Source organism: Leptolyngbya sp. AS-A5, from assembly GCF_039962495.1.
In the GTDB taxonomy this organism is placed as follows: Bacteria; Cyanobacteriota; Cyanobacteriia; order Leptolyngbyales; family Leptolyngbyaceae; genus Leptolyngbya.
In genome coordinates, this window is the sequence record NZ_JAMPLL010000001.1 from 1 (window position 1) to 113,923 (window position 113,923).

Annotated in this window: 112 protein-coding genes, 3 pseudogenes and 2 riboswitches (1 of these 117 cut by a window edge); of the genes and pseudogenes, 64 read left to right on the forward strand and 51 right to left on the reverse strand. The window is 48.7% G+C overall.

The genetic code is table 11. The annotated features are described in order from the left end of the window. Positions 1–116: 116 nt before the first annotated feature. Positions 117–3,035, reverse strand: coding sequence for a beta-phosphoglucomutase (pgmB, locus tag NC980_RS00005; RefSeq protein WP_190378453.1), 2,919 nt, complete (start codon positions 3,033–3,035; stop codon positions 117–119). A gap of 30 nt (positions 3,036–3,065) precedes the next feature. Beyond that, entirely contained in the window at positions 3,066–5,471 is a 2,406-nt protein-coding gene (locus NC980_RS00010; RefSeq protein WP_190378876.1) for a sucrose synthase, read from the reverse strand. Positions 5,472–5,747: 276 nt separating this feature from the next. Next, positions 5,748–5,840, forward strand: a riboswitch (TPP riboswitch). Positions 5,841–5,847: 7 nt separating this feature from the next. Here NC980_RS00010 and thiC point away from each other — a divergent pair. Together thiC and NC980_RS00020 are read left to right on the forward strand one after the other, a co-directional pair. Then, positions 5,848–7,218, forward strand: a complete 1,371-nt coding sequence (thiC, locus tag NC980_RS00015) for a phosphomethylpyrimidine synthase (RefSeq protein WP_190378454.1) — start codon at positions 5,848–5,850, stop codon at positions 7,216–7,218. Between the two features lie 256 nt (positions 7,219–7,474). After that, a complete protein-coding gene (locus tag NC980_RS00020) occupies positions 7,475–8,170 on the forward strand; it encodes a Uma2 family endonuclease (protein WP_190378455.1) in 696 nt (231 codons plus the stop codon). Here NC980_RS00020 and sipA read toward each other — a convergent pair. Continuing rightward, positions 8,162–8,377, reverse strand: coding sequence for a regulatory protein SipA (gene sipA, locus NC980_RS00025; RefSeq protein WP_190378456.1), 216 nt, complete (start codon positions 8,375–8,377; stop codon positions 8,162–8,164). The two genes, NC980_RS00020 and sipA, sit on opposite strands and share 9 nt — an antisense overlap. A 125-nt stretch (positions 8,378–8,502) precedes the next feature. On the opposite strand from sipA, the gene NC980_RS00030 reads away from it, so the two are divergent. Next, positions 8,503–9,459 carry a ribonuclease Z gene (locus tag NC980_RS00030; protein WP_190378457.1) on the forward strand — a complete coding sequence of 319 codons (957 nt, stop codon included), beginning with the start codon at positions 8,503–8,505 and terminating at the stop codon, positions 9,457–9,459. A 24-nt stretch (positions 9,460–9,483) separates the two neighbouring features. Here the strand turns inward: NC980_RS00030 and NC980_RS00035 are convergent, their stop codons facing one another. Both NC980_RS00035 and NC980_RS00040 read right to left on the reverse strand, forming a co-directional pair. Further along, positions 9,484–9,873 carry a hypothetical protein gene (locus NC980_RS00035; protein WP_190378458.1) on the reverse strand — a complete coding sequence of 130 codons (390 nt, stop codon included), beginning with the start codon at positions 9,871–9,873 and terminating at the stop codon, positions 9,484–9,486. Positions 9,874–10,559: 686 nt separating this feature from the next. Beyond that, the gene (locus NC980_RS00040) at positions 10,560–11,717 is read right to left on the reverse strand and encodes an HhoA/HhoB/HtrA family serine endopeptidase (RefSeq protein WP_190378459.1); all 1,158 of its coding nucleotides are present in this window, start codon (positions 11,715–11,717) and stop codon (positions 10,560–10,562) included. A 161-nt stretch (positions 11,718–11,878) separates the two neighbouring features. Here NC980_RS00040 and NC980_RS00045 point away from each other — a divergent pair, with 161 nt between their 5' ends. Beyond that, on the forward strand, positions 11,879–12,229 hold the full coding sequence (locus NC980_RS00045) for a metal-sensitive transcriptional regulator (RefSeq protein ID WP_190378460.1): 351 nt from the start codon (positions 11,879–11,881) through the stop codon (positions 12,227–12,229). Here NC980_RS00045 and NC980_RS00050 read toward each other — a convergent pair. Genes NC980_RS00050 through NC980_RS00060 form a run of 3 tightly spaced genes read right to left on the reverse strand, consistent with a single transcriptional unit; the run spans position 12,226 to position 14,649 of the window. Next, positions 12,226–13,575 carry an ATP-binding protein gene (locus tag NC980_RS00050; protein WP_190378461.1) on the reverse strand — a complete coding sequence of 450 codons (1,350 nt, stop codon included), beginning with the start codon at positions 13,573–13,575 and terminating at the stop codon, positions 12,226–12,228. The two genes, NC980_RS00045 and NC980_RS00050, sit on opposite strands and share 4 nt — an antisense overlap. After that, positions 13,575–13,934, reverse strand: coding sequence for a PAS domain S-box protein (locus tag NC980_RS00055; RefSeq protein WP_190378462.1), 360 nt, complete (start codon positions 13,932–13,934; stop codon positions 13,575–13,577). The genes NC980_RS00050 and NC980_RS00055 overlap by 1 nt, the downstream gene beginning before the upstream one ends. A 55-nt stretch (positions 13,935–13,989) precedes the next feature. Beyond that, a complete protein-coding gene (locus tag NC980_RS00060; protein ID WP_190378463.1) occupies positions 13,990–14,649 on the reverse strand; it encodes an NAD(P)H-binding protein in 660 nt (219 codons plus the stop codon). Between the two features lie 323 nt (positions 14,650–14,972). Between NC980_RS00060 and NC980_RS00065 the strand changes: the two genes are divergently transcribed. Continuing rightward, positions 14,973–15,665, forward strand: coding sequence for a DUF1997 domain-containing protein (locus NC980_RS00065; RefSeq protein WP_190378464.1), 693 nt, complete (start codon positions 14,973–14,975; stop codon positions 15,663–15,665). On the opposite strand, the gene NC980_RS00070 is transcribed toward NC980_RS00065, so the two are convergent. Then, the gene (locus tag NC980_RS00070) at positions 15,666–16,160 is read right to left on the reverse strand and encodes a cyclic phosphodiesterase-like protein (RefSeq protein ID WP_348253897.1); all 495 of its coding nucleotides are present in this window, start codon (positions 16,158–16,160) and stop codon (positions 15,666–15,668) included. A 35-nt stretch (positions 16,161–16,195) separates the two neighbouring features. Continuing rightward, positions 16,196–17,704 (reverse strand): Asp-tRNA(Asn)/Glu-tRNA(Gln) amidotransferase subunit GatB, encoded by a 1,509-nt coding sequence (gene gatB / locus NC980_RS00075; protein ID WP_190378466.1) that lies wholly within the window; start codon positions 17,702–17,704, stop codon positions 16,196–16,198. Between the two features lie 211 nt (positions 17,705–17,915). Between gatB and NC980_RS00080 the strand changes: the two genes are divergently transcribed. Beyond that, positions 17,916–19,724, forward strand: coding sequence for a serine/threonine phosphatase (locus tag NC980_RS00080; RefSeq protein ID WP_190378467.1), 1,809 nt, complete (start codon positions 17,916–17,918; stop codon positions 19,722–19,724). A gap of 68 nt (positions 19,725–19,792) precedes the next feature. Further along, positions 19,793–20,659: a bile acid:sodium symporter gene (locus tag NC980_RS00085; protein WP_190378468.1), complete on the forward strand. Its 867-nt coding sequence runs from the start codon at positions 19,793–19,795 to the stop codon at positions 20,657–20,659. 144 nt (positions 20,660–20,803) lie between these two features. Here NC980_RS00085 and NC980_RS00090 read toward each other — a convergent pair whose 3' ends face one another. Beyond that, on the reverse strand, positions 20,804–21,022 hold the full coding sequence (locus NC980_RS00090) for a DUF4327 family protein (RefSeq protein WP_190378469.1): 219 nt from the start codon (positions 21,020–21,022) through the stop codon (positions 20,804–20,806). Positions 21,023–21,227: 205 nt separating this feature from the next. Then, positions 21,228–22,895 carry a citramalate synthase gene (gene cimA / locus NC980_RS00095; protein ID WP_190378470.1) on the reverse strand — a complete coding sequence of 556 codons (1,668 nt, stop codon included), beginning with the start codon at positions 22,893–22,895 and terminating at the stop codon, positions 21,228–21,230. A gap of 121 nt (positions 22,896–23,016) precedes the next feature. Between cimA and NC980_RS00100 the strand changes: the two genes are divergently transcribed. The 14 genes and pseudogenes from NC980_RS00100 (at position 23,017) to NC980_RS00165 (ending at position 33,548) form a co-directional block, all read left to right on the forward strand. Next, a complete protein-coding gene (locus NC980_RS00100) occupies positions 23,017–23,355 on the forward strand; it encodes a 2Fe-2S iron-sulfur cluster-binding protein (protein ID WP_190378471.1) in 339 nt (112 codons plus the stop codon). Positions 23,356–23,432: 77 nt separating this feature from the next. Further along, on the forward strand, positions 23,433–23,813 hold the full coding sequence (locus tag NC980_RS00105) for a hypothetical protein (RefSeq protein WP_190378472.1): 381 nt from the start codon (positions 23,433–23,435) through the stop codon (positions 23,811–23,813). Between the two features lie 5 nt (positions 23,814–23,818). Beyond that, entirely contained in the window at positions 23,819–24,862 is a 1,044-nt protein-coding gene (thiO, locus tag NC980_RS00110) for a glycine oxidase ThiO (protein ID WP_190378473.1), read from the forward strand. 145 nt (positions 24,863–25,007) lie between these two features. Then, positions 25,008–25,835, forward strand: a complete 828-nt coding sequence (locus NC980_RS00115) for a thiazole synthase (protein WP_190378474.1) — start codon at positions 25,008–25,010, stop codon at positions 25,833–25,835. 123 nt (positions 25,836–25,958) lie between these two features. Beyond that, a complete protein-coding gene (locus NC980_RS00120) occupies positions 25,959–26,543 on the forward strand; it encodes a hypothetical protein (RefSeq protein WP_190378475.1) in 585 nt (194 codons plus the stop codon). A gap of 11 nt (positions 26,544–26,554) precedes the next feature. Continuing rightward, a complete protein-coding gene (locus NC980_RS00125; protein ID WP_199298663.1) occupies positions 26,555–26,962 on the forward strand; it encodes a hypothetical protein in 408 nt (135 codons plus the stop codon). After that, positions 26,962–27,417, forward strand: a pseudogene (locus tag NC980_RS00130) (HNH endonuclease signature motif containing protein). Before NC980_RS00125 ends, NC980_RS00130 begins: the two are co-directional and overlap by 1 nt. 92 nt (positions 27,418–27,509) lie before the next feature. Further along, positions 27,510–27,680, forward strand: coding sequence for a ssl1498 family light-harvesting-like protein (locus NC980_RS00135; protein ID WP_190378476.1), 171 nt, complete (start codon positions 27,510–27,512; stop codon positions 27,678–27,680). A gap of 193 nt (positions 27,681–27,873) precedes the next feature. Then, entirely contained in the window at positions 27,874–29,850 is a 1,977-nt protein-coding gene (locus tag NC980_RS00140; protein WP_190378477.1) for a hypothetical protein, read from the forward strand. Between the two features lie 104 nt (positions 29,851–29,954). Further along, positions 29,955–30,848 (forward strand): acetylglutamate kinase, encoded by an 894-nt coding sequence (gene argB, locus NC980_RS00145; RefSeq protein ID WP_190378478.1) that lies wholly within the window; start codon positions 29,955–29,957, stop codon positions 30,846–30,848. A gap of 41 nt (positions 30,849–30,889) precedes the next feature. After that, positions 30,890–31,936 (forward strand): alpha/beta fold hydrolase, encoded by a 1,047-nt coding sequence (locus NC980_RS00150; RefSeq protein ID WP_190378479.1) that lies wholly within the window; start codon positions 30,890–30,892, stop codon positions 31,934–31,936. 14 nt (positions 31,937–31,950) lie between these two features. Then, a complete protein-coding gene (locus NC980_RS00155) occupies positions 31,951–32,484 on the forward strand; it encodes a Uma2 family endonuclease (protein WP_190378480.1) in 534 nt (177 codons plus the stop codon). Between the two features lie 13 nt (positions 32,485–32,497). Continuing rightward, positions 32,498–32,965 carry a hypothetical protein gene (locus NC980_RS00160; RefSeq protein ID WP_190378481.1) on the forward strand — a complete coding sequence of 156 codons (468 nt, stop codon included), beginning with the start codon at positions 32,498–32,500 and terminating at the stop codon, positions 32,963–32,965. A 46-nt stretch (positions 32,966–33,011) separates the two neighbouring features. Beyond that, a complete protein-coding gene (locus NC980_RS00165) occupies positions 33,012–33,548 on the forward strand; it encodes a hypothetical protein (RefSeq protein WP_190378482.1) in 537 nt (178 codons plus the stop codon). Positions 33,549–33,648: 100 nt separating this feature from the next. Here the strand turns inward: NC980_RS00165 and uvrB are convergent, their stop codons facing one another. Further along, a complete protein-coding gene (gene uvrB / locus NC980_RS00170; RefSeq protein WP_190378483.1) occupies positions 33,649–35,652 on the reverse strand; it encodes an excinuclease ABC subunit UvrB in 2,004 nt (667 codons plus the stop codon). A 220-nt stretch (positions 35,653–35,872) separates the two neighbouring features. On the opposite strand from uvrB, the gene NC980_RS00175 reads away from it, so the two are divergent. Further along, the gene (locus NC980_RS00175; RefSeq protein WP_190378484.1) at positions 35,873–36,061 is read left to right on the forward strand and encodes a CsbD family protein; all 189 of its coding nucleotides are present in this window, start codon (positions 35,873–35,875) and stop codon (positions 36,059–36,061) included. 110 nt (positions 36,062–36,171) lie between these two features. On the opposite strand, the gene petA is transcribed toward NC980_RS00175, so the two are convergent. Together petA and petC are read right to left on the reverse strand one after the other, a co-directional pair. Beyond that, positions 36,172–37,119, reverse strand: a complete 948-nt coding sequence (petA, locus tag NC980_RS00180) for a cytochrome f (RefSeq protein WP_190378485.1) — start codon at positions 37,117–37,119, stop codon at positions 36,172–36,174. Positions 37,120–37,150: 31 nt separating this feature from the next. Further along, the gene (gene petC, locus NC980_RS00185; protein ID WP_190378486.1) at positions 37,151–37,690 is read right to left on the reverse strand and encodes a cytochrome b6-f complex iron-sulfur subunit; all 540 of its coding nucleotides are present in this window, start codon (positions 37,688–37,690) and stop codon (positions 37,151–37,153) included. Between the two features lie 263 nt (positions 37,691–37,953). Between petC and NC980_RS00190 the strand changes: the two genes are divergently transcribed. From NC980_RS00190 to NC980_RS00235, 10 genes are all read left to right on the forward strand, one after another. After that, positions 37,954–38,271: a DUF3067 family protein gene (locus NC980_RS00190; protein WP_190378487.1), complete on the forward strand. Its 318-nt coding sequence runs from the start codon at positions 37,954–37,956 to the stop codon at positions 38,269–38,271. Positions 38,272–38,336: 65 nt separating this feature from the next. Next, the gene (locus NC980_RS00195; protein ID WP_190378488.1) at positions 38,337–38,609 is read left to right on the forward strand and encodes an HNH endonuclease; all 273 of its coding nucleotides are present in this window, start codon (positions 38,337–38,339) and stop codon (positions 38,607–38,609) included. Next, positions 38,606–39,544, forward strand: coding sequence for an SIS domain-containing protein (locus tag NC980_RS00200; protein WP_190378489.1), 939 nt, complete (start codon positions 38,606–38,608; stop codon positions 39,542–39,544). The genes NC980_RS00195 and NC980_RS00200 overlap by 4 nt, the downstream gene beginning before the upstream one ends. An 85-nt stretch (positions 39,545–39,629) precedes the next feature. Continuing rightward, a complete protein-coding gene (locus NC980_RS00205; protein ID WP_190378490.1) occupies positions 39,630–40,592 on the forward strand; it encodes an S-layer homology domain-containing protein in 963 nt (320 codons plus the stop codon). A gap of 77 nt (positions 40,593–40,669) precedes the next feature. Next, on the forward strand, positions 40,670–43,249 hold the full coding sequence (gene leuS, locus NC980_RS00210; protein ID WP_190378491.1) for a leucine--tRNA ligase: 2,580 nt from the start codon (positions 40,670–40,672) through the stop codon (positions 43,247–43,249). A gap of 5 nt (positions 43,250–43,254) precedes the next feature. Beyond that, positions 43,255–43,527, forward strand: coding sequence for a type II toxin-antitoxin system HicA family toxin (locus NC980_RS00215; RefSeq protein ID WP_190378492.1), 273 nt, complete (start codon positions 43,255–43,257; stop codon positions 43,525–43,527). After that, on the forward strand, positions 43,524–43,745 hold the full coding sequence (locus NC980_RS00220; protein ID WP_190378493.1) for a type II toxin-antitoxin system HicB family antitoxin: 222 nt from the start codon (positions 43,524–43,526) through the stop codon (positions 43,743–43,745). The genes NC980_RS00215 and NC980_RS00220 overlap by 4 nt, the downstream gene beginning before the upstream one ends. 178 nt (positions 43,746–43,923) lie before the next feature. Next, positions 43,924–44,115 (forward strand): type II toxin-antitoxin system HicB family antitoxin, encoded by a 192-nt coding sequence (locus tag NC980_RS00225; protein WP_242027117.1) that lies wholly within the window; start codon positions 43,924–43,926, stop codon positions 44,113–44,115. 11 nt (positions 44,116–44,126) lie between these two features. Further along, entirely contained in the window at positions 44,127–45,152 is a 1,026-nt protein-coding gene (locus NC980_RS00230; RefSeq protein ID WP_190378494.1) for an agmatinase family protein, read from the forward strand. A gap of 56 nt (positions 45,153–45,208) precedes the next feature. Further along, on the forward strand, positions 45,209–45,709 hold the full coding sequence (locus tag NC980_RS00235) for a hypothetical protein (RefSeq protein WP_190378495.1): 501 nt from the start codon (positions 45,209–45,211) through the stop codon (positions 45,707–45,709). A gap of 64 nt (positions 45,710–45,773) precedes the next feature. Here NC980_RS00235 and NC980_RS00240 read toward each other — a convergent pair whose 3' ends face one another. The 3 genes and pseudogenes from NC980_RS00240 to NC980_RS00250 all read right to left on the reverse strand — a co-directional run. Beyond that, positions 45,774–46,628, reverse strand: coding sequence for a carbonic anhydrase (locus NC980_RS00240; protein ID WP_190378496.1), 855 nt, complete (start codon positions 46,626–46,628; stop codon positions 45,774–45,776). A gap of 13 nt (positions 46,629–46,641) precedes the next feature. Next, positions 46,642–47,679 (reverse strand): annotated as a pseudogene (locus tag NC980_RS00245) (DUF4912 domain-containing protein); the annotation flags it as partial. 1,629 nt (positions 47,680–49,308) lie between these two features. Continuing rightward, positions 49,309–50,130, reverse strand: a pseudogene (locus NC980_RS00250) (substrate-binding domain-containing protein); the annotation flags it as partial. 201 nt (positions 50,131–50,331) lie between these two features. Here NC980_RS00250 and NC980_RS00255 point away from each other — a divergent pair. Then, positions 50,332–52,062, forward strand: a complete 1,731-nt coding sequence (locus NC980_RS00255) for an ATP-binding protein (protein ID WP_190378498.1) — start codon at positions 50,332–50,334, stop codon at positions 52,060–52,062. Positions 52,063–52,072: 10 nt separating this feature from the next. Here NC980_RS00255 and NC980_RS00260 read toward each other — a convergent pair whose 3' ends face one another. The 11 genes from NC980_RS00260 to apcA form a co-directional block, all read right to left on the reverse strand. Then, positions 52,073–53,173 carry an ABC transporter ATP-binding protein gene (locus NC980_RS00260; protein WP_190378499.1) on the reverse strand — a complete coding sequence of 367 codons (1,101 nt, stop codon included), beginning with the start codon at positions 53,171–53,173 and terminating at the stop codon, positions 52,073–52,075. A 20-nt stretch (positions 53,174–53,193) separates the two neighbouring features. Continuing rightward, on the reverse strand, positions 53,194–54,075 hold the full coding sequence (locus NC980_RS00265; protein ID WP_190378500.1) for a carbohydrate ABC transporter permease: 882 nt from the start codon (positions 54,073–54,075) through the stop codon (positions 53,194–53,196). Between the two features lie 2 nt (positions 54,076–54,077). Beyond that, entirely contained in the window at positions 54,078–54,983 is a 906-nt protein-coding gene (locus NC980_RS00270) for a sugar ABC transporter permease (protein ID WP_190378501.1), read from the reverse strand. A gap of 3 nt (positions 54,984–54,986) precedes the next feature. Continuing rightward, positions 54,987–56,297 (reverse strand): ABC transporter substrate-binding protein, encoded by a 1,311-nt coding sequence (locus NC980_RS00275; protein ID WP_190378502.1) that lies wholly within the window; start codon positions 56,295–56,297, stop codon positions 54,987–54,989. A 317-nt stretch (positions 56,298–56,614) separates the two neighbouring features. Then, complete coding sequence (locus NC980_RS00280) at positions 56,615–56,857, reverse strand: hypothetical protein (RefSeq protein WP_190378917.1); 243 nt, start codon at positions 56,855–56,857, stop codon at positions 56,615–56,617. Further along, positions 56,836–56,994: a hypothetical protein gene (locus tag NC980_RS00285; RefSeq protein ID WP_190378503.1), complete on the reverse strand. Its 159-nt coding sequence runs from the start codon at positions 56,992–56,994 to the stop codon at positions 56,836–56,838. Before NC980_RS00285 ends, NC980_RS00280 begins: the two co-directional genes overlap by 22 nt. 77 nt (positions 56,995–57,071) lie before the next feature. Beyond that, the gene (locus tag NC980_RS00290; protein WP_190378504.1) at positions 57,072–57,422 is read right to left on the reverse strand and encodes a DUF5615 family PIN-like protein; all 351 of its coding nucleotides are present in this window, start codon (positions 57,420–57,422) and stop codon (positions 57,072–57,074) included. Then, positions 57,416–57,754: a DUF433 domain-containing protein gene (locus NC980_RS00295; RefSeq protein WP_190378505.1), complete on the reverse strand. Its 339-nt coding sequence runs from the start codon at positions 57,752–57,754 to the stop codon at positions 57,416–57,418. Before NC980_RS00295 ends, NC980_RS00290 begins: the two co-directional genes overlap by 7 nt. A gap of 300 nt (positions 57,755–58,054) precedes the next feature. Continuing rightward, positions 58,055–58,258, reverse strand: a complete 204-nt coding sequence (locus tag NC980_RS00300; protein WP_059000225.1) for a phycobilisome linker polypeptide — start codon at positions 58,256–58,258, stop codon at positions 58,055–58,057. 292 nt (positions 58,259–58,550) lie between these two features. After that, positions 58,551–59,036, reverse strand: a complete 486-nt coding sequence (gene apcB, locus NC980_RS00305; RefSeq protein ID WP_190378506.1) for an allophycocyanin subunit beta — start codon at positions 59,034–59,036, stop codon at positions 58,551–58,553. Between the two features lie 62 nt (positions 59,037–59,098). Next, a complete protein-coding gene (apcA, locus tag NC980_RS00310; RefSeq protein WP_190378507.1) occupies positions 59,099–59,584 on the reverse strand; it encodes an allophycocyanin subunit alpha in 486 nt (161 codons plus the stop codon). Positions 59,585–59,640: 56 nt separating this feature from the next. On the opposite strand from apcA, the gene NC980_RS00315 reads away from it, so the two are divergent. After that, positions 59,641–59,772 (forward strand): hypothetical protein, encoded by a 132-nt coding sequence (locus NC980_RS00315; RefSeq protein WP_277881520.1) that lies wholly within the window; start codon positions 59,641–59,643, stop codon positions 59,770–59,772. A gap of 176 nt (positions 59,773–59,948) precedes the next feature. Beyond that, positions 59,949–61,898: a CHASE3 domain-containing protein gene (locus NC980_RS00320; RefSeq protein WP_190378508.1), complete on the forward strand. Its 1,950-nt coding sequence runs from the start codon at positions 59,949–59,951 to the stop codon at positions 61,896–61,898. On the opposite strand, the gene NC980_RS00325 is transcribed toward NC980_RS00320, so the two are convergent. Continuing rightward, positions 61,833–62,066: a hypothetical protein gene (locus tag NC980_RS00325; protein ID WP_190378509.1), complete on the reverse strand. Its 234-nt coding sequence runs from the start codon at positions 62,064–62,066 to the stop codon at positions 61,833–61,835. The genes NC980_RS00320 and NC980_RS00325 overlap by 66 nt on opposite strands. Positions 62,067–62,285: 219 nt before the next feature. On the opposite strand from NC980_RS00325, the gene NC980_RS00330 reads away from it, so the two are divergent. Then, positions 62,286–63,887: an Hsp70 family protein gene (locus NC980_RS00330; RefSeq protein ID WP_190378878.1), complete on the forward strand. Its 1,602-nt coding sequence runs from the start codon at positions 62,286–62,288 to the stop codon at positions 63,885–63,887. Here the strand turns inward: NC980_RS00330 and NC980_RS00335 are convergent. Then, positions 63,884–64,129 carry a hypothetical protein gene (locus tag NC980_RS00335; protein ID WP_190378510.1) on the reverse strand — a complete coding sequence of 82 codons (246 nt, stop codon included), beginning with the start codon at positions 64,127–64,129 and terminating at the stop codon, positions 63,884–63,886. The two genes, NC980_RS00330 and NC980_RS00335, sit on opposite strands and share 4 nt — an antisense overlap. Before the next feature lie 238 nt (positions 64,130–64,367). Here NC980_RS00335 and NC980_RS00340 point away from each other — a divergent pair, with 238 nt between their 5' ends. Beyond that, on the forward strand, positions 64,368–64,550 hold the full coding sequence (locus tag NC980_RS00340) for a hypothetical protein (protein WP_190378918.1): 183 nt from the start codon (positions 64,368–64,370) through the stop codon (positions 64,548–64,550). Here NC980_RS00340 and NC980_RS00345 read toward each other — a convergent pair. Then, positions 64,547–65,476: a sugar ABC transporter permease gene (locus NC980_RS00345; protein WP_190378511.1), complete on the reverse strand. Its 930-nt coding sequence runs from the start codon at positions 65,474–65,476 to the stop codon at positions 64,547–64,549. The genes NC980_RS00340 and NC980_RS00345 overlap by 4 nt on opposite strands. 140 nt (positions 65,477–65,616) lie before the next feature. On the opposite strand from NC980_RS00345, the gene purN reads away from it, so the two are divergent. Next, a complete protein-coding gene (gene purN / locus NC980_RS00350) occupies positions 65,617–66,237 on the forward strand; it encodes a phosphoribosylglycinamide formyltransferase (RefSeq protein WP_190378512.1) in 621 nt (206 codons plus the stop codon). A gap of 202 nt (positions 66,238–66,439) precedes the next feature. Further along, positions 66,440–67,378: a branched-chain amino acid ABC transporter permease gene (locus NC980_RS00355; RefSeq protein WP_190378513.1), complete on the forward strand. Its 939-nt coding sequence runs from the start codon at positions 66,440–66,442 to the stop codon at positions 67,376–67,378. Here the strand turns inward: NC980_RS00355 and NC980_RS00360 are convergent. Continuing rightward, positions 67,340–68,002, reverse strand: a complete 663-nt coding sequence (locus NC980_RS00360) for an HAD-IB family phosphatase (RefSeq protein ID WP_190378514.1) — start codon at positions 68,000–68,002, stop codon at positions 67,340–67,342. The genes NC980_RS00355 and NC980_RS00360 overlap by 39 nt on opposite strands. Before the next feature lie 173 nt (positions 68,003–68,175). On the opposite strand from NC980_RS00360, the gene NC980_RS00365 reads away from it, so the two are divergent. Together NC980_RS00365 and NC980_RS00370 are read left to right on the forward strand one after the other, a co-directional pair. Beyond that, positions 68,176–69,135 carry a CHAD domain-containing protein gene (locus NC980_RS00365; protein WP_190378515.1) on the forward strand — a complete coding sequence of 320 codons (960 nt, stop codon included), beginning with the start codon at positions 68,176–68,178 and terminating at the stop codon, positions 69,133–69,135. 62 nt (positions 69,136–69,197) lie between these two features. Continuing rightward, on the forward strand, positions 69,198–69,539 hold the full coding sequence (locus tag NC980_RS00370; protein WP_190378516.1) for a hypothetical protein: 342 nt from the start codon (positions 69,198–69,200) through the stop codon (positions 69,537–69,539). Positions 69,540–69,578: 39 nt separating this feature from the next. Here the strand turns inward: NC980_RS00370 and NC980_RS00375 are convergent, their stop codons facing one another. The 3 genes from NC980_RS00375 to NC980_RS00385 form a co-directional block, all read right to left on the reverse strand. Further along, positions 69,579–70,214, reverse strand: coding sequence for a universal stress protein (locus NC980_RS00375; protein ID WP_242027118.1), 636 nt, complete (start codon positions 70,212–70,214; stop codon positions 69,579–69,581). A gap of 102 nt (positions 70,215–70,316) precedes the next feature. Further along, positions 70,317–70,440: riboswitch (cyclic di-AMP (ydaO/yuaA leader) on the reverse strand. Positions 70,441–70,858: 418 nt separating this feature from the next. Beyond that, the gene (locus NC980_RS00380) at positions 70,859–71,755 is read right to left on the reverse strand and encodes a DMT family transporter (RefSeq protein WP_190378517.1); all 897 of its coding nucleotides are present in this window, start codon (positions 71,753–71,755) and stop codon (positions 70,859–70,861) included. Next, complete coding sequence (locus NC980_RS00385) at positions 71,755–73,254, reverse strand: NAD(P)/FAD-dependent oxidoreductase (RefSeq protein WP_190378518.1); 1,500 nt, start codon at positions 73,252–73,254, stop codon at positions 71,755–71,757. Before NC980_RS00385 ends, NC980_RS00380 begins: the two co-directional genes overlap by 1 nt. Before the next feature lie 80 nt (positions 73,255–73,334). Here NC980_RS00385 and NC980_RS00390 point away from each other — a divergent pair, with 80 nt between their 5' ends. After that, a complete protein-coding gene (locus NC980_RS00390) occupies positions 73,335–73,763 on the forward strand; it encodes a peptidylprolyl isomerase (protein ID WP_190378519.1) in 429 nt (142 codons plus the stop codon). Between the two features lie 322 nt (positions 73,764–74,085). Next, the gene (locus NC980_RS00395; protein WP_190378520.1) at positions 74,086–75,540 is read left to right on the forward strand and encodes a glycosyltransferase; all 1,455 of its coding nucleotides are present in this window, start codon (positions 74,086–74,088) and stop codon (positions 75,538–75,540) included. Positions 75,541–75,717: 177 nt separating this feature from the next. Here NC980_RS00395 and NC980_RS00400 read toward each other — a convergent pair whose 3' ends face one another. From NC980_RS00400 to NC980_RS00415, 4 genes are all read right to left on the reverse strand, one after another. Beyond that, a complete protein-coding gene (locus NC980_RS00400; RefSeq protein WP_190378521.1) occupies positions 75,718–75,981 on the reverse strand; it encodes a hypothetical protein in 264 nt (87 codons plus the stop codon). A 179-nt stretch (positions 75,982–76,160) separates the two neighbouring features. Next, a complete protein-coding gene (locus tag NC980_RS00405; protein ID WP_190378522.1) occupies positions 76,161–76,430 on the reverse strand; it encodes a GlsB/YeaQ/YmgE family stress response membrane protein in 270 nt (89 codons plus the stop codon). A gap of 217 nt (positions 76,431–76,647) precedes the next feature. Further along, positions 76,648–79,356 carry a cyanophycin synthetase gene (gene cphA / locus NC980_RS00410; RefSeq protein ID WP_190378523.1) on the reverse strand — a complete coding sequence of 903 codons (2,709 nt, stop codon included), beginning with the start codon at positions 79,354–79,356 and terminating at the stop codon, positions 76,648–76,650. Between the two features lie 220 nt (positions 79,357–79,576). Continuing rightward, positions 79,577–80,428: a cyanophycinase gene (locus tag NC980_RS00415; RefSeq protein ID WP_190378880.1), complete on the reverse strand. Its 852-nt coding sequence runs from the start codon at positions 80,426–80,428 to the stop codon at positions 79,577–79,579. A 204-nt stretch (positions 80,429–80,632) separates the two neighbouring features. Between NC980_RS00415 and trmD the strand changes: the two genes are divergently transcribed. The 3 genes from trmD to NC980_RS00430 are packed head-to-tail and all read left to right on the forward strand — an operon-like array spanning position 80,633 to position 82,564. After that, entirely contained in the window at positions 80,633–81,352 is a 720-nt protein-coding gene (gene trmD / locus NC980_RS00420; protein WP_190378524.1) for a tRNA (guanosine(37)-N1)-methyltransferase TrmD, read from the forward strand. Beyond that, a complete protein-coding gene (locus tag NC980_RS00425) occupies positions 81,352–82,335 on the forward strand; it encodes a DUF1517 domain-containing protein (RefSeq protein WP_190378525.1) in 984 nt (327 codons plus the stop codon). The genes trmD and NC980_RS00425 overlap by 1 nt, the downstream gene beginning before the upstream one ends. Before the next feature lie 4 nt (positions 82,336–82,339). Then, positions 82,340–82,564 carry a DUF6737 family protein gene (locus NC980_RS00430; RefSeq protein ID WP_190378526.1) on the forward strand — a complete coding sequence of 75 codons (225 nt, stop codon included), beginning with the start codon at positions 82,340–82,342 and terminating at the stop codon, positions 82,562–82,564. Here the strand turns inward: NC980_RS00430 and NC980_RS00435 are convergent. Beyond that, positions 82,551–83,189 (reverse strand): Uma2 family endonuclease, encoded by a 639-nt coding sequence (locus tag NC980_RS00435; protein WP_190378527.1) that lies wholly within the window; start codon positions 83,187–83,189, stop codon positions 82,551–82,553. The two genes, NC980_RS00430 and NC980_RS00435, sit on opposite strands and share 14 nt — an antisense overlap. Positions 83,190–83,255: 66 nt before the next feature. Here NC980_RS00435 and NC980_RS00440 point away from each other — a divergent pair, with 66 nt between their 5' ends. Further along, positions 83,256–84,215, forward strand: a complete 960-nt coding sequence (locus NC980_RS00440; RefSeq protein ID WP_190378528.1) for a M48 family metallopeptidase — start codon at positions 83,256–83,258, stop codon at positions 84,213–84,215. A gap of 111 nt (positions 84,216–84,326) precedes the next feature. Continuing rightward, positions 84,327–86,198, forward strand: coding sequence for an iron uptake porin (locus NC980_RS00445; RefSeq protein ID WP_190378529.1), 1,872 nt, complete (start codon positions 84,327–84,329; stop codon positions 86,196–86,198). A 97-nt stretch (positions 86,199–86,295) separates the two neighbouring features. Here NC980_RS00445 and NC980_RS00450 read toward each other — a convergent pair whose 3' ends face one another. The 3 genes from NC980_RS00450 to NC980_RS00460 form a co-directional block, all read right to left on the reverse strand. Beyond that, entirely contained in the window at positions 86,296–87,774 is a 1,479-nt protein-coding gene (locus NC980_RS00450; RefSeq protein ID WP_190378530.1) for an alpha-amylase, read from the reverse strand. 197 nt (positions 87,775–87,971) lie between these two features. Beyond that, positions 87,972–90,101 carry a tyrosine-protein kinase family protein gene (locus NC980_RS00455; protein WP_190378531.1) on the reverse strand — a complete coding sequence of 710 codons (2,130 nt, stop codon included), beginning with the start codon at positions 90,099–90,101 and terminating at the stop codon, positions 87,972–87,974. Between the two features lie 95 nt (positions 90,102–90,196). Next, positions 90,197–92,281, reverse strand: a complete 2,085-nt coding sequence (locus tag NC980_RS00460; RefSeq protein ID WP_190378532.1) for an SLBB domain-containing protein — start codon at positions 92,279–92,281, stop codon at positions 90,197–90,199. 520 nt (positions 92,282–92,801) lie between these two features. Between NC980_RS00460 and NC980_RS00465 the strand changes: the two genes are divergently transcribed. Together NC980_RS00465 and NC980_RS00470 are read left to right on the forward strand one after the other, a co-directional pair. Continuing rightward, complete coding sequence (locus NC980_RS00465; RefSeq protein ID WP_347272848.1) at positions 92,802–93,713, forward strand: phosphodiester glycosidase family protein; 912 nt, start codon at positions 92,802–92,804, stop codon at positions 93,711–93,713. Beyond that, positions 93,706–94,323, forward strand: a complete 618-nt coding sequence (locus NC980_RS00470) for a DNA-3-methyladenine glycosylase (RefSeq protein WP_190378534.1) — start codon at positions 93,706–93,708, stop codon at positions 94,321–94,323. The genes NC980_RS00465 and NC980_RS00470 overlap by 8 nt, the downstream gene beginning before the upstream one ends. On the opposite strand, the gene NC980_RS00475 is transcribed toward NC980_RS00470, so the two are convergent. Then, the gene (locus tag NC980_RS00475; RefSeq protein ID WP_190378535.1) at positions 94,320–96,413 is read right to left on the reverse strand and encodes a S8 family serine peptidase; all 2,094 of its coding nucleotides are present in this window, start codon (positions 96,411–96,413) and stop codon (positions 94,320–94,322) included. The two genes, NC980_RS00470 and NC980_RS00475, sit on opposite strands and share 4 nt — an antisense overlap. A 149-nt stretch (positions 96,414–96,562) precedes the next feature. Between NC980_RS00475 and NC980_RS00480 the strand changes: the two genes are divergently transcribed. The 3 genes from NC980_RS00480 (at position 96,563) to NC980_RS00490 (ending at position 98,813) form a co-directional block, all read left to right on the forward strand. Further along, complete coding sequence (locus NC980_RS00480; RefSeq protein ID WP_190378536.1) at positions 96,563–96,847, forward strand: hypothetical protein; 285 nt, start codon at positions 96,563–96,565, stop codon at positions 96,845–96,847. Beyond that, positions 96,844–98,100: a glutathionylspermidine synthase family protein gene (locus NC980_RS00485; protein ID WP_190378537.1), complete on the forward strand. Its 1,257-nt coding sequence runs from the start codon at positions 96,844–96,846 to the stop codon at positions 98,098–98,100. Before NC980_RS00480 ends, NC980_RS00485 begins: the two co-directional genes overlap by 4 nt. Positions 98,101–98,207: 107 nt before the next feature. After that, positions 98,208–98,813 (forward strand): hypothetical protein, encoded by a 606-nt coding sequence (locus tag NC980_RS00490; RefSeq protein WP_190378538.1) that lies wholly within the window; start codon positions 98,208–98,210, stop codon positions 98,811–98,813. Between the two features lie 158 nt (positions 98,814–98,971). Here NC980_RS00490 and NC980_RS00495 read toward each other — a convergent pair whose 3' ends face one another. From NC980_RS00495 to NC980_RS00505, 3 genes are read right to left on the reverse strand one after another with little or no spacing between them, the layout of a single operon-like run. After that, positions 98,972–99,841: an alpha/beta hydrolase gene (locus tag NC980_RS00495; RefSeq protein ID WP_190378539.1), complete on the reverse strand. Its 870-nt coding sequence runs from the start codon at positions 99,839–99,841 to the stop codon at positions 98,972–98,974. Positions 99,842–99,895: 54 nt separating this feature from the next. Continuing rightward, positions 99,896–100,249, reverse strand: a complete 354-nt coding sequence (locus NC980_RS00500) for a type II toxin-antitoxin system HicB family antitoxin (protein WP_190378540.1) — start codon at positions 100,247–100,249, stop codon at positions 99,896–99,898. Beyond that, a complete protein-coding gene (locus tag NC980_RS00505) occupies positions 100,236–100,517 on the reverse strand; it encodes a type II toxin-antitoxin system HicA family toxin (protein WP_190378541.1) in 282 nt (93 codons plus the stop codon). The genes NC980_RS00500 and NC980_RS00505 overlap by 14 nt, the downstream gene beginning before the upstream one ends. 98 nt (positions 100,518–100,615) lie before the next feature. Between NC980_RS00505 and NC980_RS00510 the strand changes: the two genes are divergently transcribed. The 4 genes from NC980_RS00510 (at position 100,616) to rpiA (ending at position 104,026) form a co-directional block, all read left to right on the forward strand. After that, on the forward strand, positions 100,616–101,281 hold the full coding sequence (locus NC980_RS00510; protein WP_190378542.1) for a CIA30 family protein: 666 nt from the start codon (positions 100,616–100,618) through the stop codon (positions 101,279–101,281). A 12-nt stretch (positions 101,282–101,293) separates the two neighbouring features. Next, positions 101,294–101,722 (forward strand): lactoylglutathione lyase, encoded by a 429-nt coding sequence (gene gloA / locus NC980_RS00515; protein WP_190378543.1) that lies wholly within the window; start codon positions 101,294–101,296, stop codon positions 101,720–101,722. Positions 101,723–101,785: 63 nt separating this feature from the next. Beyond that, positions 101,786–103,267: an iron uptake porin gene (locus NC980_RS00520; protein WP_347272853.1), complete on the forward strand. Its 1,482-nt coding sequence runs from the start codon at positions 101,786–101,788 to the stop codon at positions 103,265–103,267. Positions 103,268–103,321: 54 nt separating this feature from the next. Next, positions 103,322–104,026 carry a ribose-5-phosphate isomerase RpiA gene (gene rpiA, locus NC980_RS00525; RefSeq protein ID WP_190378544.1) on the forward strand — a complete coding sequence of 235 codons (705 nt, stop codon included), beginning with the start codon at positions 103,322–103,324 and terminating at the stop codon, positions 104,024–104,026. Positions 104,027–104,139: 113 nt separating this feature from the next. Here the strand turns inward: rpiA and NC980_RS00530 are convergent, their stop codons facing one another. Further along, positions 104,140–105,795 carry a glycosyltransferase family 39 protein gene (locus NC980_RS00530; protein ID WP_190378545.1) on the reverse strand — a complete coding sequence of 552 codons (1,656 nt, stop codon included), beginning with the start codon at positions 105,793–105,795 and terminating at the stop codon, positions 104,140–104,142. A gap of 262 nt (positions 105,796–106,057) precedes the next feature. Here NC980_RS00530 and NC980_RS00535 point away from each other — a divergent pair, with 262 nt between their 5' ends. Next, complete coding sequence (locus NC980_RS00535; RefSeq protein WP_190378546.1) at positions 106,058–107,989, forward strand: chloride channel protein; 1,932 nt, start codon at positions 106,058–106,060, stop codon at positions 107,987–107,989. Between the two features lie 136 nt (positions 107,990–108,125). On the opposite strand, the gene NC980_RS00540 is transcribed toward NC980_RS00535, so the two are convergent. Beyond that, positions 108,126–108,515, reverse strand: a complete 390-nt coding sequence (locus NC980_RS00540; RefSeq protein WP_190378547.1) for an AbrB family transcriptional regulator — start codon at positions 108,513–108,515, stop codon at positions 108,126–108,128. Between the two features lie 676 nt (positions 108,516–109,191). Here NC980_RS00540 and NC980_RS00545 point away from each other — a divergent pair. Then, the gene (locus NC980_RS00545) at positions 109,192–110,445 is read left to right on the forward strand and encodes an HhoA/HhoB/HtrA family serine endopeptidase (protein ID WP_190378548.1); all 1,254 of its coding nucleotides are present in this window, start codon (positions 109,192–109,194) and stop codon (positions 110,443–110,445) included. A 67-nt stretch (positions 110,446–110,512) separates the two neighbouring features. Next, on the forward strand, positions 110,513–111,049 hold the full coding sequence (gene def, locus NC980_RS00550) for a peptide deformylase (protein WP_190378882.1): 537 nt from the start codon (positions 110,513–110,515) through the stop codon (positions 111,047–111,049). On the opposite strand, the gene NC980_RS00555 is transcribed toward def, so the two are convergent. Continuing rightward, positions 111,035–111,406 (reverse strand): sulfite exporter TauE/SafE family protein, encoded by a 372-nt coding sequence (locus tag NC980_RS00555; RefSeq protein ID WP_190378549.1) that lies wholly within the window; start codon positions 111,404–111,406, stop codon positions 111,035–111,037. The genes def and NC980_RS00555 overlap by 15 nt on opposite strands. A 148-nt stretch (positions 111,407–111,554) precedes the next feature. Here NC980_RS00555 and NC980_RS00560 point away from each other — a divergent pair, with 148 nt between their 5' ends. The 4 genes in view from NC980_RS00560 to NC980_RS00575 are tightly spaced (at most 34 nt apart) and all read left to right on the forward strand, a layout consistent with a single transcriptional unit that may run on beyond the window. Next, positions 111,555–112,124: a hypothetical protein gene (locus tag NC980_RS00560; RefSeq protein WP_190378550.1), complete on the forward strand. Its 570-nt coding sequence runs from the start codon at positions 111,555–111,557 to the stop codon at positions 112,122–112,124. A 34-nt stretch (positions 112,125–112,158) separates the two neighbouring features. Then, positions 112,159–112,893 (forward strand): ATP-binding cassette domain-containing protein, encoded by a 735-nt coding sequence (locus NC980_RS00565; RefSeq protein ID WP_190378551.1) that lies wholly within the window; start codon positions 112,159–112,161, stop codon positions 112,891–112,893. Beyond that, the gene (locus NC980_RS00570) at positions 112,881–113,507 is read left to right on the forward strand and encodes an ABC transporter permease (RefSeq protein ID WP_190378552.1); all 627 of its coding nucleotides are present in this window, start codon (positions 112,881–112,883) and stop codon (positions 113,505–113,507) included. Before NC980_RS00565 ends, NC980_RS00570 begins: the two co-directional genes overlap by 13 nt. Continuing rightward, positions 113,504–113,923 carry the 5' portion of a glycine betaine ABC transporter substrate-binding protein gene (locus NC980_RS00575; RefSeq protein WP_190378553.1) on the forward strand. It continues 459 nt past the right edge of the window, so the window shows 420 of its 879 coding nt (coding positions 1–420); its start codon is at positions 113,504–113,506; its stop codon lies off the right edge, out of view. Before NC980_RS00570 ends, NC980_RS00575 begins: the two co-directional genes overlap by 4 nt.

The window sequence follows — 113,923 nt, forward strand, 5'->3', positions numbered from 1 at the left end:
CAATTGCTTTGTCAACATTCTCGGCGGCTTGATTGCCTACTGCCATCAACCGAAGAAACCGTCCATTGCGCTCGACCACAATCTGCTGCTCCCGGCTTAACCCGAACTCAGGTTAACTAGCGAATTAATTCTGCTTTTCTACCGCCTTCTTTTGCAATTTGCTGCAACTGAGCGAGTAAATCCGCCCAATGTACCTCTGCTAAGCTTGGGAGAGCGATATGGGCTTCACCCACGCGCTCAACCGGGCCCAATCCCACTGCCCACATATTTCCAGCTAAAGCGGCTTCCACTCCGGCTTCGGCATCTTCAAACACGACGCATTGTTCTGGAGGGAGTCCGAGTTCTTTTGCGGCAAAGAGGAACAGATCCGGAGCGGGTTTTGCTTGATCGACACTATATCCATCTGCGATCGCGTCAAACTGGTCAGCAATGCCAAGTTTTTCCAGCACCGGACGCGCATTTTTACTGCCTGATCCCAGTGCAATTCTAATTCCTGCTTGTTTCAATTCTTTCAGTAAGTTCAGCGCTCCCGGTAGCAGATCATTGGGTGAAAAGGCTTGGATAGAGTCAACATAGTATTGATTTTTGCGCTCCATCATTTGCTGAATTTGTTCTTCGCTGAAAGAGCGACCGCTGATGATTTTCATTAAAGATTCGCGCCGAGATACACCACGCAGGGCTTCGTTCGCTTGACGATCGAAGGGAATTCCCTCTTCGTCGGCAAGCCGTTGCCAAGAGCGGTAATGATATTCCGCCGTGTCGGTAATGACACCATCGAGATCGAAGATTGCGCCTTGAATATTGGAAGAAGGAATCGAAGAAGTCATGATCGGTTTAGAAGGTTTGGGTTCTGCTTTGAGATCGAATTCGTGCCATTTGCCCCGCCAGTGTAGGCGGAATTTGAGCCGCGTCCAACCAGGGGGAAGATGCGGATGGGCAAAGGGTTCATCGCCAAATTGGATACCACCGAAGCCGAGAACAACGGCTTGCCAGATGCCGCCTGCGGACGCACCGTGAATGCCGTCATGTGCATTGCCGCGTGTGTCTTCGAGGTCAACTAATACGGCTTGCATGAAGCGATCGTAGGCTTCGATCGTTTTGTTGAGATCCGATGCCAGAATTGCATGAATGGCAGGGCCTAATGATGATCCATAAGTGATATCAGTGCGAGGCGCGTAGTAGTTCCAGTTTGCTTCTAAAGATTCCTGTGAGTAAGGAAACTCTTGTGATTGCCGCATCAGATACAGCAGCATCAATACATCCGGCTGCTTGAGAACTTGCGCTTTGTCTGCACCTGCAATTCCTAGAATCTCCTGCATTGATTTGCTGCGCGGTTCATAGTCTTGCAGATTGATATCTTTGAGCTTGAAGAAGCCTTCGCATTGTTCGATCAATCCCGATGAATGATAAGGAATCCACATATTGTTAGCAATGTCTTGCCAACGCGATCGACGTTCTGGCGTGATTTTTAAGCGATCGCACAAGTCTTCCAAGCGATCGGGATAACATTTATTCAACCAATCATAGATATAAATTGCTTTTTCTAGATGCCACTGTGCCATGCGATTGGTGAACGCATTATTATCAACGTGTTCGTGATATTCGTCTGCACCAATCACCTCACGGATCTCGAAGCGTTCATGCTGCGTACTCCATTCGGTTCGACTCATCCAAAATACAGCCGTACCTAAGATGATCTCACAGCCATAATCGCGCATCCATTCATCATCATTAGTAGCTTGCCAGTAGTACCATGTAGCGTAGGCAATATCGGCGCTAATGTGAATTTCACGATCGCGACACCAAATCCGAATGTCTTCACCGTAAGGATCTTTCGGTAATGCCCAGCGAGGCGTGACTTCATCTCCGGTATCTGCACTTTCCCAAGCATACATCGCGCCTTTGTAGCCATAGTAAGCAGCTTTACGACGTGCGCCCTCGATCGTGTGATATCGATAGCTGAGTAGATTTCGCGCTAGGTGCGGCTGAGTGAAGGTGAAGAACGGCAGAATAAAGATCTCAGTGTCCCAAAAAACGTGACCGCGATAGCCAAATCCAGAAAGCGTTTTTGCTGGGATGCTGACACGATCGTTGTGTCGTGCCGCCGCAATGAGCAATTGGAACAAGTTGTAGCGCACAGCGAACTGAGCGCGAAGATCGCCTTCGATGACAATGTCGCTTTGTTGCCAAGCTTCTGCCCAACTTTGGGCATGAGCATCAAACAAGGTTTGATAGTTAGTTAATGTGGCAAGCTTTGTTTGTGCAGCTTTAACCGGAGCTTCGGTGTCGCGAGAAGTATAGATGGTGATCAGGTTTTCGATCGTAATGGTTTTTCCACCCAGAGCCACAAAGGTTGTGGTTAAGGTTGGATAGCCCGGAACATTAGTTGTCTGTACTGTCCCTTCTGCACCATCTAACGACAAACTCGAAGCCATCGCAAGTTCAATATGCGAAGTGCGGGTGCGGACTTGTAGCCAGACTCCATGCTCTGTTTTACCTTGTCCTAGTTGTTCCCAATGGTTAAAGCCCTGGTTCTCTGGATAACCATTGATGCTGGCTTGAACTTCAATGTTGGTGTCTTGCTCCGTGGTAATCTGACAGCGCAATCCGACAATATGCTCATCTGCCAGACTTGCGAACCGCTCAAAGTGTAGTGAAATCGTTTTCCCGCTTGGACTGCGCCACTTGATCGATCGACTCAACACCGCTCGCTTGACATCAAGCTGACGCTCATAGCTCAGAATCTCACCTTGATCGAGCCGAAAGCGCTCTCCATCCACAATGATCAACAATGGCAACCAGTCGGGACAGTTTACAAGCTCGGTGTAAACCACCGGAACATCGTCATACACCCCATGAATCAGCGTCGCCGGTTGGGAGCGAGAAAATCCTTCCTCAAAGCTGCCGCGAGTGCCAAGATAACCATTGCCGATCGTAAAAATCGTTTCACGGGTGTTAGTCAGCTTTGGATCGAATTGAGTTTCGATGACTGTCCAGTCGGTATAAATCAAAGGGGAGCGATCGGTCTGAGTCATGGGGCAAAACTCCGCGAGAATGTTCAGGGGTTATTGTTTTTGGTGTTGTTCCAGAATCAGTTCGGCTCTAGGTTTGTAGATCAGGTGGAACAAAGCGTCGAGATAGTGTAACAGCGATTCTCGACTTTCGCGATGGACATAATTCCAGAAACTATAAAGTTTAGTTAGAAGTAAAAGTTGCTGCGTGTGATGTTGCCAATTGTACTCATCATGAATCCGCTGGATACTTCGATCTGACATAGACTGCCAATAATTTGGATCAGCGTCTGCACGATCGAGAAACTCTAAGATCTTACGCGCTGAGCCTTGGAGATCAGTCGGGTTAATCAAAACTCCATACTTGTCGTTTTCAATGATCTCAGTCGTTCCCCCAAACTCGGTTACAAATGCAGGTAATCCAGAAATCATCGCTTCGAGCAATACGCGACCAAATGCTTCAAATCGAGCAAAGTGAACGAAAATTCCCTGACGATCGGCAATGCAGCGATACATTTCTCCGAGATCAGGATTGGAAAGGCGTTTACCAATCCAGCGAATGTGTTCGTGCAATTGGTAATGATCGATTAATCGATGCAACTTCTCGATCTCTTCGGCTTCATGATCATTAATGGCATCTCTAATATGAAGATTATTAGTAACGAGAATTAAATTACAACGCTGGTGTAAATCACTGCGCCCAAAGCATTCCACTAGCCCACATAAATTTTTCACCGCCGTTAGGGGTGCAACCGCGAGAAGTGGACGACGCTGTGGATCGGCGAGTTTGCCAAAGATGTATGCGTCTTCTTGCTCGTCGAATAATAGGTGATTAACCCGATCGATGGAGAAGCGCGATCGCGTTTCGGTGTACGGGAAAAACACCCGCTCATCGACTCCCGGCGGAACTCGATTAAATTTCGGATTAAACAGTTCAATGCCGTTGATCACATGATAAAGCTGCGGCATTGTGAAACATTTGTAGGATTCGTACTGCCCAAACGTATCCGGAGAACCGACAATTTCTTGATACGAGGAAGTCACAATAAAATCTGCCGCATTCATACTGATCAAATCTGCGGTGAATTGTGCCGAAAAATGATATTGCGGCTCTAATTCTTGCCAGTAAAGATTACTAAATAAATGCTTCGGCTTTTCGAGCGAGTGAGCAATATTGCAGTGTGTTACCTTAAGCTGCCGCGCCATGAGTGAAGCAACTAAATTTCCATCACTGTAGTTACCAATGATTAAGTCTGGTTTATCCCCAAGTTGCTTGAGTAACTGAGCTTGAGCGTCGATCGCATAGCTCTCCAAATAGCCCCAAATCTGAAACTTAGAAATCCAATTATCAGTAATTTTCGGGTTAAATGTCCGAAACGGAACCCGCAGAATCCAGGCATTTTCAGTGCCATCAATCTTCTCTAAAGGCAATGCACAGTGAGTTCCTTCACAATTTGGAATCAATCGCGTTAAGACAATGACCTGCGGCTGGATGTTTAGCATCTTCAACCCAGTGAGTTCAATGTTCTCTTGCAATTGGCGATCGAGCGATCGGGCTTGATCCAACACATAAGCGACTTGCCCCAATGTTTCCGGTCGCCCTAAGTCTTCTTGTCCCACCCAACCATGAATCGACACGGAGACGACTCGAAACACTGAGGGGAATCGATCCACAAATGCCTCTAAAATCGCGCTCTGTGGCATGATGATCAACTGATCCAATAGTTCCAACGTTTGGCGCGCTCGTTCTGCGGTGTTGCCCCATCCTGGCTCAAATCCAAGCGGCTGTAACTCTGGGTGAATATTTTGATAGGGTTCATCAGCAGGACGCGATCGCAGAATTTGAATTGCTTGTCGAACCTGCTGCGCTAAATGTTCACCGGACTGAATGCGATCATTGATCAATAGCTGAATGCCTTCGTACTCATGCCGATGCAACACATCGAATAACAGATTAAACCAATACTCTCGATCGTCTAAAACTTGACTGGATAAGTAGCGATTGAGAAAAGCAAGTCCTTGCCCAATGTTGCGCGGATCATCAATCGTCGGACTGCCTTCATAAAACGGCGTAACGTCGATTTCAAACAAATTTGGTTGAGCATGACCGACAAATCGATCGCGAGCTTCCAGCATCTCTTTCGGAGGCATCTCGGTGCATTCTGTCAGGGCTGAATTGATCGCCCAAATCTGTTGACTGGCAACCCACGGACGCAGGACTAACCAAATACGATCGCTTTCCAATAACAGTTCGTGGCTGTACTGAATCAAGTGTGCAATGTGCGAAGAATGTAAGAAATGAGCAGGCTTTTGCGTTTCGTGACAATATTCAAAAAAGGCTTGGAGAATCTCGTTTTTGAGAAAATAGCGCTGCTCCGATCGGCTCAAACGATCCACAAGCTGCTGAAGCGCTGCTTTTTCTTCGGGATTTTGTAAAATTGCTGTAATCAGTTGATTCATAGGAACGTTCCACCAAGCGTCTAGAGTTTGACTCATTCCATTTGCAACTCGATGGACGAAAAAGTGCGACTCCCATTACTGCATTGCCATCAAGCCACAACTCACCTAGCCTACTTATAGAATCTTGATCAAGAAAACTCACCTAGCTATTGATAGAGATGCTTTAACTCAAACGAATGCTAGCTTTACCATCGATCGCACTTCGACATCAATCTTTTCGATAGAGAAACGAACTGTACAAATTAAGAATTTTTGTCGTCAACCTGATACGATAAGCAATCAAGCTAGGGGTGCCCACTTGGGCTGAGAACAAACTCTTAGAACCTGAGACTGGGTAATGCCAGCGAAGGGAAGCTAACTATCAGAGGAAAAATTTATGCGGACAGATTGGATTGCCAAGCGTCGCGGGCAGAGCAACGTCTCTCAGATGCACTATGCTCGAAAAGGTGTAATCACCGAGGAAATGCACTATGTCGCCCAGCGCGAAAACCTCCCGATCGAACTGATTCGCGATGAAGTGGCGCGGGGTCGGATGATCATTCCAGCGAATATCAATCACCCAAATCTAGAACCGATGGCGATCGGGATTGCTTCCAAGTGCAAAGTGAATGCCAATCTCGGCGCATCACCGAATTCTTCTGATATGAGCGAAGAAATTGCCAAGCTCAATCTGGCAGTGAAATACGGCGCGGATACCGTAATGGACTTGTCCACGGGTGGCGGCAACCTGGATGAAATTCGGACGGCGATTATTAACGCTTCTCCAGTACCGATCGGCACTGTGCCAATCTATCAAGTTCTCGAAAGCGTACATGGCAATTTGGAAAGTCTAACCCCCGATGATTTCCTCCATGTGATCGAGAAACACGCCCAGCAAGGGGTCGATTACATGACGATTCACGCTGGATTGCTGATCGAATACCTGCCACTTGTGCGCTCTCGGATTACTGGAATTGTTTCGCGGGGTGGCGGAATCATTGCCCGTTGGATGCTGCACCATCACAAGCAAAATCCGCTCTATACCCACTTCGACGACATCATCGAAATCTTCAAGAAGTACGATGTATCTTTCAGCTTAGGCGATTCTCTCCGTCCGGGTTGTACTCACGATGCCTCCGACGAAGCGCAACTTTCAGAACTCAAAACCCTGGGTCAACTGACTCGTAGAGCTTGGGAACATGATGTCCAAGTGATGGTCGAAGGCCCCGGACACGTTCCGATGGATCAAATCGAATTTAATGTTCGCAAACAAATGGAAGAGTGTTCCGAAGCACCGTTCTATGTGTTAGGCCCGCTCGTAACTGACATTGCACCAGGATATGACCACATCACTTCAGCGATCGGGGCTGCGATGGCTGGCTGGTACGGCACCGCAATGCTGTGCTACGTCACCCCGAAAGAGCATTTAGGCTTACCGAACGCAGAAGATGTTCGTAACGGTTTGATTGCTTACAAAATTGCAGCACACGCCGCCGACATCGCACGACACCGACCAGGGGCACGCGATCGCGACGACGAACTCTCGGCAGCGCGGTACAACTTTGACTGGAACCGACAGTTTGAACTCTCGCTCGATCCAGAACGCGCCAAAGAATACCACGATGAAACGCTACCAGCCGATATCTACAAGACCGCAGAATTCTGCTCGATGTGTGGTCCTAAATTCTGCCCGATGCAAACCAAAGTGGATGCAGATGCACTAACCGAGCTTGAGAAGTTCCTGGCTAGAGAAAAGCAATCGGTTTAACGATCGTTTGACACTTCATCAATCATCCCGCTTTCTTAACCCGAAGCGGGATTTTTTTACTGTAGGATAGTTCAATAGTTCTATGTTAGATTAACCTGAGTTCGACAGCAAGAACTCGCTTCGTTGCTGAACTTGGGAAGCCCCCTAAATCCCTCATTCTGGGGGATTTAGGGGCAGGAAGCCGCTCAAACCGAAGCAAGAGATTTGTCGAATTCACGTTAAATTAATCAAAACGGTTGCAATCAGGAATTTCAGCATGACACCTCAGCAACAAGCACTGGTTTCTTCTGAAGTGTTTTATCCGGAAAGCGACGGCAAGCCAATAGCAGATAACATTAAGCAATTCCGTTGGATTGTTGTCATCAAACAGAATCTAGAATGGCTATTTGCAGATGACCCAAATGTGTTCGTCGCACGCAATTCGCTGTGGTACTCGATCGAAGGCAACAACACCGTTTGCACCGCTCCAGATGCAATGGTGGTATTCGGTAGACCAAAGGGCGATCGCGGTTCCTACCAGCAATGGAAAGAGGACAACCTTCCGCCCCACGTGGTCTTTGAAGTCCTCTCTCCAGGCAACACTCGCCGCGAGATGGATCGCAAACTGCTGTTTCACGATCGCTACGGCGTTGAAGAGTATTACATTTACGACCCTAACCGCATTGAACTGAGTGGATGGCACCGGTCGGATACCGGAATCGACAGCATCGAAGAAATGAACGGCTGGATTAGTCCTCACCTGGGCATTCGCTTCAACTTAGCAGAAGAATTAGAGTTGTATCGTCCAGACGGAAGTCGCTTTCTTTCGTTCGCTGAAATCAGTCAGCAGTTGGCCAACGAGCAGCAACGAGCAGAACAGGAGCGACAACGGGCAGAGCAAGCTGAGCAGCAAAAACAGGAAGTCGAACGACTCCTTCAGCAGTATCGCGCCCGCTTCAGTGAACTAGATTGATTCTAGATACTGATCGTCTAGCAAGAATGCGCCTTTGCCAAACCGAACCCCCCAATATCCGCCGGGTCGTCGATCGAGAACGGTTCCTTCGTCTCCAATCTGCAAAATATCCGCCGGACGCAGCATCGGCATCGGCTCAGCCGTTTTTAGATAGGGCGGTAGAGAGACAAGGCGGACTTTTTCACCAATCGTAAATTCTTTCATCATCACAGCATTGCAGACTTTGAACTCATTCTACTTGGTTGAGATTTCTGATTGATCCGCTCGGTCTCGTGCAAATTCCTGTGGCAGTATGAAGGTAGTGTAGTGTATTGAGTTCAGGTGGGTTAGCTTTGCAGATCACATTTTTGGGAACAAGTTCTGGGGTTCCCACTCGATCGCGCAATGTTTCTGCGATCGCGCTTCGATTGCCGCAACGCGCTGAAGTGTGGCTGTTTGACTGTGGCGAAGGAACGCAACATCAATTCTTGCGAAGCGATTTACGAGTGAGTCAAATTCGCCGAATTTTTGTTACTCACGTTCACGGCGATCACATTTTCGGTTTGATGGGACTGCTGGCAAGCTGCGGACTCGCGGGAAATCCAGAGCAAATCGATATTTACGGCCCACCTGAATTAGACCAATATCTCAAAGCCTGTAAGCGCTACTCACAGACGCATTTCTCGTATCCGGTAAAGTTTCATCCGGTGAGCCCCGGTTTGGTGTTTGAGGATGAAGAATTTATGGTCACTTGCAGCTTGCTCAAGCATCGCGTTCCCGCATTTGGGTATCGTGTGGCTGAGAAAGACCGTCCAGGACACTTTAAGGCAGAACTGGCGAAAGAATTAGGGATTCCGTCTGGCCCTCTCTATGGAAAATTGAAGCGGGGAGAAAGCGTCACATTACCCGATGGACGCACGATCGACGGCAAAACCCTCTGTGGTGAAACCGAGATCGGTCGCAAAATAGCTTACTGTACCGATACCGTCTTTTGTGAAAACGCGATCGACTTGGCGCGAGATGCCGATGTGCTGATTCACGAAGCCACATTTGCCCATCAGGACGCAGAAATGGCATTTCAAAGGCTGCATTCCACCTCGACGATGGCGGCGCAAACTGCCTTGCTCGCACAAGTTAAAACGCTGATCATGACGCACTTCAGCCCCAGATACGCACCCGGAAATCCAGTTCAGCTTCAAGATCTTCTAGCTGAAGCCCGCGCTATCTTTCCGAATACTGAACTAGCTTCAGATTTTTGGACGTATGAAGTGCCGAGACGGATTGAGCAAGCTGAAGCGATCTCACGTTGAGCGAGAGTGCTTGAAATCTCCACATTATTTGGCTTGAGACAAGACCATCAAAAATCGCCCGTGAATAAGACCCACGATCGCTCCTGCGGCGAGCAGTGTGCTACCAATGACGCAGACTAATTGCCAGGTCGTCGTCATTTTGAAAGCGAGATCCATTCCCCAAAAGATCACGGGCATTCCAACTGCCCATGCCAGCATATTCGCCGGAATCCACAATCGAGCGTTGCTGACCTTCCCTTGTAAGACCCACCATTGAGCAATTGCAAAAGCGAGTAAAACGCCTGCGGTGTGTTGACGCTCTATTTTTGTTGATAGCAGCGCGATCGCCACAAAGGTCGCCCCCAGTCCGAACACTTCCGAAAGAGCATTGGCGGCGATCCAGCGTAGCCAAAGTTTATTCTTGTGGGTACTCATGCTTCAGACGCTCCGAGCGGCGCAACGACCAAGACAGGAAGATTTACATCCCAATCTATAAGCTATAAGCCCTGACATTCTCTTTCAAGATCTATAGTTTTCGCGCAATTTCTGCAATCATATTTCCATCTTTTCTCCTACTTGAGATATGAACTTGCCCAACTATAACGATTTGGATCTTTTTGGAGAAGGTACTCAGCAACTTCTCTACATTTATCCTTTCTTTTGTCATCCTGACAATTCTTTCAATCTCATCATCTGTATCGTCGGCTCCACGTTCGGCTGCCATTTCAAACCACTGATCACTCTCTAAATATTTGCATCGGTCATAGTGAATTGCCCCCCATTAAGATGTAAGGCTGATGGCTCTCAGGCTGGCATTAACGGGCATTGCGACAGCTCCAACGCAAAGCCCAGCAACCTGGAGCCACTCTTGTGATTGAGTCGATTGCAACTCCGATCCATTCCTTAGCTAAAGCGACTTCTGGGGGTTAGTTTCTTAGCAGAATGCCCATTTTTGGCTTTGAGACAAAAATGAGCAGTGATGCAGAATGTCTTTAGCCCAAACTGCCAAAATCGGGAAGTAGACGGAAAACGATCGATCGCATCCTCTGAAAGAGCATTACACCGAATGTTTCTACCTACTTCCCGAATAAAGCTTGGACTTCATCGACCAATACAATCTCTTAGCTTGCATCCTGCAATTCCGCAGGCTTCACCGCTAACTGTTGCACCTGTCCATTCCGTTGGATCTGCATCTTTAACGTCTGACCCAGCTTGGTATTTTCCACCAGTTCTTGAAGCTGTTCTGCCTTAGTAATCGATCGATCACCGATCGAAGTAATCACATCTCCCCGACGGATACCCGCGATCGCAGCAGGCGAGTTCGGCAACACTCGCACCACAATCACACCATTCACTTCTGGTACTTCAAACGCAGAATTCGGATCGGTGTTGTTTTGCCGCGCAATTTCAGGAGTTAAAGTCGTCATCTGAACGCCCAGATACGGATGTGGAATCTTTTCACCCCGCGCTAACGCATCTTTAATCAACTTCGCTTTATTGATCGGAATCGCAAATCCAATTCCCATTGCATCTGCCCGAATTGCGGTGTTAATTCCGATCACTTCACCGCGATCGTTTAACAACGGCCCACCCGAATTCCCCGGATTGATCGCCGCATCCGTCTGCAAAAAGTCCAAGCGCTTATCGCTTAAACCCACTTGAGCGCTCGATCGATGCAGCGTACTTACAATTCCTAGCGTCACCGTGTTATCCAGTCCGAGCGGGTTGCCAACCGCGATCGCCCAATCGCCCACCTGTACCTGATCGGAATCTGCCAGCGATGCAATCGGCAGATCTTTGCCGTCAACTTTGACAACCGCCAAATCTGTCACTTCATCAAAACCGCGCACCTTGCCTTCAAACACGCGCCCATCTTTTAGCGTCACCGTCACTTTATCCGCACCATTGACCACATGAGAATTCGTCAAGATGATGCCGCTTTTGTCGATCACAAATCCTGATCCCTGACCGCGCAAGGTTTCCGATCGCGGTACGGTCGAAAAATCCTCCCCAAAAAATCGCCGGAACATTGGATCATCGAACATTGGGTCTGCCCGTCGCGTCACCGTTTTTTCCGTATCGATTCTCACCACTGCCGCGCCCACCTTCTGAACCGCTTCTGCCACAAAACTCCCGCGCTCGATCGCTTTTGGAGCTTGCGCGATCGTCGGTTCTGCTGAAGCCAACTGCGGAAAGGAGATCAAGCTAAATAACATCGCAATCGTGACGATCGCAAACTGAAGTCGGCGGAACTGATTTGAGACCTGAAAGCGTTGCATAAGTCATCATCCGTAAAACTGTCTCTAGCCACTTGTGTAGCCATTATTCCTATCCTACGGGTGAAAACAAAACTCGGCTTGGTAGAGATTTCACGCCATTCTCCACACCTCATCCGATAAAGCACTAAAATCAGTAGCACCCCTTCGCACGATCGCACACGATGGCTACTTCTGATTTACCCCGCGACCTTGAACCACTCCCGAATCACGAGCATCATGAGCATGATCCAACTCATCCGCACGTTCATAGTGAAGAATCTGTGCGGCGTGTGATCAATCGCCTCTCCCGCATCGAAGGACATATTCGTGGGATCAAAACGATGGTACAAGACGATCGACCCTGCCCAGATGTGTTGATCCAAGTTGCTGCGGTGCGTGGTGCACTCGATCGAGTTGCCCGGATGATTTTGGATGAGCATTTGTCGCAGTGTGTTGCGCGTGCTGCTCAAGAAGGCAATATCGATGCTGAAATCGAAGAACTCAAAGCCGCGCTCGATCGCTTCTTGCCTTAAGTCTGAGAACAAGGCAACTGCACCACAAACTTAGTCCCAGATTCAAGCTGCAAACACTCAATCTTGCCGCCGTGATTTTTGGTGACAATCTGATAGCTGATGGCTAATCCCATTCCCGTTCCCTCACCCACGGGTTTGGTCGTGAAAAACGGATTGAAGATTTGCGATCGCACCGCTTCGCTCATTCCTGTGCCTGTGTCTGAAATCTCAATTTGTACCCAATCTGCATCAATGCTCGTCGTCTGAATCTGAATGAATTGTGGTGCGGCAGCGTTTGAGCTTAGAGCATCGATCGCATTCGATAACAGATTCAAAAAGACCTGATTCAGTTGACCTGCATAACACTCGATTAGAGGTAACTCCCCATAATTGCGAATCACCTTGATCTGCGGATGGCTCTTCAAACGGTGCTGCAAAATCATCAAGGTATTTTCTAACCCGTCATGCAAATCTACTGCAGACTTTAGCTCAGCCTCGTTCAACCTTGCGAAATTTCGAAGCGATACCACAATCTGTCGGATACGCTCGGTGCCCTCTTGCATCGACTGCACAATTTGTAGAAAGTCAAGTTTGAGAAACTTCAAGTCAATCTCTTTCGCAACATGAAGCACGTCAGGATGCGGATTTGTGCAGTGTTGCTCGTAAACCGACAGCAGCCTGAGTAAATCTTCTGCATACGTTTCGACAAATGTGAGATTGCCATGAATAAAGCTCACTGGGTTATTGATTTCATGAGCAATGCCCGCCACCATTTGCCCCCAACTCGACATCTTTTCCGCTTGAATCAGTTCTGCTTGGGTTTGTCTCAGTTCTTTCAGCAAAGCTTGCAGTTGAGTTGATTCTGAGCGTAAGCGATCGTTTGCTTCACTGAGCTGCTGCGTTCGTTGTTCGACCTGCTGCTCTAACGTTTGATTAACTTGGTGCAAGTTTCGCTCTGCTTGTACCTGCCTAGTGACGTTTCGCAACACTAAAACGGCATTCGACTCTGTTTCGATCTCCCCGAGATGCACATACGACCAGGTAATTTCCAGAATGAGAGTTTCATGCTCACGCTTGAAGTCATAACACTGTTTCCCCTTCGTTCGAGTGGAAAGCGCGATCGTTGCTGGATGCTTCTCAATGGGAATCACTTGTCCATCCAAGATTAAGGGCAAATGATCCCACAGCGTCAGTCCGACAACCAAAACATGCGGGCGGTTCAGGAAGCGATCAAAGGCAGCATTGCACCATTTGACCCGCCCCTGAGCATCGATCCAAATAATGCAGTCCTCAACTGCGCCCAAAGCCACTTCCATTGTGCTGAGCGTTGCCCTCAGTTGATTCACCAACGGATTTATATCGAGCATTAGCGCGGCTCAAGTGGACGTAGAGTTGCTGCGAATAGCCATTCCTCACCCCGCCGTTCTGCGATGATGAAGTGTTCGGATTCGATTTCGCGATCGTCTTTGGTAACAGCTTTAAGATTGAGCGGATGACTTAGAACCGTTGAATTTCCAGTCGCAGAAAATCGGGCAAACCCTAGATGGTGAGCATCACGAAAAAAAGCGGGGAGCAGTACGCTTAAAGGCTGGCCAATTATCTCCGCTGGAGTCCAACCGAACCCTGTTTCAAAGTGAGCATTGATATCGACAATGATTCCAGACTGGTTCGCGGCAACAAACGGTATGTCGCCGTGTTTAAGTTGCTCAATGGATGGAGTTGACATAAAGGCTGGGGATAGAATAATTAACCCCAGTCTTCTCAACTGCACTGCTAGATGCTCAAGCTACTTCAGTGAAGAGCGTCTCGAAAGGTTGCTGAGGGGCTTCTGGTTTCGCGACGATTTCAACGATCTTATTGCGAGCGCTGGGTTGAAAGACGGACTCAACGCAAACTTGAGCAACCTTAGTTCGCGGAATACTACCTTCAGAAAGCGTATCGGCAGAAGACATGACGATCGCGTTCTCGTTTTCTTCGTTTTTTAATCCACCGGGACGAACGATCGTATAAGTTAGTCCGCTCTTTTGCAGATATTCCTCTGCCTGCTTTTTCCACACCAAAATCAGCCAGAACAAATTCAACGGATGAAAAAGTTGCGAGGCGCAAAGCGAAGTTACTAAAACAAACTGCTCGATTCCTTTTGCTTTTGCGGCATCGACTAAATTTTTTGTCCCTTCATAATCGACTTTGTAGGGCTGAGTGGGGTCGAAGCTCGGTTTTGCCCCCGTTGCACAAAAAACGACCGTAGAATCGCCCATTGCGCCGATCAACTGTGATCCCTGTAAAACATCTCCTTGAACCAGTTCTACTTCAGTCGGCAAAATCGATCGCGCCGTTTCCAGATTTCGCACCAACGCTCGCACCGCAATCCCACGATCGACTAACTGCTGCACAATTCGTCGTCCGGTTTCGCCCGTTGCACCTGCTACAAATGCTTTCATACGTCATCCCTAATCAGAATCCCTACAGTTTTCATTGGTTCTTTTTTGCTTTACATCGGGCGCAAGAAAGAAATGCTGACGATCGACTTGTCCTAAATCTTTGGCGATCCTTTGCAGATTCTTGGCGCTCGCAGTAAGATACAAGACGAAAGCACTTTTAACTTTTGTAAATAGAAATACAAAGTTTTGATCTGACCACTTCCACGACATTTGATAGACATATCGATTCAATGAACTTTCAGTAATCCTCATGCTGAAGTTGAAGCCTATCTGTATCCTTTAGGGAACCTTGACCTTGACCAACGGCAACCGGAAGAGAGTGAATGCAATCGCAACCAACCGATTCTTCGGACTTCGCTAATCGTAACTTCGCCCGTTCCACCGATGCCGTAGGCGCAAGTGGAGCGCCGTCGCATCCTGCTCACGGAACTGAAATGCTGCTGCATGAGCCGATGATTTTTTCCAGCCGCTTTATCGACTCAATGGAGATGAATGCCGATGCCCGAACGGTGGCGCGGTATCTTGATGTGCATCAGGAGTGGTTTCATCGCTGTGCTCATCCAATGCACGTCGAGCCGATCGGACGAAACAGCTATGCGCTGATTATCGGGCATTTTGGGGCATTCGGGTATGATGTTGAACCGAAGATCGGGTTGGATTTACTGCCGCAGCAGGAAGGCATTTACCGGATTGAAACCGTTCCCGTTCCAAATGAAGCCCCGCTTGGCTACGAGGTTGATTTTCAAGCGGCGATGAATTTAATTGAGCATCCAAGCCAGAGTAACCCTACGCTAAGAATGACTCAAATTCAATGGCAGCTTGATTTGCAGGTGGCAATTCAGTTTCCGCGATTTATTCATGCGCTTCCCGATTCGCTGGTTCGTAATACGGGAGATCGCATTCTCCGCCAAGTGGTACGCCAGGTTTCTCGCCGTTTGACGCACAAGGTTCAGGAAGATTTTCATGCGTCGCGCAATCTCTCCATGCCGAAGCGTACACGCCGCAAGCTCTTGTAATTAATCAATTTTCCGCCAAGCCTCGACATCTTCGCAGGTTTGGGTTTTGGTCGGAGTTTCGATCGCGCAAATTCGATCGAAGCGAATCCCTCGATCGCTCAGTTGGATTTGCTCAACGAGCGATCGCTTCTCCGCTTCAGATAAAGGAGCGTAAATCAAACTCAAGTGGGGATCAAGGGAATACGACCCGCCAAAAAATCGCTGAATCTCATCGCTGAGTTGATTCAGTTCGGGCGTTGAAACAAGCTGAATGAATAGCGTTTTGGTGAATTGTTCAGAATATTGGATGCGATCAATTTCTAAACTGATATCGAAGCTGGACTGGCTTTTGAGAAATTCGGAGACTCGCTCGCGCTCACACTCACCACTGTAGAGGGTGACGTGCGGTTGAAAAATTGGTGCGTTGTAGCGGTGCGCGAGATTGGTGATTAGGGATTGGTAGAGGGTGCGATCGCGCTCGATCGGCATTAACCAGAATGAAACCTTCATGATCATAAAAATGGGCTGAGCAAAATCGCCCAGCCCCCTCTTTAACCGTTCAACTTCTTCGCCAGCAATTGATTGGTGAGTTTGGGGTCTGCCCGTCCTCCAGTTTCCTTCATCACCTTGCCTACAAAGAAGCCAAGCAGCTTCGTTTTACCGCCGCGATACTGCTCTAATTCATTCGGATTCGCTGCAAGAACGGCATCGATCGCTGCCTCGATCTCACCCACATCCGAGATCTGAATCAAGCCTTTCTTCTCGATCAGTTCTTTTGCCGATCCGCCCGTCTCCAGCAATTCTGGCAGCACATCTTTGCCGATTTTGTTGCTGATCGTGCCGTCTTCGATCAGTCCAATCAGTTCGGCGAGCGTTTCGGGTTTGAGTGCAAGATCGGTAATGCTCTTGCGCGAATTGTTCAGATAAGCGCTGATATCACCCATGATCCAGTTCGCTGCCAGTTTCGGGTTGGCTTTCGCAACGATCGTCGCTTCAAAGTATTCAGCAACGCTGCGATCGTCTGTGAGAACTCGCGCATCGTAAGCCGAAAGCCCCAACTCTTCCTCGTAGCGGTGACGCTTTTGGTACGGCAATTCGGGCAACTGCGATCGCCATTCTTCTAACTGCTCAGAAGACACTTCGATCGGCCCTAAATCCGGTTCAGGGAAGTAGCGATAATCGCTCGATCCTTCTTTCACCCGCATACTAATCGTGCGTTGTGACCCTTCTTCCCAAAGACGCGTTTCCTGCACGATTTTCTCGCCGTTCTCGATCGCCGCAATTTGCCGCTCGATTTCGTGGTCGATCGCTTTTTGAATTGCGCTAAACGAGTTCATATTTTTGATTTCGACTTTTACGCCGAATTCTTCTTGTCCCACCGGGCGCACCGAAACGTTGACATCGCAGCGCAGCGATCCTTCCTGCATATTGCCGTCGCTCACACCCAAATACAACATAATCCGGCGCAACTCTTGAGCATATTCGGCAGCTTCTTGTCCGGTTCGCATATCCGGTTCGGACACAATCTCACACAGAGGAACCCCGGCGCGGTTGTAATCTACCAGCGAGTAAGTTGATCCGGCTAAACGATCGCTGCCTCCATGCACCAGTTTTCCGGCATCTTCTTCCATGTGCAGGCGCGTGATGCCGATGCGCTTCGTTCTCGCTTTGCCGTTTTCATCGAGCAACGGCTTCCCTTTATCGTCGGTAATTTCGATTTCCAGCCAGCCATGTTCTGCGATCGGCAAATCATACTGAGAAATTTGATAATTTTTCGGCAAGTCTGGATAGAAATACTGTTTGCGATCGAACTTGCTGTAGGGCGCAATTTGGCAATTAAGGGCAAGTCCCGCCTTCACCGCATATTCCAATACTTTCTGATTCAGAACAGGCAAGACCCCCGGCATTCCCATGCAAACCGGATCGATATGAACGTTCGGATCGCTCGTGAACTGAGTTGAGCTATCCGAAAAAATCTTCGTCTCAGTGTTCAACTGACAGTGAGTTTCCAGTCCGATAATCGCTTCGTACTGAGTTTTAGCAGGAGCAGCAGTAGTCATGAAAACAATACGCCTGTGAAAAAGCTAGATATATTTTAGAGGAGTAAGGTAGAAGTTAGGAATTCAAAGGATGGAGAGATAACCTACCATTTCTTATTGATCAAACAGAATTCAAAGGATCGGCTAAAATTGCGAAACATCAGAGAAGCGTCATTGCGAAATCTGCGTCAGATTGAAAAAACCTTCCCGATCGGGAACTGAGGAATTGTGAATGCTGGTCTGCCCTCAATGCCAATTTGAGAATCCAGAACACCATAAGTTTTGTCAGGTGTGCGGCACTTCGCTCGTGGATAAGCCTTGTCCAAATCCAAATTGTGGTAAGCAAGTTGATTGGAGCGCCTATCAATGTGCAAACTGCAAGACCTTCACAGGCACAATCCGATCGGTGTGGATGTCCCAACCCTTCCAGCCAAGTGCTGATTATCTCGATGCTGAACAGCGCTATCAAATTCTGCAATCGCCTACTCCCCTGCTGCAAGTCCTCGATCGCAACCCCCTCAAACCTGCAATCATCGATACGCCGCCAGCAAGCGCCTTGCCTTATCTGGAGTTAGAGCCTTACCTCAATCAGATCTTGCCGTTGCTCTTCAATGCGTGGCAGGACGGAGCGCAAGACATCCTGGTTCTTGAAGAACGATCGCACTACACGATGCTGAGCAACTTTTTCAAAACCAGTCGCAGCGTTCCCACACTCCAAATTCTCCACTGGTTCTACGAAATGCTCGACCTGTGGGAAGCCTTGGAACCCTATCACCTGTGCCAGAGTCTATTAGAACCTTACAATCTGCGACTCGATGAAGACCAACTGCTGTGTTTAGAACACCTGATCCCTGAGTCCGTAACTGCGCCCACCCTCAAACATTTGGGTACACTTTGGCAAACCCTGCTCTCTCAACTGCGTCAAACTCAGTCGGCATCCTTACATGAGTTGATCGCCGATCTCCAGACCGAATCGATTTTGACTCTTGATCACCTCCGATCGCGGCTTAAAGCGATCGCGCACAATACCCAAGCCGACTTTACTGACTCTGAGATCATGTCTGACCCCCACTCCCCCGAAGATTTTCTCCAGGATTCTTCTAGCGCAGAACCTTCAGAAATGCCCGTGACGCTCATTGGTGAATCGAGCGCTGATCAGGACGATATGCCAACCATCGTTCTGCCGATGCAGCTATTTAGCTTAGAAGATGCGGGCCGGACTGACATTGGACGACAGCGCGACCACAATGAAGATTGTTTCGGGATTGATACGCAGATCGACAAGGTGCAGACCCCGGTTAGCAGAATCGTGCAGGCGCGGGGGCTATACATTCTCTGCGACGGCATGGGCGGACATGCGAGCGGAGAAGTCGCAAGTCAAATGGCAGTAGACGCGCTGCGGACATTCTTTCGACAGTATTGGCGCGACATCGATCAAGGTAAGCATCCAGCACAATTACCGTCTGCGGAAGTGATTCGCAACGCCATTCAGCAGGCAAACAAAGCGATTTACACGGTCAACCAAGAAGGGCTGCGATCGGGCAGTGGCAGAATGGGGACGACGCTGGTGATGTTATTGCTGCACGATACAGAAGTGGCAGTGGCACACGTTGGCGATAGTCGCCTGTATCGCTACACTCGCAAATTGGGACTGGAGCAAATCACGCTGGATCATGAAGTCGGGCAGCGTGAGATTCTGCGCGGAGTCGATCCTGAGATTGCGTATGGTCGCCCGGATGCTTATCAACTGACGCAAGCGTTAGGTCCGCGTGATGAGTATTTTGTTAATCCTGATGTGCAGTTTTTTGAAATTAATGAAGATGCCGTGCTGCTGCTTGCGTCCGATGGCTTAACCGATAACAGCTTGCTAGAAGCCTATTCGCAGAGTCACATTGAACCTATGCTCAGTTCGCAAAGCAATCTGGATCAAAGCGTCAGCCGCTTGATTGATTTGGCAAATCAACACAACGGACACGATAATGTGAGCGCGATCGCAATTCGTGCTAAAGTCCGTCCTAATCTCGATCCGTTGAGAGAATAAAAAGCAATATCAGGCAGGCTCGATCGAGTTTGACCTGATACTGATCGTGCAGGCTAGGAGAATCGCCCGTGGAAGCGAATCTTTTTACTGCCGTTTTGTTACCCCTAGCGCTGGGTGTTGTCATGTTAGGGATGGGGCTAAGTCTAGTTCCAGAAGATTTTCGGCGGATTACTCGCGACCCAAAAGCTGTTGCCGTGGGCACCGTGTCTCAGGTATTGCTGCTGCCGCTACTGGGGGTGCTGATCACGCTCGTTGTGCTGATGCAGCCTGCGATCGCGGTTGGATTGATTGTTCTCGCAGTTTGTCCGGGTGGCCCGTCCTCGAATCTGATCACCTATCTTGCAAAAGGCGATGTTGCACTCTCGGTCACACTGACCGCCGTAAGCAGCATTATTACAGTCTTCACGATTCCTGTGTTTACAAATCTGGCGCTTCAGCGTTTCGTGGGGCAAAGTGCCGCGATCGCGCTCCCAATCGGGCAAACGATGTTGCAAATTTTCCTGATCACGCTGCTGCCTACTGCGATTGGTATGGCAATTCGCCACCGGTTTCCCCGCACTGCAAACCGTTTGGAAAAGCAAATGAGCCGCCTTGCGGTCGGTCTATTAGCATTGATTATCGTGCTGCTGCTCGTGCGCGAAGGCAGCAAGCTGCCGGGATTTATCGCGCAGGTGGGAATCGGGGTTGTGCTGCTGAATCTGTTCGCCACGCTGGGCGGATTTTTTGCGGGAAAGCTATTTCGACTGCCATTGGCGCAACAGATTCGCATCGCGATCGAAGTCAGCATTCAAAACGGAACGCTTGCGATCGGCATTACTGCCGGACTGCTGAACAATCCTGATATGGCAGTGCCTGCTGCCGTTTATAGTCTTTTAATGTACTTGACTGGTTTTGGAGCAATCTTCCTTGGTAGAAGGTTGAAAGAACAGGTCTAGCTTGAAGTAGACAGTGTTTCCCGTGGTTCTTCCGCAAGGAAGATTGCCTTTTGAATCAGTCTTCTATCTGAGTGCCCCATGAATTGAACTCGTTGGATGCTCAGGAAGTCCCAATCACAGATCGCATAGAACAGCGATCGAGGCTTAATCTTCTTCCCAACTGTCAACGGCTAACAGCTCGCTGACGGGATCTTTCATTGAAAACTCAAAGGCTTCGAGTTCTTGCTTCCAGTAGCTCCAATCGTCACCGTAGAGCAGCGCAATCTTCCAAAGACTATCTGTGGGCTTGAGCAGCTTCGAGTCTACTAATTTTTGAACTTGACGCTGCAATTTTTCCATTGGATGGGCGACCTGTAGGTTCATACCATTCATCTACCAAAGCTAAGTTGTAAATTGAGTAAATTGAATTGTGCAAATGTTTCGCGGGGGCAACCAGAAGACATTTCCCTGTGTAGAGTTCACCGTGGGAGTGTCTGTTTCCGAGAGTGCATCGCTGTTCCAGCTTCTAATGTTAGCGTATTTCTTTCAATTCATGACAAGACGATCGCAACATTTACTATATCCAAAATCATAATGCAGAATCAGGACAATGTGCAGCTTCGGTTTTCCGTATGTTTGAGTGCTGCATCACAGTGGATTGACGGTATCCCAGCAGTAGCCCATATTCTAGGCTTTCGACGACTGCTTGGTAGGATGCCTCTAAGATATTACCGGAGACTCCAACCGTCGCCCAGCGATCAATGCCATTACTGGATTCGACTAACACACGGGTTTTGGCTGAAGTTCCAGCCGTTCCATCTAAAATTCTCACCTTATAGTCTGTCAGATAGAAGCTATCGATCTCAGGATAGAGATTAACTAACGCTTTACGTAGGGCAGCATCTAACGCTGACACTGGGCCATTGCCTTCTGCGGCTTCGAGAATTTCTTGTCCTCGGATTGCTACTTTCACGGTGGCAAGCGATCGCGCTCGTCCGCAGTAGCTGCGAGAGGGAGCGGATTCAGGCATCATGTCGTAATGCACCTGAAAACCTCGCACTTCAAAGGGAGCCATTCTCTCTCCCAAGGCTTCTCGAATTAGTAGTTCAAAGCTCGCTTCTGCGGCTTCAAACTGATAGCCATCTTGCTCAAGATGTTTGAGCGATTCGAGAATTTGACGACAGGTTGGGTCGTGTTTGTCGAGGTTGAAGCCGAGCGATCGGGCTTTTGCCAGAATGTTACTGATTCCTGATTGTTCGGAAATTACAATCCGCCGACTGTTGCCCACTAGCTCAGGCGACATATGTTCATAGGTGATCGGATTGCGCTGCACGGCTGAAACGTGGAGTCCTCCTTTGTGGGCAAATGCAGACAATCCGACGAACGGTGCGTGGTCATCGGGTGCGAGATTAGCAACCTCGCTGACAATGCGGCTGACTTGCGTCAGGGTCGCTAATTTCTCGGACGGTAAGCATTGATAACCGAGTTTCAGTTGCAGATTTGGAATCACAGAGCAAAGATTCGCATTGCCACAGCGCTCCCCGTAGCCGTTGATTGTGCCTTGGATCAGGGTTGCGCCTGCACTAACTGCGGCGATCGTGTTTGCGACTGCAAGATCACAGTCATTGTGGGTATGAATGCCAATGTTTACAGGTGAGATCGCGCTTCTGACTTCACGCACAGTCTGAGCAATTTCGTGCGGTAGGGTGCCGCCGTTGGTGTCACACAGGGTAATCCATTCTGCGCCTGCTGCGATCGCGCTTTGCAAGGTCTTCAGCGCATAGTCTGGATTGTATTTGTAGCCATCAAACCAGTGTTCGGCATCGTAGATAATGCGGCGATCGTGCTGTCGAAGATAAGCGATCGTGTCTTCGATCATCGCCAAATTCTCATCGAGCGTGGTTTGCAGTCCTTCAGTCACGTGCAAATCCCAGGATTTTCCAACGATCGTGATCCACTTGTTTCCGGCAGCGAGAATCGGTTGCAACATCGGATCGGTTGCGGCAGTTTTGCCCGGACAACGAGTGAAGCAAAAGGCAACGATTTCGGCTTGGCTGAGGGGTTGCTCTTTGAGATGCCAGAAGAACTGCACGTCTTTGGGATTTGCTCCGGGCCAACCGCCTTCGATGAACGGAATCCCTAAGCGATCCAATTCACGAGCAATGCGAATCTTATCTTCGACAGAAAACGAAATCCCTTCACGCTGAGCGCCATCTCGTAGCGTTGTATCATAGATCGACAAAAAAATAGGAGCCATGATGCGAGTGACTCTGTGGTAAAGCTTTATTGTAGGAAATGAAGACAGTCTCTTAATTGTGAAAGAGATCAGCGAATAGCGCGATCGCTGTTTGTAAATCGTAATGATAGAGAGTTGAGGAATGCCAAAAATTACAGCTCAGAGAAAAACGATCGAATGTGAATTCGGTGAAAATTTACGTCAAGTTTTGATTAGAAATGGGATTAATTTGCATAACGGTAACGCAACCGTGATTAACTGTCGCGGGATTGGCACTTGTGGCACTTGTGCGATCGAAATTGAGGGAGCCGTCTCACAGATGGAGTGGCGCGAGAATGCAAGACTTTCCCTCCCACCGCACAATCCAGAAAAATCTCGCCGTCTCGCCTGCCAAGTGCGCGTTTTAGGGGATGTTCACGTCACGAAATATGGGGGATTTTGGGGACAGACCGATGCGATCGAGTGGAAACCCGAAGCGTAAAAAGCTACACTTTACGGGAGGTTATTTTCCGGGCACGATCGGGATTTTTAACGTGAGAACTTTATGAGATAGCGATTATGAATCAGAATGGAAGACTCACCGGTGCTGTACTCATCGGGCTTGCTCTGTTGTTGATTGCTAGAGCAGCCGCGACTTTCTCATCTGGCAATCAATCTAATAATCAATTGAATCCAAATTCCAACAATCAACTCAATCAAAATCAGGCTCAGGATCAAGCCTTTGCCCAAACTCCGCCCGATCGTTTGCCGATTAACGATTTCAACGCATCGCGGGTTGGTGTTGCAGAGTTGAATCCAAGCACGGGAACAGGAGATCTGAATACTCCAGGTTCAGGGTCAGATAATGTTGCCGACAATTCTGGTAACGGTACGGGCTCTGGTTTACCTGCGGGAGCTTCAACTCGACCCGTACCTCCGGTAGTTCAAGGCGCTTGGTAACGTCCATGAATTGTCGTGAGATTATAGTGATTGGGGGAGGAATTATCGGAGTTGCGATCGCGATCGAGCTAAAGTCACGCGGCGCGGCAGTTACGGTTTTGTGTCGCGATTTTGCAGAAGCGGCAACTCACGCCGCCGCCGGAATGCTTGCACCCCAAGCTGAAGAAATTCCACCGAGTCCAATGCTGGATCTGTGTTTGGAGAGCCGCGCTCTTTATCCGGATTGGATTCACAAACTAGAATCGCTCACGGGTTTGAATGCGGGCTATTGGGCCTGCGGGATTTTAGCGCCGCGATATGAGTATTCTGAAGCGGGAAATTGGCTCGATCGCAGCACCCTACTCACCCATCAGCCAGATTTAAGTGATGAAGTCCTCGGCGGCTACTGGTTTCCCGAAGATGCTCAAGTGGATAATCGGGCGTTAGCAAAAGTGCTGTGGATGGCGGCACAAGAATTAGGAATTGAAGTCAGAACGGGGATTCACGTTGAGCGGTTTGCGGGGGACTCAAACATTACGCATCTCGAAACCAATCAAGGCAGTTGGAAAGCCGATCGCTACATTCTGGCAACCGGAGCCTGGTCACAGGAGCTATTACCGATTCCGGTGTTTCCCCGAAAAGGACAAATGCTATCGGTGCGGGTTCCCCATCCCGAAAATTTACCGCTCCAAAAAGTTCTATTCGGCGAAGAATCTTACATTGTGCCGCGCCAGGATGGACGAATTGTGATCGGTGCAACCAGCGAGAATGTGGGATTTCAGCCAGGAAATACGGCGATCGGTGTTCACCAATTACTCTCCAATGCCATTCGTCTTTATCCTCCGATTCAGCACTTTACACTAGAAGAAACTTGGTATGGTTTTCGTCCGGCGACACCGGATGAACTGCCAATACTAGGTTCAAGTCCGTATGCAAATTTAACGCTTGCAACCGGACATTATCGCAACGGAATCTTACTGGCTCCGGTGACAGCAAGCGCGATCGCGCAATTCGTTCTTACTGGAAATGATTCTCGGCTCCAACCGTTTCATTGGTCACGATTCAATTAGAAATGCAAAACATACAGGACATTCAAATCGCGATCGACCAAGAGAAAAATCATTAGCGTAGAATTCGCAATTTCTCAAGGTTGGGGAGGTGCGATTTTCGGCATAATGAAAATCCGCAACCAGTACGCGATCGAGGCGACAAGATATGCAAACTTTAGACAAGCCCCTAGAAAAATCCTTAGACGATGATTTGATCATTGCGGGGCGTAAATTCCAATCTCGCCTGATGACGGGCACTGGAAAATATCGCAATTTTGATGAAATGCGTCAGAGTATTGCAGCAAGTAGCTGTGAAATCGTCACGGTTGCAGTCCGACGAGTGCAAACGAATGCACCGGGACATGAAGGACTCGCAGAAGCGATCGACTGGAGCAAAATTTGGATGTTGCCAAATACCGCGGGCTGTCAGACCGCAGAAGACGCAATCCGCGTGGCAAGATTGGGGCGAGAAATGGCGAAGCTTTTGGGACAAGAAGACAATAATTTCGTCAAGCTCGAAGTGATTCCCGACACGAAGTATCTTTTGCCTGATCCGATCGGCACTCTCGAAGCGGCTGAACAGTTGGTAAAAGAAGGCTTTGCGGTTCTCCCTTACATCAATGCTGATCCGCTCTTGGCAAAGCGACTCGAAGAAGCCGGATGTGCAACTGTGATGCCGTTAGGATCGCCGATCGGCTCTGGTCAAGGCATTCGCAACACTGCTAATATTCAAATCATCATCGAGAATGCGAAGATTCCGGTGGTCGTCGATGCCGGAATCGGGACACCAAGCGAAGCGGCGCAAGCGATGGAAATGGGAGCCGATGCGCTATTGATTAATACCGCGATCGCACAAGCCGCAAATCCCGCAGCAATGGCACAGGCGATGAATCTTGCCACGGTTGCCGGACGGTTGGCATATCAAGCGGGCAGAATTCCGGTGAAAGCCTACGCGAGTGCCAGTTCTCCGATGACGGGCAGAATTAACGCTTAATTTCTTTTTGATTTAGATGAACCTGAGTCGAAGACATAGTGCTTTGGCTCAGGTTTTGTGTTTGATGAGCGCGATCGCGTGTCTAAAATAAAGTGAATTTCATCTGTTTCCTGAGCGCAACTCATGGCATCGAAAGCTGAGCTTCAAACTATTCTCAAAGATACGTATGGCATCAACAAAAATATTAGTCAGGGACTAAGCAGGGAAAGCTGTGAGCGGCTTTTATCTATACTAGCTCAAGAATCAAGCGTGACTGAATTAGTACAGTCTTATGGGCAGAAGAATGCAAGTTTGGGTCAGAACAATGCCTATTATTCAAGAATGAAGAATCAGGCAGAACGAAAGCTAGAAACTCTTAAAGCAGAATATCACAAACTAGAAGATTCAATTCAAACATTAGAGGCCTCTAAAACAACGCTTGAGAGTAGAAAATTACAGCTAGAACAAGAACAAGCGAGGCTCAACCTCGAAGTTAAAACCTTATCAACTGAGAATGAAACATTAGCGCTTACAGTTGGCGATTTAACGGGTCGAAATGATGAACTGGCGATCGCGAACGAGCAACTAATGAAAGACAATAAAGACCTGAAAAATACTGTAGATAAGATTCGATTGCGGTTAGCAAGAGATGTGAAAATGCTGCTGAAATATGAAGACAACGAGATCCGAAAAGCGCTGATCCGCCTATTTAGCTGGACGCTAGGATAAGGGGTGAACCGATGAGCAGATCCAGAACGTTTGAGGGCATGGCTTACCGAGAGGTACAGCGATCGAACTCAAACAACCGAGTCAAATTACAGCAGGACGATCGTCAGTGGCTCAAAGCAAACGGCTATAGAAATGTAGGCTGGGAAAACGCGATTCAGCTATATCAAAAGATTCAACTTCTTCTAGAAGTCGAAGATTCAACGCTGGAAGATTTGTTTTTAGAAGCCGATCGCATTGGCAATAAATATCAAACTCCCCAAGAGATCGCAGCATTTAATCAAGAGTTATCCGAAATCGTAAACGAAATTTCAGACGAAATCGATCGGCAATTTCCAGATACAGAAATTGAATCGATCGACTTCTCAAAAAAATCTCGCAGAAAGTCAAATCAAAAAACCTATAGAACCCTCAAATCCTAGTGAGAAATGCTGTGGAAGATCAAAATCTAGAAGCATTATTCAAGCAAGCAGACAAAATTGGTAAAAAGAGGTATCACAAACTCACTGCACAGGATTTTGAAAACTACCGCAAATTCGACTACTGGCGGTACATCAATGGCGACTACGAATGCGGCACAACTTAAGCAAGCCGCGACTGGGTACACGAACACTCGGATCTGTACTGTCCCATTTGCGATCGCAAATTCAATACCAGAGGCGGCAAAACGATCGATCACAAACTGCCACGCGCTCAATATCCCTGGTTATCAATGAATTTCCGTAATTTGTGGGTGATTTGTCAACTGTGCAACCAAGAAAAGAGTGATATGCACTGGTACGAATACGAGCACTATATTTTTGTGCATTACCCACACCTGTACACCAATGTGCAAGCGGCTCGTCCAACCACTCTGCTAAAAACGCTGAAGGAATGAGCCGCTCAAAATATTAAATTTTCATACCTAAGATTGAGAGCAGTTACCCTCAGCTTGTTAAAGTTAACAAAACACTACGGGAAAATTTGCTCATGCGATACGTCAAGGAAGAGGGTGGCTTGCTGAATAATTTTGCGATCGAGCCGAAGATGTACGAGGCAGAACCGCCGACCCAAAATCAAAAGCGCAACTATATCCTTCTGACGATTGGCGGCGCAATTTTGATTGGTGGTTTGATGGCTGTAGCGATCGCCGTTTCCTAAGACAGTCGAAAAAGCTTGCGTTACAGTAATCTGAATGAGCCAGGTCGCTTGATCAAATGAGTTACCTGGTTTTTTCGTGAAGATTTGAGGAATTCTATCTTTGCATCCGCCTCAGTTTTATCCTGAGCATCACCCAAACTCGACGAAGAAATCAGTATCTCGTTTATACTGCGCTTGACAGGCGCTTTTTATAATGCTGATGTCGGCTGTCGATCGTCACTCCGCCCAAGAAATTCCTGTGACTGAGATCATCTCTCCAGGTTCATCAACCCTGAACCAACAGACCTATGTCCGCTTACGGCTGACGTTGAGTCTGAATCTGCGTCGGCAGGTTTTGATTGCTGTTTGTGATGATAGCGCGCTACGGAATCAGTTTGCGGCTCAGCTTGAAGCGGACATTACAACCGACCCGCTCCAGAACGGCAGCACGACCTGCTTTACCAGTTTTGGGCTGAATTTAGACAATCCTGATGTTCTCGAGCAGATTCAGCAGCAGCCTGCAGCCAGAATCGGTACGCTGAGTGTTCAAGTGACGGGCATCGATCGCTTAACCCGTCAATCTGTTTATATTCAGCGCATCTTCTTGAACTCGCTCTCGACGATCGCTCAGCAAATCCCAACGCTAGACTTCAATCTGGTTTTGTGGGTCACGCGCCCTTGGTGTCGAGCCATTCAACAATCTGCACCTGAATTCTGGCAGTGGCACACGGGTTTATTTGAGTTTGAAGGTGATCCATTCGGGCAAAATCTCACGCCGCCAAGCACCAACGGAACATCGAACGGCTACCGCAAATTTAAGCTCGATTCTGATCTGACAGACTTTGTGCTGGCAGCGGTGATGCAGACGATCGATCTCGACGACCAAACGGCACTGGCTCAAGTTCTAGAATCTAATCATCCTGATACAGAACCCCTGCGAATTCTGCACCAGATCGAAGAGTTGCATCAAGCGCGATCGTCTGCGGACGCGATCTCAGCACTGTATCGCCAACTCGGAGACTGGTATCGCGATCGTCTCGATCCGAGTCGTCCTGCGGCTCAGTCTTTAACGATCGTGATTCGCGCTTATGAGCAAGCGTTGAAGCTGGTCGATATGAAATCGGACGAAGTGCCCGACCTGCTCAATGACATTGCCAATTTGTACTGGATCAAAGCGCGAAGCGGCAGTGGTTCAGCGGTTACGAATTTGGAGAAAGCGCTGAAAGCGTATCAGTTTGCCCTCGATCGCACGAATCCGGAGATTCAGCCGCAAACCTACGCAATGATTCAGAATAATCTGGGTTCTGTGTACAGCGATCTAGCGAGTCAGCAATCACCGGAAGAGAATTTGCGAGCCGCAGTCTTGGCGTATCAAGCTTCGATTCAGTATCGATCGTTTGAAACTGACCCCGCTCGCTACGCTGCCACCCAGAATAACTTAGGCACCGCATTTTGGAACTTAGCGCAGCACCAATCCCCGATGCTGAATCTGCAAGCTGCGGTTGATGCCTATAACGAAGCACTCCGCTACTACACATCAGAGCAGGAACCGCTGCATTATGCAATGCTGCAAAACAATCTTGGTACTGCCTATTGGAACCTATCGCGTTGTGAACAAGCCGTACAAGGACTAGCAAAAGCAGAAGAGTTTTTGCAGTTGGCGATCGGTGCCTATCGGGTTGCTTTGATTTATCGCACCCTTGAAGCTGCCCCGCTTGCTTATGCTGCTACGCAAAATAACCTCGGCACGGCTTACTGGCATCTTGCGAGTCAAGAATCGACGCAGAACGAAGAGCGATCAATCTACCTGCTGTGCGCGATCGATGCCTATCAAGAAGCTCTCGGTGCAGTGCAGTATCTTGCTGCTGCCAGTACCGATCACGCACCGCCTTTGAGCTTTGACATTTCTGCCACCCATCACCATATCGGGCTTGCCTATTATCAAACCGCGATCGATACCCAATGTGAATTAGAGCTTGCAGAGCGCACGAAGTTTTTACACCATGCACTCCGGCATCAAGTTTATGCCGCTCAAGGCTGGGGAACTCATCCTGACTTCCAATCGAGTGCGATCGCGCAATTTAGTCAAATCGTTAAAGCTATCTATGAGCGAGAAGGAATTCAGGGACAAACCCAAGCCCTATCGCAACTTCCGCCCGCCTTCTTGCCTCAAGTCATGCGGCAGCTTTAAGCAAAAAAAGATTAAGTTGTACCAAAAGGTAATCTAGATCACGATCTGCGGGTGTTAAAGTACGCGATCGTAAATCAGAATAGTTGCACTTTAAGATTGGTTCCATGCTCAACCCCAGCGAATCTCACGACAACTCGGCAGAAACTCGTGTCCGTATTCTCAGCGAAGCCCTCCCCTACATTCAGCAGTTCACTGGCCGCACGATCGTGGTGAAATACGGCGGTGCAGCAATGAAGGACAGCACCCTCAAAGAAAAAGTGATTCGCGATGTAGTGTTTATGGCATGTGTGGGGCTGCGTCCGATTCTGGTACATGGCGGTGGACCTGAGATCAACTCATGGCTGGATAAATTAGGCATCGAAGCTCAGTTCAAGAATGGCTTGCGTGTCACCGATGCCCCCACAATGGATGTCGTGGAAATGGTGTTAGTCGGTCGCGTTAACAAAGAAATTGTGGCGCTGATCAATCAAGCGGGGGGTTCCGCTGTAGGATTGTGCGGCAAAGATGGCGGACTGTTTGAAGCACGGCCGAGTGACGAAGAAGGGATTGGCTTTGTCGGAGAAGTGACACGGGTGAATCCTCAGATTCTCGAAACGCTAGTGAAAGATGGTCATATTCCCGTCGTTTCGAGTGTGTCAGCCGATGAATTCGGACAAGCATATAACATTAATGCTGATACGGTTGCGGGTGAGATTGCAGCAGCATTGGGAGCTGAGAAATTAATTCTGCTCACCGATACCGCAGGCATTCTGCGCGACTACAAAGATCCGTCTACGCTGATTCCGCGTCTCGACATCCAGAAGGCACGAAAACTAATCGATGAAGGTGTCGTTTCGGGGGGAATGATTCCAAAAGTGAATTGTTGTGTACGATCGCTAGCACAAGGGGTGAAAGCGGCACACATTGTCGATGGACGAATGCCGCATTCGCTATTGCTCGAAATCTTCACCGATGAAGGCACTGGATCGATGATTGTGGGTTCAGAATTCATGATGTAGAGACGCGCACTCTTGAATCGACCGCTTGCCTGTCTGTTGCCATGCCTAATTTTTTTACTCAAATCGGCTATTCTGTTTCCGCTAATTCGCTGCCTTTACAGACAAGACTGCAAGAAAATCGGCTTCCAGTACGCAATGAGGGATGTCGATCGCAGTTTTTGCTGCATTCTGCACCGACTCCGAAAGTGTGTTTATTCTTTCACGGGTTTACAGCGGCTCCTTATCAGTTTCTGCCGATGGGCAGGGCGTTTTATCAGGCAGGCTATAACGTGATCATTCCACGCTTGCCGGGGCATGGTCGGGCAGGCGATTGGAACGGGAAAAATCCGCCCCCGTTGCCAGAAGATGCAGAGGTTTACAAGCAATTTGCGCTCTCGTGGTTTCGTCATGCTCAGAGCTTCGGAAATGAAGTTGTGGTCGGTGGACTTTCGGGCGGCGGAACGTTGGCGGCATGGTTAGCACTGGAAAAAGCCAGCCAAATCGATCGCGCTTTACTCTTCGCGGCGTATCTCAGCAGCAGTAATAAAGTCATCGATTTGTTTGTCAAAGTGCTGAACACTTATTTTGAGTGGCAGACCGATGAACCCGGAGAGCCGATCGGCTACAAAGGCTTCACGTTTCCGGATCTGCGAGTGTTTCTCGACATTGGCAGCGAGGTGTTGAAGCGATCGAGAACTGCCGCTTCTCCGCCGATGTTTGTGATTTCCACCGAAACCGATCGCGCCGTGAGCAATCCGGATCACGAAACCCTGGTTGAAAACCTTTTACCGCGCCAACCGAAGACTTGGTATTACTGCTTCGATCGTGCCCTCAACATTCCACATACGATGATGACCAAAGCTGAGGGCAACCGTTGGGAAAGTTTACTGAACGTGATAGCTAAAGCGTTTGTGCAAAGTGACTTAACTTGGGCAGAGATCGAAGAAATCGCCTACCGCATGACGGAGGGTAAAACTTGTAATCAAGCGGTTGCAGAATTAGGGCTGACCCGTAAAGCATCGCCAGATCTGCCTGCATTGATCACGATGCTTGATAAGCGCGAAATCATGATCAAGCGCAATCCAAGCTGGGATAGTGAGATTAGCTAATCAGGAGAAGAAAGATGTCGATCGCCGCTGCTTCCTCAATTTCGCTCGAAGTGTTCTTAGAGAACCCGATCGACCATGCCGAATGGATCGACGGACAGATATTCGAGAAGAAAGAGATGAACGCAAAGACAGGACGAATTCAAGCTAGGCTCGCTCGGTATTGGGGGAACTATCAGGAATCTAGCCAGCAAGAAGGAGAAGTTTACACGGAAACGCCTTGTCGAACGGTTGGTAGAGTCCGATGCCCGGACGTTGCTTACCTTTCACCTGCGCTCGTGGCTCAACATGGAAATTTCAAGGTTCTGCCTCACAGCTTTCTACTGATCGCTGAAATTATTTCTCCGACTGATGAGGCGGAAGAAGTTTTTACCAAAGTTCGTGAATACTTAGCGTCTCAGTGTCACGAAGTCTGGCTTGTGTTTCCAGAAAGTCAGTATGTTTTAGTGATTACAGCAGACCGTCAAGTTCTAAAAACGTTGGGCGAAACTGTAACCACTCAGAAAGTATTGCAGGGATTTAGCGTTTCTGTGGATGAGTTATTAGCATGATTGAGGCTGCTAGATGAATCAGGATGAAACGATGAGCGATCGAGCTGAAACGATTCGAGAGCTTTGGGCGAACAAAAGAGCCGCAACCTATAAGGCTGAAGAAGCAGGCGTTCAGTCGCTTCAAGCCAGTTCTATGATGCCAATAGATTTAAGCGATGAAACGGTACGATCGTCGCTGCCACGATCGGTTTTAGAAGCCTACGATTACTATTTCGACCAAGTTGAATCAGCAGATTGGGGTTCGGTCTCCGTTTCAAAAGAGAAGATTCAGAATCAAGACATTTTTGCGGTGAATGTGAGTACCGATGGCGACGATGGTTGGGCAGAACTGTTCGATGCTCAAGGGCAGAACTTAGGAGCCGCACGAACCCTATTAGAGCAAGTTGCTTGGGGAGAGCCGCAAGCGATTCGAGCTTCTACGGAGAATGCAGACCTTCCCGCCGAACTGCAACCCGGCCCGGAAACTGGGTCGAACACCTAGACTGATTTTCGATACCCTGAAAAGTAGGCGTATTGATCTTTTCAGCATGACGACAGAACAGCGTGACCTTGCAGTACGAGAATATCAAGCCGGAAAAACGGCGTTTGAGCGGGGCGATTATCGGCAGGCGGTAATGTATTTAGAGCGATCGAATGCTCTAGTCGAACCGGGTTCAAAACTGGGCGGTGAAATGCAAATTTGGCTCGTTACCGCTTACGAAGCGGCAGGTCAAAGAACCGAAGCGCTAACTTTGTGCCGCAAAGCCTGTCAGCATCCGGACTTAAACACGCGCAGGCAGGGAAAACGATTACTATATATTCTCGAAGCGCCGCGACTGAAAACGCGCCCCGAATGGTTAACGCAGATTCCAGATTTGGCGGCGATCGAGGAAAACGAGTCGGATCGAGATTTTGGTCGATCGAAGTTTGCACCAACAGCACCTCGTAAGCGGGTGGAGAAAAAGCCCTCGATCGTGCCGGAAGAGGTGGATCTGAGCCAGGTGAATACCAAAGACAACGGGTTTATTTGGGTAGCGTTGGTGGCGGGGGTTGCGATCGTGGCTGGATTAATTTGGTTTAGTTGATGCAGTTTGATTCGCTGCGTTGTCAATGGCTCAAAGCCCACTAAACTCTTCAAAATAGAGAACTTAGCGGGCTGTCCGAATTAATGAACGAAGCTAACGACTAATTATGATTTCCTAGCAACTTATCGCGCAAATGCTTAATCTTGTCGCGATATTTCGCTGCTTCCTCGAATTCCATCTTCTTCGCGGCATCTTTCATCTGCGCTTCAAGCTGCGTAATCAGCGTGGGAATGTTCTCTAACGGAATCTCATCGGCTTGCTCATAGGCTTGATCAAGCTCTTGCGAATTTAGCCGCCGTGACACTTCGAGAAACGCCAAAATCGCATTGTTCGACTTTTTGACGATCGGCGTTGGCACAATGCCATGTTTCTCGTTGTATTCGATTTGAATTACCCGTCGTCGCTCGGTTTCGCTGATTGCCGCTTCCATACTATCTGTGAGATTATCCGCGTAAAGAATCGCTTTGCCTTCGACGTGCCGCGCTGCTCGTCCGATCGTTTGAATTAGCGATCGCTTCGCTCTCAGGAATCCTTCTTTGTCTGCATCCAGAATCGCCACCAGCGACACTTCCGGTAAGTCCAAACCTTCCCGCAGGAGGTTCACACCGATCAGAACATCGAATGTGCCTTCTCGGAGTTCTTGAAGGATTTCGATTCGCTCGATCGAGTTAATTTCCGAATGCAAATACCGCACCCGAACGCCACGTTCTTGGAAGTATTCGGTCAAGTCTTCCGCCATGCGTTTTGTGAGCGTTGTCACCAGCGTTCGTTCTCGCTTCTCAACCCGTGTCTGAATCTCATGCAGCAAGTCGTCTACTTGTCCCTGAGTCGGACGCACAAACACTTCCGGATCGAGAACGCCTGTCGGTCGAATCACTTGTTCAACCACGCGATCTTCTGAGATTTCTAGCTCCCAATCGCCCGGAGTCGCAGAAATAAACACACATTGGTTGACTCTTTCCCAGAATTCCTCGGCTTTAAGTGGGCGGTTGTCGGCTGCGCTCGGTAAACGGAAACCATGCTCGATTAGCACTTTCTTACGGGCTTGGTCACCGTTGTACATTCCCCGAATTTGCGGAATCGTGACGTGAGATTCGTCGATCGCCAGTAACCAATCTTTTGGAAAGTAATTAATTAAGCATTCCGGTGGATCGCCTGCATTGCGTCCGGCTAAATGTCTCGAATAGTTCTCAACCCCATTACAGAAACCCACTTCTCGCAAGACTTCCAAATCATAGCGAGTCCGTTGCTCTAATCGCTGCGCTTCGAGTAGCTTTCCTTGAGATTCAAGCTCGATCAAGCGCTGTTTTAGCTCTAGCTCGATGTCATCGCAAGCTTGCTGTAATCGATCTTCGGGTGTGACAAAGTGCCGTGCTGGATAGATATTAATCGCTTCCATACTTTGCAGCGTTGCACCCGTCACCGGATCAACATAGCGAATGGCATCAATCTCATCGCCAAAAAACTCGACGCGAATGATTCGATCTTCGTAAGCAGGCCCAATTTCTAACACATCGCCTTTGACCCGAAACTTACCGCGACCGAGATCAAGATCGTTCCGCGAATACTGCACCGAAGCGAGATCGCGTAACACCTGTCGCTGATTAATTTCTTCCCCGACTCGGAGCGGAATCGACGCATTCAGATATTCCGATGCAATCCCCAATCCGTAAATGCAGCTAATTGAAGCGACCACAATCACATCCCGACGCTCGAACAACGATCGCGTCGCCGAGTGCCGCAACATATCAATTTCATCGTTGATCGAAGCCGTCTTCTCGATGTAGGTATCGCTCACTGGAATGTAAGCTTCCGGCTGATAATAGTCGTAATAGCTGATGAAATACTCAACAGCATTGCGGGGGAAAAATTCGCGCAACTCATTACAAAGCTGGGCTGCCAGCGTTTTGTTGTGTGCCAGTAATAGAGTCGGCTTTCCTACTTTTTCGATCACGCGAGCGATCGTATGCGTCTTTCCAGTTCCGGTCGCACCTTGCAGCGTTTGAAATTGATTGCCAGCATTAATACTTTTAACTAGACCTGCGATCGCGCTCGGCTGATCGCCCTTCGGCTCAAACGGGGCTTGAATGTTAAATTCTGCCATTTCTGATTTAGAAAGAGTTACCTCGATTTTAACGTTTTTGCCTTGGGGAGTGGTGTAGCGGGGAATGCGGTCGAGATTCGGATCTCTCCATCTGTGGGCGTAAAGCTGCCTTTTGTGCTTCAACCTTCAGTTAGAGTACAACGACCTGACAAAACGGTTAAATTCGACACAGTTGGTAGCAATACCACGAAATAACTATCTAAAACGCTAGGTGAAAATTATGAGTTTAGAAGATAAAGCTAAAGCTACTGCTAAGAACGTTGAAGGAAAAGCTCAAGAAGCTATGGGCAACGTGACCGGAGATCCGGGTGACAAGATGGAAGGTAAAGCAAAGCAAGCTGAAGCAGGCGTTCGCCACGCGGCTGAAGATGCGAAAGATTCCGTTAAAGATGCGGTTGATCGCGCATAGTTTACCTCTACCCCAATAACCTCCAAGACGCTCGATCGAGCGTCTTTTTTTGCAACAAAAAACTGGGACGAATGATTCATCCCAGTTGATTCAATTTGAAGCGTGTGAAGTTAGAAATTCATTTCGGCAGCTTGAACGCGCTCGACTTGTTTCTTCTTCAGCACCAGCATGATCTGGGTCAGCGTGACGATCGCAAAAAACGCCAACAGTCCCTTCACGCGATCGGGGCTTTGCAGCACGATTTCTTTATCCACTTGACCAAATCCACCCACATTCGGGTTATTGGTCAACGGATCGCCTGCTTTCACCGTGTCACCCTGAGCGACAAGCAAGTCAGGACCTGCGGGAATCTCATCAGTAACAACGGTTCCATTCTCTTCGGTGATCTGGACGTTGTAGCCACCTTCTTCGGTCTTGTCGATCGCGCTAATTTGACCGGAAACCGAAGCGTTATAAACCGCGTTGTTGCTCTTTTGTCCGGTCGGATAGACTTGTCCGCGTCCCCGGTTGCCACCCACCTGAACCGGATATTTTCCGAAGCGCAGGGATTTATCAGCATTCGGATCAGGAGACAGCACCGGAAACTCGATTTCTTGATACTGTTCACCCGGAATCGGGCCGACGACCAACCAGTTCGGATGAGCATCGCTGTACGGCTGGATATAGAGTTCTTCCGCTTTTGCTTTCTGCTCTTCGGTCATGCGGTCTTCGGGAGCTAGCTTAAAGCCGTCCGGCAGCATCAACACTGCACCCACATTCAACGGCCCTTTAGTGCCGTCGCCTTGAACCTGCTGGACGTTGGTGTCGTAAGGAATTTTTACGACCGCTTCAAATACGGTATCGGGCAGCACTGATTGAGGAAGTTCTAATTCCGTCGGTTTTGCGCCTAAGTGACAGTTCGCGCACACAATCCGACCCGTGGCTTCACGCGGATTTTCGTATTGTTGTTGAGCGAAGATCGGATACGCAGAAGCGGCTTGGGGCAGGGCAAAACTTCCGGCGAGTAGGGTTGCGATCGCAGCTAAAGTGACGATCGCTTTTCTTAAAGTATTTCTCATCTGTAGTCCACTCTGTTGTGCAAGGTTCAAATTAAGTCCACCAGGGAGCGTCGCCTGTACGGAAGTCAGTTTCCGTCCAGGGCGTAAACGAAATCTTGTCGTTTTCGACGTTTGCGTGAACCAGTGCCAGAGATAGCGGAGCAGGCCCGCGCACAACTTTTCCGGTGTTGTCGTACTGCGAGCCGTGGCAGGGACACATAAATTTGTTTTCGTTGGCGTTCCAGGGTACAACGCAGCCGAGGTGAGTACAAACGGCGTTGATGCCATAGTTCTCGATCGAGCTGTCGTTCGTCACCACGACATAGGTTGGATCGCCTTTTAGCCCTTGAGCGAGATTGCGATCGCCGGCGGGATGCGATTTCAGGTATTCGCTGACAACGATATCGTTACCGAGCGCGTCTTTTGCCGTGACACCCCCGGATGCGCCGCCCGATGAAGGCGGAATAAAATACTTCACGACTGGATATAAAGCACCGAGCGCCACCAACGCTTCAGAGCCAAACATCAAGGCGTTCATAAATTGGCGACGACCCATGCTTGGGACATCAGAAGATTCAGATAATTGAGCCATGACTTCTTCTCTAGGGATTGCGAATGGGAGATGACAAAAGATTTCGCGCAGAACTGATTGGAAAGCCCTGTGTTTAAATCAATTTACATGGAGAGTGCTACGTTTCGACGCTCCAAGTTGATTCGGGCGAATGTCCGGAGATCCCTTAGAGTCGGCAGTGTGTAGCGTTTCTAAGGTGTATTATACATTTCTTGACATTCACATTAGCGATACGAGACTGTGGGATTAATTAACGAAATGTTACAACCTATGTTTTCGCCATCATGACGGGACAAGAACTTCGGCAAATTCTTTTAGATAAGTGGGGGCGATCGTATGACATTCAGGTCAGGCGGACGCGGGGGAAGTTTTTTGTTCAGGTGATGTGGAAGTATCTGGAGCAGTTGTCGTTTCCATTGTCTGAGGCGGAATATTTAGAGCATTTGGATCAGGTAGCGGAGTATTTGGCGGGTTGGGGCGCGACGGAGCAGTTTCGCGCTTATGTCGAGAAGACTCGCGAACGGCCGCGTCAGGGAAAAGCGGTGAGTGTACCGATCGAGCTTGGCGATCGAGCTTCGGAATGGTTACTGGAAGATTTTTAGGATGTATCAGCACGACAACTTTAGAGTCTTGTCGTTACCCTGGAAGAAAGACAACTCTTCTAGCTATGCCTTGTCAGCTTTGCGATCGTGATGTTCCTATCCTCACCGAACATCATTTAGTACCGAGACAACACACCAAACGCAAAAAACTCGATCCGGGTGAAACGATCGACATTTGCCCCGCTTGCCACCGCCAAATTCATGTGTTGTTCAACAATCGCCGCCTCGCACAAGAATTAAACACGGTTGAGCAATTGAAATCGAATCCCGAAATGGCGAAATTTCTCGCTTGGGTACGCAAACAAAATCCCGATCGTAAAGTGAGCGTAAAACGATGACTCATTTCATGCTGAAAGAAATTCACGAGCAACCCGATGTAATGCGGCAATTGCTCGATCGCTCAATGTCAATTTCGTTTGAGCAGGTCGATCGCATTAATATTCTTGCGTGTGGAACTAGCTTACACGCGGGCTTAATCGGACAATTTCTATTCGAGCAAGTGGCGAAAATTCCAACACAAGTGCGATCGTCGTCTGAAGCGCTGTTTGCTCCACTGATTGAAACACCGGATACCGTTACGATCGCACTCACTCAATCCGGCGAAACCGCAGATACGATCGCAGCATTAGAAACGGTTCAATCTAAACGAATCACAATTACGAATGGAATTGATAGCACGATTACAAAGCAAGTTGATCACACGATCTATACCAGTGCAGGTGAAGAAAAGAGCGTTGCAGCAACCAAAACATTTACAGCACAGTTAACGATTCTATATCAGCTTGCATTTGAAGCCGCGCAACAGAAAGATCAGCTTGAACTGCTTCGGCAAATTCCCCAGCAGATGGAAGTACTTTTGAAACAAAATACGATCGCTCAAATTGCCCAAAGGCTGAAAGACACTCGTAGCTTGATCTTGATTGGAAGCGGGATTAACGCCGCGATCGCGCTCGAAGGCGCATTAAAACTCAAAGAAGCTACCTACACTCATGCAGAAGGATACGCAGCCGGAGAATTTTTGCACGGCCCGATCGCGCTTTTAGATCCGCAAATTCCCACGATCGCGCTGCATCCAGAAACCGCAAGAAAAACCATCGATCGCATTCGTGCGAATCAGAATCCTGTGATTGAAATCCCAACTGCTTCAATTCCCGAACTCTTTACGCCTTTTCTAACCATTGTGCCGTTGCAACTTTTGGCGTATGAGTTAGCAATCCTGCGTGGGATAGATGTTGATCGACCCCGAAACATCACAAAATCGCTCACAACTTAATTTCTCTGGGTCTGATAGCGCGATCGTCGAAATTGCTTTAGGATTTGGAGAAATAAACTCTGATCAAAGCATACGCTTTAATAAAATGACTTCACCTCCAGATCCGCGCCGTCGCCTAACTTCCGATGAACTCATTGCCATGTTTGTTGCTTTCGTCAGCATTGGAAGCATCTTCTTCTGGGCAACTCGACAACCGGGAACAGGCTTTGATATCGGTTCGCTGCTTTCAAATTCTCCACAGCCTGCACCTTCTCCGCTCCTTGCTTCACCCGCACCCGACCCTGATGGCGCGATCGTCACCACGCCCCCCAACCCCCAAGCGCCCCCCGTTCCACAACCTGAAGCCACCAGCGCTCCTCAGCCAAATACCCAAACCTTTGTTCCAATCGCTCCGATCGGCGCTGCTCCGTCTCCGAGTCCTAGCAGCCTGCCGAACCTCGTTCCCTCTCCCACAACACCGCCCGAAGCTGCAAAGCCAGTCACAGGATTTAAGGATGTACCGAGTGATTTTTGGGCAGGTGCTTATATCGGAGAACTCACGCGCCGCAATATTTTGAGTGGATTTCAGGATGGAACATTCAAACCGAATGAGCCGATTAGCCGCGCTCAGTTTGCGGCACTGTTAGGTAAGGCATTTGGTAAGCCGAAAGAGCGGGGAGGTATTGCGTTTCGAGATGTCCCCGCGAATTTTTGGGCGAGATCCGCGATCGATGATGCCATTCAAACAGGCTTTATGAGCGGTTATTCTGAGGGCGTGTTTCGACCGAATCAGCAAATCCCACTCTATCAACTGCAAGTAGCCTTAGCATCTGGTCTGAAGCTGCAACCGCCAACCGCTCCAGCGCAGACCTTAGCGAAGTTCAAGGACGTGAACAAGTTGCCGAAATGGGCACAAGGCAGCGTTGCAGCAGCCGTTGAATCGGGTCTAGTGACCGGATTCCCCAGCGCTCAGCAGTTAACACCGAATCGAGTGGCAACACGGGCAGATGCAGCCGCTTTGCTCTATCAAGCACTGGTCAGAGAAGGAAGAATCACACCGACAAAATAAGCTACACCTCTACATCTCCTCATCTAGAATGGGTAAGCAGATAATTTTGCCCCATATTCGTATTCAGGAGTTGATTCGTGGAGTTCCGTTACACCCCCACAGAGATCGAAGCAAAATGGCAGCAAGCTTGGACAGATGCCGAGTTGTCCCAAACGCCTGAAACGAGCGATAAGCCGAAGTTTTACGCGCTGTCTATGTTTCCGTATCCCTCTGGCAATCTCCACATGGGGCATGTGCGGGTGTATACGATCGTCGATGTGATCGCTCGACTCAAACGAATGCAAGGATATCGCGTCCTGAATCCGATGGGTTGGGATGCGTTCGGGTTGCCTGCGGAAAATGCAGCGATCGAGCGCGGCGTTCATCCCGCGAAGTGGACGTATCAAAATATCGATCAGATGCGCGACCAGTTGAAGCAGTTGGGCATCTCGTTTGATTGGACAAAAGAAGTAGCAACCTGTTCGCCAGACTACTATCGCTGGACACAGTGGATTTTCTTGGAGTTCTTTAAGGCAGGTTTGGCGTATCAGAAAGAAGCCACGGTGAATTGGGATCCGATCGATCAAACTGTATTAGCCAATGAGCAGGTGGATGCCGATGGACGGTCTTGGCGATCAGGGGCGAAAGTCGAACGGAAGTTGCTGCGTCAGTGGTTTTTGAAGATCACAGATTATGCAGAGCAATTGTTAACGGATTTAGACAAGCTGAAGGGATGGCCCGATCGCGTTAAGTTAATGCAGGCAAATTGGATCGGCAAGTCCACAGGCGCACAAGTGACTTTCACCACAGAAGCAGGTGACGAAATTGTTGTGTTTACGACTCGTCCTGATACGCTGTGGGGTGCATCATTCATGGTGTTGTCGCCGGAGCATCCTTTAGTCGAGAAGTTGACGACCCCGGAACAAGCAGAAGCAATTCAGCAGTATCAAGAAGCGGCGGCAGCGAAAAGTGATCTCGATCGTACCGATGAAGGTCAGGAAAAGACGGGCGTTTGGACGGGCAGCTCTGCGATCAATCCCGTGAATGACCAGAAGATTCCGATTTGGATTGCAGATTATGTGCTGATGGACTATGGAACAGGCGCAATTATGGCAGTTCCAGCCCACGATCAGCGAGATTTTGAGTTTGCGAAAAAGTTCGATTTACCGATCAAAGTCGTCGTTCAGCCCCCGGATCAAACTTTAGATGCTGCAACTATGACCGAAGCCTTTCCGGGCGAAGGGGTGATGGTGAATTCCGGTGTGTTGGATGGTGTTCCGGCAGGGAAAGGAAAAGGTCAGAGTGTTGAAGCAGCGATCGCATTCCTTGAATCGAAGCAAAAAGGGAAAGGTACCTCGAACTATCGCCTAAGAGATTGGTTAATTTCACGACAAAGATACTGGGGCGCACCGATTCCGATCATTCACTGTCCGAAGTGTGGTGCAGTTCCGGTTCCCGACTCTGACTTACCTGTTGCACTGCCTGAGAATGTTGAGTTCTCCGGTAAAGGCGGCTCACCGTTAACCCAGTTAGAATCCTGGCTGAATGTTTCTTGTCCGAGTTGTGGAACGCCTGCAAAACGCGAGACCGACACGATGGATACATTTATCGATTCGTCGTGGTATTTCTTGCGCTATCCCGATGCCAACAATGATCAAGCAGTGTTCGATCGCACAATCACAAACGATTGGATGCCTGTGGATCAATACGTGGGCGGAATTGAACACGCGATTTTACATTTACTGTATTCGCGATTTTTTACGAAGGTATTGCGCGATCGGGGTCTGTTGAACTTCGATGAACCCTTCGAGCGTCTACTTACTCAAGGTATGGTTCAGGGCAGAACTTACAAAAATCCAACCAATGGAAAGTATGTGCTTCCTGCTGAGATTAAAGATGCAACCAATCCGATCGATCCAGCAACCGGAGAAAAGCTAGAAGTTGTATTCGAGAAAATGTCGAAATCGAAGTACAACGGTGTAGCTCCGGGTGATGTTGTCGATAAATACGGGGCGGATACGGCGCGGATGTTTATCTTATTCAAAGCACCGCCTGAGAAAGATTTGGAGTGGGAAGATGCCGACGTTGAAGGGCAATTCCGATTCCTCAATCGGGTATGGCGATTGGTGACGGAATCCGGCGTGGGTAGAGCAATTAATCGCGTCTCTACCCACGGCAATTTATCCAAACCTGAGAAAGATTTGCGTCGATCGATTCACACGGCAATCAAAGAAGTCACCGAAGATTTGCAGGGTGACTATCAATTCAACACGGCAGTCTCTGAACTGATGAAATTGAGCAATGCCTTGAGCGATGCTCAAAAAGATTCCCCGGTTTATGCCGAAGGCATTGATACATTGCTGCGATTGTTAGCGCCGTTTGCTCCACACATTGCTGAGGAACTGTGGCACACGATCGGACATTCCGACTCAATCCATACGCAGTCTTTCCCGATCGTTGATCCAAGTGCATTAATCGCCGATGAGAAAACGATCGTGATTCAAATCTTAGGCAAAACACGCGGAACGATCGAGGCAGCAACTGCGATCGCAGACGACAAAGCCGCATTAGAACAATTTGCGCGAGAGTCAGAGATTGCAAAACGCTACATCGAAGGCAAAGAGATTAAGAAGATAATTGTTGTGCCTGGGAAACTCGTCAACTTCGTCGTGGTCTAGCTTGAATGTCGAAAAAGCGAAAATTACTCAAAAAAATTTTGGAGGGTTCAAACAACGTCTCATTTGATGAACTTGTAACACTGGTTGAAGGCTTCGGCTTTACCCTTTCTCGGATTAATGGCAGTCATCATATTTTTCATCACCCTGACATTCCTGATCTTGTGAATCTCCAAAATAGAAAGGGGAAAGCCGTACCTTATCAAATTCGTCAATTTCTTAGCATCGTTGAAGAACACGCCCTTACCCTTGAAAACGACTCTGGTGAAACCGAGCCATGAAAGACTATCACATCAATATCTTCTACAGTGAAGAAGACGAAGGGTATATCGCTGATATTCCTGACTTGAAGTATTGTTCAGCGTTTGGTGAGACGGTTGAAGAAGCTGTTCAAGAAGTCCTGAAAGCAAAAGCAGCTTGGCTAGAAACGGCTCAACGCGAGGGCAAAACAATTCCAACCCCCAAGTATCGACCCGCAATCTATCAGGCTGCTCCTTAGACGAAAGCTTTCTAGAATAGGTGTGTGAGCAATGCCTAAGAAAATTCGAGAGCTAAAAACTTTGCTGTTAAAAGCAGGCTTTACGAGCAAACCCGGAAACAGAATCAGGAGAAACCCTAAAAAGATGAACTATCGCTACAGCATCCTAATTCAATAGTCGGATGAGGATCAATGTTATGTGGTGAGTTTGCCGGAATGGGGAGAGTATTGTCATACCCACGGCGAAACCTACGAGGAAGCCCTTCAGAATACACAGGAAGCATTGGAACTGTTAGTTGAATCAGCATTCCCTTCGGGGGGCGAAGCCAGCGCAGAAGGCGAACCTTTACCGGAACCACAAACCTTTGGAAAAACGCTTCAAACTGTATAGGAACTTAAAAAATGACAGATTTACAGAACTATGATCCTAGTGGCATAGGTGTCATGGGTCGATTGTTTGGCTTGCCGTTTGACTATGACTCGGCAAAATTAATTGTGTTGGGTGTGCCTTGGGAAGTGACGGTTTCTTACAATGCCGGAACTGCGCGAGGTGTAGCAGCAATGCTGAATGCTTCGTCGCAGCTTGATTTGTATGACTTTGACAATCCAGACGGGTGGAAACAAGGAATCTTTATGCCTGAGATTCCACAAACCATTCTTGATCGCTCCGATCGACTCCGATCAGATGCCGCGAAGATTATCGATCGCTTATCTGTTGGAGAACAGCTAGATTCACAACTAGCTCAGTTACTCGAAACAATCAATCAAGCGGGTGAAACGCTGAACCAATGGTTATTTGAACAGAGCGATCGCGCCCTTCAGCAAGGAAAGCGAGTCGCAGTCGTGGGTGGGGATCATAGTGTGCCGCTGGGGTACTTGAGAGCGATCGCCCAACATCACGAGAATTTTGGCATTCTGCACATTGATGCTCATGCGGATTTGCGCCAGGCTTACGAAGGCTTCGAGTATTCGCACGCCTCGATTATGTACAACGTGCTGAAACTGCCACAGATGACCAAGCTTGTGCAAGTTGGAATTCGTGATGTTTGTTTAGACGAAGTAAACCTAATTCGTGACTCTAGCGGTCGAATCTCAACCTACTATGATCCGATGCTGAAACAAAAACAGTATGCGGGTGTGCCTTGGCTTCAAATTTGCCAGCAAATCGTGGCAGAACTGCCGCAAGAAGTTTATATCAGCGTCGATGTTGATGGCTTTGATCCGAAGCTTTGCCCGATGACTGGAACACCTGTGCCCGGTGGATTAGAGCTAGAGCAAGCTTTCTGCTTGTTCCGCGAAGTCGTTAACAGTGGACGTAAGGTGATTGGCTTTGATGTCGTTGAAATTGGGAATGCTGAATGGGATGGAAATGTTGCTGCCAGAACTCTCTACAAACTGTGCAATCTAATGGATTCATCCTTGCAATAGAGGAAAAGATTATCTTTAAGTCTTAGTCTGATTCAGTACAGTGTCATTCCACTTGTATGTCCTGGAAAACGGTCTTTTCGTTTGCGCTGTTCGCCACACTGCTGACCATCGCGCTTGGTTGGCTCATCAGCATACGAGCATTGCCGATCGCTCAAACCATTTACTTTAACGATGCAGAACGTCGTTTTATGGGCGTTTGGATCTGGCTAGCAATCACTCTGGGCATAATTCTTCCCGGCATTGCTTGGATAGCTTGGTTCAAAGATCCCCAAATCCGCAAAATTCTGGGGCTTTATCTGGCTACATTAATCATTCAAATTCTGACCGAGCAAATTTCTAGCAGTTTTGGAGTTCCCAGTTTAGTGATCGCGATCGGAACGGTGTACACCATCTTTCGCATCTGGCAAATCTGGCGATCACAACAACTCATCAGTCAAGTCTCTAGGAATGTTGCAAGCCGCAAAGGGATGACTGTACTGCTGTGGATTTTAGGCTTATTTTGGTGCAGCAATCTGATTATGCTGTCAACGATCGGATGGTCTAGCGTGTTGAGCTAGAGGAAGAAGAAAGCGGCGATCGCCCCAACTTTAGAGCTTAGAGCGATCGCGATTTTCTCAGCATCTACTGCCGTCGAGCGACTGAGCCGCGATAAATGCGATCGGCTTGTTCCGGAGTCAGCCAAGGCATCGACTCAACCGGCACTTCAGCGCGAACAGGTTGGCGGACGGGTTCTGGCGATTTTCCGTTTCCGTTCGAGGGTACAGGCGCATCCGGGACTAACTCACACGCAACAGGCGGAGCGCTCGTTTTTGCGTACTGTTTGGGAACCACTTCGCCGCGCTCCCGGATCGATAGCTGGCTTTGAGGCGGAACATACGCATGAGTGTCTGGATCAAACGCGAGAACTTCCCCGGTTTCAATGTGATAAACCCAAGCAAAAATTTCGAGTTTGCGCTGGTACAAACGCGAGTGCACAACTGGATAGGTTTTGAGATTCTCGATTTGGGTGAGAACGTTTTCGGCGATCGTAATCTCTAACAGTTGTTCGCCGCTGTACTGACTGTAATTCTCCCTCACCAATCGCCGAGTCGCTTCCGAATGCTTCAGCCATTCATACACCAACGGCATTTCTTCTTCAAGCTTGCCAAGCTGTAACAAGCCCTTCATCGCGCCGCAGTGAGAGTGACCACAGACAATAATTTGCTGAATATCCAGGGCATTAATTGCATATTCAACCGCCGCCCCTTCTCCACCGTTCGCCGCGCCATACGGTGGAATAATATTTCCAGCATTGCGAATGACAAATAGATCACCAATATCCGCATGAGTAATCAAATTTGGATCAATGCGGGAGTCAGAGCAGGTAATAAATAGAACACGCGGTTTTTGACCGTGCGACAGTTCTTCTAGCTGATCCAGGTGTTTCGGAACGTAACTCTCTCGAAATTGTCGGTGTCCTTGAATTAACTTTTTCATCGCTCCCTTCCAGTTATGATTGCCATTCGTCAATGGCTTCGTCTTTGGTGTTGGTGTTTCGGCTTGGTGTCTCGCGGGTGAACTTCAGATGAATCGATCGCGTTTGCTCTCCATCTTTTGCCACTGCCAAGATCGGATAATCGATTAAACCATCTTGGAACGACATTTGGAATCGGAAGGTTCCGTCTGGATTGAGCGGAATCGTTTCGCCTGCGATCGTAACGATCGCATCCGGTTCCGTTGCACCATATACAATCAGTTCCGCGTCGGCAACTAGCCAGAATCGACGGGGGCGAATCGGTACGGCACTGCTAGAGAATAATCCGGCTCCAGACATGCCAATCCCAGACATTCCAGAAATCCCGGAAGCAGTGGGGGGCAATAGTCCTGCACCAGACGGAAACGCGATCGAACGATCGACGGGAACTTGCTGCATAGAGCCAAAAATCGACCCTGCAATTCGCTGAAGTTCTGCACCTTGAGATAAATCGAATATCCGATCATACATCGCATTTGGGGCGACCACCAAATCGCGCTCCTCCAGAGGTGAGGGCAGCGTCAAGGGCGTTTGACCCCGCAAGTTGTTGTCCCAAGGAACGGTTGCGAATTGATCGTACTCCCAAGTAGACGGATACACGGGCGGAATTCGGATAGGCAACGATCGCGCCAGCATCAGCCAGCGTCCGTCTCCGGCAACGTAACCAATTTCGACTAGGTAATCGCGATCGCTCACCGGGATGGGGAGATACCAATCGCGGGCGAGTTCATCACATTCAAATTGCTGTAAGTTATGCGGGCTTTGATGGGTTAGATCGAGATCGGTAACATCAGCCAAACGTAAAATGAGCGTTTGTCCACCTTGGCTACGCAGTTCTGATTTGTGTTCGTTGGGAATGTCCCAGTACGCATACGCCCATTGCGGATCACGGGGCATCAGCACGATTCGGCTTTCTCCATAGCCATCGGGTAATTCAGGTAAGCCTTCATCGACTGAGGCTAACGTTTCGCTAGACAAATCCGTTTGTCCAAGATCAAATCGCGCTGCCTCGACATCGGTTTGACCCGCATCGCTCCGGGTTGCCAATCCTGCCGCAAGTCCCATTCCGCCTGCCGCAAGGGTAGTTGCGCCAACCCTCGTAGACGGTTCTTCAGCGATCGTATCGGTCTCATCGGCGATCGTATCCATTGTCTCGAATTCATCGATTTCGAGATCCGTTCCCGCATCGATTTCAGAAAGTTCGGACGGAGGAATTCCCGGTTCAGGAGTCGTTGCTTCCACGATCGCAGCCTCATTCCCTACAGTCGATTCAGTGGCTCCGAGTCCTGAGAGTGCTGCTGCTCCACCGAATGCCGCAAGCCCCGGAATTACACTTTCAGAATCAAGCGTTCCAAGCGGATCGACGATCGTCGCTTCAGGGACAGCCGCATCTAAATCGAGTTGCACATAATCTACATCAGGGGCTGAAATTAGCGGAAGTTCGTCTACCGTGGGTGCGTCATCGAGATCCAGGTTGATCGAAGGCAGGTCGAGCGGTGCATCTTCGACCTCATCGAGCGGTTCGATCGTATCTAGAGACGTGAGGGATTCATCGAATGCGACTGGTGCTAGTTCATCGACGCTACTGGGTGCATCATCAAGGTTCAGTTCGATCGCAGGCTGATCAAGCGGAGCGACTTCGGCTCCTTCGAGCGGCTCGATCGCGTCTAAAGATGTGAGCGGTTCGGGTTCAGGCAGGTTATCTGATTCCTCACGCATCAAGGCGACGGCTCCAAGTCCAGCCATTCCCCCAAGCATTGCTCCCGTTGGCAAGTTAATTTCTGGTGGCGCTTCCGGTGGCTCAATCGTAGCGGAGTGCAAAGTTGGGGTGTCGACCGCTGGCATCTCACGGATTTCAATCAAGGGGCGATCGGGAACCGGAGCCGATTCTGCAATCACGGGTGGCTCGGTCGATTCAGAAGATTCAGCGACGATCGCAGGTGGTTCTGCGGGAATTGCTGAGGCTTCAGGCGGTTCTGTCGGCTCTGCTTGATCGGACACCGAAGCGGCCCCCGCTCCTACCAGTGCCGCTCCCCCAACCGCAGCAGGAGAAACTGTGGGAGGTTGAACTTCTGCGATCGCGGCGCGATCGGAATTAATCACCGAACCCGCACGCGATGCCAGACTGCCATCTGAAGTTGAAGGATTCATTAGAGGCGGCGGGGGCGGTGGAGTGACAGGTCGAGGTGGGGGCGGTAGTTCTGTCGCCGCAGGGGTCGTTGCTTGCACCGCGCTTCGCGTTCGACGACGCAGCAGCCCGCCGATCAAAAGTGCGGCAAGCCCCAACGGCAACAGCCACCAGAGCCAGCCCGGAACACCGCTATCACTATTTTGGGAGTTGGTTGGATTTGTGGCGAGGGGCGCTGCATTCGATGCGCCAGATGTCGATGTGTCAGATGCTGATATACCGGGAGTTGAACTGAGAGCCGTTGCGCCTGATGTGCCAGAAGCGCCCGGTGCTGCCGTAGACGGTGCGCCAACGGGTGAGCCTGCGGGGGCAGGAGACGATCCAGCACTGGCTCCCGCATTTAATGCGCCTGCGGCGGCGCTTCCTGCCGTCAGCACTGCATCTGAGTTGATGGCTAACGAAGCCGGATCGGTTTCAGCAGCACGAGCGGCTTCTACCCCTGAGTTGGAAGTCGTGTAGCCCAAGAACGCGGCTGCACCCGGAGAGGGATTCGCTTTATGAACGTAGTAAAAGGGCTGTGAAAAGGGATAGCGCGGATCAGTAGGCAAGGTGTTGTACATCGGCACAATCCGCAGATTTGCCTGGTTTAAGACTTGATTTGCAGGTGCAAAGCTGAGTCCATCTTTACCAAGCTGCTGAGCCACGGCTTGAGTGCTATCTTCACCCGTCCGGGTTGCGGTAGAGCCAACTTGATAGGGTGTGTCGATGAAGATGGCATAGTTGCGAAAGGCAGTACGGGTATCGCTCAGGTCGGGTCGATCGATAAAGCGAATCCGTCCCGGTGTGCCGCCTAATTCCGACCAGTCCGTAATTTCACCCCGGACAATTTTCACAAACTGCGGTACCGTGATACTGCCTCTAAAGGGGTTGTCTGGACTAATGATCAGCGCAATCTTGCCGCGTCCGACCGCAACGGGAACCAGCCCCTGATCACGCTCTGATTGCGTCAACGATCGCCCGATCGCAGCCAAGTCAACCTTGCCATCGCGGAGGGCTTGCAGTCCCACCGCACTCCCCGAATAGTTGAGATTGATTTTGCTGCCCGAAAATTGACTTTCAAACCGCTGTTTCAGCGCTTGATTAGTTGTCGCCATGCTGCTTGATCCCTCAATCTGCACGGTGGTTCCAGAGGGGACAGAAGACGGAAGGGGAAAGGTCGGCGGTGCGGTCTGAGCCAACGTTGGAGGGGCAATGATCGATTCGAGGGGTTTTGCTGCTGCAACCGTGGTCAGCAGTAGGGCAAAACCGAGCGCAGACGATTTCTGATTTGGCAACATTAATTCAAATGCCTCTTACACCAGTGCAGATTAAAATAGAATTTGCAACGTATTATATAGCGATCGTTCAAAGTCCGCTTCTGTCGATGTATGGGCGCACGTTAGCAAACCATACTGAATGTGATTTGCAGCACTCCTGGTCACGGTAGGACAGATGCAAAAATCGGGAACTTTGTAAAAAATCCTGTTAAAGATTTGGTGATGCGTATTAACGACCGGGATTACCTCGTTTCTAGTCAAGACGATCGCAGCTATCAGCTCTTGCTAGAAGCGATTCCAGATATCATGCTGCGCTTGAATCGAGCAGGAGTTTGTTTAGATTTTCACGTTCCGCAATCGGTGGCGTTTCGGCTATTTAGCGCAGGGGTAGACTGGCGGGGAAAGTTTCTATGGGAAATTTTGCCGCCTCATCTCGCAGCCCAGCGTATGGTTTACGTGGAGCGAGCGATCGTCACGAATGAAGTGCAAGTCTATGAACAAGAACTCGAAGTCGATGGACAGTGGCAGTATGAAGAAGTGCGCGTGACGCGCTGCAATGAGCAGGAAGCTTTAGTGATTGTTCGCGATATTAGCGCTCGTAAGTATGCACAAATCGCACTACAGCGCAGTGAAGCTCGATTTCAAAGACTTGCCGCGAATGTCCCAGGGGTGTTGTATCAGTTTCGACTATCACTGGAGGGTAAAGTCAGTTTTCCCTACATCAGCGCATACTCACAGGAGTTGTTTGAGCTAGAACCGGAGCAAGTTTATCGCAATTCCGATCTGCTCATGAATCAGGTTCATCCTGATGATCAAGTAGAGCTTTGGAGATCGATTTGGCACTCAGCCGCCACACTTCAGCCTTGTACTTGGTTAGGACGGCTTACTACTCCATCTGGTCGGCTAATTTGGATTCAGAAGCAGTCTAGACCAGAGCGACAGGCGGATGGATCAGTGCTATGGGATGGGGTCATTCTGAATATAACCGAAGGCAAGCTCAACGAAGAAGCACTACGTCGATCGGAAGCCCAGCTAAGACAGCAAGCGATCGACCTCGAAAACACACTGCAAGACCTCAAACGCACTCAAACGCAACTCATTCACAGTGAGAAGATGTCTTCACTGGGTCAGCTTGTGGCAGGCATTGCTCACGAAATTAACAATCCTATTAGCTTTATCTATGGCAATCTGTGTCACGCCAATGATTATGTCGCTGATATTTTTGACTTAATTCATCTCTATCAAAAACATCATCCACAGCCGCATCCAGAAGTTGAGGAACAGATTGCAGCGATCGACCTTGAGTTTATTTCCAGTGATTTAGATAAGCTGCTAAGTTCGATGCAGACGGGTGCAGAACGCATTCAAGACATTGTTTTATCATTGCGGACGTTTTCCCGACTTGACGAAGCGGCATTGAAGCGAGTGAATATTCACGATGGCATCGAAAGTACACTGACGATCTTGCAGAGTCGTTTAAATCAGGACTATCAGGGATACAAACTTAAAGTTACAAGAAATTACGCTGAGCTACCCAGAATCGAATGCTTTGCAGGTTCGCTGAACCAGGTGTTTCTGCAAATTATTACGAATGCGATCGATGCGCTAGAAGTGGCAATTCAAAACCCGCAATGGTTAGTGCATCATCCACAGCCGACGATCGAAATTTACACCGAGCAAGTCGATGCTGAGCAAGTCCGGATTCGGATTCTTGATAACGGCATGGGGATTGCCGAATCAGAGCAGGCTCGAATGTTCGACCCATTCTTTACCACTAAGCCGATCGGTCAAGGTACGGGAATGGGGTTAGCCATGAGCTATCAGATTGTGACTCAGCAGCATCATGGCAGTTTGAAATGTCGATCAATTCCATTGCAGGGTGCAGAACTTGTGGTCACGCTGCCAATTCGACAGGTTGAGGTGCAATCTCAATTACGATCGCACCTCTTGTAACGATGCGTAACTATGCCGCGACTCGTGATTCGCTACTAGAAACACGATCGCCTGTGGTGGCATCAAACCAGTGAATATGCTCAACTGGAAACGCCAATCGCACAGTGCTACCATTGCTGAACCCAGAATGCACCGGCAGAATTGCCCGAACCTTCATTGGTTCACCAGACGCACTCTGAAGGTGGCAACTCACCAAGTCGTGCATTCCTAAGTTCTCAGTCAGAAAGACTTCGCCGTTGAGAACGGGTTCGTTCTGACCTTGAGCGAGGTGTACATGCTCCGGACGAATGCCCAGCACCACTTCTCGCGCTGCATATCCACGGGGTGTAGGAATCCGAGTATTGCCAACGAGTGCGCTGCCATTGTCACAAGGAACCCGCAAGAAGTTCATTTGCGGACTACCAATAAAGCCTGCCACAAATTCGTTGGCAGGATGACTGTAGATTACATCAGGTCGATCGAACTGTTGCAGATAGCCATTGTTCAGCACGGCAACTTTAGTCGAAAGCGTCATCGCTTCGGTTTGGTCGTGCGTCACATAAACGATCGGCGCATTTTGCGATCCGAAGAGTTGTTTCAGTTCTGCCCGGACATGTTCCCGCAACAGTGCATCTAAGTTACTGAGAGGTTCATCCAGCAAGAACAAATCAGGACGACGAACTAAGGTTCGCGCCACTGCTACCCGTTGCCGTTGACCTCCAGATAACTGTCCGGGTTTACGATCCATTAATTCATGCAAGCCTAGAAAATCTGCAACTTCCCGAATGCGCTCTTTGACTTCAGCGTGGGGCGTTTTTCGCAGTTTTAACCCGGATGCAATGTTCTCGTAAACCGACATATGTGGATACAGCGCATAGCTTTGAAACACCATTGCAATGTTGCGATCGCCTGGGCTCAAGCGGCTGACATCGTGACCATTGATCATCACTCGTCCGCTGGTGGGCTGTTCGAGTCCTGCAATCAGCCGCAAAATTGTAGATTTCCCGCAGCCTGATGGGCCTAACAGCGTGAGAAATTCACCTTGATTCACTTCTAAACTGATGTTTTTGACCGGAACAACCTTGGGAGTGTAAGCCTTTCTCAAATCAATGAGTTGTAGATTTCTAGTCATGATGTTTGATGTGATAAGAGTTATCCTTTAACGGCTCCAGCAGTCAGACCTTGAACAATGCGACGTTGAAAGAACAGCACCAGTAGCACGAGCGGAATCGTACCAAGAACCGTAGCTGCCGCGATCGGGCCAAACGGAATTTCAAACGGGGAAGCACCGCCGAGTTGAGCACCTGCAACCGGAACGGTTTTCATGTCTTCGCGAGTAATAAACGTCAACGCAAAGATGAATTCGTTCCAGGCAGAAATGAAGGTGAGAATTCCAGTTGTAACCAATGCTGGAATTGTCATTGGTAAGACCACTTCGAGCAACATTCGAGGGGTGCTATAGCCATCAACTCTGGCAGCATCTTCGAGATCTTTCGGCAATTGTTGAAAGAAACTCCGCATCACCAAGATGGTTAACGGTAAGTTAATCGCAGTGTAAGGAATGATCAGCGCGAGATAGTTATTACCGAGGTTGAGATAGCGAACGATTTCTAACAATCCAAAGAACAATAGAATTGGTGGGAACAATGTCACAATCAAAATGGTTGCGAGAATCCAACGTTCTCCCTGGAGCTTCAATCGTGCCAACGCATAAGCCGCAGGCGCACCCACGCCCAATGCCAAAATCGTTGAAGCAAAAGAAACGATCGCGCTATTGAAGATATAGTTCAAAAACGGGCGACGCTGGAACAGTTCGCGATAGTGATCCAGGGTGTAGCGTGTGGGAAAGTAGACGTTCGGAATTGCCGCAATATCAGCGTTGACCTTCACTGAAGTCAACAACTGCCACAAAATTGGGGCGAGGCAGAAGATAACGGTGAACGCGACCGCGATCGGCAAGATAATTTTGCGACCAATCTTCGCTCCACCGCTTGGGGCTCTACGATCAACGGATTCTGGAAATACAGTGGTCATAGTTAGATTTCTCCTGCGGCTTTGGCTCTAGATCGAGTGAGGAAGTACGACGCGATCGCGACGGCTAACACCAACAGTAAGAACGTCACAACCACCAGCGCTGCACCGTAACCGAAATCCAAATACCGCATTACAGTTGAGTAAATGTAAAGCGACACAGTTTCGGTTGCACCTCCCGGGCCACCACCAGTCATCACGCTGATCAAGTCGAAGATGCCAAATGATTGTGCAAGTCGGAATAACAACGCGATTACAACTTGCGGCATCAATAGCGGCAGAGTGATCTGCCGGAAGCTTTGCCAGGGGCTAGCTCCGTCGATCGCTTGCGCTTCGTACAAATCATTTGAAATCGACTGTAATCCAGCTAATAATAAGATGCTGATAAACGGAGTCGTTTTCCACACATCTGCCAGAATCACGGCAATCATGGCTAAGGTTGGATCACCGAGCCAGTTCACACCCGTTTTCACAAGTCCCAAGCGCAGCAGAATATCATTCACAATGCCGTACTGGTCGTTAAAAATCCAAGTCCAGCCCAGTGCAATCAGCGCAGTCGGCAATGCCCAAGGGAGAATCGCGATCGTTCTAACTGTCCCCCGTCCCCGAAACTTCTGGTTCAGCACCAAGGCAATCCCCATCCCCAAAATCAATTCGAGGAATACAGAGGCAAGCGTAAAGACGGTTGAATTCAGCATCGTGCGCCAAAACCGCCCATCTTGCGCCATGCGACCAAAGTTAGAAAGTCCTGCGAACTGTGGATTAAGTTGAGTTCCCAAGTTAATTGCAAACAAACTTTGCCAGAACGCTCTCAAAATTGGGTAAGCAAACACCAGCGCCAGGATGACCAATGCGGGAATTGTGAGGAACCACCCTGCGCGGCGTTCTCGTTCTCGAATGATGTCTTTCATCGGCTAAGCTCCTAACAGCGATCGCGTTTCTCGTGCTGCCGATTGCATCGCTTCTTCGGGTGAAATTTGCCGAGATAGCGCTGCATTCAAGTAGCGTTGCAAAATGTCTGAGGTTTGGGCATATTGCGCGATCGGGGGACGCAATGCCGGGTTTTCCAGAACTTTCAGAATCATTGGAAAGTATTCGTAGCGCTGAAGCAGTTCTCGATCGTTGTACAGTTCACGCCGCGTCGGTAGATAGGCACCTGCAATCGCTAATTGCTTCTGAGCTTCTGGGCTGGTGAAGAATTGCACTGCTTTCCGGGCTTCTTGAGGGTGTCGGGTGGTGCTGGAAATTCCCAGTCCCCAGCCGCCTTGGCACGCTCCACTGCGTGCATCTGGCGCGTGAATCATTGGCTTAATACCAACTTTGCCGCGCACTGGAGAATCTTTGCCGTTCAGCAAATCCCAAGCGTAGGGCCAATTCCGCATAAATAGCGTGTTGCCATTTTGGAATAACCGTCGTGCATCTTCTTCGATGTAAGTGTTGACTCCTGGCGGTGAAACCCCTTGTTGGATTGTGCTGACCAGGAATTTCACCGTGTCGATCGCTTCAGGTCGATCGAGTCCCACTTCATTGGTCTGAGGATTGATCCAAAAACCCCCATTTCCTTGCAGAACTTCGATGAACATCGCCGATAGTCCTTCATACTGCCGACCCTGCCACACATAGCCCCACTGCGCTGCATCTTTCGATTGAACCGCCTTCGAGGCTTGCATCAAATCTTGGAACGTTTCCGGCGGCTTTAATCCGGCTTGCTGGAGTAAGTCCGCTCGGTAGTAAAGCATCCCCACATCCGTCCGGTAGGGCAAGCGATAAAGCTTACCTTTATACCGCCCACCTTCGATGTCCCCCTTAAGGAACTTTCCTAGCTCTGGTTCCGGCAAGATGTCGGACATATCTTGCAGCCATCCTGCTGCGGCGAACTTGGGAACCCAAGTGATATCCATGTTGAGGAGATCATAGGGCGAGTCACCAAGCAAGAATGCAGAGGAATAGAGATCTTCAACTAAGTTAGAAGAGTTCGGGCCTTCAACAATATTGATCTTAATGCCTGGATTTTGCCGCTCAAACTCTGCAATTAGAGGTGGAAACGGCTTCACATCTGGAGCGGGAATCAAGATTGACAATATAACAGGCTGCTGCGCTCTTAGAGGAAGAACAACCAGCAGCGCAGTTAAGGCGAATGCAACAAAGGAGCTAACGATGCGAAATGTGAGCGATCGTCGCCAATATTGCACGAATTTATAGCGATATTCCTGTAGGAGTTGCATAGGCGAATTACCCTGCGATCGCGGTTTGAACTCGCGATCGTATTGCGTTGAGTAGATGGTGAATTGGGCAAAATTTGAACAGAAATCAAACGCTAAAACTAAGCATTTCTGTAGAAGTTCCAGCGTTCTAAATCATATGAATATGGCGATCTCGCCCTCATCTTCTTTAAGATGGATGAGCTTAAAAAGAATGTTAAGTTAGTTGAATAAGCCTATTAGTTTCTGATAATAACGAGAAGCTTCTGTCTTAATAAAAATCAGGCTTTAGCCATGTTGAGGAAGGCTCAAGCAGTCCGAAGCACGCTTTACAGCTCGGTCTAATAATCACTATCAGCGACACAGATTCCCTGGCACTTAATTCCATTTGTCGCCGTGCGTTTACAGTGCGGACAGAGCAGCGTATCGCTTTCGGATACTCGCTCAGTTTCTGCTTCAGTAATGATTTGTGGCTGGTCCTTTTCGGTCTGAAGTTCGCTCGTCATAGAAGCAATTTTGCGATCGATCCAAACATAGCCTAACAAATAGCGCTTTTCAACGCTCAACACTTCAACATCTTCCATTTTGCTATTGAATCTAGAACGATCGCTAAAACACCCGCACATCTAACTCCGGACACCGCGCCTGAGCCAACCGCCGCCTGCCGATACAATCCCGCATTAAACGACTCAAACCCCGCAATCAAAGCAATCCGCTTCATAGTTGATGAGAAAGAGAACTTCCCTTCATTGTACGAATTGTTCCTCAGCCGTATGCTTGCTGTTTGAAATATTGTCTTTACCACGGAAGATACTGAACTTGACCTTCCAGCTCTCCTTCCTGACTGCACTCTACAAGTAGAAGCAAATCTTCAATGACTCGTCCAATGGGCGCGCCCGTGCTAATTTCGCTCACTCCTGACATCGAGTGGCCTTGTCTCACTCGATCATAGGCATAACGAGTAATTGTAGCGACATCATGAGTTAACAGAACATGCCCTTCTTGGGCTGCCCACCCTAAAATGGTTGGATCATCTGCGCCTGACAACCCAACATCTTGGACACGCACGATATCAAGCATCGGGTTACGGCGGAATAGTCCTCGAACGATCGTGTTATCGAAATTCTCATCAACAAGCAGTTTTAACATTCTTGCTGATTTGTTCTACGGGCAAGCAGACGACCGCGCAGTCCTTGTGGATCACATCTAGCCTGATTCATAGCGCGAACCTCTTGCGCTTGCTGCCGTCGCTGCTGCAAGTAAGCTTCTACCTCTGATTGATGCTTGAGATAAAAGGCGATCGTTGCGTAAATATCCGCTAAATTCAGTGACGGATAGCGGTAAGCAATTTCCTCGGCAGTTGCGCCTTGCTGAAAGACAGCAACCACAATGTCTAGGGTAACGCGAGTCTTACCGACGAGAATTACACCATCCTCATTCGCTTCTAGCGGAGCAGGTTCAGCCACGATCGTCAATGTCATAGGCACCTTTAGATTCATTGTTCTGATGGTAGCGAATTTCGGTTTGCCTTAGTGGATATGCTAGACCATGCCCTGTCAATACAATTTTGTATTGAACGACTGACCTACAAGCTTTTCAGCTAATGATGCAATAAAGACCATATGTCGTAAGCTTTCAGACAAATCAAGGCTTTAATGCCAGTCACTATATCAAACTGATCCTGCTCACTGCAGTATCAAGCAAGGTGATGATTGACCAACAAAAAAGGAGGTCTAAAACCTCCCGCTAATGCTCAGAGTTAGCAAACATTCAGAACTCGCTTACGCCAGACCTGTATTCATGCCCTGTTTACCCGTAGCCAGTTCCACCTTCACAATCTTTCCACCCATCTTCTGGATGCGTTGCTGTTCTTTGAACCAGTTCTCGTAAGGCACAAGCTTGGTAAAGAACGTATTTTGCAGTTCGCGCTGTGTGCGAATCCGAGTTTGGCTCGGAACACAAGCGGTAATCTTGAACATTCTCATGGGATCTCTCCTAAAGATGAAGAAAGGCGCAGCAAAAAAAGTGCCTTGCAAGAGTTGAGTTTAGAAAAATCTCAAAAAGAGTCGATCGCCAATTCAGCTAAATGATAGCGGCTTAACAAATTGGAACGATCGTCGGTTTCACAAAACCTCTGTTTAAAAGGTTGGAAGCCAAGAGTCAATATTAAATCGCAAAAGCTTAGACACGCCTCAACAACTTAATACTCACTCCAGACTTCCAAACCAGTCTGAAAGCTAAAGAACGAAGATCACTCCATTCTCAACCTTTCGCGAGTTAGCTCAAACCAGAGCTGATGTAGTCGAAGTAAACGCCCATTTCTTTACCAGCGTCAGAACCAACCAATCCAGCCGTGACTTCTTTCATAGCTTGAATCGATTGAACGGTAGCAGCAATGGGTACACCCAAGCTGTTGTAGGTTTCTTTCAATCCGTTGAGCACGCGCTCATCGAGGATCGAAGGATCTCCAGCCAACATTGCATAGGTTGCATAGCGGAGATAGTAGTCCAAGTCGCGAATGCAAGCAGCATAACGACGAGTGGTGTACATGTTTCCACCGGGACGGGTGATGTCCGAGTACAACAAGGACTTAGCGACAGCTTCTTTGACGATCGCTGCTGCGTTAGCCGAGATGGTGGTTGCTGCACGAACGCGCAGTTCACCCGTTTGGAAGTAGCCTTTGAGCTTTTCGAGGGATGAAGAGTCAAGGTACTTACCTTGAACGTCAGAAGTATTGATTACCGAGGTAATTGCGTCTTGCATGGTTAAAGTTCCGTAAGTCGCGTGGTCTAGTTAAACAAGGAGGAAATCGATCAAGGCAGCAATTACTGCATTGCACCGATTACATAGTCGAAGTAAGCGCCAGCTTCGGAAGCATCATCCGAGGAGAGCAACGAAGCAGCCACGTTCTTCATAGCGCGAATGCCTTCTGCAACCGCAGGAATCGGAGTTCCCAAGGAGTTGTACATTTCTCTCACGCCGACGATACCGATTTCTTCGATCGGGGTTACATCACCTGCAACGATTCCGTAGGTTACGAGACGCAGGTAGTAGTCCAAGTCACGCAGACAGGTAGCGGTCATTTCTTCGCCGTATGCGTTTCCACCAGGAGAAACAACATCAGGACGCTTTTGGAACAGTTGATCACCTGCTTGCTTAACGATGCGCTCACGCGAATCGGTCAAGGTTTGTGCGATCCGCAGGCGGCGCTCACCCGTGGTGACGAAGCCTTTGATCCGATCCAATTCACCGGGGCTGAGGTAACGTGCCTCAGCGTCAGCGTTCACGATTGACTTCGTGACAATACTCATTGATGGATTCCTCCAAGGAAATGTAACCGAGTGTGTTTAAAACGGGAGTTCCCCAAATGGCTTTGCAAGTTTACGCGCTTGGAGCCGTGGCTTTCAGCTTCTCAGGATGTCTGAGGGCTGTCAAGCTTGAGATTCGTCAGAACTGCAATGAAGCAGTTCGGGCAACCTCTGTGACGCAAGCGTTTTGACTTAGCGACCTTCCGAAATTATTGTGCGGCATTGTGTTCACTATCCTGGTGAGTCTGAAACATTTTGTAATATCTTTACTCAGGATAGAGAACACACCTGAGAATCCGTCTTGTAGTAGACCCAGAGAGAGTACAGGCGGTGTAAAATCTGCCTCACGGTTGATTTGGAGCGCCACATGAAGCGGTCTTTTTCATGCAATGCCTCGATCGGCGCTTGGTGTTCACTTGCAGCCCTGGTCGGGATTGGAACGCTGTCCTACTCCACGTTGGCGGGATATCGCGAGGCGAAGCGGTGGGAAAATCACACACAACAGGTTTTGCTGACAACTCAATCTTTACTCTCACAGCTAAAGAATGCTGAGTTAGGGCAACGGGGATATCTGCTCACGCAGGATCGCCAATATTTACAACCGTATGAAGATTCGATTCAAGCTGTCGATCAAACGATGGTTCGGTTGCGAAGTTTGACTAAGGATAATCTCAGCCAGCAGCAACGACTATCACGCATTAATCAATTGCTGCTCGATCGTTTTGCTCTAATCAGGAGAACGATTAAGTTAGCAGATGCAAATCAATTTGATCCGGCGCGATCAATTGTGAAGAGCAATCAAGGTCTATCTTTGATGACTGAGATTCGCGGGTTGATTAGCGAAATGCAGAATGAAGAAAACCAATTGTTAGAAGAGCGAGCGAATGCTGAGCGAAATCGGCTGAATACGATCGTGAGTCTGACGATTCCAAGCTGCTTGGCGATCGCGTTATTTCTTGAAGTTTTGGTCTTGCAGTTGCGGCGAAATTTAATTCAGCGTGAGTTAGCAGAGCAAGCTTTGCGTAAGCAGAATGGCAAGCTGAATTTGCTATACGATACAACGCGAGAGTTATTGTTAGCGGAAGATCCAATCTCGCTACTAGATAACTTATATGAAAGACTTTCAGCGCAGTTAGGCTTAGGGTTTTATATCAATTATTTAGTAACCCCTAGAGGGAATGGCGCTTCTCTAAAACTAGCTTCATCATATGGATTAACGGCTGAACAAAAGATGGATCTTCTAGAGCTAGAGCTCGGCCAGGCTGTATGTGGTCAGGTTGTACAGGATGGAATACAAATTTCTATTAGTGATGTTCAAAGTTCAGTTCTAGAAAAAACTAGTTTGATACGATCGCTGGGTATTACCGCTTACTCTAGTCAACCCTTGATTACTCAAGGAAAAGTGCTAGGGGTGTTGTCGTTTGGTAGTCGATCGCGGACTTCTTTTACACTTGAAGAACAGGAGTTAATGCAGGCAGCAGCAGATCAAGTTGCGATCGCAATCGATCGAGCAAATTTGATGAAATCGCTGCAAGATCGAAGCGAACAGTTAGCCAAGTCAAATCAAATTAAAGATGAGTTTTTAGCAGTTCTGTCTCATGAGTTACGAACACCGTTGAATCCAATCTTGGGCTGGGTACAGTTGCTGCGTCAACGCAAGTTTGATTCGTCAGTTGCCGATCGCGCTTTAGATATTATTGAACGGAATGCAAGGATTCAGATTAACTTGATTGACGATTTATTAGATATATCGCGAATTTTGAAGGGTAAGCTGGTACTAAAAAGTGAGCCTGTAGATTTACGGAATTCAATTCTATCGGCGATCGACACCGTTCAACTTTCCGCAGAAGCGAAAAAAATCTCAATTCAATTTATTAGTCCTGATGTGCCATACAGGGTTTCGGGAGACTCCAATCGACTTCAACAAATTGTCTGGAATCTACTTTCTAATGCCATCAAATTTACAGCAGAAAACGGACGAGTTGAAGTTGCACTATCCCAGAACGAAAGTGCTCAATCACGGACAGCCGAAATTACAGTTCGGGATAATGGGGTAGGCATCGCCCCTGAGTTTCTGCCGTATGTGTTTGATCACTTTAAACAGGCAGATGGAAGCAGTACCCGGCAGTTCGGGGGACTCGGATTGGGACTCGCGATCGCGCGCCACCTCACTGAGTTGCAGGGTGGAACGGTGCGCGTCGAAAGCGAGGGAGAAAGGCAAGGGGCAACTTTTGTAGTCGCATTACCCTTGTTAGAATCTGCCATTTCGAAACAGTTTAGCGGGCTTGAGAAACAGCCAGCCAATAAAGAAGAATGAAGCGGTAAAGAGTTGGGCGATATCTAATGCAGAGAGATAGCCGTCCATTAACGCGGCGATCGAGCGATCGGTAATGCCAAACAGCCAGGAGGAAATGCCGAAGATCCAAATTCCTGATCGCAGCCTTGAAAGGAACGTAGCCAGCTCAGGAGAGGGTTGACGAATCATAATGCGCTCTAAGGGGTGGGAGTGGGTTCATGATGTTGTCTATGTTAAAAAATATTATAAACTCTTGCCATTATTCCCCGGATATACATTACGATTCTCTGACTTTAAGAGAGCGTGAAGTTCAGGATTGAAAACATCGGCAAAATCTTGCTTTAGAGACATCTCTTATGGTTTGGTGAATTGGTATACCTGATTCACGTCAATCTACCTACCGCCAGAATGCCTTACGCGATCGACTTCGGAACCAGTAACACTGTGATCACCCGCTGGAATGCAGCGACCCAACAGCCAGAAACCCTTTCTCTTCCTGGAATTTCGCAGCGCCTTGCCCAAAATCCACCTTTGATCCCAAGTTTGATGTACGTGGAGAATGCAGCGCAGGGAAAAGTTGTGATCGGTCAGCAGGTGCGCGATCGGGCATTAGATATCAGCAGCGATGCGCGATTTTTCCGCAACTTTAAGCGTGGAATTGGGACAGATGTACAGGGATTTTTACCGGAATTAGACGGGAAAACCGTTCGATTTGAGCAGGTTGGCGAGTGGTTTCTAACGCAAATTATCAATCAGCTCAAAACGACTGATCCAGAGATTGCAGAGTCGATCGTGTTTACGGTTCCGGTTGATAGTTTCGAGGCGTATCGATTGTGGTTGGGGCAGATTTGCGAATCGCTGGATATCAATCAGGTGAGAATGATTGATGAACCGACTGCGGCGGCATTGGGATATGGATTAAGCGATCGACAAACGTTATTAGTGGTTGATTTTGGTGGCGGCACACTGGATTTATCGATCGTTCAAATCAACGTGAACGAGATCTCTCAATCGAAACCGTTGGGATTCATTCTGAAATGGGGGCAGAAATCATTTAAGGAACAGTCAGGACAAAAAGCAAGGATTGCTAGAGTGATTGCTAAAGCGGGACAGAATTTAGGCGGCTCAGATTTAGATAATTGGGTCGTGGATCATTTTGTCAAAACTCAGGGACTCACGGCAACACCCTTAATTGCAAGACTTGCAGAACGCCTGAAGATTCAGCTTTCTCTTTCCACTCAAGCGCAAGAAGTGTTCTTCAACGACGAAACGTTTGAAAGCTATGACTTATCGCTCACTCGATCGCAGTTTGAGCAGATTTTGAGCGATCGCGGATTTTTCACTCAGCTTGATGAGTCAATGGAACAAGTGCTGCAACAAGCTCGCCGTCAAGGGTTGGCAACAAGTGATATTGATGCCGTTTTATTAGTGGGTGGAACGGTTCAAATTCCAGCCGTTCACAACTGGGTGCGGCAGTATTTTGACGAAAGCTTGATTCGATGTGAAAAGCCGTTTGAAGCGATCGCTCAAGGCGCACTTCAACTGAGTCAAGGCGTACAGCTTAAAGACTTTCTCTACCACGGTTACGGCATTCGCTATTGGGATCGCAGGCAAAATTGCCACAACTGGCATCCCTTAGTTAAAGCGGGACAGCCTTATCCGATGGAGAAGCCCGTTGAGTTAGTGTTGGGTGCGTCGATCGACGGTCAACCCAGCATCGAACTCGTCATCGGTGAAATGGGCGCAGAAACAGTTCAGACCGAGGTGTATTTTGATGGCGATCGCTTAGTCACTCGAAATCTCACCAGTTCCCAGGCTCCGGTGCAGGCATTAAACGATCGAGAGGGGTCGCGCAGTATTGCAGAGCTTGACCCGCCAGGAGTGCCGGGAAGCGATCGCATTAAAGTGCAATTTCAGGTGGATAGCGATCGCTTCCTCAAAATCACGGTTGAGGATTTGTTAACAGCACGGACGTTAGTCGAGGATCAACCCGTGGTGCAGTTGAGTTAAGAATCGCGCTTTCGTTGGCTCCAAGTTGCGCCGACTGCCGCACCCGCACCCGCTACCATTCCTGCCATCATGCCTTCGCCCGTCTTTCTCACAGGATCTTGGGTCAAGCATTGATTGGTCACGACCTTATCTTGCAAACACTGATTGCTTTCTGCCCAGCTTGCCGAACCGCCTAACACAACGCCAGCCGCACTGCAAACCAATACGACAATCCAAGCCGGGGGATGATTTTTTCTACCCATACTTAACTCTTCGGGCCTAATCTAGTGGAGGAGTACACATTACTTTACTCGTAGATCGGACCCTTGCTCACAAATTTTGTGAAGTTCTGGTGTGAACTTTTAAATAAATTTCATCTGCCGAAAGACAGAAGTACAGAAAGCCTTAATTGATGAGACTTTGCTCAGTTTTGAGGAAATCTGACTAGAATTGAGAGTAGCTTAACATTCAGTCATACATAAGCTCGATCGACCTGGAGGAATGCTCAACATGGACGCGGAAACGATTAAAGAACGGATTAAGCTGATCGAAAGCAAGCGCGAATCTCTATTGAAGCTGATGGAACAGCCGAATCTGGGCGCGTTGCGGATTGACGTGAATCAGGCGCTTGAGGAGATGGATATTCTGATCGAGGAGTTTCAGCAAACCTTCCCGGATGCTTAATCGTCGCTTGATCGCTCTGCTTCGCGCAGTGTTTGGACTTGCCAATACACCAATAGCAACGCGATTAGTAACAGCAATGTTGCCGCCGCCGCCGCATAACCAAAATCAAATTGAGCAAAGGCTTGATCGTAGATGAAGTAAACGAGCAAGTTTGTGGAGTTCATTGGGCCGCCGCCCGTGATTACATAGACTTGCTCGAAGCTTCGTAAGGTAAAAATTGCAGTAGTGACAGTAACGAAGACGATCGTCGGCCTCAATCCCGGCAGCGTCACATATCGAAACTTCTGCCAAGCGTTTGCCCCATCTAGTTCTGCGGCTTCATACCGATTGATTGGAATCGTTTGTAATCCCGCCAGAAACACAAGCATATTAAATCCGATCTGCTTCCAAATGCTAAGCAAGATCAACACAGGCATTGCCCAAACGGTACTCTGAAGCCAAGGAATTGCGGGAATATTAATCGCGTTTAACCACTGATTGATCACGCCATCGCTTTGAAAGAGCCAGCGAAACCCCAATCCAACCGCCACTAACGACGTAATCGACGGAATAAAGTAAGCGGCTCTCAGCAATCCACGAAACAGAATTGATTGATTCAGCAAGACCGCTAAGCTCAAGGGAAGGATCAAACTGGGAATCACGGTTGAGATCGTAAAGTAAGCCGTATTCCCCAATACTTGCCAAAAATCAGGACTCAGCAGCAATCGCCAATAATTCCGTAATCCGACCCAGCGCACCCCTAATCGGGTGAAGCTGCCCATAGTGAAGCTGAGATAGCACAGATACGCGATCGGATACAACACAAACACACCAAGCAGAATCAACGCAGGCGCGAGAAAAACCCAAGCAGCGATCACTTCTCGATCAAGTAAGCGCGAGAATCCGGAATCTGATCGGGGTTTGGTGCGAAGGGAATCAAAGAGCATGAGGGCGATCGTTCAAATTAGGGTTATTTTATCTGTCTGTCTATCAATTAACATGAACAATCAACTTTTAAGAAATTGTTTCTACCAGCGATCGCAGCCCCTACGCTAAACTGAGAAGCTGTTTTCTCATCATCGTTCTCATGGTTGCGCTGATTTCTCCTAAACACGCTGAATTTCCGTCTCATCCGCGCCTCAAGCTTGGCGTGATGGCATCGGGAAGCGGAAGTAACTTTGAAGCGATCGCGCAATCGATTCAAGACGGGCATCTCAATGCAGATATTCAGGTGGTGATTTATAACAATCCGGGTGCAAAAGTCGTCGATCGAGCGAACCGATTTAACGTTCCCGCCGTCTTACTGAATCACCGGGAGTTTGCTAGTCGGGAGGACTTAGATCAAGCGATCGTCAAAACCTTGAAGCAGCATTCAGTGGAGTGGGTGATCATGGCGGGTTGGATGCGGATTGTGACTCCAGTTCTGATTGAGGCATTTCGCGATCGTATTCTCAACATTCATCCAAGTTTGTTGCCGAGCTTTAAGGGCAATCGCGCCGTTGAGCAAGCCTTAGAAGCAGGTGTGAAGATTGCAGGGTGTAGCGTTCATTTAGTCGTTCCAGAAGTCGATAGCGGCGACATTATCATTCAAGCGGCGGTTCCGGTACTTGCAGAAGATACGATCGAAACTTTGCAAGCTCGAATTCATGCAGAAGAACATCGGATCTATCCCGCTGCAATTGCGATCGCTGCGGCAAACTCCTTGTAAATGCTGATTTACATCATCCTTTAGGCTGATGTGTAGTTCGCCCAGAGGCGGCATGATATATACAGATTGAGAAGCTCATCGTCTAACACAAGGGCAGTCCAAACCGGGTAGGGACTGCTTTTTTATTGGCAAAATTTCGGATCTCTTCCCAAACTTCCCCACTTCAGGCACAATCAAGCGATATCGTGATCAAGTGCCGCGCATGGATGCCTTTTTTGCTCAGTTCGTGCAGTTAGTTGTCAATGGAATTTCTGTCGGGAGCATAATCGCGCTCTCAGCAGTGGGATTAACCCTAACTTACGGAATTCTGCGACTCTCAAATTTCGCGCACGGTGATTTCATGACGCTGGGCGCTTATTTTACGCTGCTGTTTAATGCGATCGGTATCAATATTTGGATATCGATGTTTCTCTCTGCGATCGTCACGGTTGGAGTGACTCTACTGAGCGAAAAACTGCTCTGGTCGCCGATGCGAAAAAAACGAGCAACCCCAACCACGCTGATTATTATTTCGATCGGGCTTGCCTTGTTTATTCGCAATGGCATTATCTTGATTTGGGGCGGCGGCAATCAACGGTATAACCTTCCTGTGCTTCGCGCCTTATCTATTTTTGGAATCAATATTCCGTTTAATAAGATACTGGTGATCCTATTAGCAATCGCGGCGATCGCTGGATTACATTACCTGTTGCAAAACACCAAAATTGGTAAAGCAATGCGCGCAGTGGCAGACGATTTAGATCTAGCCCGAACAACAGGAATTAATGTTGATCGCGTCGTGATTTGGACTTGGGTAATCGCCGGAAGTTTGACAGCATTGGGCGGCAGTATGTTGGGATTAGTGGAAGCCGTGCGCCCGAATATGGGCTGGTTCCTAATTCTGCCGCTATTTGCGTCGGTGATTCTAGGGGGAATTGGAAATCCTTACGGCGCGATCGCGGGTGGATTAATTATCGGCATTGCACAAGAGGTCGGAGGCGGATTGACTGATTTGTTAGCACCATTTGCTTCAAATCCGATCGCTGGATTTATTATCGCAACTCGCTTATTTACAGCCCAATACAAACTTGGATTTGCATTGTTAATTATGGTGATTGTGCTGTTAGTGCGTCCGCAGGGATTGTTCAAAGGAACCACCTAAAACATGATCTCGCAAATAATCTTGAACCTCAAAGAAATCACTCCAGGGAATAAAGGCTTTATTGCGTTCTTCTAAATACCGAGTGAGCGGCGGACGCGCAAACACAACTTCGGCAGCTAAAGCGAGATTTAAGTCGGTAATCGAATCCCCGATCGCAATCGATTGATCCGCGTTATATTTCGCCATAATTTGTGCTTTTGCCACGATTTCTGTCTCACTTTCGTAAGCAGAATGAACCTGTAAAAACTGTTCTCTCGTATCGACTTCCATTGCATGAATCGCATAAATTCGATGGCGGAGCGGATTAAGCACAGATTCAACCATTCCCATTAAACCGCCAGAAATCACGACAAAAGGAATCTCCTTGGATTCAAGAAAATCAAGCAGTTCTAATAAACCAGGGCGAATCGGCTGCGATCGCGTGAACTCGATGATGTCTCCATATCGCGCTGCTGGAATCGACTGAATAAACTGTCGGACTCCATCCCGTAAAGTCAGACGTTTCGCATAAATTTCTGGAAGTAAACGCTCTGATAATACAGGTGTAAATTCTCTCAGCATTGCGACAAAGGTTTCTGCCTGGGTAATCGTGCCGTCAAAGTCGCAAAATACAATGCGTTTCATTTTCTTTCCAGATGATTTCTACTTTTATAGTTTGAGCAAGTCAGTATTTTTTATACTTTTTTTGCGCTAGTTTTTGCATTCTGCCTGCAAATCATAAACTAAAGCTAGAGGTTTCTAGATTTGAGCTAATACAAAATTCAAGATGACTGGTAAACCTGTTATGAGAACTCGTTATGAATTTTCAAATAAGATTACCCCAAGAAGCTCTAAGCTATTATGGTCATCGCGCGATCGAAAAGCATTTCCGTAAAGCGATCAAGCACGAAGAGGACGTTTTAGCCGATCGAGACCCAGAAGCACTCCATCAAATGCGAGTGGGGTTAAGACGACTGAGAACTGCAATTCAGGTGTTTGGGTTCGCCGCAGATTTGCCCGAAGCCGCCAGCGAAGCGAGAATTCGCAAATTTGCTCAAGTGTTGGGAGCGGTACGCGATCTAGATGTGCTTCAGCTTGAACTCACTTCGCATACCAGCCTTCCTGCGCGTGAGCAGGACACTTTAAAGGGATCGCTCAAAAAATTGCAGCAGCAGCGATCGCGAGATTTTGATCAACTGCAAAAAACCTTGAAGTCCAAAAAATACGAGGCATTCAAGCAAAGCATGGAGGATTGGTTAGCATGGCCGCAGTTCAGCGCGATCGCCCAGTTGCCCATTCGAGAAGTTTTGCCTGATATTCTCTTGCCCTTGATTAGCGGCATTTTGGTACATCCCGCTTGGCTCATCGGAGTTGAATTCGAGTCCGAGCGAAGAGTTTTCGCACCCATTACACCTGAAGCTATTCGAGAGCAGCTAAAGCAAGACGAGCTCCTGCACGATTTACGTAAGCAGATGAAGCGATTGCGCTATCAAACTGAGCTATTTACCGATTTCTATGGCAAAGAATACGAATCTCAGGTTGATAAATTTAAGCAAATTCAAGAAATTTTAGGACAGATTCAGGATAGCGTGATACTGCAGGCTTTCTTAAACGAACATCTAAGTGATTCGATCGAAAAACTCTGTCCGACTTTCTCAGGACGGCTCGCTCAAAAAAGAACGATCGCTTGGAAAGCATGGCGATCGTTGCAAGAAAAATATTTAGATGTCGATTTTCGGATTCAACTGCGTCAGCTCGTTTTGCAACCCAAATCTTAACCAGCCAAAATCCTAACAAGCAGCGTGGGAATTCTTAGCATATCGTCTCTCACGCTGCTGGTATGCGTACTTTCTTGCGGCTATTCGGTTTAGGTCTAATTATTCTTGGAATCTACTTCTTAGGACAAAAAATTATTTTCACCACTAGCGGTTATGGCTATTGGTTGCAGGGAATCGCAGCAAACGCTTCTATTGCATCCTTAGTTGCCGGAGTCTTGATGCTGATCTTTCTCCCAAGACGCGATCGCAAGCTAGGCTGGATACCGATAACTCTCGGAATCACCTTCGTTTTCTTCAACAGCCGAGCCGTTCTGAATCCCACGAGTCTTTGGCAGTTTTTGGCTTCGTTCGTTTCGATCGCGCTTGGCTATCGAATGCTAATTACAGGACGATCGCCCCTCTAAAATCTAGATCGCAGCAGATCGACGATCTGCTGCACTTTTTTATTCGCCTTCTAATACCGACGGAATCCCCAACACAGGACAGGGGAACGACTTGCCCAGTTGCTTCACCAAGGGATGATCCGGGGCATCACAGCCCAGAATCAGCAGCGATGCGCTTTCCGCCGCCACAACCTCTTTTAGCTCTTTCGCAACCACACCAAACCGCAGATGCGTTTTGAGCGACCCGCGCCACTCTTCCGCCATACATCGAGCATTCCACAGAATACGATCGGCTTGTTCAAACAATTCCGCCGCACCGAACTGCGCTTTTGTCGCGGTTTCTAGCTCCGCGATCGCCGTTCGACTGGTGCGCCATTCGCCTTCGGCTTTTGCTGCGGCTTTACGCTTTGCGCCCGATTCAAATACTGGAATCCGCTTCATCATGCCGTCTTCAACCACGTACACCACTTGAACCGTGACTTGTTTTCCGGTTGCTAAGCGAGTTTGATGAGCGATCCAGAGCGTCAAATCCAATGCGGTCTGGCTCCTAGGTGAATTCGAGTAACCAACGACGAGATTAATTCCCGAATCTGCTGCACCGCTTGGGGCTTTTGCAGGAATTAAAACCATTTTCTGGACAAGATCAGTACGTCCGAGCGTTCCTTGGAGCCGTACCAGCATCGAATGAATGTTCATGAGTGCAACCTCTCTTAACTACAAAAGCGAGAGGTGGGTGAGGGAGTTGTCCCGATCGCAAACGATCGAGTTAGTTTAGGAAACTCAGAGTTAAACACTGAGTCATCCTCCCAATGCCGACGGAGTTAGCTGACGGGCTAAGACTGGAAGGTGTCTTTCTCAGACGGGTGTTTGAGATTCGCCCCAAGAATTGGTTCCTCCGCTTTGAATTTGGTCAGATTACTGTTCTACCAAACTCAGATTAGGCGACCCACAGATTAGCTTCCCTAGATGTTGACGAAATGTAGGCATAACAACCTTGGCTGTTTCACAAATAATTGGGAACCCAAAAGAATCAGGAACACTGGCTCAAGTCGTTGTTAGTTAATTTATTACAGGTGAAAGCGATAGAACTGCTACTTGCAAAACAAAAGTGAGGCATTAACTAATCCAACCCCCGTAGCAAGCCCCCCTTCCAATTATATCAGTCGCTCCTAAAAATCCTGTGCTTCTTTAAAGTCTGTATTCTCATTGACTGAAAAAATCTAATTTCAATTATTAGTTTCTGCTATCGAAACCTCAATCTCCATCCATCTCCAGGATTAAATTGTCGCGATCGCTACACTTTAATAATTGGGTTAACTGTGGAGAAGTTCTATACATTACTAGCGATGGAATAATAAAGCCACTCCCAAAAGAGAAATGAGAACGCCGAAAAACGATCGCAGACTGATCCGATCGCCCATTGCCCGACTAATAGGAAGAACAAACAGGGGACTGGTACTGCTGAGTGCTTGAGCAATCCCCGTGGTGGCAAATTTCAGCGAGGTTTGCTGGAGCCAGATACCGAGATAGGTGCTGATAAAAGCAGTTCCGGCGATTACCACAAGCAAACGACGATCTTTTAGGGGTTTGATCATTGCGCTAATTTGGTGCTGTAGAAGTATCCAGATAAACAGCGCGATCGTGCCCCCGATTAACCGAATTAAGGTACTCCACAAAGAATCAATATCGGTATGAATCAGCGCAGATCTCGATAACACTGCACCCGCCGCTTGCCCGATCGCCGCAAGCAGTCCGTACAAACCTCCTTGTAGGGGGCGAAAGTTCTCATGCCTGTCCGAAACCCGTTCCAAAATCACCCAAACGACCCCAGCGATCGTCAGTCCGATTCCGAGCCAGGCTGAGACAGATAAGCGTTCCTGAAGAAAGATCAAGGCAAGAATCGCAGAGAGTGGCGGGGCGAGGGTTTCAAACAATAAAGTGCGTCGTGCCCCGATACAGTTGAGCGCTTTGAAATAGGTAGTATCTCCGAATCCAATGCCGATTACGCCACTGAGAAACAAGAGAAAAAATGAGGCAGGATCGATCGCCGGAAAGGATTGTCCTGTGAACAAAAAGGTGAGACCGAGCAGCACGATCGCGATCCAGCCTTTTGTAAAATTCAACGCTAAAGGAGTAATCTGCCGTCCGACTCCGGTGTAGACGATCGAGCCGCACGCCCAAATCAATGCAGCAGCGAGCGCGGCAAGTTCACCCCGAAACTGTAGAAAAAAAGACATCAAAGCAAGTCAACCAATTCGAGAGTTTGAGCCGGATCGACCAGAGTATTGGCACAGAGAATCCCAGAAGCCGCCACCGCAGGCACTCCAATTCCCGGCATGGTGCTGTCTCCAACGCGGTAGAGGTTTGCGATCGGCGTGTGGCAACTCGGAAATAATCCCTGTCCTGCTGGAATTCCCGCTCCATAGGTTCCTTGATATCGTCGCAAATATCGCGCATGAGTCAGCGGCGTTCCAACCAGTTCTAGAACAATTCGGTCTTTGAGATCCGGGATGACTCGCTCAACCGCCCGATAAAGTGGCTGCGATCGTGCCCATTTTTTCTGTTCGTATTCGGCATTGCGTGTCCAATCTGCGAAGGGTTCTAAGGTATACGTATGAACCACATGATGACCGGATGGCGCTAGATTTTCATCCCAAACCGAGGGAATGGAAATCATGCAGGTATTCCCAGGAGTCGTGATGTCGCGATCGTCATGCACAACCACATGATGTCCAGTGAGATGCTGTAATCCGTCTGCCCGAATGCCCAGATGCAAGTGCATAAAGCTATCGATCGCAGGCGTAGCCAGCGCATTTTTACGGTAGGAAGTAGGAAGATCTGTCGGCTCTAAAAGCTGAGCATAAGTATCCCAAACACTCGCATTAGAAATGACGATCGCTGCCGATAATGCCTCACCGTTTCGCAGCCGCACTCCCCGAACTTTGCCTGATTCCACCAGAATTTTTTCGACGTGAGTTCCAAGCCGCAATGTCCCGCCCCATTTTTTCAGTCCACGAACCAGTGCATCAACGATCGCTCCACTGCCCCCGATCGGGTAATCAATCACGGAGCTTGTTCGTTCGCCAAACATAAACGCCACTTCAGGCGCGATCGTTCCATGTGCCTTGAGTCCCGACAGCAAAAAACACTCTAAATCGATCAACCGCCGCACCCACGGATCACGAACAGTTTGATCCATCAAATCCCCAACTGAAGCCTGGATCATTGGTAGATTTGGCAACATCTTCAGCAGCGATGGAAGATAGCGACTCAGCAAGATCGGAGCTAATTTCCAATCGCTCCGGAGTGCCAGCGTGGGAATTCCTCGCAACCCTGCGTACAGTTTGAGAAATCGCTTTTCGAGTTCGGTCAGTTCGATCGCACCCTGCGGAGAAATTTGGGACACCGCCGATCGATATTTCTCTAGATTGCCGTAAACCGGGAGTACCGCGTCCGGGAAGTGATAATGCCCGAATGGATCATAAGGAACCGCTTCCACCGATTCCCCTAAGACAGCCAAGACTTGGCGCAAGGGATTCACAGAGTTTGAATCACTTAATCCACAGTAAAACGATGCTCCGGAATCAAAGTGAAACCCCTGCCGCGAAAAGCTATGCACCGCGCCTCCTGGAATGGTATGGCTTTCACACACCAGCACCGACTTGCCATAACGCGCCAAAAGTGCGCCTGCAACCAATCCCCCGATTCCGCTTCCAACTACAATCACATCTTGCATCGTTTCTTGACTCTACCTTAAGAGTTCTGTCATCTCTAACCATTATTGCTAGAGTGAATTGACGCTACAAAAATTTCACTATGACACAAGCAAAATTAGGGGACACCGTCCGCGTTCACTACACAGGCAAACTCGATGATGGCACGGTGTTCGATTCCTCAGCCAACGGCGAACCGTTGGAATTTACGATCGGAGACGGCAACATTATCCCCGGCTTTGAAAAAGCGGTTGTGGGCATGAGCCCGGGAGATGCGAAAACTGAAGTCATTCCCGCTGAGCAAGCGTATGGCGAACATCGCGAAGAAATGGTCGTTGTGGTCGATCGTGCTCAGATGCCGCCGGAAATGCAGCCTGAAATCGGGCAGCAGCTAGAAATTCGGCAACCCTCCGGAGAAACCATCCCAGTCGTGGTGACAGATGTTTCGGAAGCAGATATTACGCTAGATGCAAACCATCCTTTAGCAGGAGAAGATTTAGTTTTTGATATTCAGTTAGTTGAAATAGATTAATAAAACTGATTAATCGAGAAATAATGGGCTTTGTGGCGAAAAATGTTGTTCACAAAGCCTTTTTATTTGTCAAAATTCCGTAATCTGTGTGAATTCAGATGAAGCTCGATCTTGAGCTGGCTTTCTCTATCTAAAAAGAGAAGTCTGTGTTCAGTCCGCTCTGTTGTTAAGCAGTGCTGCTTATCTCTTGAATCTTGAAAGGGATAAATAGCGCGAGTTTAAGCCAATAAGTGATCAAATTCACACAGAGATAAGTTTGACAACTTCTGTAACACGTGGTTTCTATCTATGAAGAAGCTCTTCTGGTCTTTAATCAACTACTATGCGTAAGGGACTGCTGCACAAGCCCGTTGTCTTCTTCGGACCTATCCTCGACAAAATTCTTCTGACTCATTTTGTCGTGATCGGTCTACCGACAGCGCTGTACTACTACATTTTGGAGAATGGATGGGATCTTTCCTTTCTTCACGTTCTGATTCCGATATTGTACCTAGTGACTTCGATCGTGGTAGTCGGGGAAGCGCTGTCCACAGCAATCACGTATCGTCGCGGACATATCGCCAAGGTACCAAAGTTCGGGATTGTGCAGAGGTTCATGCGCTCTCCTCGCACTCAGCCCCTTTACCCGTTGCTCGGAGCTACAGTTGATGTCCCCAAATGCTCGTTAATTGTGGCGGCGTATTTGCCGAACGAACAGCAGATTATTCTAGAAACGCTGGAGTATATCTTAAAGACGACCGAGCGTCCCGAAGCAGGCTTAGAGGTGATTCTGGCATACAATCGACCAGAACGTTTACCGATTGAAGACCGCTTAGAGCAACTGGCTGAGCAGCATCCAGAGCTTCAACTACTTTGTGTCGAAGGCAGTCGATCGAAAGCGCAGAATATTAACGCAGCCTTAGAAATCGTGACCGGAGAAGTGACTGGGATCTTAGATGCAGATCACCACCCAAATCCAGATTGTTTTACTCGCGCTTGGCGCTGGCTCTCGAACTACCGCTATAGCGCTGTGCAGGGGCGCAACGTAATTCGCAATCGGGGTTTTAACTTCATGACACGGATGATTGCGGTCGAGTTTGAGTGTATCTATGGAGTCAGCCATCCGGCAAAATCGCTGCTAGTCGATACGGGTGTGTTTTGTGGCGCAAATGGATACTGGAGAACTTCGGTACTGAAGCACATCGGATTTAGCTCGCGAATGTTGACTGAAGATATCGATGCAAGTTTTAGAACCTTGCTGAGCGGACACAACATCGTGCATGATCCGACGATCGTTGTGACGGAACTCGCGCCTGTAGATGTAAGAGCTTTCTGGTTCCAGCGCAAGCGGTGGGCACAAGGTTGGTTAGAAGTCACTTTGAAATATCAAGCCGTGATTGTACGATCGCTGCGTTTAGACAGTTGGCAGAAAGCCTATTGGACACTACTTCTGGTATATAGTGCAGGCTTTCACTTCATCGCACTGCAAGCGTTTCCAATGGTGTTTAGCTTAACGCTCACAGGCTCACAGGCACCGGATATTGCTCCAGAATATATTTGGGCAATGACCCTATTGACCTTGGCGAGTGGCCCACTACAAACGCTGGCGGCTTGGCTCGTGAGAACTGATGTAATCAAACACTCTGCCAAAGATTTCTGGATTTACTGCTTGTTTATCCCGTTCTACTGTGTGTTTAAAAGCGTAATCGCAATTACGGCAATTTATGATCACATTGTTGGCAATACGGAATGGATTGTGACTCGTCGATCGACCGATGCCCTGCCGGAAGCCAAATAAAAAAGGGAGCCGCGATCGCGGTTCCCTTTAATTCATGACGAGACAGCTAGACTATGCTTGAGCCGCTTGCTTGAGTCACTTCAGTTCCGGCTTCAAGCAGTCCAGCAGCTTCAGCGAGATTGAGCCTCACGATTTTGCGCTACCTTGGGCAAGGTCAAACTGTAGAGTTAACCAAAACTAAGCCAGTACAAATTCAACCAGTGAATTCACACCCAAAGCGTATTCAACTTCATCAATTTGATCGCGATCGCGCCATTCATCAATCACACCTAATAGGCAGCGTACTGCTAAATCTCGTTGAATTAATTCTGTTACAGCTTGCCAGGCATCTGGTGCATTCGAGAAAAAGCCAAGCTGAATCATGCCACCTTCATGCCACCAAATGCTAATCCAACCTGCATCTTGTTCGGTGATTTCGATATGTTGTCCAAGGTAAGTCATCACTACTTTCGCCCCTCGATCCGCGTCTTGATGAATCTTAGGATACGAGCAGTAATGGAGGTTTGACCTCTACTAAAAAGAAGGGATTATCTAGCAGCACTCTCTCTTCCGACAGTAACCGCCAGATAATCCTCAGCACAGATTGAAGCAGTCAATTTCGTAGCAGTCGGGCACTGATACTATGCAGCGCTACGGGTGACGAGTCCCCAAAGAAAGATTGCAATCATGGCTCCGAGGACTGCTACAAGTAAGCCCGGTAAGCTAAATCCGGTCGCAGTGAGGCTGATTGTTCCTTTCGTCAGAAGCGTATACAGGCTTCCGCCTAAGAACGAACCAATGATGCCTAAAATCATGGTGGTGAAAATTCCGCCGCCCTGCCGTCCAGGGTAAAGGAGTTTGGCGATCGCACCTGCAACGATTCCAAGTACAGCCCAAGCAATAATATTCATGCTAGTTTCTCCTAAAGCTTCAAGTTTTTAGTTATGGAGAGTCAATCAATCGATTGAGGTTTTCTATCTAGAGGGGTAGTATATCCCTGTCTTTATCTTCCCTGGGAAGAAAGCATTTTTATTTAATGATCTGATTTCAAAAAAAGACGCGAACATCTTCGGTGGAGCGAAGCTCTCGATCGCGTCTTTCCTGCGTTCATTGCTATCAGACTTCAGCTTATGGAGTCGGAATCGCTTCTCGCGACGGGGAAACAAGCTGCGATCGTAAGTGATTCTCTTGGGCGTTCGCAGGATTCACAGGGGTCATCACCTGTACAGCATTTCGCGCTTCGATCAGCTTAATTGCTCTCGTCACACTTTCCGGCAGAATCACCACTAAACTACCGGGAGTCGCACTATCTAATGCAGCTTGAATTGCAGTGGTTTCATCTAGAATCGTTTCAAAGCGGGCATCGGGTTTAGTTTCCCTCAAACCTTGAGCAATCAGTGCTGCGGTATTGCCGCGATCGCGTCCACGATTGTCGTCGTCTTCTTTGATGATGATACGGTTGAACAAGTCGGCTGAGAGTTTGCCGAGTTGCACAAAATCTTCGTCGCGACGATCGCCAGGTGCGCCAACAACACCGATGCGCTCTCCTTCTTTCCAGTTCTGCACAAATCCACCCAACGCTTGATAGCTATGCGGATTGTGAGCGTAATCGATCAGCACATGGAACTCTCCGAGGCTGAATAGATTCATTCGTCCTGGTGTTTGTTTGGTGGAAGCTTGGAAGGTCATCAGTGCAGCGCGAATGTCCTCGATACGGACACCCTGAGCAAACGCTGCCAAACTTGCAGCGAGAGCATTCGCAATCATAAACGGTGCGCGTCCACCTAATGTTAAGGGCACATTAATCGCTTGCTCGATGCGTAATGTCCAATCGCCTTTGAGAATTGACAGATAGCCATTCTCGTAAACGGCAGCGAGTCCGCCGCGCTGAGTGTGCGATCGAATTAATTCATTCTGCGGATTCATCGAGAAATAAGCGATTTGAGCTGTGACTCGACTCGCCATCGCAGCTACGAGCGGATCATCAGCGTTCAGAACCACATAGCCTTTAGGAAGTGCTGCTTCTGCAACAACGCTTTTCACCCGCGCCATTTCTTCGATCGAGTTGATATCCCCCAGTCCCAGGTGATCCGCCGCAACGTTCAGCACAACACCTACATCACAAGCATTGAAGGCTAAACCCGATCGCAGAATTCCACCCCTGGCACTTTCGAGCACTGCAACTTCAACTGTTGGATCTTGCAAAATCAGTTGGGCGCTTTGAGGTCCCGTATTATCTCCGGGTTCAACCAGGTAGTCGCCAATGTAGGTTCCGTCTGTCGTTGTGTAACCAACCACTTGATTAGTTTGCTTGAAGAGGTGAGCAATTAGCCGAGTGGTTGTGGTTTTTCCATTCGTTCCGGTGATCGCAATAATGGGGACGCGTCCGTTCGTATGTTGAGGGAACAACATATCGATCACAGGTTCGGCAACATTGCGGGGAATGCCTTCGCTCGGTGAAACGTGCATCCGGAATCCAGGAGCCGCATTCACTTCGACAATCACACCATCCATTTCGCGCAGCGGCTTTGAGATATCCTCGGTCACGACATCAATCCCGGCAATGTCTAAGCCGATTATCTTGACGACGCGCTGTGCTAACCAGATATTTTCTGGGTGAATGTCATCGGTACGATCGATCGCCACACCGCCCGTACTCAAGTTCGCTGTTGCTCTGAGATAGCAGATCTCACCTTCGGGTAGAACAGTTTCCAGGGTGTAGCCTTTTTGCTCTAGCAACTCCCAAGAGGTGCGATCGAGTTCAATCTTCGTCAACACATTATCGTGTCCAGTGCCTCGACGCGGATCGCGATTGGTTTCATCAATTAATTCTTGAATCGTCGATCGACCATTGCCAACAACGTGCGCTGGAACCCGTTCAGCCACCGCGACCACTTTTCCATTCACGACTAACACTCGATGATCGCACCCCTGATAAAAGCGCTCTACAATCACCGATTTCGACACTTCTTTTGCCGCATCGTAAGCCGCTTCTGCTTGCTCCCAGTTGGTGATGTTAATCGTAATTCCCCGCCCATGATTGCCATTCAACGGTTTAATCACGATTGGATATCCACCCACATCCTTGATCGCATCTTCTAGTTCATCGAGATAGTTCACGACTGTTCCACGCGGGACAGGCACCCCCGCCGATCGCAGCATTTGTTTCGTGCCTTCTTTATCCGACGCAAGTTCGACTCCTAAAATTCCCGTCTGATTGCTCAGCGTTGCTTGGATGCGTTTCTGATGTACCCCGAAGCCGAGTTGAATCATTGATCGCGCTCCTAGCTCCATCCAGGGAATATTGCGCGATTCGGCTTCTTTGACCAGCGTTTCCGTGCTGGGTCCTAATGCACATTCGGCAGCAACATTGCGTAAATCCTGGAGATCTTGTTCAAGCTCGTCTTTGGGATAGCGACCCGTTTCGACCAGCGTTTGGCAAATCCGAACCGCCGCTCTCGCGGCATAGCGCCCAGCACGTTCGTGGATGTATTCGATCGCAACTTGATACACCCCAGGTTCAGCGGTTTCACGAGTCCGCCCAAATCCCACAGGCATTCCTGTCAACTCTTGAAGTTCAAGCGCAACGTGCTCGATGATGTGTCCCATCATGGTGCCTTCTCGAACCCGCGCCAGAAATCCACCCCGGCAACCCGGAGAGCAATAGTGTTCCACCAAAGACGGAAGCAGCTCGACCAATCCTTCATAAAATCCGGGAATTAGATGAGAAGGCGTTTCGGCGAGGTCTTCCAAATCTAGACGCATTAGAATGACCTTGTGGCGGCGAATGCTCCAGTAGTTAGGACCACGCAACGTCTGAACTTTCAATATCTTCATATCGCTTCAATTCTGGGATACAAGCTGGGAGTAGATGAGAGTCTTGAAATTAAAAGGAAATCAACCGTGAACACAAGTTTCAAGTTTCCGGCGTAAGCTGAATCAGTAGTTTGTAAAGAACTGGCTTCCTCGATCGTCGGAACTGAGAGCGGAGTTTCGTAACACAACGTAACTGTTCTACTGGGCACGATAGCAGAATTGTCGATCGATCAAGGTTAAATCAATCTGCGGCTGCGTGATCCCAAGATGACTGTTGGCGGTAGTTTCGGATCAGCATCGTGCGCTGGCGCAAGTCAAATCGACAACCCGCGCTCAAAACGTGCAGCCGTAAATTTCCCATACAGAGCGGGTCGGTTTTTCCAATGTCCGCTTGATTGGTGTAGGTCATTTCGCCAGGATCGATAATCGTCACGGCACCTTTACCAAGTACCTGAAGAATGCCATCGCCTTCAAACAGGGCACAGGTGTCTTCATCAATTCCAATGCCCAGCAGCGTCGGATGCGCCACGATCGCGCTCATCAGCCGTGCCATGCGATTGCGATTATGAAAATGCTGATCAACTAGAACTTCTGGGATAATGCCCAATCCCAGCGTCATATCGACCAGAGAATGATTCGGAGATTCACCACTACCGCCGCCCGCAATCATGTGATCACCCATGACGGCGGCACCCGCGCTGGTTCCGGCAAGCGTAATTTGTCCCGCCTGCGCCCGCGATCGCACAATGTCCATCACAGGGGTATCGGCAAGCAATCCACAAAGCCGAAGCTGGTCGCCTCCGGTTAGAAACACTCCAGTACATTCGCTCACGTACTCTTGCAGTTCCGGCAAATCACCCTGAGCGCGATCGTCAATATTCAGCACCTTCGCTTCTTGTGCCCCCATGCCGATGAAAATAGTGTGGTAGCGATCGCCAATGACGAGGGGTTCACGCGAGGCAGACGGAATAATGGCGATGCGGGCATCACTCCCTCCTGAGCGCCAAAAGAAGTCACGGAGAATATCTCGACCGTGGAGTTTATCTTCTGCACCGCCGATCACCATAATGGCGGTATTGAGGGACTGAGGCATCTGCGGTTTAATCGATTGCAAGACTGACTCTAGCATGAAGGATAAGGAATATAGGGATGAACGATGAATGAGTGGCGAGAATTCGGTTTAGGATCAAACGGGTAGGATTGGCATGAGGGATTGAAGGTTGGCGATCCAATTTCGTATGACTTTCAATCATGCCAAATTATCAATTCCTTGTAACGCAATTTCGCTCTTTAAAATATGCGCTTCGATATTGTGACGTTATTTCCCGATTTCTTTGAGTCGCCGCTCAGTTCTGGGTTGCTGGGGAAAGCGTTGGCTAAAAATATTGCTGAAGTTCATTTGATCAATCCGCGTGATTTTGCGATCGATAAGCATCGGCGGGTTGACGATGAGCCTTATGGCGGTGGAGTGGGGATGCTAATTAAGCCGGAGCCAATTTTCGCGGCGGTGGAATCCCTCCCAATTTTACCGAGGCGCGAGGTGATATTTGTGACACCTCAAGGGGAGCCAATGCAGCAATCCATGCTGAAAGAATTTGCCACAAACTTGGAGCAAATTGTCATCATTTGCGGACATTATGAAGGAGTAGACGAGCGAGTGATGAGTTTAGTCACTCGTGAGGTGTCGCTCGGAGATTTTGTGTTGACTTGTGGAGAAATTCCAGCGTTGGCATTACTAAATGGCACAATTCGACTATTACCAGGTGCGATCGGTAAAGAAGATTCACTCAAATATGAAAGTTTTGAAGCCGGATTGCTCGATTATCCGCAATATACTCGTCCGCCTGTGTTTAGAGGATTAGAGGTGCCTGCTGTTCTGCGATCGGGCAATCATGCTGCCATCGATCGCTGGCGCACCGAACAACAAATCGAACGCACTCGGAATCGCCGTCCAGATTTATATGCTGATTGGCTGAAAGAATCTGAGCAAATCAAAAAAAAGGTCAATCTCGAATAATGTTTATCCAACCATTCCGCCTGCTGTGTGCCACGATCGCGAGTTCTGTCGTTCTGAACTCAGTTCAAATCCCGTTGCTGTTGCGCTCTGAACTGTTGATTGATTCTGCTGCCTATGCAGCACGCAGTGGTGGGCGGAGTGGAGGTGGCTCGTTTAGCCGTCCTTCGGGAAGTTCTAGTAACCGTTCTTCGGGAAGTTCTAATCGCAGTAGTGGCTCTGATTCCGGTGGATCTGTGGCTCCTCGATCGGGTGGGTACTATGGTGGCGGGTATTATGGCGGAGGTTACGGTGGTAGCCACTCCAGCGGCAGTGCTGTTCTGTGGCTGATTGTGGGATTGATGCTCATCGGAGGAACAGCGCTAGCCATTTGGGTTTGGTTTATTCTCAAGGCAGGCAAGCAGGGAGGCGGCGAGCTTGAAAACGATGTCGTGACGGTGACAGAGGTTCAAGTTGGCTTACTTGCAGAAGGTCGCGCGATTCAATCGCAGTTAGCGGAGATTGTTCAACAAGCCGATACGGAGACGATCGAGGGACTTCACGCCGAATTACAAGAAGCGGTGTTGGCGCTATTGAGAATGCCGGAAAACTGGAGCCATGTCCGTGCAAGTTCGCAGACGGTGAAGACCCGCGAAGAAGCGGAGAAATTGTTTAATCAACAATCGATCGTAGAACGCAGCAAGTACACTACAGAAACGCTGACTAATGCGAGCGGTAAACTGGTGCAAAAAGACTTTGAGCTTGATCCAGATAAAGATCCTGCTTCTTACATTGTGGTGACGTTATTGGTCGGAACCGCAGACGATAAGCCTTTGTTTTCTGAACTCCGAACTACTGAAGCACTCACAGAAGTTCTGACTCAGCTTTCAAGCCTTAACATGGATTATCTGCTCAGGTTTGAACTGCAATGGACACCGCAGGTTGAAGGCGATAGTCTCACTTACGACGAGATGCTGATGGAATACCCCGAAATGCTGCAAATTTAGAGCAATGAAGCAATCCATAAACGTTTGGGACTCTAAGCCTTGGTGGTGTCAGCCTTGGTCAATCTTGTTAACTGGGGTGGGATTGATTAGCGGCAGTTGGTTGCTGTTGCGATCGATTTGGGTAACAGCTTTAGTTGCAATTCCAGTCCTAACCTGGATGGTTTTCTTTCTCTTGATTTATCCGAAAGCCGTGGCAAAAAGTCTGGAGCAGGAAACTACAACCGATTAAATTCCGATAGTAGCCAGGCACCAACCTGGCTTTGATTTTGCTGACGACTGCGTTGGAGTGCTTCTTGAAGCAGTGCGATCGGTAAGTTCGAGAGGACAGTGGATTCTGTGGTGCGGCGACTGCCTTGATTTTCGATTGCAAATGCCAGAACGCGAACGTTTCTGACATCAAAAATCCAATACTCTTTTACCTGCAAATCCTCGTATAAGAGCCGCTTTTCACCCTGATCATCCGATAAGGAAGTGTTGGCAATTTCGATGACTAAATCTGGCGGAGGAAAGCGATCGAGATCGATGATTGTTGTTCCCCAGGGCACAATTTCTGCGTTTTCATTCAGGTAGTACGCTAAATCTGGCTGTGCTTCTCGAACACCTGCTTTGCGAAATGTACAGTTATTGAGTCCTTTCGCGGGAATTTCCTTCAACGTACAAAACAATGTTACTGCAAAGTTTGCGATCGTGTTGTCCGCCGCATGATCGTGTCCAAGTGGGGGCATTTCAATCCTAAACCTGTGATCGTGATAATAACTTTTCGCCTTCTCAAAAGCTGGTTGCTCGATCGTTTCTAAATATTCCTGCCAGCTTGCAGCAACCCAAGTCTCTGTTGGAATTTGAATGATGTTCATGATCAATCCAGGAGAACATAAGCATATGTTAGCGTTGATGAACCTGATTCAATGAGAAGAGGTGCAATGCCAAACTATCCCGGAATTTCGAGTGAAGCCTTTCGTCATCCGCTCGATCGACAAGCAGAACAAGCACTGCGGAGCGTACCCGGATTTGATCTGGTGGCTCGAAAGTTTGTGGAGTTTGTCTACGAACGTCCTCGCTACATCTACTTGATGGGTAACTCAGTTCAGGTGGGAGTTCGACAGTTCTCAACGGTTTATCAAATCTTTCGCGAATGCTTGCAGAGCTTAGATATTACACCTGAACCTGCCTTGTTTGTGTCACAAGCGCCATCAGTCAATGCATTTGCACTTGGACAAGAAAAACCTTGCGTCGTGTTGAATAGCGCATTGTTAGATTTGCTCTCTGAAACCGAGCTACGATCGGTAATCGCTCATGAACTCGGACATCTTAAATGTGGACATACGACGCTGACACAGATGGCAATGTGGATGAATTTTGCGATCGCAGGCTTAGCAGATCTCACCTTTGGTCTGAGTAACTTCATCAGTACGGGCTTAATGTTGGCGTTTTATGAATGGTTGAGAAAAGCAGAACTCTCCGCCGATCGCGCTTCACTCTTAGTAATGGATGAACTCAATCCAACCCTCAACGGCATGATGCGACTCGCCGGAGGTTCACTAAAATATGCTCACGAAATGAGCTTGGAGGAACTGATCAAGCAAAGCGATCGCTATCAAGCATTGGATGATGATCAATTAAATCAGCTCTACAAATTCTCGCTCTATAACGATGTATCAAATGGTGTATTTCTATCGCATCCATTTACGATCGAACGCATTCGATATTTGCAGGAGTGGGCAGCTTCTCCTGAATTCCAAAACATCCGCCAGGGGAACTATGTACGAGTCGGAGCAGAAGGAGTCGTAAACGTTGAGCCGCACAACGAGGAAGCCGATCAGCTAAAGCGACAGATCGAAGAATTGCAGCGAGAAATCGATCGCATTCGACGATCGCAATAACTCAGCACTGGTAAAATCACTGCTTACAACCGTCAGTCTAATAAGTTACATACGATCGAGTGAATGTCTGCTACCATACAGCATTGGCTTATTTCTACGGTGTGAGAAAAAATGTTGAATCCTGCTCGCAACTGGAAGCTGTGGTTAGCAGCTCCAGCAGTTTTGTTTTGGGTGCAGTCGGCGCAAGCGTCCGCAAAACTGCAAGCTCCGGTCTTAGAAGCAACCCCGGCACAGGCGACTCCCGTCGAACCTGTTGCAGCCCACAAGCTCAAGTCTGACGCGAAAGACGTAACGCCTAACTTCGACTCAGTGAATAGCGTTGCTGCACTAGAAGCAGATGCACCTGCAGCCGGAATGGAGCAAGTGACCTCGGTTTCTCAATTCACCGATGTTCGACCGACAGATTGGGCATTTCAAGCCTTGCAGTCTTTAGTCGAGCGTTATGGCTGTATCGCTGGATATCCCGATCGTACCTTCCGAGGCAATCGGGCAACCACACGCTATGAATTTGCCGCAGGTTTGAATGCCTGCCTCAATCGCATCAACGAACTGATCGCCGCTTCTACGGCGGATTTGGTTAAAAAAGAAGACCTTGCGACTCTGCAAAAACTGCAAGAGCAGTTTGCCGCAGAATTAGCAACGATTCGGGGTCGTGTGGATGCGCTCGAAGCTCGCACCACAACGCTAGAAAAACAGCAATTCTCAACCACAACGAAGCTCTCTGGTGGTCTATGGATTAACCCGACCATTGCGCGGAGTACCGGAGATGTGCGATTTGAGGGGGTTCCCGGTTCAGCAGCAGATACACGATTTGCAGGAGCAAGAACGGCAGGTGGCGCACCGATTTCGGCGATCGCGCCCGATCCAGAGCCAACGCTCAGCTTCCTCACTTGGCTCACGCTCAACACCTCATTCACCGGAAGAGATAGCCTGGTGACCCAGCTAGCAGCAGGCAATGGCATCTCTCCGTACAATCAGTACGCCTCGGCTGGATTCTTTAATGCGACGGGTGTTCCGTTCTTTGACCAAACCGCTGGAACGGTCAACGGACGCAGCGATATTGTGATTCGGGACTTTTTCTACACCTTCCCCGTTAACGAGGGGATCAAAGTTACGGTTGGGCCTCGGATTAACTGGTATCGCCATTTCGACGGCAACCGCTTCCTCAACGTCTTTGCATCAGGTGCGAGCTTCGACACCTCAAACAGCACTCAGACCAACACCATCGATCGTGGCTCTGGACTGGTCGTAGAAGCACAACTCAGCCGTCAGTTCCGCTTGGCGTTGGGCTACTTAGGCGAGAACACCGAGTTTCTACCGTCTCAATTCGGCTTCAACACCTCAAGCAATCCGGCGTTTGGACTGTTCGGCGGTACTAACACGGCTTCAGCAGAACTGACCTTCTCACCCAGCGATACGTTTAATCTGCGCTTGCAGTATAACTACTCGCGGATTCAGGCATACGGTGGACAAGTCGGAGGCGCGATCGGTGAACCGATTCCTTATGGATATTTGGATGCAGGCCCAGGTTTCTCGGTGCTGCAACCCGATGGCAGCGTCACGGGCGGCGGACTGAAATATGCTTACGCCAGTATGTTTGGTGTGAACTTCGATTGGCTGGTTACTCCTGGAATTGGTTTGTTTGGTCGCTATAGTTTTGCCAATACGCGACTCAATCCGGTAAATGGTTTAGTGCGGACACAATCCTTTCAAGTCGGTGCTGCCTTCCCAGATTTAGGCAAGAAGGGCGCACAAGCGACAGTCGCATTCTTGATGCCGATGGATATTACACGGGGTCGTCAATTCTTCGCTTCTGGCGCTGGGGATGGTGGAACGCAGTATCAGCTTGAGGCTTCGTACTTCTATCCGCTCAGCAACAACATTGCGATCGTGCCAACGTTCTACGCGATTTTCAATGCCAACAACTTCAACAGCAACCCAACCGTCTATGTCGGTAACATTCGCACCCAGTTTAGTTTTTAGATTGGGTTGACGATTGTAATTCAATCGTTAATAAACGCGAAAACCTGTAGAGACGCGATCGATCGCGTCTCTACGGGTTTGTGGGATAAACGCAAAACTAAGATTGCGGCACCCAAACCGAAACCGATCCACCGTTACACCCGAACTCACCCCAGCCTTCTGCATTGGTCGTCACAGGTTCTTGAACGTGTTCGGTGATATCGATATAGGTACGATCGGGCTGTCCCACCTCCATCCACTTACTGCCGCCGTCTCCATTGCTCATCACCACTGCCATTCCGCCCGGATGCGCTTCATTTCCTAAGCGCGTCCAGCCGACCAAATTAGAATGATCAAAGTAGTTGTATTGATCGCCGTAAGCGTACTCGCGCCGCGCATACAGAAACTTATCGATCAGCCAGCGATGACAATCTAGCCACACTTCATGCTCGTTGCCATCGTTGCCATTATCGCGATAGTGCGCTCCATAATAATCAGGGTAAAACAGACAAGGATAGCCTTCGCAGCGCAGCAGAATCAGCGCATAAGCTAACGGCTTAAACCAAGGTTCGACGGGAGACTCTAGCGCCTGTAGCGGCTGAGAATCGTGGTTCTCGACCATCGTCACTGCCAAAGCAGGCTGCTGCTGTACCAAGGTGTTATCAAAGATCTGGCGCATATCATAACTATCGCCCGATTGGCTTGCCAAATGGAAGTTAAAGTGCAACGGCGCATCAAACAGTGCAACAGTTCCCTGAGTCGCTTCAATGAAGTAGTGCAGCGCTTCCACTTCATACGACCAGTATTCACCCACCGCGAACAGGTTGCGCTGAGCGTACTGCCGCATGTGTTCCAGCCATTCCTGAAAGAACGGCGCTTTTACGTGCTTAGCAGCATCGAATCGAAAACCATCGACTCCGGTTGTGTCGAGATACCACTCACCCCAGCGCTTCAATTCTTCACGCACTTCCGGGTGATTCATGTCGATATCGCAGCCCATGAGATAGTCAAAATTGCCTTTCTCTAGGTCTACATTGTCATCAAATTCCTTGCCTTTCAGCAGATACACCGCTTGTCTTTGTTTCTCATACTCGTCGTAGTCGATCGCGTCAAAGTGCCACCAGTGCCATTCCATCTCGGAGTATTTGCCGCCGCGACCCGCGAAGGTGAAATGCGTCCAAGCTTTGACGGGCTTGTATTCGCCGATTGCTTCACTGCGGTTGTCGGGACTCAATGGGGTTGCTTCAATTTCCTCTTGCTGATCGGCACCCATGCGGTGATTAAAAACAATATCCGCATAGACTCGAATGCCTGCTGCCTGAGCCGCTTTGATTGCGTTTAGGTATTCGTCTTTGGTGCCGTACTTTGTCCGTACCGAGCCATGCTGCTCGAATTCGCCCAAGTCGTAGAGGTCATAAACCCCATACCCGACTTCATACCCACCTCCGACTCCTTTATAAGCCGGAGGCAACCAGAGCGACGTGATCCCAACTTCTGCAAGTTCTTTAGATTTTTCCGCTAGTTCATTCCAGAATGTTCCATCACTCGGCAAGTACCAATGAAAGTACTGCATCATCACGCCATTCGGTTCAGACATATCCCGATTCCTTTTATCAAACTTAGAGTAATAACCTTGGAGTCCTAATGCGATCGCAAGCCTTTATGATCACGGCTTAATCTTTCGACATCCAGATTTTAAGGAAGGCTCTAGCTGATTTCTATCCACCGCAAGAGAAATCTTGACGATAATTTTTTAAGTCTGAGTGTAGATTGGGTAGCAGATGCGATCGTGCGTCAATCTTCGACAGCGGCTGCATTACTGCACGTCGCAACGATCCCCAGTACTGGAACTCGCGCAGTTTGTAATGTGTCTAACATTTGTCTCAGGTCAGCTTGATCTGTTTTACCCATTCCGGCAACGACTAGCATTCCGTTGGTGTAGGTAGCAAGCAAGCTACTATCGGCATAGCTCAGAAGCGGGGGTGCATCAAAAATCACCAGATCATACATCGCTTTGAAATAGTCATTCAAACGCTGCATCTTTTGGGACGATAGTAATCGAGTCGGATCGAGGGGCATTTTTCCACTGGTGAGAATTGAAAAATTGGTGCGTCCCAGCATGGGTTCATCGCCTCCGCTCACCGTGACTAGCGCTTCAAGCCGCTGAATGACATCTTGAGGATTCAAGCTCTGAGCAACCAGCTCGGTCAAGCCCTTACTGTTTGTAATCTCTAATCGTTCGGCAATCTCTGGGTGACGCAGATCTGCATCGACCAGTAACACTCGCTGTCCCATTGCGGCTGCCGCTTGCGCTAAATGCAGGGCAACGGTGGTTTTACCATCTCCGGGTGTCGCAGAACTAACGACCAGCGATCGCACCGGATGATCGGTATTCAGTAAGCGGAGGTTGGTGTAGAGCGATCGGAAGGCTTCAGTAAAGGCATTCCCCTCAGCGAGTTCGGTGGAGGCCTGCGCGATTTGTAGATCTTTCAGCACTTCAGGCGTTTTGACTTCATACGGAATTACGCCCAAGACCGGCAGCTTGGAGAGCCGTTTGATATCCGAAATGCGGCGAACTCGACGATCGAGTCGATCGGACAGCAGCGCTGCCCCCGATCCCAACAGCAACCCTGCCAGCGCCCCTAGAATAATGTTGCGCTGCGGCGAGTCCATAGCTTGGTTAGGACGAACCGGTGGAGTAATCAGTTGCCAGGGAATGTCCTTTTGGGCGGCTTGCACTTGAAGATTCTCACGAGTGCCAAGCAAGCGAGTTAAACTTTCGGTCGCAACAGTGCGTTCACGATCGAGATCGGTAAAGATGCGCGTTAGAACAGGCAAGCGCTGCACTTCTCCATTCCAGTAAGCGTCAGCGCGGTCTAACACCTGCCGCCGCGTTTCGAGTACCGAGAGATCTGAGCCGACCTTGGATAATTGATTGCCCAACACGCGCTGCGCTTCTTGCCGCAGGACTGGCACAAGACTAGCCCGTTGCTGCTGCAAGGCTCTCATTTCCACGGTGTCACCCTGAAAGCGCGTCGATTCGGTGGCGATCTTTGCTTCAAGGTCGCGCAGCTTGTTTAGAACGCCTTGATAAGCCCCATCAGCAGCAAGCGCTGCCCTCGCACCATCGCTCCCTTGGAGGTTGCCATACTGCCGCCGCATCTCCGCAATTTCCCTGTCGGTTTGGAGTTTTTGCTGCGCGATCGATTGAACTTGTCCAGTGACTTGTCCTGCAAGCGATTCTGGCGCGATGAAGTTATTCTGCTGCCGAAAGGCTTGAAGCTGACGTTGCAGATTGTCTACCCGTTTGCGGGTTTCACCAATTTGACGATCGACAAAGGCAATGCCATAGCTGAGATTACTTTCACGCTCTTTCTGGCTGTATCTCAGATAGCCTTCTGCTAGTTTGTCGAGGACAAATTTGATGCGATCGGGATCAGAGTCGCGGTAGCTGACTTGAATTAGCTTGGTGTCGGCTGGGCGCTCGATCGTCAGCTTTTCCGCGAAGTTTTCCCTGGCGATTTCTGGGTAGCGCTGGGCGATTTGCTCGGCGATCGGTTGCAGCAGCTTCGCGCTTTTCAGCACCGCAATCTGGGTCTCGTAACTGATGTTGTCTTGATTGGAGGACGGAGCCGATCCCAAGGGATCGCGGTCTTGCTGGTTTTGAACGCTGACCGGTTCAATCAGGAGCTGGAACCCGCTTTCATAAGTGGGTCGCTGATCCCATGAGATTGCCCAAGCTGCAGCAGTCGTTGCAGCAGTCACGCCTGCGATTAGCGGAATTTTGCGGCGCAGTGCTTCTAGCAGTTTCCCCGAATCTTCGTCAGCTTGTGTGGAGCCAGGCACCAGCAAGTATTCTGGAGCGTGGGGAACTTTGCCGTTTTTTTCGGAGGGAGAGAGCGGTGTTTTAATCTGGTTTTCCATGAAAGCACCTAAAGAAAAATCGAGGGCGAACAGCACCGAAAATAAGCAAGAAGACCAGCGCCTTCACAGGTGACAGAAGCGTTGAGTAACAACCTTTACAATCCAAATAAGAATCGGAACGGCAAGACTTGAAGCACAGGCCCGAGAACGTTGTTGAGCGTATCGCCTGTTTTCGCAAGCCCATTACGATCGATCACCAGCACGTCACCGTCTTTTAACAGCGGATTGCCTTTTTCATCGATTCCGCGTGACAGGTCGATCGAGACATTTTGACGACTCACAGAGCCATTTGGATTGAGTCGTACCAATTCCACCCGACGACGATTCGCTTGGCGCGTAAATCCACCTGCTGCAAGCAAGGCTTGATTCAGTGGCGTATTCATCGGCACTTCGACTTGACCGGGCTTCTCGACCTCGCCGACTACGGTAATCTTGACCGACCTCGGCGCAAAGCTGGCATCACCGAGCTGTCTCGCTTCTTCTGAGTTAAGGGCAAGTGCGGTTGGAATCTCGATCGTGTCGCCTTGCTGCAACACTAGATCCTGCTTGAGATCACCAGATTTAAGCAATTGCCAGAGATCGACGCTGATCGTTTGAGGAGCGCCGCTGCGGGTGTTGCGACGGACTTTGACTTCTTTTAGGTTTGCAAGCTGTTTGATTCCGCCTGCTTCTCGAATCGCACTAGAGAGCGTGGGAGTTTGGTCTTTGATGATGTAAGGACCTGGACGAGCCACTTCGCCAACCACAGCAACATTAACGGGTTGAGTCGCGCTGACGCTAAAGTTGGCATCTGCCATTTGTGCGACTTCAGCTAGATTGACCGAATTTGCCGCTGGAATAAAAATCGAATCCCCATCGCGCAGGGACAAATCTTGGCGAATATTACCCGTGGTGAACAGTTCCCACATATTGAGACGAATTTCCTGGCTGCCGTTGCGCCGCACAATCACCTGACGCGCATCCGCAGAGCGATTCATGCCACCTGCGTCGCGAATCAGTTTGGTCACGGTGGGAAATTTTCCACCCTCGCCAAAGGACAGTGTATAGGTTCCGGGCTTGCCGACCTCACCAGCGATCGCCACATTGAGAGGACGGGCACTCATCAAGCTGGCATCCACGGTGGGGCTTTTGAGCAGGCGGGAGTATCGAGCAGCGATCGCGCTTTGAGCCTGACGGATCGTTAATCCGGCGACTGGAATGCTGCCGACTCGGTGCAAATTCAGTGTTCCATTAACGAGGACTTGATATTCCTTGCTGTACTCTGGCACGTTGAAAATATCGACGCGAATGCGATCGCCCGCACCCAAGGTGTAAGAGTCCGCATCTGCCTCGTCTATACCAGACGAAACAGCGAATGTGGGTGGAGCGGCAGGAGGAAGAGGACGGCTTGCAGGCGCATCGTTGACTAGTTGAGCCGGACTAACGCTATCCAATTTGGGGAGTGGTGCTGAGGTTGGAGCTTGAGCGAGCGTTTGAGATTTCTCGATCGTGCTGGCTCTGAGCAATTGCCGATGAATATACGTGGCAGCATCGGCGCGGGTCACAATGTCTTTCGGACGTTTCAGCGATGCGATCGCGCTCGATTTTGTGGCTGCCTGTTTGGTGATGCTTTTGAACTGAGCATCGGTGATGGGGGCATCCGGTCGGAATGTCCCATCGCTGTAGCCTTTCATGATGCCTTGCTGCATCATTGCCGTGATGCTGGGCTGGGCGCGATGACCCTGCACATCCTTCGCAGCGCTTGTTGGGGCTTTCGGGGCAGATTGATCCGGGCTGACGGCAACTTTAGGCGGCGGCGGGGGAAGCTTCAGAGTTTGCTCGATAATGGTATCGATCGGCAGTTGGTTCACATCGGTCACGGCCAGATTGGGCAAGGATGCAGCAACGGTTGGAGGCGGCGGCGGAACGATCGGTTGATTCGCTGAAACTGTGGGTTTTGCGATCGCGGCTGGATTTGCGATCGTGGGGAGCGCAGAAAACAGGTTCTCTGGCTGAGAAAGCGCGACTCGATCAGGGAGGGACGCGGCTGGAGAGGCAGAATTTTGCTTAGCGTTAGATTTATTAGGCGGTGTGGCGCTCGGAGTCTTTGCATCGGAGCGGGCTAGCTCTTGAGCCACGACTGCTGCAAAAGCACCCAAAGCGAGGAGTGATACGCGAGTCGGCGATAACTTCAACTTCATAAGCTCACAGGAGGATATAAACTCGGCTATTGAGAGTGCGCGGTCAAAGAGAAGCGCAGGGAATTTCTAGGCAATTTCGATGCACACGACTACTGATACGGTAATCTTCCGGAGGAATCAGGACAAAATCATGAATGTTGCTAAAACAACATCAGAAATTTTGCGGGTTGTTAGCGGGATCAGGGCAAGAGAGGGGTGTTGTTTTTGCTGGCGAGATTGTGGATTGTGAGCTAGAAGTTTGATCTGTATGGCGACGGGTGCTGCCTGTGAAAAATGGCGAAATTCTAGACTTGGAGAGTAAATCAAGGAATTACGGATAGATTTGACAGAGCTTAGTGCAGCAATTGAAGGAACGCACCTGAGTTATCCGTATAATCACTGCAAAGATTTTGTTTTACCGGGCTCTACTGCAATTTTTATTTCGTCTCGCTGAATTCACGCTCTAATAAAGAGACTGTGAAGCATGGGTGGCTTGTATGCTTCAAGCAGTTGTGGAGTTTTCATCATCAGGAGTTCGATCGTGAAAAGATTGTGGATCGCAAGTTTAGCCTTGTTTGGCTGTGGCGGCTTGGGGTTGTGGTTTGTTTATTCATTGATTCCGTCTGCTCCGGTTTCATCACAATCCACGCCAGAGGCAACGACCTCTCCTGCTTCTACACTGATCGTTGAGTTGCCGAAGTACCAGCGCTATTCTCTACCCAATAGCGATATTCATACGGTAACGATTTCGCCTCGGAGTCGGTTTAAAGTGTCGATCGCGGTTTCTCCAACGCTTGAAACGGTGGAAGAATTTGCTAAACCCCAAAAGGCGATTGCGGTTCTCAATGGCGGTTTCTTCGATCCTAAAAACGCGAAAACGACTTCGTATGTTACTAAAAATGGAAAGGTTGTAAGCAATCCAGAGCAGAACGATCGGTTAATGCAGAATCTGGATCTTCAGCCCTATTTACCGCAGATTCTGGAGCGATCGGAGTTTCGCAGTTACCAATGTGGTGAGCAGGTGCAGTATGCGATCGCGTCTCGATTAGAGAAGGTTCCGTCGGGTTGTAAGTTGATCGATGCGATCGGGGGAGGCCCTCAGCTTCTACCAGAATTTACTGCGACTGAAGAGGGGTTTGTTGATCCAAACGTGGGACGAGATTCGATCGGTGTGAATCAACGGAATTCAAGAAGCGCGATCGGAATCACGCAAGATGGATCGGTGGTGTTAGTGATGGCAGCACAGAGACCGGATGCACCGCAGAATTCTGGAATGTCGGTGCAAGCGATGGTGGGTTTTATGCAGCGATTGGGAGTGAAGCAGGCGTTAAATCTTGATGGCGGCTCTTCTTCTGCACTGGTTTATCAAGATCAAACGTTCTATGGCAAAGTGGATAAAGCGGGAAAACCTGTTCCAAGAGCCATCAAATCCGCCATTGTTGTGTATGAATAAGCTGGATTATGCAATCGCCACGCAAGCCCTAAAATCCGCAGACCCAAAGCTGGGTGCAATCATTGATCAAGTTGGAATCTGTACGCTTGATCAAGCCCAGCATTCGGGCGGATTGTTGGATTCACTGGCGCGATCAATTATCTATCAACAGCTTTCGACCAAATCCGCCACTGCTATTTATCATCGCTTTCTGCAACTTTATCCAAGCGGGATGAGTGCAGAAGCGATTTTGGACACACCCGATGAAATGCTGCGACAAGTTGGATTATCACGTCAGAAGATCATTTACGTGAAAGACTTAGCACAGAATATTTTAACAGGTTTACCAACGCTGGAAGAATTGCAACCGTTAGATGATGAAACAATTATTCAAACGCTAACGAAAATCAAAGGCATCGGACGCTGGACAGTTCAGATGTTGTTAATTTTTCGGCTGCATCGTTGGGATGTATTGCCTGTCGATGATTTAGGAGTTCGATCGGGCATTCGTCGCATTTATGGATTAGACGAATTACCCGATCGCAAAACGGTTTTGCAAATTGGACAAGCTTGGAAACCGTATTCAACGATCGCCAGTTGGTACTTATGGCAAAGTTTAGAGATCCGCTAGACCCCGATCGTTAACTTCCAACTATTGATAATCCCAGTATCATTTGGGATTGCGTCTACTGCTCTTAATGACCAACGTCCCCGCGTTGATTGTCCTAGCATTCTTCTGAGCGTTGGCGTTGTTTGTAAAGAGTACAATCGGTTCAATGCGGTCTGCCGTCCTAGCGTTCTACCTTGCAATAATACGACTTGTCCCGAAGGTGCGATTAAGCTCACTTCGATATCACCAAGATAATCGTGGGTGATATTAACGCTCACTTGGATATCTTTAACCGTTGCAGCGTCATTGATCTGAATGACGCTCGTAACTCCTGATAAATTGTTATCAGGAATCATCAGCATATTATTGTTCTCAGCAGAAAGCGATCGCGCAACCATTAGCGCTGTTCTTCTCGCAGACGCAGCTTGAACCGCTTTTGCAGCATTCACTTTTCCATAGCCAAACCAATCACATCGCCCATTTGCATCATAGGTTCCTTTACGCAACCCAAACTGCGGATCAGGATCAGGATCAACAATTTTGTCTGCGGTTTGCTGCAAGATTTGCCGAACTTCTTGCGCGGTTAAGTCTGGATTTGCCGACAACACTAACGCTGCCACACCTGCGGCTAATGGACAAGCGCTCGATGTACCACCAAAACCGTAAGTAAAATCGCCCTGATCATAGCCATCATTACCGCGTCGATCGGCGGTCACAACTCCCAATCCCCGCAGTGCAACTCGAACTTCTGGTGGTGTCGCCACATAGCCAACTCCTGCAAGTCCCATTCCTGGGGGCGCATTATTGCTGGGCGCACAGATTGAAACCTCAGCACCCCAATTGCTATAAGCCGATTTTTTGTTCAAGCTGGTCGAGGCAGAAACGGTAATCACATCTGGATGCACAGTGAAACCGCCGAACCACCGAGTATTGCCACTGAGCGCATTGTTGCGCCATCCGGCTTCGTTGATGGTGCCGTTCGTCGGGCGATTGGCATTTCCAGCAGCAAATAAAATGACACAGCCTTTGCCGTCGCGCCCTTCGGTAGCAGCGCGAGTAATCGCGGCGCGTTGTCTCAAAGACAGGGGGTAATTGACCGCACTCGGACCCCAACTGCAAGAAATCACGGATGCCCCACGATCGACCGCCCAAGCAAATAAATCTTCGATCGTTTGATCATCCAAAAATCCAGTCGTCCGAATCGGCATCAAAGCACAGCCTGGAGCGGCTCCCACAACCCCGAAGCCGTTTTCTTCTGCAACGGCAACCCCAGCACAAGACGTTCCATGATCTTCGCCTGGTTCATCTGGGTCAGGGTCGAAGTCTTTGCCTCTAAAGTCTCGCGGTGCAACGACCTTGCCCAATCCTTGAAAGTCGGGATGATTCAAATCGACGGCATCATCCATGACTGCAACCACGATCGATCGGCTGCCTTTGGTAATGTCCCAAGCTTGCTCTGCAAAAACGTGCGATCCAGGTGCTAAATCTGATCCGCCTGAATGGTTCAGGTGCCATTGCTTCGAGTAGAGCGGATCTTTAGGGCGATAGTATCCCTGCTGACGCACAATGATGTTCGGTTCTGCGGTTAGAATCTCCGATCGAGTAATCAATCGGTTGGTAATTTTGAGCGGGTTTTCGGTTGAATTTACGGTGAGTTGAAAAACGAAAGTATTGGGAATTTCGACAATTTGTTTCACCTGTTCTAGAGCGAATTCTTCAGCGATCGAGCGAATCACATCAGGACTCACCGCCGGATCAAATTGAACCGTAATTTGGTTCGTGACGTAGAGTTTTGAGCCAGGATTGTCTTTGATTTGATAGACATGGCTCGCGTAGTTTACTTGCTCTTCTGAGCGCACCTGGTTTAGTACCTGAACTTTCTGATTCGGAGCAACGATAAATTCTGTAAGTTGAGGCGGGGCGGCACCGGGATTAATTTGGATCGGGGCTTTGTTGACCAAATCCCAGGCTTGCTCTTTAGAAGTTGCGTTTACAGCGAAGCGATCGTCGAGTTTTTCAACCAGTAACTCTTCACCGCCACGTTGAAGAATTCTGCCGCGATTTTCTTCTGGAATGCTGGCATTTCCTTGGGATTGTGAGGGGTTTGTCATCGCACTTCTCCAACGCTTTCTAACTCATATTTCACCTGCAATCTGTCCGACTCCTAGATTGCTTTATTGTTTTTAACATCCAGTCCGCGGGAAACCTGAAATCGTGCTGTATCTCTTAAGTATGTGCCCGTCAAGCCTGAACGATAATTATGAAATCGAATCGTTTGCAGTTGTTTTTTAGTCTGGCAGTGTCCACTGTGATCCTCATGCCACTCACAGGTTGCACGTCTTCCTCAACCACGGAATGCCAACCGGATGCTCAGGGTCGAGTGCCGCAAAATTGTGCGTCTCGTGGAGGTTCAAGCAGTTATGGCGGGTCATCTTATCGATCGGGCGGTGGCTCATCTGGTGGTTCAGAGGGAACCGGAGTTTCGGGTCGATCGTCGGGTCGGAGCGGTTTCGGCAGTTTTGGTGGAGGGCGTGCGGGAGGATGAGTAATCCATTTCATGGGATTGAGCGCGATCGCTTCTTCCAACAAATCCGAATGCCTTGGTACAACCTGGCAATGATGAATGCGACTTCTGATATTCCAAGTCCTTATGCGCTATATCACTGTCATCCAGTGACAGAAGACCAGGTGATCAGAATGAAGCGATCGGCGGAACGAGTCGGAGCCGTGCTTGCCCATCTTTGGTCAGTAGTGCGCGAATTTGACGCAGAAACCTTGCTTGAATATGGATTCCCCGAAGAAACCCTTCGCGTGATTCAGTTCGATCGATTAGCTCCGTTTTGTATGCGGCTCGATTGGTGCTGGAATGAGAAAACGCAGGTGTATAAAGTCATCGAAGCGAATGTGCAAACGCCAAGTTTTTGGTTTGAATGTCTCGAAGGCAATGCCAAAGTTGCAGAGCATTTTGGATTTAAGCCACCAGAACTCGGATTGCAATCTGTGCTGAGCTATGCCATGAGCCAACAGCTTCAACGCGCCGCAGATTGGCTTAAAAAACCACTCGAACACTGTCAAATTGCCTTAACCACGCTGAATAACACCGAAGATATGGGAACGATGCGCTGGTTAAGACCATTCACGGCTGAAAATTGTCGAGTGTTTCCGATCGGGGAGCTAAAAATTAAAAATCATCAATACTTATTTCACGAAACAACCGGAGAACCGATCGATATCTTATTCATGTGGTATCCGGTCGAGTGGGTGATTCACGATCGCGATGCCGAAGGGAGAGAACTTTGGTCGGCATTGGAAGAATTGATTCTGAAACGAAAGGTTGCGATCGTTAATTTCGCGTCAGCTTTCGCACTCCAGCCCAAGAGTATCTTTGCTTTAATCAGCGATTTAGGCTTAGATTTTTTTCCTTCAGAACTCGCTGAAACGGTTTACGATCTCTTTCCAAAAACCGCTCAAACTTCAGATGAAATGGGCGATACTTACTTTGCAAAACCCGTTTTAGGACGACAAGGAGAAGGCTGTTTTTCAATGATTCGGGGTGAAGTTGGCGTAGAAAGTTCCAATCAAGATCCTTGGTACACGAATCAAGATTACGTCTATCAAGAATTACTCGATTTCCCCACGGTTGGAATTGCTGAGAAATCACTCACCGCTTTGTGGAGTACCTGGCTATTTAACAATGGAGACGATCGCTTCATTGCGGGCGGGGTTGGATTGCGCGTCTCCGAAGGCAAAATTACCGATGATTACTCGTATTGGTGCCCGATCGGCGTTCCAGTTTAACCTCTAAGGAACAAAACGAGCCACTGGGCTTCATTTGAAGAAAATGGATCTTGCAGTGATAAGATCCGAGAGTTCCGAGTTGTCCTATTAGCATTCTGCAATTATTCATGGCTCATCTGAGAACGATTCAACCCCTTTCCATCTCTGGCATTCTTTCGCTCTCAATGCTTGCAGGTGTAATGTTCCAAGTGCCGTCTGTTCAGGCTCAATCGACCAAGCCTGCATCTGGACAAGCTCGCCCGATCGATCCCAATAGCCCGAATGTGGTGCGTCCAACGGCGGCTCAGAGTGATGGTTTACTGAGTATGCAGGGTGGACAACGGCTGATGAATGAAGCGGATCAAGCCGTCAAATCGCAGAATCTACCCTTGGCAATGAAGAAGCTGCAAGAAGCGCGGCAAGTTTACAACCAGTTATCTAACTTCTATCAAGAGTTGACAGCGAGTTTCTCTGGCATTGATACCCGTGTGGCAGACAGTCAGCGCAAAAAGGCTTTAGAAGCAGCAGAATTGCGGGATCAATCAACCTATCGTTTGGCATTAGTGCATCGGGCAATGAACCAATCTGAATTGGCAGTTCCGCTTTTGGTGCAAATTATCCGAAGCCAGCAGCCGACTCGTGATTTGGGTAAACAAGCCTATCAGCAATTGCTAGAACTCGGCTTCGTGGACGTGCAATATCCACGAACTGCGGATCAGCCAGCCAATCGATAAGGTATCTGGGCGGTTTCTTAATCGCCCAATTTTTTATTTAAAGGTGTTGAAACGCTAGATCACACGATCGTCTGATCCAGCCTTTGAAATCACTTCTTTTGTCTATCCAAAGGTGGATCATTCTAATCAGTTGCGATTAGCGATTTAGCAGAACAAGCTCAATCTGTCTCCGAATTTATCCATTGTTTGAGCAGCCGAGCGACGATCGCGGGCTGTTCCAAATGTGCTAAAACCCCTGACTCTGGCACAATTTCAAATCGCCGAATTGCTTGTGGATTTGCCGCTGCAATGCGTCGCCCTAAATTGACATCGGTAAATTGGGCTTGATTTCCCCAGACGATCGCAGTCGGTGTATTTAATTGCGGCAAATAGAGCGACAAATCGAAGTACAAATCGCCCCGCAAAAATGACAGCGCAGAGTATTCTGCATTTGATTTTCGAGCCGATTCTAGATAGGCATTAACTATTTCTGGTGTAATCCGATCGCGATTTGCAAACAGGAAGTTCTCTAGAAAATTCCGTACTGCCAGGTCATTTGTTGCACCGATCGTATAAATAATTCGATCCAAAATTGGCGTATTGATAATATCCAAGGGAATTCGTCGCCCTGCATTCTGTCCAAAATCATCAAACCCAGAAGGACAAACGAGAAACAGCGATCGTACCAATTCCGGTCGTTGTGTCGCTAACCGAATTGCCAATGCTCCTGTAAGTGAAGCAGCAATCAGAGTGACAGGCTGATCTGAGATTTTTTCTAAGAACTCTGCGATCATCATCACATAATCTTCGGGTCGGTAATCGCGGGCGGGATGGCTCGAATCTCCCCAACCTATTAGATCAGGCGCGATCGTTGACTCAAAGAAGGGATAAACTTTTGACCATTCATACGCTGAAGAGCCACCCCCGAAGCTGTGAAGGAATACGATCGGCGTTTCGGTGATTCCTTGCGCCTGCATGTAATATGCGATCGTGCCTAAGCTGGTTTGAGTAAACTTTTGCCCGAACCCTGGAGGATGAAATTTCAGCATATGGTGTCGATCGCGGAAAACATCCTCTTCATTACAGCAAATTCAGCAAAAGATTCAACTTTTGGTAGAACCTTCACGCAATGTCTCTTCTGCTGCACGCTCTAATACTTCATCCATCCAAGCATTAATGCTTTTCCCCGCTCGTTGTGCCGCAAAGTATAGCTGTCGATGGCGTTCAGGGGTTGTTCTAAACGGCAGCTTTCCAGAAAAAGGTTTATTCGGTTCTTCTCCTCGTTCTTGGCAAAACTCTAGATAATCGTCAATAGAATCTTGAAAAGCTTGTACAGCCTCTTCTACCGTCTTGCCCTTAAAAGTAATCACATCTCGAATATCTAGAACACGACCAAATAGAATACCTGCGTCAGTATCAACCTCAATCTGTCCTTTGTAGCCTTTATAAGCCAACATTGTTGTCTCCTTCCACAATTCCAGCGTTTTCCAGAAACTCTCGAACTGATTTAACCGCTCCTTTGTCTGTTTCTTTTTCAGGATGCGGCTCGTGAAACACTGCTCTCTCACCATTTAGGTGAACTCGAACTCGTGAACCTCGCCCTTGAGTGACCTCTGCGCTCATCGCCCGAAACAAGCCCACGATATCACTCCAAAGAATGTCAGCACGAATGGGCTTCTCGAAAACGGCTTGTAAGGTCTTCGCTTGTTTTCGATTGAGCTTCATCCTGATTTCTGCGTGATATCACTCTATGATATCGTTTGCTCGCAGTGTCCGATCGCTTTTCTTAGAATGAAGAGAGTTCCGCTGATTTGGAGAACGTTATGAATGAACAACGGACTCAATGGGATTTGGGTCGATTCGTGCAAACTTTAGAGTATTTTGAAGCAATTCCCATTGTCAGTTGGCTGCAAAAAATGTTTCAACCTCGTCCCAATCCTCAGCCTGCGCTCAACAATCAGGTTCTATTCGATTTCAGTGATCCGACGATCGACCTGCACAACACTTGGGGCGCTCTTGATGATGTGGTGATGGGCGGCGTGAGTGATAGCGGTGTTCGTCTGGGAAATGGAGTCGCTGTTTTTTCGGGGAATGTTTCGACGGCGAATTCGGGTGGATTTGCTTCGATTCGGACGCGCAATTTTGATCCGGCGATCGATCTGTCTGCATTTACCGGAATCGAACTGCGAATCAAAGGAGATGGGAATCGCTATAAGTTTTTAGTGCGCGATGATGATGGCTGGGATAGCGTCGGCTATTCTCATTCGTTTGATACGGTTGCAGGGGAATGGATCACCGTACAAATTCCCTTTGCTCAACTCGTTCCCGTCTTCCGGGCAAAAACGCTATCGAGTGCGAAACCAATCTCCGCAAATGTGATTCGCTCTTTCCAATTGATGCTGAGTAAATTTGAATATGATGGCGCATTGAATCCACGATTTAATTCTGGATCATTTCGCTTAGAAATTGAGTCGATCGTAGCTTATTAGTAGGAGAACCTAATGCGTTTATTACACACCATGCTTCGTGTCGGAAACCTAGAAGAGTCGCTGAAGTTTTATTGCGATCTGCTGGGCATGAAGCTTTTAAGAAAAAAAGATTATCCCGGTGGAGAATTCACTTTGGCATTTGTCGGCTACGGGGCAGAGGCGGATACGGCTGTGCTTGAACTCACCTACAACTGGGGAAAAGACAACTATGAGCTAGGCGATGCTTACGGGCATATCGCGATCGGAGTCGATGATATTTACGCCACTTGTGAGGCGATCGCTCAACAGGGCGGAAAAGTGACGCGCCAACCGGGGGCGATGAAACATGGCTCTACGGTGATTGCCTTTGTTGAAGATCCAGATGGCTACAAAGTTGAACTGATCCAACTTGGCACACAAGGTTCAGCATCGGAAAAAGCAGCAGCCACCGCAAATGCTTGATTGAGGCGACTCTAAGCGGGCTGTTATAACTATGAAGGTTGCAGCCCGTGAGGAGAAAAGTGCGTGAAACAGGTGAAATGGTTCTGCTTCGGCTTGAGTAGTTTACTCATCGTGGCTGCTCCTGCTTGGTCACAACCTACGATCGAGCCAGACGACGTGATGGATCAAGTCACGTCTGTTTCTGAATTATCGGATGTGCGTCCGGGCGATTGGGCATTTGAAGCGGTGCGATCGTTGGTAGAACGCTACGGAGTGTTGAGCGGATATCCGGACGGTACCTTTCGCGGCAATCGCCCTTTGAGCCGTAACGAGTTTGTCGCCGCGATCGCAACCGTCATCGGCAGAATCGAAGAACAACTCCTTGCTGGAAATGAAAACACAACGCTCAGGGAAGATATCCAGACGATTCGGCGCTTGATTGCGGCTTACGGGAATGCGTTCTCTCAATTGCGATCGCGAGTTGACAACATCAACACTCGGATTACGACTCTTGAACGACAGCAATTTTCGACAACCACAAAGCTAGACGGACAAGTTTATTACGTGCTAACCGATGGCACCAGAGCGAATGCAACTGTTTTGGCTCGTGTTCGGCTGAATTTACTCACCAGCTTTCAAGGGAACGATCGCCTCGTCACGCAACTTGAGGCAGGCAACAATGGCGGAGATGCGATCGCTCTGGCACACAACGAACGCCAAAACTTACTTGGAACTACGGGAGTTTTAGCAGATGGTGGTGGGCTTGATCCGGTCGAATTAACTCCTCAACTCAAAATTCGTAAGCTCTATTATGCGTTTCGTCCGGCTGAGAACCTAGAGATCGCTGTCGGCTCGAATCTACCGCCGAGTGATTTTATCGATCTCAATAGCTTCGCCAATCAATCCGGGCAAAATTTCGGCTCTAGTTTCTTTGCCAACAATCCGTTGATTGTGCAAAACGAGATCGATCGCTTTGGCGGAGCGGGAGCCGCGATCGCTTGGTCGCCCGATCGTAATTTCACCTTCAGAGCGCTATACGCCGCAGCAGATTCCTCGAATCCTAGCGCGGGATTGTTTCGCGATCGCTATCAAGCCAGCGTGGAAGCGGAATATGCAATTCCAAATCAGCCGATCAAGGTGCAATTGCAATACACCAACGCAGAGATCAATGGCACTCAGATCAATGCAGCAGGTCTCGGTGCAGAATGGGCAATTCAACAGCGTTTTGGTGTGTTTGGCATCTTTGGACGCTTGGGAATCGGTAGCTATCGCGGATTTAATCCTCTCTTACAGCAAGACCTCGATCTGAATCCGAAAACTTGGACGTTAGGCGTTTCGTTTCAAAACTTCCTCATTCCTGGGTCAAAAGCCGGGTTAGCGATCGGACAACCCTTCATCACCGATCGCTTAGGTAACGCGACTCAAACAAACTTTGAAGCCTTTTTCGGACTGTTGCTCAACGATCGCTTAAATGTCAGCCCCTCGGTGATCGTTGTGACGAATCCCAACAATCGCGCTAGTCCAACGATTATCGAATGGTCGTTGCGAGTGCTTTACGGGTTCTAAAGTCGCGTGACATAGTACAGTGATCAATTGATAACTTGTACAGGAATAAATGGTATGAATGCAGACCCCGTAACAATGATGAAACAGCAAGTCGGTTATGCGGCGGCTGCCAAAGTGCAATCGAATACGATCGTCGGTCTCGGTACAGGTTCGACCACCGCTTATGCGATTCAAGCGATCGGCGAGCGATTGCAAGCCGGTGATCTGCAAAACGTTAAAGGGGTTCCAACTTCGTTTCAAGCGATCGTTCTAGCCCGTCAGTTCGGCATTCCTTTAACCACGCTCGATGAGATTGAAAAGATTGATATTGCGATCGATGGTGCGGATGAAGTTGATCCACAGAAGAACCTGATTAAAGGCGGTGGCGCGGCTCACACGCAAGAAAAGATTGTTGATAGCTTGGCGGATCAATTCATCGTTGTGGTTGATAGCGGCAAACTGGTGGATCATCTGGGTTCTACCTTCTTGCTTCCAGTTGAAGTGATTCCGATGGCAGTAACTCCGGTGATGAAGGCGATCGAAAAGCTTGGCGGTAAGCCTCAATTAAGAATGGGCGTGAAAAAGGCGGGGCCTGTTGTGACCGATCAAGGAAACTTAGTTGTGGATGTGAAGTTCGATCGCATCGACAATCCCGCTGACCTAGAGAAAGCACTAAACAATTTGCCCGGAGTTCTTGAGAACGGCTTATTTGTGGGTGTTGCCGATGTGATTATGGTCGGAGAAGTCAAAGACGGACAGCCAAGCGTCAGAGAGTTCTAATCCTGAAGTTGAGTCAAGCGACTAATATTCAATGCTTGACTCAACCCTACCGTTTAAGACATTGGGACTAAGTAGGCATGAAGATTCGCGATCGAGCGGCTGAGCGTAGCATTTCATTTCTTTCGCTTTGCTGTGTTGATCGTTTTTACCGCAGGTGCTCGACTCACTAACGCCCACTCCTCACTCATGCCCAGAAACTGGATTTGCTTTTGTGGCAACTTCTTCAACGACGCGGGATCGAGCAGCAAATAGGGATGAGCATCCTCGCGCCAGCGCTTTAACAAGGCTTCAGAACTCGCTGGAACAATTGATCGCTCACTATAGAAGTTCAACGACGGGCGGAAATAAGGATAGGACGTATAAATCGTTTGCCCTTTGGCGGTGGCTTCCTGAATCATTTGTGCCACAGGTTTTGCCGGAAATGCTTCTTGCAGTTCCCAGATCCAATAATTCGACATCATCAACACTAGCAGCGTCAAAAACGTCCCCCAAATCAATACCACGACAAACTGCACATCCTGACGCGCCATCAGAACTGCCGTTACCGTTAGCGTCAGCGCCAGCGTTGCAAATACCAATTGCACATCCGGCTGCGATCGTACCCAAAACGTATAGTAAATCGCACCTGCCCAAGCGACGATCGCCAACACCAAAAACACAATCACCCAAACCCGAACCCGCTTAATCATCGGTGGTTCTGAGGAGACAGGTTGCCAAAATCGCTGCAACTGTGCCCCAACCACCAGCGCAAAGGCTGGATAAAGTGGCATTGCATACCAAGGCAGTTTGGTTTGCATCAGCGAAATCACAGCAAAATAAATTCCGTTCCAAACCAGAACCAATCTTGCCCAGCTTAGAGTGCGATTTTCCCAAGCATGACGAAACGCGATCGGCAAAAACACCACCCACGGAACCCCATTTTTCAGGACTTCCCAGACGTAATAGGTGATCAATCCTTGATTATCCTCAACCGAATCCGACACGCGCTTCAAAGATTGATCAAAAAAATGCGTCGCTAAAAACGCCTCACCATACCGATAAACCTGGGCTCCATTCCAGAGCGCAACGGGAACACACCCTAAACCAAAGCCTGCCCATAAATATCCTGATCTCAGTAATCGCGGCGTATCCCAAGTGATAAACACCAGCGCGATCGCTGCCAGCAAAATTCCTAAAATTCCTTTCGTCAAACAAAGGCAGCTAAATCCTAAACCGACTCCCAAACCCCAACGCAAATCTCGCCGCGATCGCAGCAAACAGAACATCATCGCCAGAAAAAAGCACAGAATCGCACCGTCAAGCATCGCTAATCGTCCCTGACGCACGACAGGTAGCGAAGTGAGATAAACCAGTGCGGCAAACACAGCCGTACTGCGCTGAAAAAAGACCTCACGCCCAATGCCATACAGCAGAGGAACCGAAGTCGCTGTTAGCAGCGCTCCGGGAAGTCGCGCCGTCCATTCACTCACCCCCCATATTCGATAGCACAAGGCAATCAACCAATGCACCAAAGGCGGCTTGTTCAAATACGGTGCGCCATTGAGATCGCGAGGGTGCAGCCAGGTTAGGGATTCAAACGGAGCATTCGCAATTTCACGGGCAATCTGTGCCACGATGCCCTCATCCCAATCTCTCAAGGGGAGAACACCGAGATTAATCGTAAACAGCACGATCGCAGCACTCCACAGTCCGATCGTCCAACCTGGATCAATCCAAGCTTGATAGCGCGCTGTTCCTGATTGATTCCCGATCGAAATCTTGCGATCCATTTTTCTATCATTAGATACACGGAATCATTGTGCATCATAAACAGTCCTGTGATGGAGTTAACCCCAAAAACAATCTCTTGCCGTTCTTCTAGTTAAATAGGGCAAATGTATTAATTCATAAGAATCTGAACAGATAATTTTAGCGATCCCTACCGTCTAGATTTACTCATTGAAAAACCGACAAATTACTTGTCTTGTCTGGCTTTGATCGCCCACAATGAGAAGGAGAAATAAAATTTAATCTTATTATTCCCCCCCTGCCGTGCCCTCGACCCTGACACCCAAAGTTCTGCTGCCCGACTCCTCAAATTCTCCTCCATCTCGCCTCACTGGACTATTTAATCGCCTCCAACCGCACCCCGACACGATCGTTTTGATTCTGGCAGTCGTCATCGGTGGTGGGGCTGGTTTGGGGGTGCTTACGTTTCGCTATTTAATTGAATTCGTGCATCGTCTCGCACTTGAAGACCTGATGGGAACGATCGGTCATTTTGGTGCGTGGACTCTAGCTTGTGTCCCTACTTTGGGGGGTGTCTTAGTCGGATTGATTCGCTGGTTAACGAAAGAATTCAGTCCGGGAATTTCTGCCCTCATTGCAGCCGTGCAAGCAGGCAAGGAAATGTCAGCAACACGCCCGATCGCGAAAACGATCGCCGCCGCCATTTCTCTTGGAACTGGAGCATCACTGGGGCCTGAAGGCCCAAGCGTCGAGGTAGGAGCGAATTTTGGCTTGTTTGTGGGTCAACTGCTGAAAGTGTCCCGCGATCGTCAACGCTTACTCTTAGGAGCAGGAGCCGCAGCCGGACTGGCAGCCGGATTTAATGCGCCGATCGCGGGCGTGTTCTTCGCGCTGGAAGTGGTACTAGGCACGACATTTGAGACCTCAGCCGCTAGCATTGTTCTACTCTCTGCGGTGGTGTCAGCGCTAATTGCTCAGATTGGTCTGGGCGGGCAACCTGCCTTTGATCTGCCTGCGTATGAAGTACGAAGTCCTTTAGAATTGCCGCTTTATTTGGGGTTGGGACTGTTTGCTTGTGTGGTGTCGATCGCTTATACAAACTTATTAAAGTGTTCAAGCGACTTCTTTAAGGGAAAGCTTCCGGGTTCAAGCTGGATGGCAAAAGTTCCGCGTGAAGTTCAGCCGATTCTAGGAGGGCTATGTGTTGGGGTGGTGGCGCTGAAACTGCCACAAATTCTCGGAGTGGGGTATGACACTGTAGAAGCGATGCTGCGAGATGTACAGTTCTCGCTGGTGCTGCTGATTACTTTATTGGTGGTTAAGCTGTTGCTGACGGCAATTAGTTTGGGCAGTGGATTAGTGGGTGGTATCTTTGCGCCCGCCATGTTTTTGGGCGCATCGCTCGGAGCCGCTTATGGCAAAGTCTTACCTTCAGTATTGCCGATGTTTGCGACAAGTATTGCTGCACCGCCTGCTTATGCAATGGTCGGAATGGCGGCTGTGCTGGCAGCAAGTGTGAACGCTCCCTTAACGGCGATTCTGCTGCTGTTTGAAATGACGCGTGATTATCGAATTGTTTTGCCGCTGATGGCAGCCGTGGGTTTAAGCGTCTGGCTCGTCAACTTGTTTAAATCGAGTCCAGAACAGCCCTCGAACTTACAGCAAATCGAAGCAAAACGCGATCCCGATCAAGTGCCAAATTCCACGCTTTATCAGCAAGAAATTCTCAGAAATCTATTGGTTGCAGAAGCGATGCAGCCTGGGTTTTTGCAGGTTGCGGAATTGACTCCATTGCTAGAAGCAGGATTGCAACTGATTCAACATCAAACGCACAGTGCGCTAGTGGTGAACGACGACCGACACCTGATCGGCATTATCACGCTGCAAGATATCAATCGGGCGATCGCGCGCTGGGAAACCGAACCGCATCACGCAGAACAGGGATTGAGTCAACGCACGATCGCCGAAGTTTGCACAACCGATATTCTCTATGCCTATCAGGATGAACCGCTCACCGATGCGCTCGATCGTATGGCAACTCGCGGCTTGCATCAGCTTCCTGTGATCGATCGCGCCAATCCAGATCATGTGCTGGGACTGTTAGAGCAAGAAGGCATTACCTTAGCGTGCAATCTTGCTCTAACTCGCGTGCGTTTAATGCCATATCTCCCTCATACAGAAGAGGCAAACCCGATCAAAACCGGACTTGCCCCTCAATTTGGCGTATTGAACTAGACCTAGACAAGCAGGAATTTTCTATTTGTTTCTGCTTGTCCAAATGCCAGTAAACATCATCAGCATTCCACCTAGAAAAATTGCGATCGCAAGACCTGCCGGAATCGCCGTTGTCCAATCGATGTTTTCCATTTGTTTAAGCCGAGAGTTCTTCTCGATCGAGTTGTTTTAAGTGGATATGTTTTCGACCTAGAGAAATCTCAAATTCGTCTCCAGGCTTCAACTCCATTTGTTTAGTATACGCTGCCCCAATCAGCAAATTTCCATTAGACTGTACGCTGATTCGATAGCTTGCGCTCCGACCACCTCGACCACTTGTGCCTTGTTTTCCATCTAGCTCAATTCCTTCCGCATCAATTAGTGCATTCAGGAATTTCATCATATTCACGCGCTCTACACCGTTTTTTGTCACCGTGTAATAGCCGCACTCTTTAGCTTTTTCTTCTTTATTGAGATGATCGAGTTCTTTTACTTTTTTGAGCAGGGCTTCACCCATTAATGGCTCAATCTTTTTCTTTTTAGTCATTCATCCGAAATCTAAATCAGGTGGACAGCAATCGTATTTTGTGACACTAACAAGCCCGCTAAACCAAGACAAATTTAGCGCCTTGCCAGTTGCCCCATTCATATTACACTGGCATTGCTGATTTATCACACCGGCATAAGACAGGATCGATTCTTTAATTTGGAATCAATTCTTGATGAATGAAATGAGATTTTTCAAGATTGTCATTCGACTGAATTAAAGCTTGTCAAGTGGCTCAATTTGAGTGGAATTTTGGTTAAAATTAACGATCCGCTATCATAAAAAAAAGAAGCAGATTATCTGCACAGAGCGATAGTGGCGATCTGGACGGTATCATCGCTCGATCGACACCCAATAGATCAAAAACCTTAATTCGCTCTAGCAGCAACCTGCTCTTACCATTCATTCACCTGTGATTAACAAGATATCAACGTCAGTTGTCAACGCTGTGTGTTCCTCATGAAGTTGAAATGACAAATTTGGAGCCGTAAAACCCTAAAAAGTATGGAACAGTTGCAACCAAAACGCCGTTTGATCGTCACATGGGCTAATTACATTGGAAGTGTCTATCGCTCAGCGCGTTCTCATCTCGCGTCTTTTTCCTCAGAATAAGAGATAGATGAGCTTTTTAATTGACTAGGGACGCACCATTAAGGAGAAGGAGAATATATCACTGATGACGACATCTCGAAATACTTGGAAACAGTCTGCAATTTATTTCATGCTGCCTTTAGTTGGGGCGGGTACGGTGCTTGCAGGAAACCGTTTGCTCTCTGAAAACACCTTCTCGCCGCCTGCCATTGCTCAGACTAATACGGCTCAGACTAATACGGCTCAGACTAATACGATCGTGGCGCAAAATCGTACAGGCGCATTTGCAGCAACGACTGACCCGAATTTTATTGCAGCAGCGGTTGAGCGGGTAGGTCCTGCGGTTGTAAGAATCAATGCGTCTCGTACTGTGCAATCGCGAGTGCCCGAAGTTTTTAACGATCCCTTTTTCCGGCAGTTCTTTGGCGCGGATATTCCATCGACTCAACGCCGGGTAGAACGAGGAACCGGATCAGGGTTCATTATTAGCTCAGACGGGTTGATTTTAACCAATGCTCACGTTGTCAGTGGTGCGGATACCGTGAGTGTGACGATGAAAGACGGACGAGAATTGCGCGGTAAAGTTGTGGGGCAAGATTCGCTCACCGATGTGGCAGTCATTCGAGTGCAGGGGAGTAATCTACCGACCGTGGCGCTAGGCAATTCAGATACGCTGAAACCGGGAGAATGGGCGATCGCGATTGGCAATCCGCTCGGATTGGATAACACCGTGACGGCTGGAATTATTAGTGCGACGGGTCGATCGAGTTCGGAAGTGCGAGTTCCAGATAAGCGAGTCAACTTTATCCAGACCGATGCCGCGATTAATCCGGGGAATTCTGGCGGCCCGTTGTTGAATCAGCGCGGCGAAGTGGTCGGGATGAATACGGCGATTATTGGTGGCGCACAAGGGTTGGGATTTGCAGTTCCAATTAATACAGCGCAACGAATTTCGCAGCAGTTGATCACAAAAGGGCGCGTAGATCACCCCTATTTGGGAATTCAGATGCGGGGATTGACTCCGGAGTTGAGACAGCAAATCAACAGCGATCGGCAGGTTGGTTTCCGGGTGCAGGATGATCAGGGTGTTGTGATCTTCCGAGTTCAGCCGAATTCTCCGGCAGCAAGGAGTGGATTACGTGATGGTGATGTGATTAAGCGCATTAACGGGCAGGCTGTGACAAAGGCAGAGCAAGTGCAGCAAGCGGTCGAGAATGCGTCGATCGGGGGAACGCTGCAAGTCGAAGTTAACCGAAATGGTCGATCAACAACGGTGAGTGTTCAGCCGGGAGCATTTCCAACTCGAACCGCTCAGGGTGGCGGCAGCGACACACCCTAGTGCGTCAGTGAGTACGATAGAACTCCGGATGTTGAATTCGGAGTTCTTTGCATTTTTGGGGGTAAAAATGGGTGAGATTCTCGACATTATTGAGTTAGGGCATCCAGTTCTCAGAGAAAAGGCGCGATCGATTGAACCTATCCAAGACGATCGCATTCAAAGGTTGGTTGAGAATCTGATGGCAACGGTGCAGAAAGCGAACGGAGTGGGAATTGCTGCACCTCAAGTTGCAGAGTCTTATCAATTAATGATTGTGGCATCACGTCCCAATCTGCGTTACCCGAATGCGCCTTCGATGGAGCCGACCCCGATGATTAATCCAAAGATCTTGGCGCATTCAGATGAAATGGTGAAAGGTTGGGAAGGGTGTCTGAGCATTCCGGGAATTCGGGGAAACGTGCCGAGGTATCAAGCGATCGAAATTGAGTTTTACGATCGCTTCGGCAAGCGGCAAAAACTGGAAATGACCGATTTCGTGGCACGAATCTTTCAGCACGAATACGATCATTTTAATGGGATTGTGTTTCTTGATCGGGTTGCAAGCAATCACGATCTGGTAACAGAAAAGGAGTACCAAAAGAGACTGATATCAACGATAGAGTAGGTAACGCAATCCAATCACTAAGAGAAACACACCATAGAGTTTTTTCATCGTTTCTCCGCTAATAAAGGGTTGATTGGCAAATAGAGCACCAAAAAGGTTGCCAACTACAAGCCCGATCGCGATAATGACGGCGTATTTCCAGTTAAGATTACCGCTGCGCTGATAGACGATCGCGGCAAGAATTCCGATGGGTAAAATTTGGGCTGCAACTGAGGTTCCCGTGGCGAATTTTTGCTCCATCCCCAGCATTAGCACCATTGCGGGAACCATAATCGCTCCGCCTCCGATGCCAAACATCCCGCCTGCAATGCCTGCAATTAATCCAATGACTAAAAGCTGAACCAGTACGATCGACATGATTGAAGTCCTTCGTGTAAACCTGTTTGGATAGTACAGGATACGACTGTAAACCCTGGGCAAATCTGTCTTAGGAATTACATTGCTGTGATCTGGAGTTGTGCGATCGTGCGATGTAGAATCTTATGTTCAATCACAATTCATTCACATGAAACGACAGCTTCTTTCCATCACCGCAGCTTTCACCCTGGTGTTTAGCTTGTCTCAATCTGCTCATGCTTTACCAGGGGAAACGGTGCAAACCGTTAAGAATCGGGTCGCGAAACAATCAATGATGTCGCCGCTGAAGCGAGGGATTGCAGAACTCAGTGGCCTACCCTTTTACACGAGTGAAGGCAAGCTGCCGAACGGAACGATCGTGTTTTCGATGAGTCCCGATCGCCAAGATCAACGATCGCAAAAAGAAACGATCGCGCTTGGAACTGCACAATCATTTGCAGGATTTACTCGCGAGAATTTGGGATTGATTCAGCAGATGTTTAACACTGCGGTTTCGGAGGATTTTCGGCGATCGCAGTATGTAGCGCGAGTAGACTATACCGGAATTGAAAAGCGATTCTATCGTGGAAGAACATTTGCCTACAGGACTACAGAGTTTAAGCAGCCAAACCAGGGACGAAAGTTTTATCACTTTACAGTGTTATCGCTGAAGGACTTGAACGGTGAAATTCAATCCGAACGTCAATGTCGCCAGCAAAGTGCCTACGGTTGTGAGTAATGATGGGTGCAAGACCCTTAGAAGATGTTCATAAATGAGTGCCGTTGAATTCTGCCAAGTTTCTTACCAACTCAATCAAAAGCGGCTGATTTCAGATCTGAGCTTTACGATCTTTCCGGGAGAAACGATCGTGCTACTGGGTCGGAGCGGTTGCGGCAAAACGACAACCCTGAGATTGATCAATCATTTGCTCGTTCCGACAGCGGGAGAAGTGCGGGTAAATGGTCGATCGACCCTTGACTGGAATTCGATTCAACTGCGGCGGCAGATTGGCTATGTGATTCAAGAAGTTGGGCTGTTTCCGCATTTCACAGTGGCGCAGAATATTGCAGTGGTGCCCTCGCTTCAGAAATGGGAGCCGGATCGAATTCAGTCGCGTGTGATTGAGTTATTGGAACTGGTTGGATTAGAACCGCAACGGTTTAAGCATCGCTATCCGCATCAGCTATCCGGTGGACAACGACAGCGAGTCGGAGTTGCACGAGCGCTGGCGGCTGATCCACCGATATTATTAATGGATGAACCGTTTGGAGCATTAGATCCAATTACACGAGTAGAACTTCAGCGAGAATTTGCGCGATTGCAGCAGCAATTAGGAAAAACGATCGTCTTTGTGACGCATGATATTCAAGAGGCATTTAAGCTAGGAACGCGGATCGGATTGATGCAGGCAGGGCAATTAGTTGAATTAGGAACGCCCCAGGAATTTGCACGATCGACCCATCCCGAAGCCCAAGCTTTTATGAGCGTAACCGAATGGAATTCTTGAAGCGCTACGGCGATGAGATTTTAGAACGGCTTGGACAACATTTGTTTTTGGTCGGGGCCGCACTGTCGATTGCGATTCTGATGGGTATTCCGCTCGGAATTTTAGTAACACGCCGTCCAGCTTTAGGTAAACCGATTTTAGGATTTGCCAATGTGATGCAAACGGTTCCAAGTTTGGCGCTGTTTGGCTTTCTGCTGCCGATTCCGATTATTGGGGGAATTGGGGCGAGAACGGCGATCGTCGCGCTTGTGCTGTACTCATTACTTCCGATTATTCGGAATACAGTTGTCGGAATTAATAGCGTTGATCCGGCAGTCCGAGAAGCGGGGCGCGGAATGGGAATGAGCGATCGACAGTTACTCTTTCAAGTTGAACTTCCGTTAGCAATGGGTGTAATTTTGTCTGGTGTTCGAGTGGCAACCGTGATTGGGGTAGGATTGGCAACGATCGCATCGGCAATCGGCGCGGGAGGTTTAGGAGAATTTATTTTTCGGGGGGTTGCGATCGTTGATAATCAACTCATTCTCGCGGGTGCAGTTCCGGCAGCGATCGTAGCGCTGGGTGCAGATTGGGGTTTAGGTTGGATTGAGAGACGTTTGACGATTAGAAAATGAAAAGATTTCTAGCTTTAGGACTTTTAGCGATTTGTTTAATGGTGTCGATCGTCGCGTGTCAAGGCGGTGGCGATCGTGTGGTAATTGGCTCAAAAAATTTTACCGAGCAGATTATTTTAGGCGAAATTCTAGCGCAGCAAATCGAGCGCAAAACGAATATTAAGGTCGATCGTAAATTCAATTTAGGTGGAACATTTGTCTGTTTAACTGGAATTCAAAAAGGCGAACTCGATATCTATCCTGAATACACCGGAACTGCTTACACTGCAATTCTAAAACTAGGAGCAGAAAGCGATCCAAAGCAGACATTTGAAACCGTAAAAAGTCGATTTGAACGAGATTTCCAATTAACCTGGTCAAAGCCATTTGGATTTAATAACTCATTTGCAATGGTCATTCGTGGCGAAGATGCAAGA

Coding starts and splice junctions, on each gene's coding strand:
- NC980_RS00490 (WP_190378538.1), top strand. CDS start 98,208: ATGGCTCATCTGAGAACGATTCAACCCCTTTCCATCTCTGGCATTCTT.
- NC980_RS00050 (WP_190378461.1), bottom strand. CDS start 13,575: ATGCTCGATATAAATCCGTTGGTGAATCAACTGAGGGCAACGCTCAGC.
- NC980_RS00460 (WP_190378532.1), bottom strand. CDS start 92,281: ATGAAGTTGAAGTTATCGCCGACTCGCGTATCACTCCTCGCTTTGGGT.
- NC980_RS00405 (WP_190378522.1), bottom strand. CDS start 76,430: ATGAATATTATTGCTTGGGCTGTACTTGGAATCGTTGCAGGTGCGATC.
- NC980_RS00175 (WP_190378484.1), top strand. CDS start 35,873: ATGAGTTTAGAAGATAAAGCTAAAGCTACTGCTAAGAACGTTGAAGGA.
- NC980_RS00080 (WP_190378467.1), top strand. CDS start 17,916: ATGCTGGTCTGCCCTCAATGCCAATTTGAGAATCCAGAACACCATAAG.
- NC980_RS00235 (WP_190378495.1), top strand. CDS start 45,209: ATGTCCTGGAAAACGGTCTTTTCGTTTGCGCTGTTCGCCACACTGCTG.
- NC980_RS00260 (WP_190378499.1), bottom strand. CDS start 53,173: ATGACTAGAAATCTACAACTCATTGATTTGAGAAAGGCTTACACTCCC.
- NC980_RS00320 (WP_190378508.1), top strand. CDS start 59,949: ATGAAGCGGTCTTTTTCATGCAATGCCTCGATCGGCGCTTGGTGTTCA.
- NC980_RS00040 (WP_190378459.1), bottom strand. CDS start 11,717: ATGCAACGCTTTCAGGTCTCAAATCAGTTCCGCCGACTTCAGTTTGCG.
- NC980_RS00555 (WP_190378549.1), bottom strand. CDS start 111,406: ATGTCGATCGTACTGGTTCAGCTTTTAGTCATTGGATTAATTGCAGGC.
- NC980_RS00500 (WP_190378540.1), bottom strand. CDS start 100,249: ATGTTGGCTTATAAAGGCTACAAAGGACAGATTGAGGTTGATACTGAC.
- NC980_RS00380 (WP_190378517.1), bottom strand. CDS start 71,755: ATGTCTTTTTTTCTACAGTTTCGGGGTGAACTTGCCGCGCTCGCTGCT.
- NC980_RS00395 (WP_190378520.1), top strand. CDS start 74,086: ATGCGTAAGGGACTGCTGCACAAGCCCGTTGTCTTCTTCGGACCTATC.
- sipA (WP_190378456.1), bottom strand. CDS start 8,377: ATGATGAAAGAATTTACGATTGGTGAAAAAGTCCGCCTTGTCTCTCTA.
- NC980_RS00375 (WP_242027118.1), bottom strand. CDS start 70,214: ATGAACATTCATTCGATGCTGGTACGGCTCCAAGGAACGCTCGGACGT.
- NC980_RS00155 (WP_190378480.1), top strand. CDS start 31,951: ATGTCGATCGCCGCTGCTTCCTCAATTTCGCTCGAAGTGTTCTTAGAG.
- NC980_RS00125 (WP_199298663.1), top strand. CDS start 26,555: ATGAGCAGATCCAGAACGTTTGAGGGCATGGCTTACCGAGAGGTACAG.
- NC980_RS00475 (WP_190378535.1), bottom strand. CDS start 96,413: ATGACAAACCCCTCACAATCCCAAGGAAATGCCAGCATTCCAGAAGAA.
- NC980_RS00495 (WP_190378539.1), bottom strand. CDS start 99,841: ATGCTGAAATTTCATCCTCCAGGGTTCGGGCAAAAGTTTACTCAAACC.
- NC980_RS00230 (WP_190378494.1), top strand. CDS start 44,127: ATGACAGATTTACAGAACTATGATCCTAGTGGCATAGGTGTCATGGGT.
- NC980_RS00220 (WP_190378493.1), top strand. CDS start 43,524: ATGAAAGACTATCACATCAATATCTTCTACAGTGAAGAAGACGAAGGG.
- NC980_RS00265 (WP_190378500.1), bottom strand. CDS start 54,075: ATGACCACTGTATTTCCAGAATCCGTTGATCGTAGAGCCCCAAGCGGT.
- NC980_RS00505 (WP_190378541.1), bottom strand. CDS start 100,517: ATGAAGCTCAATCGAAAACAAGCGAAGACCTTACAAGCCGTTTTCGAG.
- NC980_RS00165 (WP_190378482.1), top strand. CDS start 33,012: ATGACGACAGAACAGCGTGACCTTGCAGTACGAGAATATCAAGCCGGA.
- NC980_RS00390 (WP_190378519.1), top strand. CDS start 73,335: ATGACACAAGCAAAATTAGGGGACACCGTCCGCGTTCACTACACAGGC.
- NC980_RS00455 (WP_190378531.1), bottom strand. CDS start 90,101: ATGGAAAACCAGATTAAAACACCGCTCTCTCCCTCCGAAAAAAACGGC.
- NC980_RS00270 (WP_190378501.1), bottom strand. CDS start 54,983: ATGAAAGACATCATTCGAGAACGAGAACGCCGCGCAGGGTGGTTCCTC.
- NC980_RS00470 (WP_190378534.1), top strand. CDS start 93,706: ATGAATAAGCTGGATTATGCAATCGCCACGCAAGCCCTAAAATCCGCA.
- NC980_RS00070 (WP_348253897.1), bottom strand. CDS start 16,160: ATGATCATGAAGGTTTCATTCTGGTTAATGCCGATCGAGCGCGATCGC.
- NC980_RS00510 (WP_190378542.1), top strand. CDS start 100,616: ATGAATGAACAACGGACTCAATGGGATTTGGGTCGATTCGTGCAAACT.
- petC (WP_190378486.1), bottom strand. CDS start 37,690: ATGGCTCAATTATCTGAATCTTCTGATGTCCCAAGCATGGGTCGTCGC.
- NC980_RS00315 (WP_277881520.1), top strand. CDS start 59,641: ATGGCTTTGCAAGTTTACGCGCTTGGAGCCGTGGCTTTCAGCTTCTCA.
- NC980_RS00430 (WP_190378526.1), top strand. CDS start 82,340: ATGAAGCAATCCATAAACGTTTGGGACTCTAAGCCTTGGTGGTGTCAG.
- NC980_RS00045 (WP_190378460.1), top strand. CDS start 11,879: ATGGCTACTTCTGATTTACCCCGCGACCTTGAACCACTCCCGAATCAC.
- rpiA (WP_190378544.1), top strand. CDS start 103,322: ATGAATGCAGACCCCGTAACAATGATGAAACAGCAAGTCGGTTATGCG.
- NC980_RS00385 (WP_190378518.1), bottom strand. CDS start 73,254: ATGCAAGATGTGATTGTAGTTGGAAGCGGAATCGGGGGATTGGTTGCA.
- NC980_RS00540 (WP_190378547.1), bottom strand. CDS start 108,515: ATGACTAAAAAGAAAAAGATTGAGCCATTAATGGGTGAAGCCCTGCTC.
- NC980_RS00010 (WP_190378876.1), bottom strand. CDS start 5,471: ATGAATCAACTGATTACAGCAATTTTACAAAATCCCGAAGAAAAAGCA.
- NC980_RS00365 (WP_190378515.1), top strand. CDS start 68,176: ATGAATTTTCAAATAAGATTACCCCAAGAAGCTCTAAGCTATTATGGT.
- NC980_RS00355 (WP_190378513.1), top strand. CDS start 66,440: ATGGATGCCTTTTTTGCTCAGTTCGTGCAGTTAGTTGTCAATGGAATT.
- NC980_RS00255 (WP_190378498.1), top strand. CDS start 50,332: ATGCGTATTAACGACCGGGATTACCTCGTTTCTAGTCAAGACGATCGC.
- NC980_RS00415 (WP_190378880.1), bottom strand. CDS start 80,428: ATGCCTCAGTCCCTCAATACCGCCATTATGGTGATCGGCGGTGCAGAA.
- NC980_RS00445 (WP_190378529.1), top strand. CDS start 84,327: ATGTTGAATCCTGCTCGCAACTGGAAGCTGTGGTTAGCAGCTCCAGCA.
- NC980_RS00335 (WP_190378510.1), bottom strand. CDS start 64,129: ATGGGTAGAAAAAATCATCCCCCGGCTTGGATTGTCGTATTGGTTTGC.
- trmD (WP_190378524.1), top strand. CDS start 80,633: ATGCGCTTCGATATTGTGACGTTATTTCCCGATTTCTTTGAGTCGCCG.
- gatB (WP_190378466.1), bottom strand. CDS start 17,704: ATGACTACTGCTGCTCCTGCTAAAACTCAGTACGAAGCGATTATCGGA.
- NC980_RS00450 (WP_190378530.1), bottom strand. CDS start 87,774: ATGTCTGAACCGAATGGCGTGATGATGCAGTACTTTCATTGGTACTTG.
- NC980_RS00300 (WP_059000225.1), bottom strand. CDS start 58,258: ATGAGAATGTTCAAGATTACCGCTTGTGTTCCGAGCCAAACTCGGATT.
- NC980_RS00325 (WP_190378509.1), bottom strand. CDS start 62,066: ATGATTCGTCAACCCTCTCCTGAGCTGGCTACGTTCCTTTCAAGGCTG.
- NC980_RS00195 (WP_190378488.1), top strand. CDS start 38,337: ATGCCTTGTCAGCTTTGCGATCGTGATGTTCCTATCCTCACCGAACAT.
- gloA (WP_190378543.1), top strand. CDS start 101,294: ATGCGTTTATTACACACCATGCTTCGTGTCGGAAACCTAGAAGAGTCG.
- NC980_RS00160 (WP_190378481.1), top strand. CDS start 32,498: ATGAATCAGGATGAAACGATGAGCGATCGAGCTGAAACGATTCGAGAG.
- NC980_RS00275 (WP_190378502.1), bottom strand. CDS start 56,297: ATGCAACTCCTACAGGAATATCGCTATAAATTCGTGCAATATTGGCGA.
- NC980_RS00560 (WP_190378550.1), top strand. CDS start 111,555: ATGAAACGACAGCTTCTTTCCATCACCGCAGCTTTCACCCTGGTGTTT.
- cimA (WP_190378470.1), bottom strand. CDS start 22,895: ATGGCTCCTATTTTTTTGTCGATCTATGATACAACGCTACGAGATGGC.
- NC980_RS00485 (WP_190378537.1), top strand. CDS start 96,844: ATGAGTAATCCATTTCATGGGATTGAGCGCGATCGCTTCTTCCAACAA.
- NC980_RS00280 (WP_190378917.1), bottom strand. CDS start 56,857: ATGGAAGATGTTGAAGTGTTGAGCGTTGAAAAGCGCTATTTGTTAGGC.
- NC980_RS00370 (WP_190378516.1), top strand. CDS start 69,198: ATGCGTACTTTCTTGCGGCTATTCGGTTTAGGTCTAATTATTCTTGGA.
- NC980_RS00200 (WP_190378489.1), top strand. CDS start 38,606: ATGACTCATTTCATGCTGAAAGAAATTCACGAGCAACCCGATGTAATG.
- NC980_RS00105 (WP_190378472.1), top strand. CDS start 23,433: ATGAATCAGAATGGAAGACTCACCGGTGCTGTACTCATCGGGCTTGCT.
- NC980_RS00215 (WP_190378492.1), top strand. CDS start 43,255: ATGTCGAAAAAGCGAAAATTACTCAAAAAAATTTTGGAGGGTTCAAAC.
- def (WP_190378882.1), top strand. CDS start 110,513: ATGGGTGAGATTCTCGACATTATTGAGTTAGGGCATCCAGTTCTCAGA.
- NC980_RS00435 (WP_190378527.1), bottom strand. CDS start 83,189: ATGAACATCATTCAAATTCCAACAGAGACTTGGGTTGCTGCAAGCTGG.
- apcA (WP_190378507.1), bottom strand. CDS start 59,584: ATGAGTATTGTCACGAAGTCAATCGTGAACGCTGACGCTGAGGCACGT.
- NC980_RS00570 (WP_190378552.1), top strand. CDS start 112,881: ATGGAATTCTTGAAGCGCTACGGCGATGAGATTTTAGAACGGCTTGGA.
- purN (WP_190378512.1), top strand. CDS start 65,617: ATGGTTGCGCTGATTTCTCCTAAACACGCTGAATTTCCGTCTCATCCG.
- NC980_RS00330 (WP_190378878.1), top strand. CDS start 62,286: ATGCCTTACGCGATCGACTTCGGAACCAGTAACACTGTGATCACCCGC.
- NC980_RS00400 (WP_190378521.1), bottom strand. CDS start 75,981: ATGACTTACCTTGGACAACATATCGAAATCACCGAACAAGATGCAGGT.
- uvrB (WP_190378483.1), bottom strand. CDS start 35,652: ATGGCAGAATTTAACATTCAAGCCCCGTTTGAGCCGAAGGGCGATCAG.
- NC980_RS00065 (WP_190378464.1), top strand. CDS start 14,973: ATGCAATCGCAACCAACCGATTCTTCGGACTTCGCTAATCGTAACTTC.
- NC980_RS00100 (WP_190378471.1), top strand. CDS start 23,017: ATGCCAAAAATTACAGCTCAGAGAAAAACGATCGAATGTGAATTCGGT.
- NC980_RS00545 (WP_190378548.1), top strand. CDS start 109,192: ATGACGACATCTCGAAATACTTGGAAACAGTCTGCAATTTATTTCATG.
- NC980_RS00205 (WP_190378490.1), top strand. CDS start 39,630: ATGACTTCACCTCCAGATCCGCGCCGTCGCCTAACTTCCGATGAACTC.
- NC980_RS00035 (WP_190378458.1), bottom strand. CDS start 9,873: ATGAGTACCCACAAGAATAAACTTTGGCTACGCTGGATCGCCGCCAAT.
- NC980_RS00090 (WP_190378469.1), bottom strand. CDS start 21,022: ATGAACCTACAGGTCGCCCATCCAATGGAAAAATTGCAGCGTCAAGTT.
- NC980_RS00150 (WP_190378479.1), top strand. CDS start 30,890: ATGCCTAATTTTTTTACTCAAATCGGCTATTCTGTTTCCGCTAATTCG.
- NC980_RS00345 (WP_190378511.1), bottom strand. CDS start 65,476: ATGCTCTTTGATTCCCTTCGCACCAAACCCCGATCAGATTCCGGATTC.
- thiC (WP_190378454.1), top strand. CDS start 5,848: ATGCGGACAGATTGGATTGCCAAGCGTCGCGGGCAGAGCAACGTCTCT.
- NC980_RS00115 (WP_190378474.1), top strand. CDS start 25,008: ATGCAAACTTTAGACAAGCCCCTAGAAAAATCCTTAGACGATGATTTG.
- NC980_RS00285 (WP_190378503.1), bottom strand. CDS start 56,994: ATGAAGCGGATTGCTTTGATTGCGGGGTTTGAGTCGTTTAATGCGGGA.
- NC980_RS00240 (WP_190378496.1), bottom strand. CDS start 46,628: ATGAAAAAGTTAATTCAAGGACACCGACAATTTCGAGAGAGTTACGTT.
- argB (WP_190378478.1), top strand. CDS start 29,955: ATGCTCAACCCCAGCGAATCTCACGACAACTCGGCAGAAACTCGTGTC.
- NC980_RS00140 (WP_190378477.1), top strand. CDS start 27,874: ATGCTGATGTCGGCTGTCGATCGTCACTCCGCCCAAGAAATTCCTGTG.
- petA (WP_190378485.1), bottom strand. CDS start 37,119: ATGAGAAATACTTTAAGAAAAGCGATCGTCACTTTAGCTGCGATCGCA.
- NC980_RS00120 (WP_190378475.1), top strand. CDS start 25,959: ATGGCATCGAAAGCTGAGCTTCAAACTATTCTCAAAGATACGTATGGC.
- NC980_RS00480 (WP_190378536.1), top strand. CDS start 96,563: ATGAAATCGAATCGTTTGCAGTTGTTTTTTAGTCTGGCAGTGTCCACT.
- NC980_RS00440 (WP_190378528.1), top strand. CDS start 83,256: ATGCCAAACTATCCCGGAATTTCGAGTGAAGCCTTTCGTCATCCGCTC.
- NC980_RS00295 (WP_190378505.1), bottom strand. CDS start 57,754: ATGACATTGACGATCGTGGCTGAACCTGCTCCGCTAGAAGCGAATGAG.
- apcB (WP_190378506.1), bottom strand. CDS start 59,036: ATGCAAGACGCAATTACCTCGGTAATCAATACTTCTGACGTTCAAGGT.
- NC980_RS00565 (WP_190378551.1), top strand. CDS start 112,159: ATGAGTGCCGTTGAATTCTGCCAAGTTTCTTACCAACTCAATCAAAAG.
- cphA (WP_190378523.1), bottom strand. CDS start 79,356: ATGAAGATATTGAAAGTTCAGACGTTGCGTGGTCCTAACTACTGGAGC.
- pgmB (WP_190378453.1), bottom strand. CDS start 3,035: ATGACTCAGACCGATCGCTCCCCTTTGATTTATACCGACTGGACAGTC.
- NC980_RS00060 (WP_190378463.1), bottom strand. CDS start 14,649: ATGAAAGCATTTGTAGCAGGTGCAACGGGCGAAACCGGACGACGAATT.
- NC980_RS00020 (WP_190378455.1), top strand. CDS start 7,475: ATGACACCTCAGCAACAAGCACTGGTTTCTTCTGAAGTGTTTTATCCG.
- NC980_RS00190 (WP_190378487.1), top strand. CDS start 37,954: ATGACGGGACAAGAACTTCGGCAAATTCTTTTAGATAAGTGGGGGCGA.
- NC980_RS00425 (WP_190378525.1), top strand. CDS start 81,352: ATGTTTATCCAACCATTCCGCCTGCTGTGTGCCACGATCGCGAGTTCT.
- NC980_RS00530 (WP_190378545.1), bottom strand. CDS start 105,795: ATGGATCGCAAGATTTCGATCGGGAATCAATCAGGAACAGCGCGCTAT.
- NC980_RS00055 (WP_190378462.1), bottom strand. CDS start 13,934: ATGTCAACTCCATCCATTGAGCAACTTAAACACGGCGACATACCGTTT.
- thiO (WP_190378473.1), top strand. CDS start 23,819: ATGAATTGTCGTGAGATTATAGTGATTGGGGGAGGAATTATCGGAGTT.
- NC980_RS00340 (WP_190378918.1), top strand. CDS start 64,368: ATGCTCAACATGGACGCGGAAACGATTAAAGAACGGATTAAGCTGATC.
- NC980_RS00360 (WP_190378514.1), bottom strand. CDS start 68,002: ATGAAACGCATTGTATTTTGCGACTTTGACGGCACGATTACCCAGGCA.
- NC980_RS00135 (WP_190378476.1), top strand. CDS start 27,510: ATGCGATACGTCAAGGAAGAGGGTGGCTTGCTGAATAATTTTGCGATC.
- NC980_RS00290 (WP_190378504.1), bottom strand. CDS start 57,422: ATGTTAAAACTGCTTGTTGATGAGAATTTCGATAACACGATCGTTCGA.